The 115,343-nt window shown below is 41.9% G+C and carries 116 protein-coding genes; 65 read left to right on the top strand and 51 right to left on the bottom strand.

The annotated features are described in order from the left end of the window. Positions 1–461: 461 nt before the first annotated feature. Complete coding sequence (locus V5804_RS08905; protein WP_369591033.1) at positions 462–1,646, top strand: formimidoylglutamase; 1,185 nt, start codon at positions 462–464, stop codon at positions 1,644–1,646. 163 nt (positions 1,647–1,809) lie between these two features. Further along, positions 1,810–2,925 (top strand): redoxin domain-containing protein, encoded by a 1,116-nt coding sequence (locus tag V5804_RS08900; protein ID WP_369591032.1) that lies wholly within the window; start codon positions 1,810–1,812, stop codon positions 2,923–2,925. Positions 2,926–3,016: 91 nt separating this feature from the next. Here V5804_RS08900 and purD read toward each other — a convergent pair whose 3' ends face one another. Together purD and V5804_RS08890 are read right to left on the bottom strand one after the other, a co-directional pair. Beyond that, positions 3,017–4,291, bottom strand: a complete 1,275-nt coding sequence (purD, locus tag V5804_RS08895) for a phosphoribosylamine--glycine ligase (protein WP_369591031.1) — start codon at positions 4,289–4,291, stop codon at positions 3,017–3,019. A 274-nt stretch (positions 4,292–4,565) separates the two neighbouring features. Next, a complete protein-coding gene (locus V5804_RS08890; protein WP_369591030.1) occupies positions 4,566–4,808 on the bottom strand; it encodes a DUF433 domain-containing protein in 243 nt (80 codons plus the stop codon). A 196-nt stretch (positions 4,809–5,004) separates the two neighbouring features. On the opposite strand from V5804_RS08890, the gene secA reads away from it, so the two are divergent. From secA to V5804_RS08875, 3 genes are read left to right on the top strand one after another with little or no spacing between them, the layout of a single operon-like run. Then, positions 5,005–8,313, top strand: coding sequence for a preprotein translocase subunit SecA (gene secA, locus V5804_RS08885; RefSeq protein ID WP_369591124.1), 3,309 nt, complete (start codon positions 5,005–5,007; stop codon positions 8,311–8,313). A 29-nt stretch (positions 8,314–8,342) separates the two neighbouring features. Continuing rightward, entirely contained in the window at positions 8,343–8,819 is a 477-nt protein-coding gene (locus V5804_RS08880) for an SPOR domain-containing protein (RefSeq protein WP_369591029.1), read from the top strand. Beyond that, positions 8,806–9,990 carry a M20 family metallopeptidase gene (locus V5804_RS08875; protein WP_369591028.1) on the top strand — a complete coding sequence of 395 codons (1,185 nt, stop codon included), beginning with the start codon at positions 8,806–8,808 and terminating at the stop codon, positions 9,988–9,990. The genes V5804_RS08880 and V5804_RS08875 overlap by 14 nt, the downstream gene beginning before the upstream one ends. 128 nt (positions 9,991–10,118) lie before the next feature. Here the strand turns inward: V5804_RS08875 and V5804_RS08870 are convergent, their stop codons facing one another. Next, a complete protein-coding gene (locus tag V5804_RS08870; RefSeq protein WP_369591027.1) occupies positions 10,119–10,550 on the bottom strand; it encodes a hypothetical protein in 432 nt (143 codons plus the stop codon). A 422-nt stretch (positions 10,551–10,972) separates the two neighbouring features. Next, positions 10,973–11,293, bottom strand: a complete 321-nt coding sequence (locus V5804_RS08865) for a hypothetical protein (RefSeq protein WP_369591026.1) — start codon at positions 11,291–11,293, stop codon at positions 10,973–10,975. 194 nt (positions 11,294–11,487) lie between these two features. Here V5804_RS08865 and V5804_RS08860 point away from each other — a divergent pair, with 194 nt between their 5' ends. Next, positions 11,488–12,432: a hypothetical protein gene (locus V5804_RS08860; protein ID WP_369591025.1), complete on the top strand. Its 945-nt coding sequence runs from the start codon at positions 11,488–11,490 to the stop codon at positions 12,430–12,432. Positions 12,433–12,435: 3 nt separating this feature from the next. On the opposite strand, the gene V5804_RS08855 is transcribed toward V5804_RS08860, so the two are convergent. Further along, positions 12,436–12,954: a GNAT family N-acetyltransferase gene (locus V5804_RS08855; protein WP_369591024.1), complete on the bottom strand. Its 519-nt coding sequence runs from the start codon at positions 12,952–12,954 to the stop codon at positions 12,436–12,438. A gap of 103 nt (positions 12,955–13,057) precedes the next feature. Further along, positions 13,058–14,506, bottom strand: a complete 1,449-nt coding sequence (asnS, locus tag V5804_RS08850) for an asparagine--tRNA ligase (RefSeq protein WP_369591023.1) — start codon at positions 14,504–14,506, stop codon at positions 13,058–13,060. A 169-nt stretch (positions 14,507–14,675) separates the two neighbouring features. Here asnS and V5804_RS08845 point away from each other — a divergent pair, with 169 nt between their 5' ends. The 8 genes from V5804_RS08845 to V5804_RS08810 all read left to right on the top strand — a co-directional run bounded on the left by V5804_RS08845 (position 14,676) and on the right by V5804_RS08810 (position 24,049). Continuing rightward, positions 14,676–14,885: a hypothetical protein gene (locus V5804_RS08845; protein WP_369591022.1), complete on the top strand. Its 210-nt coding sequence runs from the start codon at positions 14,676–14,678 to the stop codon at positions 14,883–14,885. A gap of 229 nt (positions 14,886–15,114) precedes the next feature. Next, on the top strand, positions 15,115–16,287 hold the full coding sequence (locus V5804_RS08840; RefSeq protein WP_369591021.1) for an alpha/beta hydrolase: 1,173 nt from the start codon (positions 15,115–15,117) through the stop codon (positions 16,285–16,287). A gap of 394 nt (positions 16,288–16,681) precedes the next feature. Then, the gene (locus V5804_RS08835; RefSeq protein ID WP_369591020.1) at positions 16,682–17,878 is read left to right on the top strand and encodes a hypothetical protein; all 1,197 of its coding nucleotides are present in this window, start codon (positions 16,682–16,684) and stop codon (positions 17,876–17,878) included. Beyond that, positions 17,845–19,527 carry a hypothetical protein gene (locus V5804_RS08830; protein WP_369591019.1) on the top strand — a complete coding sequence of 561 codons (1,683 nt, stop codon included), beginning with the start codon at positions 17,845–17,847 and terminating at the stop codon, positions 19,525–19,527. The genes V5804_RS08835 and V5804_RS08830 overlap by 34 nt, the downstream gene beginning before the upstream one ends. 196 nt (positions 19,528–19,723) lie before the next feature. Continuing rightward, positions 19,724–20,491, top strand: a complete 768-nt coding sequence (locus tag V5804_RS08825) for an oxygenase MpaB family protein (protein ID WP_369591018.1) — start codon at positions 19,724–19,726, stop codon at positions 20,489–20,491. A gap of 74 nt (positions 20,492–20,565) precedes the next feature. Next, positions 20,566–21,246: a cytochrome b/b6 domain-containing protein gene (locus V5804_RS08820; protein ID WP_369591017.1), complete on the top strand. Its 681-nt coding sequence runs from the start codon at positions 20,566–20,568 to the stop codon at positions 21,244–21,246. A gap of 121 nt (positions 21,247–21,367) precedes the next feature. Then, positions 21,368–23,002 carry an L-glutamate gamma-semialdehyde dehydrogenase gene (pruA, locus tag V5804_RS08815; protein ID WP_369591016.1) on the top strand — a complete coding sequence of 545 codons (1,635 nt, stop codon included), beginning with the start codon at positions 21,368–21,370 and terminating at the stop codon, positions 23,000–23,002. Between the two features lie 327 nt (positions 23,003–23,329). Then, positions 23,330–24,049 (top strand): hypothetical protein, encoded by a 720-nt coding sequence (locus tag V5804_RS08810; RefSeq protein ID WP_369591015.1) that lies wholly within the window; start codon positions 23,330–23,332, stop codon positions 24,047–24,049. 376 nt (positions 24,050–24,425) lie between these two features. Here V5804_RS08810 and V5804_RS08805 read toward each other — a convergent pair whose 3' ends face one another. From V5804_RS08805 to V5804_RS08790, 4 genes are all read right to left on the bottom strand, one after another. Next, a complete protein-coding gene (locus V5804_RS08805; protein ID WP_369591014.1) occupies positions 24,426–24,863 on the bottom strand; it encodes a VOC family protein in 438 nt (145 codons plus the stop codon). Between the two features lie 73 nt (positions 24,864–24,936). Beyond that, positions 24,937–25,380, bottom strand: a complete 444-nt coding sequence (locus V5804_RS08800; protein WP_369591013.1) for a DUF1569 domain-containing protein — start codon at positions 25,378–25,380, stop codon at positions 24,937–24,939. A 332-nt stretch (positions 25,381–25,712) separates the two neighbouring features. Next, on the bottom strand, positions 25,713–25,952 hold the full coding sequence (locus V5804_RS08795; RefSeq protein ID WP_369591123.1) for a type II toxin-antitoxin system RelE/ParE family toxin: 240 nt from the start codon (positions 25,950–25,952) through the stop codon (positions 25,713–25,715). Between the two features lie 58 nt (positions 25,953–26,010). Then, complete coding sequence (locus V5804_RS08790) at positions 26,011–26,253, bottom strand: type II toxin-antitoxin system ParD family antitoxin (RefSeq protein ID WP_369591012.1); 243 nt, start codon at positions 26,251–26,253, stop codon at positions 26,011–26,013. Positions 26,254–26,567: 314 nt separating this feature from the next. Between V5804_RS08790 and V5804_RS08785 the strand changes: the two genes are divergently transcribed. Continuing rightward, positions 26,568–27,164 carry an FMN-dependent NADH-azoreductase gene (locus V5804_RS08785; protein WP_369591011.1) on the top strand — a complete coding sequence of 199 codons (597 nt, stop codon included), beginning with the start codon at positions 26,568–26,570 and terminating at the stop codon, positions 27,162–27,164. A gap of 151 nt (positions 27,165–27,315) precedes the next feature. Here the strand turns inward: V5804_RS08785 and can are convergent, their stop codons facing one another. Continuing rightward, a complete protein-coding gene (gene can, locus V5804_RS08780) occupies positions 27,316–27,978 on the bottom strand; it encodes a carbonate dehydratase (RefSeq protein ID WP_369591010.1) in 663 nt (220 codons plus the stop codon). A gap of 33 nt (positions 27,979–28,011) precedes the next feature. Next, the gene (locus V5804_RS08775; RefSeq protein ID WP_369591009.1) at positions 28,012–28,770 is read right to left on the bottom strand and encodes a YoaK family protein; all 759 of its coding nucleotides are present in this window, start codon (positions 28,768–28,770) and stop codon (positions 28,012–28,014) included. 631 nt (positions 28,771–29,401) lie between these two features. On the opposite strand from V5804_RS08775, the gene lpxK reads away from it, so the two are divergent. Genes lpxK through V5804_RS08760 form a run of 3 tightly spaced genes read left to right on the top strand, consistent with a single transcriptional unit; the run spans position 29,402 to position 33,376 of the window. Next, entirely contained in the window at positions 29,402–30,478 is a 1,077-nt protein-coding gene (lpxK, locus tag V5804_RS08770) for a tetraacyldisaccharide 4'-kinase (protein WP_369591008.1), read from the top strand. Beyond that, positions 30,429–31,244: a purine-nucleoside phosphorylase gene (locus V5804_RS08765; protein WP_369591007.1), complete on the top strand. Its 816-nt coding sequence runs from the start codon at positions 30,429–30,431 to the stop codon at positions 31,242–31,244. The genes lpxK and V5804_RS08765 overlap by 50 nt, the downstream gene beginning before the upstream one ends. Continuing rightward, on the top strand, positions 31,241–33,376 hold the full coding sequence (locus V5804_RS08760) for a putative porin (RefSeq protein ID WP_369591006.1): 2,136 nt from the start codon (positions 31,241–31,243) through the stop codon (positions 33,374–33,376). Before V5804_RS08765 ends, V5804_RS08760 begins: the two co-directional genes overlap by 4 nt. A gap of 359 nt (positions 33,377–33,735) precedes the next feature. Here V5804_RS08760 and V5804_RS08755 read toward each other — a convergent pair whose 3' ends face one another. The 5 genes from V5804_RS08755 to V5804_RS08735 all read right to left on the bottom strand — a co-directional run bounded on the left by V5804_RS08755 (position 33,736) and on the right by V5804_RS08735 (position 41,464). Then, positions 33,736–34,650, bottom strand: a complete 915-nt coding sequence (locus tag V5804_RS08755) for a DJ-1/PfpI family protein (protein ID WP_369591005.1) — start codon at positions 34,648–34,650, stop codon at positions 33,736–33,738. A gap of 8 nt (positions 34,651–34,658) precedes the next feature. Beyond that, complete coding sequence (locus V5804_RS08750) at positions 34,659–37,007, bottom strand: TonB-dependent receptor (RefSeq protein ID WP_369591004.1); 2,349 nt, start codon at positions 37,005–37,007, stop codon at positions 34,659–34,661. A gap of 128 nt (positions 37,008–37,135) precedes the next feature. Then, a complete protein-coding gene (locus tag V5804_RS08745) occupies positions 37,136–37,354 on the bottom strand; it encodes a hypothetical protein (RefSeq protein ID WP_369591003.1) in 219 nt (72 codons plus the stop codon). 690 nt (positions 37,355–38,044) lie between these two features. Then, the gene (locus V5804_RS08740; protein ID WP_369591002.1) at positions 38,045–40,003 is read right to left on the bottom strand and encodes a KUP/HAK/KT family potassium transporter; all 1,959 of its coding nucleotides are present in this window, start codon (positions 40,001–40,003) and stop codon (positions 38,045–38,047) included. Positions 40,004–40,195: 192 nt separating this feature from the next. Next, entirely contained in the window at positions 40,196–41,464 is a 1,269-nt protein-coding gene (locus tag V5804_RS08735; RefSeq protein WP_369591001.1) for an asparagine synthetase B, read from the bottom strand. A gap of 63 nt (positions 41,465–41,527) precedes the next feature. Here V5804_RS08735 and V5804_RS08730 point away from each other — a divergent pair, with 63 nt between their 5' ends. Further along, entirely contained in the window at positions 41,528–41,989 is a 462-nt protein-coding gene (locus V5804_RS08730; protein ID WP_369591000.1) for a peptidylprolyl isomerase, read from the top strand. A 109-nt stretch (positions 41,990–42,098) separates the two neighbouring features. Continuing rightward, positions 42,099–42,542, top strand: coding sequence for a DUF5606 domain-containing protein (locus V5804_RS08725; protein WP_369590999.1), 444 nt, complete (start codon positions 42,099–42,101; stop codon positions 42,540–42,542). Positions 42,543–42,707: 165 nt separating this feature from the next. Here the strand turns inward: V5804_RS08725 and sucD are convergent, their stop codons facing one another. The 3 genes from sucD to V5804_RS08710 form a co-directional block, all read right to left on the bottom strand. After that, positions 42,708–43,586 carry a succinate--CoA ligase subunit alpha gene (sucD, locus tag V5804_RS08720; RefSeq protein WP_369590998.1) on the bottom strand — a complete coding sequence of 293 codons (879 nt, stop codon included), beginning with the start codon at positions 43,584–43,586 and terminating at the stop codon, positions 42,708–42,710. Further along, positions 43,567–43,824: a hypothetical protein gene (locus tag V5804_RS08715; RefSeq protein ID WP_369590997.1), complete on the bottom strand. Its 258-nt coding sequence runs from the start codon at positions 43,822–43,824 to the stop codon at positions 43,567–43,569. Before V5804_RS08715 ends, sucD begins: the two co-directional genes overlap by 20 nt. Before the next feature lie 158 nt (positions 43,825–43,982). Then, positions 43,983–44,264 (bottom strand): TIGR03643 family protein, encoded by a 282-nt coding sequence (locus V5804_RS08710; protein ID WP_369590996.1) that lies wholly within the window; start codon positions 44,262–44,264, stop codon positions 43,983–43,985. 12 nt (positions 44,265–44,276) lie between these two features. Here V5804_RS08710 and V5804_RS08705 point away from each other — a divergent pair, with 12 nt between their 5' ends. Beyond that, complete coding sequence (locus V5804_RS08705; protein ID WP_369590995.1) at positions 44,277–44,552, top strand: hypothetical protein; 276 nt, start codon at positions 44,277–44,279, stop codon at positions 44,550–44,552. Then, positions 44,549–44,998, top strand: a complete 450-nt coding sequence (locus V5804_RS08700; RefSeq protein ID WP_369590994.1) for a PIN domain-containing protein — start codon at positions 44,549–44,551, stop codon at positions 44,996–44,998. Before V5804_RS08705 ends, V5804_RS08700 begins: the two co-directional genes overlap by 4 nt. Before the next feature lie 40 nt (positions 44,999–45,038). On the opposite strand, the gene V5804_RS08695 is transcribed toward V5804_RS08700, so the two are convergent. Together V5804_RS08695 and truA are read right to left on the bottom strand one after the other, a co-directional pair. Continuing rightward, positions 45,039–46,820 (bottom strand): ABC transporter ATP-binding protein, encoded by a 1,782-nt coding sequence (locus V5804_RS08695; RefSeq protein WP_369590993.1) that lies wholly within the window; start codon positions 46,818–46,820, stop codon positions 45,039–45,041. A gap of 54 nt (positions 46,821–46,874) precedes the next feature. Further along, positions 46,875–47,666 carry a tRNA pseudouridine(38-40) synthase TruA gene (gene truA, locus V5804_RS08690; RefSeq protein WP_369590992.1) on the bottom strand — a complete coding sequence of 264 codons (792 nt, stop codon included), beginning with the start codon at positions 47,664–47,666 and terminating at the stop codon, positions 46,875–46,877. Positions 47,667–47,759: 93 nt separating this feature from the next. Here truA and V5804_RS08685 point away from each other — a divergent pair, with 93 nt between their 5' ends. Beyond that, positions 47,760–48,227: a DUF4293 domain-containing protein gene (locus tag V5804_RS08685; RefSeq protein WP_369590991.1), complete on the top strand. Its 468-nt coding sequence runs from the start codon at positions 47,760–47,762 to the stop codon at positions 48,225–48,227. 6 nt (positions 48,228–48,233) lie between these two features. On the opposite strand, the gene V5804_RS08680 is transcribed toward V5804_RS08685, so the two are convergent. The 6 genes from V5804_RS08680 to V5804_RS08655 form a co-directional block, all read right to left on the bottom strand. After that, positions 48,234–48,788, bottom strand: a complete 555-nt coding sequence (locus tag V5804_RS08680; protein ID WP_369590990.1) for a hypothetical protein — start codon at positions 48,786–48,788, stop codon at positions 48,234–48,236. Positions 48,789–48,811: 23 nt separating this feature from the next. Then, positions 48,812–49,693 carry a hypothetical protein gene (locus tag V5804_RS08675; RefSeq protein WP_369590989.1) on the bottom strand — a complete coding sequence of 294 codons (882 nt, stop codon included), beginning with the start codon at positions 49,691–49,693 and terminating at the stop codon, positions 48,812–48,814. Between the two features lie 377 nt (positions 49,694–50,070). Continuing rightward, positions 50,071–50,307, bottom strand: coding sequence for a hypothetical protein (locus V5804_RS08670; RefSeq protein ID WP_369590988.1), 237 nt, complete (start codon positions 50,305–50,307; stop codon positions 50,071–50,073). Positions 50,308–50,525: 218 nt separating this feature from the next. Further along, entirely contained in the window at positions 50,526–51,284 is a 759-nt protein-coding gene (locus V5804_RS08665; RefSeq protein ID WP_369590987.1) for a WecB/TagA/CpsF family glycosyltransferase, read from the bottom strand. Positions 51,285–51,404: 120 nt separating this feature from the next. Further along, positions 51,405–51,692 carry a hypothetical protein gene (locus V5804_RS08660; protein ID WP_369590986.1) on the bottom strand — a complete coding sequence of 96 codons (288 nt, stop codon included), beginning with the start codon at positions 51,690–51,692 and terminating at the stop codon, positions 51,405–51,407. Between the two features lie 42 nt (positions 51,693–51,734). Then, positions 51,735–52,373: a hypothetical protein gene (locus V5804_RS08655; RefSeq protein WP_369590985.1), complete on the bottom strand. Its 639-nt coding sequence runs from the start codon at positions 52,371–52,373 to the stop codon at positions 51,735–51,737. 177 nt (positions 52,374–52,550) lie between these two features. Here V5804_RS08655 and V5804_RS08650 point away from each other — a divergent pair, with 177 nt between their 5' ends. The 3 genes from V5804_RS08650 (at position 52,551) to V5804_RS08640 (ending at position 55,120) form a co-directional block, all read left to right on the top strand. Next, positions 52,551–53,036 (top strand): hypothetical protein, encoded by a 486-nt coding sequence (locus V5804_RS08650; protein ID WP_369590984.1) that lies wholly within the window; start codon positions 52,551–52,553, stop codon positions 53,034–53,036. Between the two features lie 770 nt (positions 53,037–53,806). Continuing rightward, entirely contained in the window at positions 53,807–54,457 is a 651-nt protein-coding gene (locus V5804_RS08645) for a sensor histidine kinase (protein ID WP_369590983.1), read from the top strand. A 9-nt stretch (positions 54,458–54,466) separates the two neighbouring features. Then, a complete protein-coding gene (locus V5804_RS08640; protein WP_369590982.1) occupies positions 54,467–55,120 on the top strand; it encodes a response regulator in 654 nt (217 codons plus the stop codon). Between the two features lie 174 nt (positions 55,121–55,294). Here the strand turns inward: V5804_RS08640 and V5804_RS08635 are convergent, their stop codons facing one another. The 3 genes from V5804_RS08635 to V5804_RS08625 form a co-directional block, all read right to left on the bottom strand. After that, positions 55,295–56,089 carry a molybdopterin-dependent oxidoreductase gene (locus tag V5804_RS08635; protein ID WP_369590981.1) on the bottom strand — a complete coding sequence of 265 codons (795 nt, stop codon included), beginning with the start codon at positions 56,087–56,089 and terminating at the stop codon, positions 55,295–55,297. Positions 56,090–56,115: 26 nt separating this feature from the next. After that, the gene (locus tag V5804_RS08630) at positions 56,116–56,814 is read right to left on the bottom strand and encodes a cytochrome b/b6 domain-containing protein (RefSeq protein WP_369590980.1); all 699 of its coding nucleotides are present in this window, start codon (positions 56,812–56,814) and stop codon (positions 56,116–56,118) included. Between the two features lie 122 nt (positions 56,815–56,936). After that, complete coding sequence (locus tag V5804_RS08625; RefSeq protein ID WP_369590979.1) at positions 56,937–57,758, bottom strand: DUF1223 domain-containing protein; 822 nt, start codon at positions 57,756–57,758, stop codon at positions 56,937–56,939. A 146-nt stretch (positions 57,759–57,904) separates the two neighbouring features. Between V5804_RS08625 and V5804_RS08620 the strand changes: the two genes are divergently transcribed. From V5804_RS08620 to V5804_RS08600, 5 genes are all read left to right on the top strand, one after another. After that, entirely contained in the window at positions 57,905–58,501 is a 597-nt protein-coding gene (locus tag V5804_RS08620; protein ID WP_369590978.1) for a sigma-70 family RNA polymerase sigma factor, read from the top strand. A gap of 15 nt (positions 58,502–58,516) precedes the next feature. Continuing rightward, a complete protein-coding gene (locus V5804_RS08615; RefSeq protein ID WP_369590977.1) occupies positions 58,517–58,807 on the top strand; it encodes a hypothetical protein in 291 nt (96 codons plus the stop codon). 183 nt (positions 58,808–58,990) lie between these two features. Further along, positions 58,991–59,569 (top strand): peroxiredoxin-like family protein, encoded by a 579-nt coding sequence (locus V5804_RS08610; RefSeq protein WP_369590976.1) that lies wholly within the window; start codon positions 58,991–58,993, stop codon positions 59,567–59,569. 164 nt (positions 59,570–59,733) lie between these two features. Next, the gene (locus V5804_RS08605; protein ID WP_369590975.1) at positions 59,734–61,563 is read left to right on the top strand and encodes a DEAD/DEAH box helicase; all 1,830 of its coding nucleotides are present in this window, start codon (positions 59,734–59,736) and stop codon (positions 61,561–61,563) included. 316 nt (positions 61,564–61,879) lie between these two features. Then, positions 61,880–63,037 carry an ATP-binding protein gene (locus V5804_RS08600; RefSeq protein ID WP_369590974.1) on the top strand — a complete coding sequence of 386 codons (1,158 nt, stop codon included), beginning with the start codon at positions 61,880–61,882 and terminating at the stop codon, positions 63,035–63,037. Positions 63,038–63,097: 60 nt separating this feature from the next. Here V5804_RS08600 and V5804_RS08595 read toward each other — a convergent pair whose 3' ends face one another. The 3 genes from V5804_RS08595 to V5804_RS08585 form a co-directional block, all read right to left on the bottom strand. Further along, a complete protein-coding gene (locus tag V5804_RS08595) occupies positions 63,098–63,436 on the bottom strand; it encodes a hypothetical protein (protein ID WP_369590973.1) in 339 nt (112 codons plus the stop codon). Positions 63,437–63,594: 158 nt separating this feature from the next. Beyond that, positions 63,595–63,891, bottom strand: coding sequence for a hypothetical protein (locus V5804_RS08590; RefSeq protein WP_369590972.1), 297 nt, complete (start codon positions 63,889–63,891; stop codon positions 63,595–63,597). A 25-nt stretch (positions 63,892–63,916) separates the two neighbouring features. Beyond that, entirely contained in the window at positions 63,917–64,924 is a 1,008-nt protein-coding gene (locus V5804_RS08585; protein ID WP_369590971.1) for an NAD(P)H-dependent glycerol-3-phosphate dehydrogenase, read from the bottom strand. Between the two features lie 142 nt (positions 64,925–65,066). On the opposite strand from V5804_RS08585, the gene V5804_RS08580 reads away from it, so the two are divergent. Together V5804_RS08580 and V5804_RS08575 are read left to right on the top strand one after the other, a co-directional pair. Beyond that, positions 65,067–65,684: a polysaccharide deacetylase family protein gene (locus V5804_RS08580; protein ID WP_369590970.1), complete on the top strand. Its 618-nt coding sequence runs from the start codon at positions 65,067–65,069 to the stop codon at positions 65,682–65,684. An 818-nt stretch (positions 65,685–66,502) separates the two neighbouring features. Continuing rightward, complete coding sequence (locus tag V5804_RS08575; RefSeq protein ID WP_369590969.1) at positions 66,503–66,688, top strand: hypothetical protein; 186 nt, start codon at positions 66,503–66,505, stop codon at positions 66,686–66,688. A gap of 33 nt (positions 66,689–66,721) precedes the next feature. Here V5804_RS08575 and V5804_RS08570 read toward each other — a convergent pair whose 3' ends face one another. Further along, complete coding sequence (locus tag V5804_RS08570; RefSeq protein ID WP_369590968.1) at positions 66,722–68,389, bottom strand: glutamine--tRNA ligase/YqeY domain fusion protein; 1,668 nt, start codon at positions 68,387–68,389, stop codon at positions 66,722–66,724. Positions 68,390–68,644: 255 nt separating this feature from the next. Between V5804_RS08570 and V5804_RS08565 the strand changes: the two genes are divergently transcribed. The 16 genes from V5804_RS08565 to V5804_RS08490 all read left to right on the top strand — a co-directional run bounded on the left by V5804_RS08565 (position 68,645) and on the right by V5804_RS08490 (position 83,574). Continuing rightward, on the top strand, positions 68,645–69,241 hold the full coding sequence (locus V5804_RS08565; RefSeq protein WP_369590967.1) for a hypothetical protein: 597 nt from the start codon (positions 68,645–68,647) through the stop codon (positions 69,239–69,241). A 150-nt stretch (positions 69,242–69,391) separates the two neighbouring features. After that, entirely contained in the window at positions 69,392–70,825 is a 1,434-nt protein-coding gene (locus V5804_RS08560; RefSeq protein ID WP_369590966.1) for a sigma-54-dependent transcriptional regulator, read from the top strand. Next, positions 70,826–71,035, top strand: a complete 210-nt coding sequence (locus V5804_RS08555) for a hypothetical protein (protein WP_369590965.1) — start codon at positions 70,826–70,828, stop codon at positions 71,033–71,035. Positions 71,036–71,149: 114 nt separating this feature from the next. Next, a complete protein-coding gene (locus V5804_RS08550) occupies positions 71,150–72,301 on the top strand; it encodes a thrombospondin type 3 repeat-containing protein (protein WP_369590964.1) in 1,152 nt (383 codons plus the stop codon). Positions 72,302–72,594: 293 nt separating this feature from the next. Further along, positions 72,595–72,945 carry a phage holin family protein gene (locus V5804_RS08545; RefSeq protein WP_369590963.1) on the top strand — a complete coding sequence of 117 codons (351 nt, stop codon included), beginning with the start codon at positions 72,595–72,597 and terminating at the stop codon, positions 72,943–72,945. Beyond that, complete coding sequence (locus V5804_RS08540) at positions 72,942–73,463, top strand: hypothetical protein (protein ID WP_369590962.1); 522 nt, start codon at positions 72,942–72,944, stop codon at positions 73,461–73,463. The genes V5804_RS08545 and V5804_RS08540 overlap by 4 nt, the downstream gene beginning before the upstream one ends. Before the next feature lie 315 nt (positions 73,464–73,778). Next, positions 73,779–74,429 (top strand): tRNA (guanosine(46)-N7)-methyltransferase TrmB, encoded by a 651-nt coding sequence (trmB, locus tag V5804_RS08535; protein WP_369590961.1) that lies wholly within the window; start codon positions 73,779–73,781, stop codon positions 74,427–74,429. Between the two features lie 8 nt (positions 74,430–74,437). Further along, the gene (locus V5804_RS08530) at positions 74,438–74,779 is read left to right on the top strand and encodes an MGMT family protein (protein WP_369590960.1); all 342 of its coding nucleotides are present in this window, start codon (positions 74,438–74,440) and stop codon (positions 74,777–74,779) included. A 28-nt stretch (positions 74,780–74,807) separates the two neighbouring features. Then, entirely contained in the window at positions 74,808–75,149 is a 342-nt protein-coding gene (locus V5804_RS08525) for a carboxymuconolactone decarboxylase family protein (protein WP_369590959.1), read from the top strand. Between the two features lie 121 nt (positions 75,150–75,270). Next, positions 75,271–75,567, top strand: coding sequence for a hypothetical protein (locus V5804_RS08520; RefSeq protein WP_369590958.1), 297 nt, complete (start codon positions 75,271–75,273; stop codon positions 75,565–75,567). A 50-nt stretch (positions 75,568–75,617) separates the two neighbouring features. Continuing rightward, a complete protein-coding gene (locus V5804_RS08515; RefSeq protein WP_369590957.1) occupies positions 75,618–76,187 on the top strand; it encodes a DNA-3-methyladenine glycosylase I in 570 nt (189 codons plus the stop codon). Between the two features lie 107 nt (positions 76,188–76,294). Then, a complete protein-coding gene (gene polA / locus V5804_RS08510) occupies positions 76,295–79,111 on the top strand; it encodes a DNA polymerase I (RefSeq protein WP_369590956.1) in 2,817 nt (938 codons plus the stop codon). 81 nt (positions 79,112–79,192) lie between these two features. Next, positions 79,193–80,617 carry a glycogen synthase gene (locus V5804_RS08505; protein ID WP_369590955.1) on the top strand — a complete coding sequence of 475 codons (1,425 nt, stop codon included), beginning with the start codon at positions 79,193–79,195 and terminating at the stop codon, positions 80,615–80,617. Next, positions 80,614–81,882 carry a glucose-1-phosphate adenylyltransferase gene (locus tag V5804_RS08500; protein ID WP_369590954.1) on the top strand — a complete coding sequence of 423 codons (1,269 nt, stop codon included), beginning with the start codon at positions 80,614–80,616 and terminating at the stop codon, positions 81,880–81,882. The genes V5804_RS08505 and V5804_RS08500 overlap by 4 nt, the downstream gene beginning before the upstream one ends. 412 nt (positions 81,883–82,294) lie before the next feature. After that, on the top strand, positions 82,295–82,729 hold the full coding sequence (locus V5804_RS08495; protein WP_369590953.1) for a RidA family protein: 435 nt from the start codon (positions 82,295–82,297) through the stop codon (positions 82,727–82,729). 299 nt (positions 82,730–83,028) lie between these two features. After that, positions 83,029–83,574: a carboxymuconolactone decarboxylase family protein gene (locus tag V5804_RS08490; RefSeq protein WP_369590952.1), complete on the top strand. Its 546-nt coding sequence runs from the start codon at positions 83,029–83,031 to the stop codon at positions 83,572–83,574. Positions 83,575–83,644: 70 nt separating this feature from the next. On the opposite strand, the gene V5804_RS08485 is transcribed toward V5804_RS08490, so the two are convergent. The 3 genes from V5804_RS08485 to V5804_RS08475 are packed head-to-tail and all read right to left on the bottom strand — an operon-like array spanning position 83,645 to position 85,910. Then, the gene (locus V5804_RS08485; protein ID WP_369590951.1) at positions 83,645–84,322 is read right to left on the bottom strand and encodes a metal-dependent hydrolase; all 678 of its coding nucleotides are present in this window, start codon (positions 84,320–84,322) and stop codon (positions 83,645–83,647) included. Between the two features lie 43 nt (positions 84,323–84,365). Next, on the bottom strand, positions 84,366–84,680 hold the full coding sequence (locus V5804_RS08480; RefSeq protein ID WP_369590950.1) for a YbaB/EbfC family nucleoid-associated protein: 315 nt from the start codon (positions 84,678–84,680) through the stop codon (positions 84,366–84,368). 24 nt (positions 84,681–84,704) lie between these two features. Further along, a complete protein-coding gene (locus tag V5804_RS08475) occupies positions 84,705–85,910 on the bottom strand; it encodes a serine hydrolase domain-containing protein (protein ID WP_369590949.1) in 1,206 nt (401 codons plus the stop codon). Positions 85,911–86,047: 137 nt separating this feature from the next. Between V5804_RS08475 and V5804_RS08470 the strand changes: the two genes are divergently transcribed. The 7 genes from V5804_RS08470 to V5804_RS08440 all read left to right on the top strand — a co-directional run bounded on the left by V5804_RS08470 (position 86,048) and on the right by V5804_RS08440 (position 90,384). Beyond that, positions 86,048–86,236, top strand: a complete 189-nt coding sequence (locus V5804_RS08470; protein ID WP_369590948.1) for a hypothetical protein — start codon at positions 86,048–86,050, stop codon at positions 86,234–86,236. A 150-nt stretch (positions 86,237–86,386) separates the two neighbouring features. Beyond that, positions 86,387–87,784 carry a class II fumarate hydratase gene (gene fumC / locus V5804_RS08465; protein WP_369590947.1) on the top strand — a complete coding sequence of 466 codons (1,398 nt, stop codon included), beginning with the start codon at positions 86,387–86,389 and terminating at the stop codon, positions 87,782–87,784. A gap of 59 nt (positions 87,785–87,843) precedes the next feature. Next, on the top strand, positions 87,844–88,344 hold the full coding sequence (locus tag V5804_RS08460; RefSeq protein ID WP_369590946.1) for a fumarate hydratase: 501 nt from the start codon (positions 87,844–87,846) through the stop codon (positions 88,342–88,344). Between the two features lie 5 nt (positions 88,345–88,349). Continuing rightward, positions 88,350–89,141 carry a S1/P1 nuclease gene (locus V5804_RS08455; RefSeq protein ID WP_369590945.1) on the top strand — a complete coding sequence of 264 codons (792 nt, stop codon included), beginning with the start codon at positions 88,350–88,352 and terminating at the stop codon, positions 89,139–89,141. 94 nt (positions 89,142–89,235) lie between these two features. Continuing rightward, on the top strand, positions 89,236–89,673 hold the full coding sequence (locus tag V5804_RS08450; protein ID WP_369590944.1) for a low molecular weight protein-tyrosine-phosphatase: 438 nt from the start codon (positions 89,236–89,238) through the stop codon (positions 89,671–89,673). Between the two features lie 74 nt (positions 89,674–89,747). After that, complete coding sequence (locus V5804_RS08445; protein WP_369590943.1) at positions 89,748–89,993, top strand: hypothetical protein; 246 nt, start codon at positions 89,748–89,750, stop codon at positions 89,991–89,993. After that, positions 89,986–90,384 carry a PIN domain-containing protein gene (locus V5804_RS08440; RefSeq protein ID WP_369590942.1) on the top strand — a complete coding sequence of 133 codons (399 nt, stop codon included), beginning with the start codon at positions 89,986–89,988 and terminating at the stop codon, positions 90,382–90,384. Before V5804_RS08445 ends, V5804_RS08440 begins: the two co-directional genes overlap by 8 nt. 10 nt (positions 90,385–90,394) lie before the next feature. On the opposite strand, the gene V5804_RS08435 is transcribed toward V5804_RS08440, so the two are convergent. Then, the gene (locus V5804_RS08435) at positions 90,395–90,901 is read right to left on the bottom strand and encodes a GNAT family N-acetyltransferase (RefSeq protein ID WP_369590941.1); all 507 of its coding nucleotides are present in this window, start codon (positions 90,899–90,901) and stop codon (positions 90,395–90,397) included. A gap of 91 nt (positions 90,902–90,992) precedes the next feature. Here V5804_RS08435 and hisS point away from each other — a divergent pair, with 91 nt between their 5' ends. Further along, positions 90,993–92,540, top strand: a complete 1,548-nt coding sequence (hisS, locus tag V5804_RS08430) for a histidine--tRNA ligase (protein ID WP_369590940.1) — start codon at positions 90,993–90,995, stop codon at positions 92,538–92,540. Positions 92,541–92,733: 193 nt separating this feature from the next. Here the strand turns inward: hisS and efp are convergent, their stop codons facing one another. The 6 genes from efp to V5804_RS08400 all read right to left on the bottom strand — a co-directional run bounded on the left by efp (position 92,734) and on the right by V5804_RS08400 (position 98,581). After that, positions 92,734–93,294 carry an elongation factor P gene (gene efp / locus V5804_RS08425; protein WP_369590939.1) on the bottom strand — a complete coding sequence of 187 codons (561 nt, stop codon included), beginning with the start codon at positions 93,292–93,294 and terminating at the stop codon, positions 92,734–92,736. Between the two features lie 95 nt (positions 93,295–93,389). Next, entirely contained in the window at positions 93,390–94,016 is a 627-nt protein-coding gene (locus V5804_RS08420; protein WP_369590938.1) for an ATP-binding cassette domain-containing protein, read from the bottom strand. 6 nt (positions 94,017–94,022) lie between these two features. Further along, positions 94,023–94,814 carry an acyl-ACP--UDP-N-acetylglucosamine O-acyltransferase gene (gene lpxA / locus V5804_RS08415; protein WP_369590937.1) on the bottom strand — a complete coding sequence of 264 codons (792 nt, stop codon included), beginning with the start codon at positions 94,812–94,814 and terminating at the stop codon, positions 94,023–94,025. Further along, positions 94,811–96,211 carry a bifunctional UDP-3-O-[3-hydroxymyristoyl] N-acetylglucosamine deacetylase/3-hydroxyacyl-ACP dehydratase gene (locus V5804_RS08410; protein WP_369591122.1) on the bottom strand — a complete coding sequence of 467 codons (1,401 nt, stop codon included), beginning with the start codon at positions 96,209–96,211 and terminating at the stop codon, positions 94,811–94,813. The genes lpxA and V5804_RS08410 overlap by 4 nt, the downstream gene beginning before the upstream one ends. Before the next feature lie 49 nt (positions 96,212–96,260). Next, on the bottom strand, positions 96,261–97,292 hold the full coding sequence (gene lpxD / locus V5804_RS08405) for a UDP-3-O-(3-hydroxymyristoyl)glucosamine N-acyltransferase (protein WP_369590936.1): 1,032 nt from the start codon (positions 97,290–97,292) through the stop codon (positions 96,261–96,263). Positions 97,293–97,354: 62 nt separating this feature from the next. Continuing rightward, positions 97,355–98,581, bottom strand: a complete 1,227-nt coding sequence (locus V5804_RS08400) for an HD domain-containing protein (protein WP_369590935.1) — start codon at positions 98,579–98,581, stop codon at positions 97,355–97,357. Positions 98,582–98,878: 297 nt separating this feature from the next. Here V5804_RS08400 and V5804_RS08395 point away from each other — a divergent pair, with 297 nt between their 5' ends. The 7 genes from V5804_RS08395 to V5804_RS08365 all read left to right on the top strand — a co-directional run bounded on the left by V5804_RS08395 (position 98,879) and on the right by V5804_RS08365 (position 107,567). Next, positions 98,879–100,432, top strand: coding sequence for a PglZ domain-containing protein (locus tag V5804_RS08395; RefSeq protein WP_369590934.1), 1,554 nt, complete (start codon positions 98,879–98,881; stop codon positions 100,430–100,432). A gap of 191 nt (positions 100,433–100,623) precedes the next feature. Continuing rightward, positions 100,624–103,206, top strand: a complete 2,583-nt coding sequence (locus V5804_RS08390) for a M1 family metallopeptidase (protein WP_369590933.1) — start codon at positions 100,624–100,626, stop codon at positions 103,204–103,206. A 106-nt stretch (positions 103,207–103,312) separates the two neighbouring features. Continuing rightward, on the top strand, positions 103,313–103,867 hold the full coding sequence (locus V5804_RS08385) for a TerD family protein (protein ID WP_369591121.1): 555 nt from the start codon (positions 103,313–103,315) through the stop codon (positions 103,865–103,867). A 4-nt stretch (positions 103,868–103,871) separates the two neighbouring features. Continuing rightward, a complete protein-coding gene (locus V5804_RS08380; RefSeq protein WP_369590932.1) occupies positions 103,872–104,486 on the top strand; it encodes a TerD family protein in 615 nt (204 codons plus the stop codon). Between the two features lie 117 nt (positions 104,487–104,603). Beyond that, positions 104,604–105,707: a toxic anion resistance protein gene (locus V5804_RS08375; protein WP_369590931.1), complete on the top strand. Its 1,104-nt coding sequence runs from the start codon at positions 104,604–104,606 to the stop codon at positions 105,705–105,707. A 10-nt stretch (positions 105,708–105,717) separates the two neighbouring features. Beyond that, entirely contained in the window at positions 105,718–106,680 is a 963-nt protein-coding gene (locus tag V5804_RS08370) for a hypothetical protein (protein WP_369590930.1), read from the top strand. A gap of 71 nt (positions 106,681–106,751) precedes the next feature. Beyond that, positions 106,752–107,567, top strand: coding sequence for a DUF475 domain-containing protein (locus V5804_RS08365; RefSeq protein WP_369590929.1), 816 nt, complete (start codon positions 106,752–106,754; stop codon positions 107,565–107,567). A gap of 70 nt (positions 107,568–107,637) precedes the next feature. On the opposite strand, the gene gldD is transcribed toward V5804_RS08365, so the two are convergent. The 4 genes from gldD to V5804_RS08345 form a co-directional block, all read right to left on the bottom strand. After that, positions 107,638–108,228 carry a gliding motility lipoprotein GldD gene (gldD, locus tag V5804_RS08360; RefSeq protein WP_369590928.1) on the bottom strand — a complete coding sequence of 197 codons (591 nt, stop codon included), beginning with the start codon at positions 108,226–108,228 and terminating at the stop codon, positions 107,638–107,640. 1 nt (position 108,229) lies between these two features. Next, entirely contained in the window at positions 108,230–109,021 is a 792-nt protein-coding gene (locus V5804_RS08355; protein WP_369590927.1) for a shikimate dehydrogenase, read from the bottom strand. Positions 109,022–109,071: 50 nt separating this feature from the next. Then, positions 109,072–109,833, bottom strand: a complete 762-nt coding sequence (locus V5804_RS08350; protein ID WP_369590926.1) for a phosphosulfolactate synthase — start codon at positions 109,831–109,833, stop codon at positions 109,072–109,074. Between the two features lie 226 nt (positions 109,834–110,059). Continuing rightward, the gene (locus V5804_RS08345; RefSeq protein ID WP_369590925.1) at positions 110,060–111,466 is read right to left on the bottom strand and encodes a tetratricopeptide repeat protein; all 1,407 of its coding nucleotides are present in this window, start codon (positions 111,464–111,466) and stop codon (positions 110,060–110,062) included. Positions 111,467–111,841: 375 nt separating this feature from the next. On the opposite strand from V5804_RS08345, the gene V5804_RS08340 reads away from it, so the two are divergent. Next, a complete protein-coding gene (locus V5804_RS08340; RefSeq protein WP_369590924.1) occupies positions 111,842–113,482 on the top strand; it encodes a S8 family serine peptidase in 1,641 nt (546 codons plus the stop codon). Positions 113,483–113,526: 44 nt separating this feature from the next. Here V5804_RS08340 and V5804_RS08335 read toward each other — a convergent pair whose 3' ends face one another. Then, complete coding sequence (locus V5804_RS08335; protein WP_369590923.1) at positions 113,527–113,931, bottom strand: low affinity iron permease family protein; 405 nt, start codon at positions 113,929–113,931, stop codon at positions 113,527–113,529. A gap of 120 nt (positions 113,932–114,051) precedes the next feature. Further along, the gene (locus tag V5804_RS08330) at positions 114,052–114,528 is read right to left on the bottom strand and encodes an Lrp/AsnC ligand binding domain-containing protein (RefSeq protein WP_299289932.1); all 477 of its coding nucleotides are present in this window, start codon (positions 114,526–114,528) and stop codon (positions 114,052–114,054) included. Positions 114,529–115,343 lie beyond the last annotated feature (815 nt).

Raw genomic sequence — 115,343 nt, 5'->3', positions numbered from 1 at the left:
AAATTCAAGAAGAATCAAAATATCAGTTTTTAAACTTTTTTTAATTATTTTACAGAAGTTGGATTAAAGAAATGTTTTCAAATGAGTTAGTTTCAAAATTGATAAAACTTCCGGAAAGTGTGATAGGGGGAATAGCTATTATTGATCTTTCAGATGAGAAAACCCGTTTCAATTTACGCAATTCCAATGCGCCTGAATATGGATTTTATCCTTTCTTTTCTGCAAAAAACATTAAAATATTGGATTTTTTCGTTTATGAAAAAATCATCATATTAAAGTAAGATTAACAACTGATAAAATTTATATTAAACAATAAGAGCCTTGAATTAAATGTAGAGGAATAGCAAAAAGGGGTTTACAATTAAACCTTATTTAAATGGGAAATGCTTCTTTTACCACTATAAATTCAGTTCTTTCTTATAAATAACAGATATTTGCCCGCAGTTATTTATGCTGCTTAAATGTCTTTAGTTGATTTTTTTACGCCTGTTGAGGCTGGCCGTTTGCTGCCTGAAAACGCTTTTATAAAAGGCCGGCTGGGCACTTGTATGGCTGTTTTTACCGATCATTTTCCCGATCTGGAAAACCAAAAACCTGACCTTGCTTTGATTGGTGTGCAAGAAGACCGCAACGCCGATGGCAATACAGGTTGCGCTTTGGGGCCGGATTACATCCGCGAAAAGCTGTACCAATTGTACGAAGGCGGTTACAAAACCAAGATCGCCGATTTGGGCAACATCCGTCGCGGCAAAACGGTAACCGATACGTACATCGCCCTAAAAACAGTAGTTGCCGAACTGATTAAAATGGATATTTTGCCGATCATCATCGGCGGCAGCCAGGATTTAACCTACGCGCAGTATTTGGCTTACGAAGCCTTGGAGCAAAAGGTTGATCTGGTGATTGTTGATGCACATTTGGATATGGAAGACGACCCTTTTCCCGATCAAATTGAAACAACTTCTGCTTCTTACCTCAACAAAATTTTGATGCATGAGCCGGACATGCTGTTCAACTTCAGCAACCTGGGCTACCAAACGTATTTGGTAAACCAGGAACGTTTGCAAATGATGGACAAGCTGTTTTTTGATACCCACCGGTTGGGGAATTTAAGCGGAAAAATACAATCCACAGAACCCATTATCCGCAATGCCAGCATGATCAGTTTTGATGTTGGCGCCATTCGTTCGTCTGATGCCGGGGCCAATTTTAACGCTGTTCCGAACGGTTTTTATGGGGAAGAAGCTTGTCAGATTTGCCGTTATGCCGGTTTTAACGATAAGCTCAGTTCCATCGGTTTTTACGAATTTAACCCGGCTTACGATAGCAACGGACAAACGGCGATGTTGCTTTCGCAAATGATCTGGTATTTTATTGATGGCTTTTACAACCGCAAAAAAGATTTCCCGCTTCACCCAAAATCACAATATTTAATCTACAAAACGAGTTTAAAGCATAAAGAACACGAGTTGGTTTTTGTAAAAAGTAAAAAGTCTGACCGCTGGTGGATGCAAATCCCGTATCCTTCGGCTGGTTCAAAAAACGAGCGTTTCCATTTGGTGCCTTGCCATTACGACGATTATTTATTAGCTGTTTCTGGCGAAATGCCCGATCTTTGGTGGCGCACTTATCAAAAATTGATTTGATTAATTTTGAGCCAGTCAATTTTGATGCTTCTTTTATCACCTAAAAATAAGTGTGGGAATTTTAACCCAAAAGTTGAAAGTGTTTTTTTAGACGGTTTTGCTTTCCGACTTTTGGTCTTTCCGATTTTATAATATGCTTCTTTTATCACCTAAAAATTATTAAATGAAAAAGATTTTGTTTTCAACGCTGGTAGCCTTGCCTTTTCTGGCCAGTGCGCAAACCGGCAATTATGATGTAAAAGGTAAAATTGGTAAGCTGAATGCGCCTGCAAAGGTTTATTTATTGCATCGGGAGAAAGATAAAAATGTAACCGATTCTGCTGTTTTGGCAGATGGTGTTTTCGAATTTAAGGGAAATACAAACCTGCCGACTCAGGCTCTTTTATTGCTCGACCATACCGGAATTGGCATTAACAGTTTAGGGCGCGATGCCGACGTAATGAATTTGTACCTGGAAAACGGCAACATTTTGGTTGCCGGAACCGATTCGTTAAAAAAAGCCAAAGTTAGCGGTTCAAAATTAAATGATGACAATGCAAAACTGGCCGCAGCTATAAAACCTGTGCTGGATAAAGCGGTTGTGCTGAACAACGAATACCAAAAAACGCCGGAAGCGGAACGGCCGAAACTGGTTGAAAAATACACAGCGCTGCAAAACGAGCAAAAAGCAGTACTCAAAAAGTTTATCCAGCAAAACCCGGCTTCTTTTGTAAGTTTGGATGCTTTGCGTTCTTTTGCCGGCCCGGCTCCGGATTATAGTGAAGTGATGCCTTTGTTCAGCACTTTGGCACCCGCCATCCAAAATTCAGAAAACGGAAAAGCCTACAAAGCGGCTTTAGACAAGTTAAAAGCTACTGCTGTTGGTTCTATCGCGCCGGATTTTACGCAAAACGACCCTGACGGCAAACCGGTTTCTTTGTCTTCTTTTAAAGGAAAATACGTATTGCTGGATTTTTGGGCTTCGTGGTGCCAGCCTTGCCGTCAGGAAAACCCAAATGTGGTGAAAGTTTACAATCAGTATAAAACCAAAAACTTTACGGTTTTGGGCGTTTCTTTGGATCGGCCGAACGGAAAAGAAGCTTGGTTGAAAGCCATTAAGGACGATGGTTTAGCTTGGAACCACGTTTCCGATTTGCAATTTTGGAACAACCAGGTGGCAGCTTTGTACGGCGTTCGTTCTATTCCCGGCAACTTTTTAATTGACCCGACCGGAAAAATTGTTGCCAAAGATTTACGCGGCGAAGAGTTGGAACAAACGCTGGCGAAACTGCTGAAGTAACAAAAATATAGTGGTAAAAGAAGCATCAGGTTTTAACTAAATCTGGTGCTTCTTTTTTTATACCGATGCTTCTTTTACCCTATAAAAATCATCATAACAAATCAAAGCCAATATCTTTCCGGAAAACGCGGCCGTCCCAATAAGTGCGGGCAGCATCTAACGTGGCTTGTTGTACGGCTTCAAATAAGGTGTTTTGCAAACTGGTAATTGCTAAAACACGTCCGCCAGCGGTTTTAATTGCTTCATTTTCCAGCTTCGTTCCGGCATGAAAAACAAAGGAGCCACGCACATTTTCGATGCCGGTGATGGTTTTATCTTTCACATAATCGCCAGGATAACCGCTGGCCACACAAACCACCGTTGCCGCAACTTGATCGGAAATTTTTAGGTTGATTTCGTTCAATCTTTCTTCGGCAACGGCTTGTAAAATTTCCACCAGATCATTTTCGATCCGTGGCAAAACACTTTCCGTTTCCGGATCGCCCATGCGGCAGTTGTATTCGATCACGTAAGGTTCGCCGCCGCAATTCATCAAACCAATAAAAATAAAGCCTTTGTACGGAATGTTGTCTTTTTGCAATCCTTTTATGGTTGGGACAACGATCCGCTCTTCCACTTTGGCCATAAAAACAGCATCGGCAAACGGAACCGGGGAAACCGAACCCATGCCGCCGGTATTTAAACCGGTATCACCTTCGCCAATGCGTTTGTAATCTTTGGCTTCGGGCAAAATTTTGTAATTTTTGCCATCGGTGAGCACAAAAACAGAAAGCTCGATGCCTTGCAAAAACTGCTCGACCACCACTTTAGCACTTGCCGCACCAAACTTTGCATCGCGCAGCATCGAGGTAAATTCCTGTTGTGCTTCTTCCCAACTGGTACAAATTAAAACGCCTTTTCCGGCTGCCAGCCCGTCAGCTTTTAAAACGATAGGCAAACCGTGCGTAGCGAGATAAGCGCGGCCCTGTTCCAAAGTTTCTAAGGTGAAAGTTTTGGAAGCAGCGGCCGGGATGCTGTTTTTAAACATAAAATCTTTAGAAAAATCTTTGCTGCCTTCTAACTGTGCGGCTTGCTTTTGCGGACCGATTACCGGAATATTTTTAAGCGATTCATCTGCCAGAAAAAAATCGTGGATACCGTTTACCAGCGGTTCTTCCGGGCCAACCAAAACCAGATCAATGCTGTTTTTATACACTAAATTTTTGATTGCTTCGAAATCGTTCACGCTGATGTTGACGTTTTGGCCGTAAATTCCGGTTCCGGCATTGCCGGGCGCAATAAACAAGCGTTCGCATTTTGGGCTTTGCGATAACTTCCAGGCAAAAGCACTTTCTCTTCCGCCAGAACCAAGGAGCAGGATATTCATAAAGCCAAAGATAGAATTTGCGGGAAGAAAGAGCGAGGATTTATCGGAACAACTAAATTTCGTAATTGGGTAGGATAAAGATCTGCACCTAATGAAAAATGATAGAAATTCATTGCCGTTGGCTTCAGCCAACGGTTGCAGCAAATTGTAAAGCAGGCTTTAGCCTAATATAAAACTGCTTTTTTGGCTAAAGCCTTTTCTCTGCCTGCTATTGCTCCGTTGGCTAAAGCCAACGGCAATGAAAATACATTCGATTCTGTTTTTAAGCAGATTTTCATCCAATAATAGTTTCATCCAAAATGCATTCAGGAAGTTCAAAATGTTTTGCGCCCCACGCAATCACACGTTGGGCTTGCTCCAGACTTACACTTGGGAAGTCTTCCAGAAAATCATGAATAGAAATTCCTTCTTGCAAATGCCAAAATAAACTTTGCACCGGTACGCGTGTCCCTTTAAAAACGGGTTTTCCAAATTGGATATTTGGATCAACCGTGATGAAATCTGAAAGCTTGTCCATACTCAAATATAATAAAAACAGTTTAATTTCGATACTAAATTTAGGTTGATAAAAGAAGTACGATCAAAACCTGCATGAGCATTAAGCTAAAGGATGCAGTTTTCAATCAAAATCCGTAATTTTACCTGCCATTATGACTTCGGTTGCCGCTGGCGCAATTGTTGCAAATGGAGTTTTTTATCTTAGAGATTACAACATGTTGGGATTTATCAGTAAACTTTTCGGCAATAAATCGGAAAGGGATGTTAAAGGTGTACAGCCTTTAGTAGAAAAAATAAAAGCAGAATTTGCCAAGCTGGACCAAATCAGCAATGATGAACTGCGTGCCAAAACGCTGGATTTTAAAGCACGCATTGCATCTGCTCTGGAAAAAATAGACGCGCAAATAAAAGCAGCGAAAGACGAAGCCGAAAACGACCAAACCCTGGAAGTTAACCGCAAAGTAGAGCTTTATACAGAAATTGACAAGCTGGAAAAAGACCGCAACAAAGAGCTGGAAGTGGTTTTAATGGAGATTTTGCCCGAAGCCTTTGCGGTGGTAAAAGAAACAGCGCGACGTTTGGCCAACAACAAAACTTTGGAAGTTACCGCGACGGATTTTGACCGTGAACTGGCAGCTTTTAAAAAGAACGTTTTGATTTCGGGCGATAAAGCCATCCACCACAATTCCTGGATATCTGCCGGAAACGAAGTTACCTGGAACATGGTGCATTACGATGTGCAGTTGATCGGCGGTATCGTTTTGCATGAGGGAAAAATTGCCGAAATGGCGACGGGTGAAGGTAAAACTTTGGTTGCCACGTTGCCGGCTTACTTAAACGCACTGGCCGGACAAGGCGTACATATTGTAACGGTGAACGATTACCTGGCTCGCCGGGATAGTGAATGGATGGGGCCGTTGTACGAGTTTCACGGATTATCGGTGGATTGTATTGACCGGCACGAACCAAATTCGGAAGAACGCCGCAACGCTTATTTGGCTGATATTACTTTCGGAACCAACAATGAATTTGGTTTTGATTATTTGCGTGACAATATGACACGCAGTCCGGAAGAATTGGTGCAGCGCAAATTGCATTATGCCATGGTGGATGAGGTGGATTCGGTTTTAATTGATGATGCCCGTACGCCGTTGATTATTTCCGGCCCGATTCCGCGTGGCGATGAACACGAGTTTTATGAGTTGAAACCACGCATCGAACGGTTGGTAAATGCACAAAAAAGCCTGGTCAACACTAAATTAAACGAAGCCAAAAAGCAAATTACCGAAGGTAAAAGCGGCGTGGATGAAGGCGGTTTGGCCTTGTTGCGTGCCCATCGTGGTTTGCCAAAAAGCAAAGCGTTGATTAAGTTTTTAAGTGAGCAAGGCATCAAAACGGTGCTGAACAAAACCGAAAACTATTACATGCAGGACCAGAACAAGGAAATGCCGAAAGTAGATACCGAACTTTACTTTGTGATTGATGAAAAAAACAACCAGGTTGAATTGACGGAAAAAGGTATTGAACTGATTACGACTTCCGGTGAAGACCCGCATTTCTTTGTGATGCCTGATGTGGGGACAGAAGTTGCCGAAATCGAAAAATCAAGTTTATCTTCCGAAGAAAAAGTAGCCAAGAAAGATGAACTGATGCGCGATTTTTCTATCAAATCGGAACGTATTCATTCCGTTAACCAATTGCTGAAAGCTTACACATTGTTCGAGCGCGATACTGAATATATTTTGGATGATGGCAAAGTAAAAATCGTGGATGAGCAAACCGGCCGTGTGCTGGATGGCCGCCGTTACTCCGATGGTTTGCACCAGGCCATCGAAGCGAAAGAAAACGTGAAAGTGGAAGATGCTTCACAAACGTTTGCCACGGTTACATTGCAAAACTATTTCCGGATGTACCACAAATTGTGCGGTATGACGGGTACGGCCGTTACAGAAGCCGGCGAGTTTTGGGAAATTTACAAACTGGACGTGGTGGAAATCCCAACCAATACGCCTGCAAGCCGTTCTGACCGGCAAGATTTGGTGTACCGCACCATGCGCGAAAAATATAACGCTGTTGCAGACGAAATTGTGAATTTAACCCAAGCCGGAAGGCCGGTTTTGGTGGGTACAACTTCGGTAGAAATTTCGGAATTGTTAAGCCGGATGTTAAAACTACGTGGCATCAAGCACAACGTTTTGAACGCGAAAATGCACCAACGGGAAGCGGAAATTGTAGCCGAAGCAGGTAAAAGAAGCACGGTTACCATCGCTACCAACATGGCCGGCCGTGGTACAGATATTAAACTGGGCGAAGGCGTAAAAGAGGTTGGCGGTTTGGCCATTGTGGGTACAGAACGCCATGAATCGCGCCGTGTTGACAGGCAGTTGCGCGGCCGTTCCGGCCGTCAGGGCGATCCGGGTTCTTCCCAATTCTTTGTTTCTTTGGAAGATGATTTGATGCGTTTGTTCGGTTCAGAGCGTATTTCGGGCCTGATGGTTCGGATGGGTATCGAAGAAGGCGAAGTGATCCAGCATTCCATGATCACCAAATCCATTGAGCGTGCGCAGAAAAAAGTGGAAGAAAACAACTTTGGTATCCGCAAGCGTTTGCTGGAATACGATGATGTGATGAACTCGCAACGAACCGTTATCTACACGCGCCGTAAAAATGCGTTGTTTGGCGAACGTTTGGATGTTGACCTGAACAATACGATTTTTGACGTTGCCGAAGACGTGGTCACCGAGTTTAAAGACGCCAACAACTACGAAGGTTTCCAATTGGAAATGATCCGTTTGTTTTCTGTAGATACCGAAATCACGCATGATGATTTCGCTGCCAAAACAACGCCGGTTTTGGTGGAAACTGCTTTCCATGAAATCAACGAATATTACAAACGCAAATCCGAAGCGATAGCCAAACAAGCTTATCCGGTTTTAAAGGACGTTTACGACACGCGCGGCAACATGATCGAAAACATCATTGTTCCGTTTACCGATGGCGTTCATGGTATTCAAGTCGCCGTTCCGTTGCAAATAGCGGTGGAAAACGAAGGGCATGAAGTGGTTAAATCTTTCGAAAAAAACGTGGTTTTAACCTTTATTGACGATGCCTGGAAAGAGCATTTGCGCGAAATGGACGAGCTGAAACAATCCGTACAAAACGCAGTTTACGAGCAAAAAGACCCGCTGTTGGTTTACAAGTTTGAAGCTTTTGAATTGTTCCGTCAGATGCTTTCAAACGTCAACAAAGAAATTGTAAGTTTCTTGTTTAAAGGAGGCATCCCGGTTCAGCAACAACCGGAAGAAGTGCGGGAAGCAAGGCCGGAACCAAAATTGGACATGCGCCAAATGCGCATTTCAAAACCACAATTGGTGCACGAAACCAATGGTGTGCCGGATGAAGACACACGCGAACTGCAAAAACCAACGCCGGTTAAAGTAGAGCAAAAGATTGGCCGTAACGATTCTTGCCCTTGCGGAAGCGGTAAAAAATATAAAAATTGTCATGGTGTTGGCATGGCGTAATGGCTTTCCAATTAAAACCAAGCAACACCATGGTTCACTTAAATTTATGTGCTAAAAGAAGCATCCGGCTGTTATCGGCCTGGATGCTTTTTTTATCGGTACTTTTTTTGTCTGCATTTTCTTCTGCACAAACTCGCGGCGAAGTAGAAGTGATAAAAGACCCGCGGATCGACAGTTTGATCGCACATCGGTTGTCGGCCGCAAAATCTCCTGCCGGAAAAACCGTAACTGGTTCTGCTTATGGTTACCGCGTGCAGTTTTTTATCAGTTCTGACCGGAACGAAATCTATGCGAAACAAGCGGCATTTAATCAATTATATCCTGGTTTAAGAACGTATATTATTTACCAGGAACCGAATTTTAAACTTAAGGCCGGTGATTTCCGAACGCGTTTGGAAGCACAAAAACTGATGCGCGATTTACGCCCGCAGTTTCCAACCCTGTTCCTTGTTTCCGAAAAAATCAATCCGCCAAAATTGGATACCACGCCCGATGATCAAAAATAAAATACAAGAACTTGCCCAACAAATACACCAGGATGTAATTGCCAACCGCAGGCATTTGCACCAGCATCCGGAGCTTTCTTTCCACGAAGAAAACACGCGTACTTTTGTTGCATCCAAGTTGGATGAATTGGGAATTGCTTACGAAAAAATGGCTGGCAACGGCTTGGTTGCGATATTGCAAGGCGAAAAACCTTCTGACCAGGTTGTGGCTTTGCGCGGCGATATGGATGCACTGCCGATTGTTGAAGCAAATGAGGTTCCTTATAAATCGCAAAACCCGGGTGTTATGCACGCTTGCGGCCACGATGTGCATACGTCGTCGCTGCTTGGAACGGCCCGTATTCTCAACCAAATTAAAAGTGAATTTGGCGGAACCGTGAAATTTATTTTTCAGCCTGCAGAAGAAAAATTGCCTGGTGGCGCAAGTTTAATGATTGCAGAAGGCGTGCTGGAAAACCCGAAACCGCAAGCCGTAATTGGCCAACATGTAATGCCTTTGATTGATGCCGGAAAAGTTGGTTTTCGTGCCGGAAAATACATGGCTTCCACCGACGAATTGTATGTAACCGTAAAAGGAAAAGGCGGGCATGGCGCACAACCGCAGCAAAACATTGATCCGGTGATTATTACGGCACATATTTTAACCGCTTTGCAGCAAGTAGTCAGCCGTTTTGCCGATCCGAAGTCGCCGTCGGTTCTATCTTTTGGAAAAGTGATTGCAAATGGCGCAACCAATGTCATCCCGAATGAGGTTTATTTGGAAGGGACTTTCAGGACAATGGACGAAAACTGGCGTGCCGAAGCACACCTCAAAATGAAAAAAATGGCTGAAGGCATGGCCGAAAGCATGGGCGGAAGCTGCGATTTTGAAATTCGAAAAGGTTATCCGTTTTTAATCAACGAAGAAAAACTGACTGCCCGCGTTCGTGGTTTTGCCGAAGATTATCTGGGAAAAGAAAACGTTTTGGATTTGGATATTTGGATGGCTGCCGAAGATTTTGCCTATTATTCGCAAGTGGCCGATGCCTGCTTTTACCGTTTAGGAACGCGGAACGAAGAACGTGGAATTGTATCTTCCGTACACACACCAACTTTTGATGTGGATGAAAGTGCGCTTGCTTTAAGCACGGGTTTGATGGCTTATCTTGCTTTAAAAGAATTGGGTAATTGATGCTTCTTTTATCGGTATAAAATTGGTATTGTCATTTAGATTTGAAGGGAGAAATCTTTTTCAAAGTAATCAAGCTTGGAAAATTGGAATAAAATTTCTCCTTTTAGTCGAAACGACAGAACTGCAATCTATTTTACAAAGATGCTCGACACATTGGTAATCTTCCAGCCATCGCTGCATTGGTGCAAAGTAATGTAATTGAAGCGGGAAAATGTTGGATATTTCATCTCCACTTTAACCAAAACATAGCGGTCAAAAGTTTCTACAACCTTATAATTAGTGGTACAGTTTTGTTGTACGCCGCGCAGGCTTTCCATACTTTTGATAATTTCTTTTTTGTTGAAACATAACATTTGATCGCCGCGCATGATGCTAAACTTAGCATTATCGGCAATAATATCAGTCAAGCCGTCGCATAGGCCGCGGGCATCGGCATCAATAAAAGCATTGACCGAAAAATGCATGGTAAAAACAGTATGGTGTTTTGGTTTGTCGGCTTTTGCATTTCCAAGCAAAAAGAACAAGCTTAAAATAATAGAAGTAATTTTAAAAGTTTTCATCGTTTTGATTTTTTGAATAATGTTTAATTATTGTTGATTAATTAGAACCAAAATTACTTTCCAAGTAAAGCGGCAACAATCGTTAAACCACGGCTTTTAAAAGGTGTTATTACGGTAATTTAAAAGGTAAAATCTGCAATTCTAATTAACGTCGATTTGTAGAAACCAGTCAAATAAAAAGAGGTTGTCGTACTTGTATATAAATGTTTGTTTTATCAAGTTGATTGTAGCAGTTTCTCGAATAAATTACATTTTTAATTTGAATATAACTTGTACTATTTTCCTTAAAAAGTTTAAAAACTTTACACATAAAATTGCATCAATAAAAGCGGATATATGTTTTAAAGAATGAAACAAAACAATCAAAGAATTCATTTCAAAAAGCATAAGTTTCAATTTAATAGAAGGTGATCAAACTAAGTTTAATGTTTATGCTTAATTACATTGGCTAAGTTTGCTGCTTCTCCAATATTAGTTTTAGCTTTTAAAACTGCGGCCAAAGCACTGTCCAGCATTCTGCGTATTCTTTTTCGCGAATAGTTTAAGATTTTCTGATTGTAAATTTCTTCATAAAGCAATTGCGAATCACTATTGTAAAATTTTACCAATTGTTTTTTTGGTGATTTTACATTGCTTTCAACTGTCCACCAGCCTTTGTTTTGGTTTAAATTGGTAGTTTGTTGTTGTGCATGTGCCGCACTTGCTCCTGCACTTAACAGGATAATCCATATCATTTTTTTCATGGGTTTAAATTATAATTCAAGTAGATTAGAATTGTAAATTTCGGTTTAGGATAATCCAATTTTAACCGTTTTAAAACGGTATTTGGCAAGGTGTTATCACGAAATTTGGTTGCGTAGTTTTACGTTTAACGGCTCTTTTTAACCACAAAATTATTTTAATAGCTTACTTTTGCAGCCACTATTAAAAATCAAAAATGAAAAAAGCCGTTGTGCTGTTGTTGCTGTTGTTATGCTTTGCAAGTACGTTCGCTCAAAAAATAAACAGGTTTAACCCCGATACTTTACAAACGGTTGTGGTGGATTCGGCCGTCGCAAATATCCGTGCACGCGGCGGTTTGTATGTGCAGGATTTTATTGACCAGATTTTGCGCGACACCAGCTTTTATGAAGCTTTCCGCAACATGAAAAAATATGCTTTTACGGCCGAAAACCGGGTTTACACTTATGATAAAAACGACCGGGTAGAAGGTAAAATCTACCGCAAGCTGAAACACAGCAATTCGGCTGCCGGGCACAAAATCCAATATTTGGCCAAAGCCGACAGCGGTAAAATATACAAGCGCAACGGAAAATACGAATTGTACACCACCGAAATGTTTGATTACATTTTTATGAACGCCTACAATTCTGATTTTATTAAAGGCGGCGATTCTCCAAACGCCGGAGGGAAAAACGAATCGTATAAAAGTAAGCTGAAAACGTTGATTTTTAGTCCGGGCAGGCCTGTTAGCGGCATTCCTTTTATCAGCAAAAAAACCGAAATTTTTTCGCCCGAAATGAAGCCTTATTACCGCTACGAATTCGCGCGCGGCACTTACTTGGATTCGATCCCGGTTTACCGTTTTAAGGTAATTCAAAAGGCAAACCTGACGGACGACCAGAAAGATGAAGTGATGATCAAAGAACTGACCACGATTTTTGACAGGCGCGATTTCCAGATTTTAGGCCGTTATGTGGACATGAAATTTAAAAACTTTGTGATGGATTTTAATGTGCAAATGGACATCGAACTCAATCATTTTGGCGGGGAATTGTTGCCGACCAAAATCAGTTACCAGGGAAATTGGGACGTACCTTTTCACAAAGAAGAACGCGCCAGCTTTTTGGTTTTGCACAAAGGTTATCAAGAAGAAAAGTAAATTTTAAGCTAAAACTTTCTCCAACAGCCAGTCTTGCTGCACATCATTTCCCAACTTAAAATTATGGATACCGGTTTTTATAAATCCCCATTTATGATAAAAATCAATTGCTTTTTGGTTGTGTTCCCAAACGCCCAGCCATAATTTTTGAGCTTGATTTTTTATGGCGAAATCAATAGCAAAAGCCATTAAAGTTGCGCCAATCTTTTGCTTATGATATTCTTTAGAAACATACAATCTTGAAAGCTCCACTGATTTTATGCCGGTAAAAGAAGCATCAGCAATAATCACTTTGATACAACCAATTGGCATACTGTTTTTAGTGGCATAAAAACAGTATGTATTTGGGTTAGCTAATTCCTGCTCAATTTTTTTTAGGTTGAAAGCTTCCGCCAGATAATTTTCCATATCCTGCGGATCGTTAAATTTGTTGAAAGTTTCAGCAAACAAATCGGAGCTAAACTTAGCGAATTGCGCTGCTTCTTCCGGTTTTATTTTGCGGATTATGATTTCCGGGTTCATATTTTAATGTTTTGTCATGCCGAATTTATTTCGGCATCTCACCAAGAAAATAACAGTTGAACTTGTATGATGGGATGCTGAAACGAGTTCAGCATGACAAAAATTAAAACTCCGCATTTTTTGGGTAACGAGGAAAAGGAATTACATCGCGGATATTGCCCATGCCTGTTACAAACTGCACCAAACGCTCGAAACCCAAGCCGAAACCCGCGTGTTCGCAAGCACCAAAACGGCGTGTGTCCAAATACCAGTCCAGTTCTTCTTTTGGAATGTCCATTTCGTCCATGCGCTGCTCCAGTTTATCCAAACGTTCTTCACGCTGCGAGCCGCCAACCATTTCACCAATTCCCGGAAATAAAATATCCATCGCCCGAACGGTTTTTCGCCCTTCGGCATCCGGTTCGTTTTGGCGCATGTAAAACGCTTTAATGGCCGCCGGATAATCCGTCAATATCACCGGTTTTTTAAAATGTTTCTCCACCAAAAAACGTTCGTGTTCCGATTGTAAATCCGCGCCCCAGCCTTCAATTAAATAAGTAAATTTCTTCTTTTTGTTTGGGGTTGATTCCTTTAAAATCTCAATCGCTTCGGTGTAAGTCAAACGTTCAAATTCCTGATCCAGACAGAATTGCAGTTTTTCCAGCAAACCCAATTCCTGGCGTTCCTGCTGTGGTTTTTGCTTTTCTTCTTCGGCCAAACGCTGCGCCAAAAACTCCAAGTCGTCGGCGTTTTTGGCCAATGCTTCTTTTATCACGTATTTTAACAGATCCTCGGCCAGGTTCATGTTATCTTCCAGATCGTAAAAAGCCATTTCCGGCTCGATCATCCAAAATTCGGCTAAATGACGTGTGGTATTAGAGTTTTCTGCACGAAAAGTTGGGCCGAAAGTATAAACATCGCTCAAAGCCATCGCGCCCAATTCGGCTTCCAACTGGCCGGAAACGGTTAAATTGGTTGCTTTTCCAAAGAAATCTTCCTTGTAATCAATCTCGTTCTGATCGGTTTTCGGAATATTGTTTAAGTCGAAATTGGTAACGTGGAAAGTTTCGCCCGCACCTTCTGCATCCGAAGCCGTAATGATTGGCGTTTGCAAATTCACAAATCCGCGTTCCTGGAAAAACTGGTGGACGGCAAAAGCCAGCGTATTTCTCACCCTAAAAACAGCACTGAAAGTATTGGTACGAAAACGCAAATGGGCAATCTCGCGCAAAAATTCCAAACTATGTTTTTTGGGTTGAAGCGGATATTTTTCGGGATCAGAATCGCCTAAAATTTCGATGGATGCTGCTTTTACCTCTACTTTTTGCCCTTTTCCCAGCGAAGCAACCACTTGCCCGGTTACGCTGATGGCCGCGCCGGTCGTCAAACGTTTGAGCAAAGTAGGGTCGGTATTTTCAAAATCAACCACAATTTGCAGGTTTTGATTGGTTGAGCCATCGTTTAAAGCAATAAACTGGTTGTTGCGAAAGGTGCGCACCCAGCCTTTTACCGTGGTTTCAAATCCGGTTTCTCCGCTTTGCAAAAGCGCCTTGATCTTGGTTCGTTGGCCCATCTTAAAATACTTTTTTTGAGCGGCGAAAATACGATAAATTAAACACACGTTGGTTTTGGAATTGAATTTTGAGTTGGCAGCAAAACCGTAAAGCAAATTGCAATCAATTTAAACAAAAGGATTTTGCTGCGGTTAGCCATTACGAACAATCAACCCTAAACTATTAATCATGAAAAATCAACAAAATTATAGAACAACATTAGCAGCAGGAAAACCTAAACTTTATGTTTTGATGAGCCTGTTTGTATTGGCAAGTTTTTCGTTTGCAGCTTGCAACAACAAAGGGAAAGGCGATACTAAAATACAAAATGATACTTCCAGTGCGGTAACCAAGCGTGTTGATACCGTTGCAACGGATTCGGGAACAAAACAGCCTTAATTGTTTTGCCAATTTTTAGGCGATAAAAAGAGCTGTCCTGGTATTTGGGGAAGTTCTTTTTGTTGTTTCAATGGTTTTTTACAAAACCGTTTAACCTTTTAGCGCGTATTTTTCATTACGGTTTTTTAACGGTTTGCTTCAAAATAAATCCTTCTAAACAAGTGGATTATAGCCCCGTTGAAAATCAATTATCACAAAAAAAATAATAAACAATTACAACCCTTAATTTATGAAATTTCCACTTCTTCAAAAATTTAAATTGAAGCCTGGCAAAACTGCCATTTCTTTACCTATTTGTGCCATCGCATTGGCAGCAGTTTCTTTCACAGCTTGCAACAGCGGTGCAAAAACAGGCAGCACAAGCGATACAACAAAAGGAACAGCAACCACTGATACTTCATCGGCCAAAACCTTAACGCCAAAAGGGTCGAAACCGGCCTGGGCACCAAACATTAAACCGGAAATGGCCGTAGTGATTGAGAAATTAACAAGTTATGGTGATAAACCAATCGAGACACTGACGGCCGTGCAAGCCCGAAAAAACCATACGCCAACCGATGCGGTAATGGCTGTAATGAAAGAAAACAACATTCCGATGCCAGCGCCAAAAGTGGATACAGTGGGCAAAGAAATCCCGGTTGCAGGCGGCAATATCCATATCCGTATTTATACGCCAAAAGAAGGCAAAGCCCCTTTTCCGGTGATTGTTTATTATCATGGCGGTGGTTTTGTAATTGCCAATATTGATGTTTACAACGCTTCTGCACAGGCTATGGCCGAGCAGGTTGGCGCAATTGTGGTTTCGGTGGCTTACCGTTTGGCACCAGAACATAAATTCCCGACGGCGCATGATGATGCTTATGCAGCTTATGCCTGGACGGTTAAAAATGCAGCTTCTATCAAAGGCGACCCAAAGAAAATTGCTGTTTTGGGCGAAAGTGCTGGTGGAAACCTGGCTGTAGCAACAGCAATCAAAGCACGCGATAACGGTATCATGCTGCCAACACACATTGTGAGCGTTTATCCGATTGCGCAAAGCGATACCAAAACGGATTCTTACATGAAACAAGCCAACGATAAACCGTTGAATAAACCGATGATGATTTGGTTTACCACAAACTATACCCGCACTCCGGCAGATGCAAAAGACCCACGCCTCTCATTGGTGGATGCCAATTTAAAAGGTTTGCCGCCTACAACCATTATTACCGATGAGTACGACCCGTTGCACGATGACGGTACCAAGCTGGCCGATAAATTAAAATCAGCCGGTGTAAACGTAACCAGTAGAAATTACGATGGCGTAACGCATGAGTTTTTCGGAATGGCAACCGTAGTTCCGCAGGCCAAAGAAGCACAGGCTTTTGCCGCAGGCGAACTGAAAAAAGCTTTCGGTATGTAACCAACACCTATTTTTAGGTGATAAAAAGAGCTGTCCTGGTATTCGGGGCGGCTCTTTTTTTGTGTTTTTTGTTTGCCTAAACGGTAGAAGGGATACGGTTTCAACAAAATGATTAAGCCATTTTTCAGGGTTTTTTCCTGAATACGGAGACATTAAGAATCTGTTTAAATTTGTTCAGTTTATTTTCCATGCTTCTTTTACCGCCTAAAAAATGGTAAACATTTGGTTTTTGGTTTATAAAAATTGATACCGGCACCAATTTTTATAGGGTAAAAGAAGCATTGGTATTTTTTCTTATGTAAATTTAAACAGGCTTTAAAAATGGGAAACAATTTATTCACCTTGAAAATACCCTTTAAATTAAATACTTTTAGCTAACCAACAACGGCATCAAATGGAAACCAATCTTTACCTTCCTGCAGATTATCCCGCAGAAAAAACGGCAACAGTCAATACCGTTTCTACGGTACAGCCTTACGTTTACGCTTGCGTTTTTTCTTCGCTTTGCATCGTTACCGGTTTAATCTGGGATATTTCCTGGCACATGAGCATTGGCCGCGACGGGCTTTTTGCACCGCCGCATTTGGTTATTTATATTGGCGCGGTAGTTTCCGGTTTGTTTTCGGGCTTCCAGGTTTTAAAAACATCCTTCTTCAGCAACCCGGAAGAAAAAGCAAAAGCGGTCAATTTTTGGGGGATTTTTTACGGTTCGCTGGGCGCGCTTTTTTGTATTTGGGGCGCTATCGCGATGCTTACTTCCGCCCCTTTTGATGATTGGTGGCATAATACTTACGGTTTGGACGTTACCATTTTATCGCCGCCGCACACTTTGCTGGCCGTAGGCATGATGATGATCCAGTTTGGTGCTTTGATTGCCGTTATCGCCAGTGCCAACCACCTCCGTGAAAATCAATCTAAAACCTTGCACAATTGGCTTTTTGCCTTGGCTGCCGGCCTGTTGCTCACTACTTTTTTTACGCTTTTTTCCGAATATTTAGGGAAACACCGGATGCACAAAGCATTGTTTTACCAAATTGGTTGCCTGCTTTTCCCGCTTTATTTGATTGCGGTTGCACGTGCTTTCAAAATGAAATGGGCCGCCACCGCCACGGCCGCCGTTTACACCCTGCAATTGCTGTTGCTGCTGTGGATTTTGCCTTTGTTCCCCGCATCGCCGCGGCTTGGCCCGGTTTTAAACCACATCAGCCATTACCAGGCTTTTGATTTTCCGCTGCTCATCATTTTCCCGGCGATGATGGTAGATTGGCTGTTCCTTCAGCTTCACACCAAAAAAGTATGGGTAAAAACAGTATCGGCAGCTTTGGCTTTTCTGGCGGTTTTCTTTGTGGTGCAGTGGTTTTTCGGCACGTTTCTGCACACTTCGGTTTTGGCGCGAAGCTGGTTTTTCGGCGGAACTTCCTGGTATTTCGGCAGCGACCCAAACTATCCATACCGCTATTCTTTTCGGCCCGAAAATGTAGATACGGGTTTTACGTTGATAAAAGGATTAATGATTGCGGCCGTAATTGCGACCATTTCCGGCTCAATTGGTTATAAATGGGGAAACTGGATGAGGAAAGTACAAAGATGAAGGCGATAAAAACAGTATTGTTCCTGTTGCTGCTGCTGATTGGCAAAATAGCTTTCGCACACGTTGGAAGTCCGGGTGTGGTTTACGAAGGGAAGGCCGGGCCGTACAACATTATCGTAAATGTCAACCCGCCGGATGTGATCCCCGGAACGGCCAATGTTTCGGTTTATATTGAAAATTATGCGGTAAAAATAGTATCGGTGCAACCGGTTTACTGGTACGCCGGCGACAAAGGTTCGCCCAAAGCAGACGAAGGTTTGCCGGTAAAAGGGACGCCGGGCCAATACCAGGCTTCCGTTTGGCTGATGCAAAGCGGAACGGCCAGCATGAAAATTACGGTGGATGGCACTTTGGGAAAAGGGACGGTGCTGATCCCGGTGATGGCCGTTTCTACCGCGCAACGCGCCATGCCGAAATCTTTGGGCTGGGTTTTGGCAGGTTTGGGCTTGCTGCTTGTGGTTTTGATGGCGACCATCATCGGTGCCAGCGTAAGCGATGGTTTGTTAAAGCCCGGCACAAACAACCTGCCCAACATCCGCAGAAAAAAACTGACCGGTGCCAGCATTGCTTTTTTGGTTTTGGCACTGATGCTTTACGGCGGTTCTTCCTGGTGGAACAGTTGGAGCAGCAATTACGCCAAATATATGTACAGGCCGCCGCTGGCAAAATCCAGCATTTTAAACTACGACCAGCAGCAGGTTTTACATTTTCAAATTGATTCCAACTCGCTTAAAGCTGCTAAAAAGTCCATGAGTTTTATCGTTCCGGATCATGGCAAACTGATGCATTTGTTTATGGTTCGGGAAAACTCGCTGGATGTTTTTGCGCATTTGCATCCGGTTAGAAAAGACAGCTTAAATTATTTTGCCCTGCTGCCCGATTTGCCTCAAGGCCGGTATTTGGTTTTTGCAGATGTGGTACGTTGGACAGGCTTTAACGAAACCATTGCCGATACGATTGTTGTCCCGAAAAAAACATGGGTAAAAACAGCATCGGCAAAATTGTATTCTGCTTTTTTTCATGATCCGGATGATACTTATGTCATCTCCAACAGCACCAATCAAAACGTTGATAATTTCCCCGGAAAAACAACGCTGGTTTGCGGTATCCCCGGCGAAACGATGAAACTGGCCGATGGTTCTTCTGCCATTTGGGAACATGCCGCCAACACGCCTTTTGAAGCTGGTAAAGTTTATCCTTTAACTTTTGCCATCCATGACCCATCCGGCGCAGCCGTAAAACTGGAACCTTATATGGGCATGATGGGCCATGCGGTTGTTTTAAAATACGACGGTTCAGTTTATATGCACCTGCACTCGGTTGGTACTTTTTCCATGGCTTCGCAGGAAATTTTGCAAAACCGGATGAAAGGCGACGAAAAGATACCGGCCACGCCGGATGCAAACCGTTTTCGCGACAGTATTGACCGGGAAATTACCAAGATCAGAAAAATGGATGAAACGGAGCGCAACCGTTATTTGATGGCTTCGATGCCTGCGATGGATATGCCCGAAGGCAAGCACAACAAAATGGATGCAATGGTTACGTTTCCTTACGCTTTTCCTTCCGCAGGAAAATATCGGATTTGGGTGCAAATGAAACGCAATGGCCAAATTTTGAACAGTGCCTTTGACGCAACGGTAAAATAACTGCCTGATTTTAGGGCGATAAAAGAAGCATTGGAAGAAGTCAGAAAAGTCGGGAAGTCGGGAAGTCAGAAAGTCAGAAAAGTCAGAAAGTCGGGAAGTTTTGCGTGGCTGCGTTCAAAAAGACGCGGCGAATCAATGACAAGATTTCTGCCAAAACACTTGGCGCACAAAATTCAGTTTCTATCGTTACAACAAAATGGAATTTTTCTCCCCAAAAGGCTCAATCGTCCGTAAAATCTGGAGCAATGCCGATACCATTCTGTTTGTTTTTGCCGGCGCATCGGCAGAATTTGCGTTGAACAAGGCAGTGGACTGGCTGTACTTTACGGGAAAATTACCGGCCGATCCGTTGGGCAGGTTGTTCTCCACCGTAACTTATGCACAGATGATCGTTTTTTCGGAGCTGGACAAAGCCAACAAAGCGATTGACAAGATCACGGCGATCCATTCGGAAGTGGAACAAAATCGAGGCAGTCTGATTCCAGATTGGGCGTACCGCGACGTGCTGTTTTTGCTGGTTGATTATTCCGTCCGCTCGTTTGAGTTGTTGTACCGAAAGCTTTCCTCCGCAGAAAAAGAAGACATTTACAATACTTTTTACCGGATGGGTTTGCGCATGAACTTGAAAGAATTGCCCCAGAATTACCAGGATTGGGTTGCAATCCGCGAAGCACACATGCTGCAGGATTTGGAAAAAAGCCGCTTCACTATTGATCTGTACAAACAATATAAAAAGCATTTGGGGCTTGCGCGATTTATCCTGCTAAAAGAAGTACAGGCGCAATTGGTGCCGCAAAAGGTTCGGAAATTATTAGGCTTGCGAAAAGTTTCGCTGTTGATGCTGATTGTGCCGATGTACAAGTTGAGCCGCAAATTGCAGTTTGATAAATTGGTAAAAGCGGTGATTTTGCCCACGGCCTATAAACCGCAAATTAAAGCCTTGGATATGCCGGCAAACGCGTAAAACTATTTTTAAATTAGCCATATTTGAGGAAGCAACCAATCAGATACTGTTTTTAAATTTTAATACCATTATTTATGGCCATCATCGAACCTGTAAAACGAGACCCGGCAAATCCGGGCTTACTAAAAAGAAAATCTGCTGCACTGCGTTTATGGCATTGGTCAAACGCAATTATTATCTCCGGTTCGTTGATTACAGTTTTAATCAATTCAACTGTTTTGAATAACCACAGCAATCAGTCTTTTTTAAAAACAGAACTGCAAAAAGGCGGAACAAATTTAAACGACCAGCAGGCAAGATCACTGGCACACGCGCAAAGTGATGAAGTTTGGGGGGTACATATATATTTCGGTTACTTTCTGGCTGCTTTTTTTGTGTTCAGGGTGATCTTGGAATTTTTTCAACCTCAGGGCCAGCGTTTTTTTGCAGGGCTAAAAGAAGCATATAACCACTATTTCAACCTCAAACAAAACCGGTACCTTGCCGGGCACGAGCTGGCGGTAAAAGTCATTTATATGCTGTTTTATTTTTTGCTTACCATCATGGTTGTTACCGGCCTTTCGCTTGCTTTTGAAGACCAGCTTAGCTTTTTAAAACCAATCCGGCATTCTATTAAAAGTGTCCATGGTTTTTGCATGTATTTGGTTTTGGCATATATTGTCGTGCATATATCAGGTGTTATTTTGGCGGAGATAGGTAAAGAGCCAGGGGTTGTTTCTAATATGATCAACGGCGGAAAGGCAGACCAGGAATAATGCTTCTTTTATGGCACCAATTTTTATGTGGTAAAAGAAGCATCGGCTTAAACAAACTTGCCATGTTCCCGGCTTTCGGGCAAATCCTTAACTTTGCGTTTCAATATCAAAACCACAAGGAATGTTAAAAGGATTTTTCACGATACCCGAGCCGGTTAACGAAACAGTGTTAAACTACGGCCCGCACAGTGTAGAAAGGGCAATGCTGAAAAAAGCGCTCGAAGATGCACGCGCACAAGAAGTTGATTTGCCGATGTATATTGGCACTGAGGAAGTTAGAACAGAAAATAAACTGGCTATTCGTCCGCCGCACGATCATAAACACGTTTTAGGTTATTTTTCGGAAGGCGATGCCAGCCATGTAAACGAGGCGATAAAAGAAGCATTGGCCGCAAAAGAAGCCTGGGAGAATTTAGCCTGGGAACAACGCGCCGCCATATTTTTAAAAGCTGCCGATTTGATTGCCGGCCCTTACCGTTATAAAATCAATGCTGCCACCATGTTGGGCCAATCAAAAAACGCTTACCAGGCCGAGATTGATGCTGCCTGCGAACTGATTGATTTTCTTCGTTTTAATGTGGCCTATATGTCTGAAGTTTATGCGCAGCAACCGGTTTCGGGCAAAGGGGTTTGGAACCGTTTGGAACAACGTCCGCTGGAAGGCTTCGTATTTGCTTTAACGCCTTTTAATTTTACCGCCATTGCCGGAAATTTACCTGCTTCTGCTGCTTTAATGGGCAACGTAGTGGTTTGGAAACCGGCGTATCCGCAAGCTTATGCGGCCAATGTGATTATGCAGGTTTTTAAAGAAGCTGGTTTGCCCGATGGTGTCATCAATTTAATTTATGTGGATGGGCCGGTTGCCGGCGAAGTTGTTTTTAACCATCCTGATTTTGCCGGCATCCATTTTACCGGTTCTACCAAAGTTTTCCAAACCATTTGGCAAACCATTGGCAACAATATCCATAAATACAAATCGTACCCGCGGATTGTAGGCGAAACCGGCGGAAAAGATTTTATTTTGGCCCATAAAAGTGCCAATCCGGATGTGGTTGCCACCGCCATTGTTCGTGGTGCTTTTGAGTACCAGGGACAAAAATGCTCTGCTGCTTCGCGCGCTTATCTGCCAAAATCGTTATGGCCAGCCATTCAGGAAAAAGTTTTGGCTGATCTGGCAACCATCAAAATGGGGCCGGTGGAAGATTTTGAAAACTTTGTGAACGCGGTAATTACCGAACAATCTTTTGATAAACTAACCAAATATATTGATGCCGCAAAAGCAGATGCCGATGTAGAAATCATTGCCGGAGGAAATTATGATAAATCAGTTGGCTATTTTATCGAACCAACCATCATCAAAACCAACGACCAGAAATATGTAACCATGTGCGAAGAATTGTTCGGGCCGGTTTTAACGGTTTATGTTTATGAAGACGAGGAATTTGATCAGATTATGGAGGTGATTGATACGACTTCTCCTTACGCTTTAACCGGTGCCGTAATTTCTACCGATCGTTATGCCATAGAAAAAGCAACTTACAAACTGCGCAATGCAGCCGGAAACTTCTACATCAACGATAAACCAACCGGGGCCGTAGTTGGCCAGCAGCCATTTGGCGGTGCCAGAGGTTCCGGAACAAACGATAAAGCCGGCTCGATGATCAATTTATTACGCTGGGTTTCGCCGAGAACGATCAAAGAAACTTTTGTTCCGCCGGTAGATTACCGGTACCCGTTTTTGGATAGGGAATTGTAGGGTTTGAAAGTCTGGCTTTAGGGCCGGGCTTTTTTGGTTTGAATTGAATATGGAGGTTTTGGTTAATTTATACAATAAACAGAATCAGTAATACCTAGCTTAAATGTTAAAAATAATGAAGTTGTTTAAACTTTTTTTCTGGCCCTCTTTTTTGGGCTATGCTTCTTTTACCCTATAAAAATTGGTGCCTGTACCAGCCTGGACAAATCAAAAACCAGGCAATGTCAATTTTTAGGCGGTAAAAGAAGCATGGTGCAAAGCATAAAAGAATAAGTTTAAACAAGTTCAATAATTAGATTTTATATCTGAACAAAGCAATTAAGTGTAATGGAGCTGGAAGCATTTTACAAAGATCAATATGATAAAACACTCGACCGAAAGAACGAAATTAATACTTCCCTATCCACGCCAATCGGTATTTTAACGGCCTTAATAGCAGGGCTTTATTTTGCTACCACCAATTTTGATTTTGCCGACAGTAAATACCTTTCCATTGCCTTTATCATTATCGGCTTATTCTCAGTATTCCTGTTGGGTCGTTCAATATATCATTTGATAAGGGCTTTCTCCGATTTTCATGACGGATATGATTATGCTTACCTTAATGATACAGATGTTTTAGACAATTATTATAAAGGGTTGGTTATTTTTTATCATTCACAGCCAAATGCTGCCTTAACTGATAGTACAAGCAAAGCAAAAAAAGAATTTGATGATTATTTATTGAATGAATTTATTAAAAGTGCGGGCATCAATCAGAAAAATAATAAGTCAAAGACTTTTCAACGTTTTCAATGTCATCAACATATGATTTATGCCTTAATTGCATTAAGTTTGTTAATCATTCCGTTTGGCATTGATTTTGAAATTGGCAAAGGGAAAGATAAAGTTCAAAAGATAAAAATAGATTCTGTTATACCGATTGACTTAAATCTGAAATATAAAGACACAACAACGCGTTTAAATATAAAACCAATATCCGATGGCAAACGAAACCGTAAAAAAACCAGCACCACCGCCAACGCAAATGATAAGAGAAGGCGTTAATCCAAATACTTCAAAACCTGCTACTACCGATAAGAAAAAATAGTAGGTTTTTATATATTGTAACCGTTAATTCCACTGGTTGCACTTGTAATATAGTTTCTTGCTTATAAATAAGTTTCGTTTAAAACGATCAAAGAAACGGTGGATTACCGGTACCCGTTTTTGGATAGGGAATTGTAAAATTTGAAAAGTCTGGCTTTAGGGCCAGACTTTCTTGTTTAATATTGAGTTTGAGCAGGAGTTTACTGATCGAAGTTTTGTTGATTATAGTAAACAAGATCATAGATCCAAAGCTCAAAGAACCTAATTACAAATCGAACTCTTCAAGCCATTCCGCCAGCCTATTGCCAATACAATGTTCATTGTTTTTCTTCGGTTAAATTTGCCCTTTATAATTTGGATCAAAATCTATCATCCATTCAATTCCATATTTATCTCTAAAACAACCAAAATACGAACCCCATGGACTGTCTCCAATTGGTCCTTCAATTTGTCCGCCTGCAGAAAGCCCATTGTATAATTTATCGGCTTCTTCACGGCTTTCTGCACTAATTGCTATTTTAGACCTGTTTTCGTTTTCATTTGTTTTTCCCATACTTTCCGGAACGTCATTGGCCATTAAAATATTTTTGCCGATAGGCAAAGCAATGTGCATTATTTTGTTTGCATCATTTTCTGCTACCGGAAATTCAGGGCTTGACAGGTCTTTGAAACGCATAACTTTTGCGAACTCACCGCCAAAAACTGATTTGTAAAAATTGAATGCTTCTTCGGCGTTTCCGTTGAAGTTAAGGTGGGGATTGATTAGTGCCATAAATTTTATTTTTAAAGTGTTTTTTTTTCTTATTCCAAATGCCTGAGTGCAGGGTGTCGCAATACAATAACGCCTAACTATTAAATTGCAGAAGGTGATGGTCGGTATGCTTATAAACCATATACCCAATTTGTTCTTTTGTCATTTTTCCAAAAAAAGGATGTACAAAGTCAGGGTTTGAAAAATGTTCATATTCATCAATTTTGGCAACCCATGCTGCTTTTTGGATTGAAACATTTCCGTTTCCACTTATTTTAAGTTCAGGGATGGTGGGCGTGTTTCGTTGCAAGGGTTTTTCATCTTTCAGAATATTTTTCAAAGCCATTTTACCAAACAAGCGGCCAATAAATGCACGTTTGTACTTTTCCTTACCTAATATCATTTCTTCCCACAAGGTGCAATGTTTCAGCATTTGGTAAATATTCATTTTGCCCCATTGCGCCGTGCTGTTTTCATTAAGCGTATTGATCCTGTTGATTAATTCATCCCTTGTTGTTTTGTCGAATATTGTTTTCATATTTCTACCGCTTATCAAAACAAAATTATGGTATAAAGACTAACAAAGACAGGTTCTGTTATGACAATTTAAGGGGGCAAATGCGACAAAGGATAAATTATCTCGTTAGGTGCGGGTTGTAAACAGGTTTTTTTATTTGGGGGAAAAACCAATCCGCCGATGCTTCTTTTATCGGATAAAAATTAGCGGATAGCTGTTGGCTTGGATTTGCAATAGTTGCAAATTTCGCTGCTTGGGGTTATAATCTAATCCTTTGAGCGGTGGGTTTTTCAATCCCAATTCCTAACTAATTTGAACGTAAAGTATGGCAAATTAACCTCAATCTGTTAATTTTATTCACTAAGCCTGTTTTCAATATCCATTCTTTCATGCAAAATTCTGATTATTTCAACAATGTCATCACCGCATTTTCTGTAAAATACCAGATTTGATTTTACTTTCGTTGCCCGAGAACCGTGTTTTATACTTTCCATGGATTTGCCTGTTTCAAAATGTTTAGCAATATATTCAAACTCGTTAATCAATAGATTATAATAGCGGTCAGCTTGTTTCTGAGACCATGTTTCAAAAATATATAACCATATATTTTAAGGTCTTTTACCGCTTTTGCACTTATGCGATAGCCGCTTTTCATAAGTGCTTATGATGTAAATCCTGTAAGTGTTTTTTAGGATTAAAGCCTTCAATGATTGCACTGTTTTCTCCTGTTTCCAATTCTTTTTTCAGTTGTTTTATTTTCTGTTCTTCCAATTCAAGTAACCGCAAAGCAGTCCTGATAACTTCACTCGTAAAACTATATCTTCCGGAAGCTATTTTAGTATTTATAAATTCCTCAAAATAACTGCCTAATAATTTCGAAGTGTTTTTTGCCATTTTTAAATTGCTCTATTTAAAAATACCAAAGATTGGTACAAATAAAAAATTTGTTTTATAGTATTGTTTATGCCAGGTTTTTAAAAACAATCAAAGAAACTTTTGTTCCGCCTCTGTCTGTCACCCATGCTTCTTTTACCGGCATAAAATCAGTGTCGGTTTTGTTGATTAAGATTGAACTGTTCTTGCCGGTTTCGGTCAACCATCAGTCATATTGCCGCGATATTAAACCACGCTATCATTCCTTTAAAAAAAACCATATCGTATTACTGATTAATATAATATGTTTGTGAAAACATTAAATGTTGTAACACATGAAAATCTTAAATCTTATTTCAAGCCCGCGCGGTGGCGCTTCTTTTAGCATCAAATTAGCCGATGCCATTATTGAAAAACTACAGGCTGCCAACCCCGGCAGCACGGTAAAAGTACACGATCTGGTAAAAACACCTTTTCCACATTTGGAAGAAGTGCATTTAAACTCTTTTTTTACGCCGAAAGAAAACCACACGCCAGAGATGACGGAAGCTATCAAACATTCGGACCAGGCCATTGCAGAGATAACAGACGCAGATGTAATTGTAATTGGCGTGCCGATGTACAATTTTAGTATCCACTCCACTTTAAAAGCCTGGATTGACCACCTTGCGCGTGCCGGAAAAACTTTTCAATATACCGCAAACGGGCCTGAAGGGTTGGTAAAAAACAAAAAAGTTTACCTGGCCATAGCTACCGGCGGCGTATATTCAGACGGCCCTATGAAGGCGTATGATTTTACAGAACCGTATTTAAGGACAGTTTTAGGCTTTTTAGGCATGACAGATGTAACTGCATTTAGGGTAGAAGGTGTAAACATGCCCGACCTAAAAGACCAGGCACTTGAAAAAGCGATAGCCAGCATTACGGTTTAAATTTAGCTTGCGGTTTATAGTCCCACAATATTAAAAACCGATGCTTCTTTTACCGGCATAAAATCAGTGTTGGCCATACCAGGCAGAGCAGATAACTGCTTCTATCTTGCAAAATAAAAACGCCCGGCAAACAACCGGGCGTTTTCTCATTTTACGCAAACCTGAACACTTCCTCCAGGTTATCGTTGTTGCCCCGGCTTACTTTCAAATCCTTGATCAAACCGGTTTCTAAAGCATAAACCCAGCCGTGGATTTTTAATTGCTGCCCGTTTTTCCAGGCGTTTTGTACAATGGAGGTTTTTGAGATGTTTTCTACGCCTTCTATCACATTAAACTCTACCAAACGGTCGGCACGTTCTTTTTCATCTGCAATGGCATCCAATTCAGTGGCATGCAGGCGGTAAACATCTTTAATGTTGCGCAGCCAGTTGTCTATAATACCAAATTGCTTGTTGGTCATAGAGGCAATAACGCCGCCGCAACCATAATGGCCGGTGATAATCACGTGTTTTACCTGCAAAACATTCACCGCATAATCCAGTACCGAAAGCATGTTCATATCTGTATGCACCACAACGTTGGCGATGTTGCGGTGCACAAATATTTCGCCCGGTTTGGTATTGGTAATCTGGTTGGCCGGCACACGGCTATCGGCACACCCAATCCATAAAACCGGAGGTTTTTGTCCGTTGGCCAGTTTGGTAAAATATTCGGGGTCTTCTTTCAAAGCCCTTCCTACAAATATTTTATTTCCTTCCAGCAAACTTTCATAAGAAATATGGCTTGTATCGTGGATTTGGTTTGACGTACTCATATAATTTTGTTTTTTAAGGTTTTGAATGGATGATTAAATCTGGACAGTTTGCTTTTTTCTAAACGGATAGGACAGAAATTTTAAACTTTTGTGCAAAATCACGCTCGAAATATCGTAGTACAAAATGGTCAGCAAAATAAAAGGGATAAAGTAAAAAATGCGGAAATCGTACCGTTCGAAAAAGTAACCGCCGATTATACCGCCAATTAAGTAAAAGCTCAAAATGGTTAAACGGATCATCAGCTTTTGTTTGATTGCCCCTGCCTGGCCTTTTGCCGCATGAAGGTATTCAGAAAGCTCGCCGCCCAGATCGGTAAAAAGTCCGGTTAAATGTGTTGTTTTGACCAGTCCGCCCGAAATGGTAGAAACCAATCCGTTTTGCAGCCCCATCGAAAACAACATCGTGCCGATAATCAGTTCGCGCTCCAACTGTGTTTCTGTATAATAATTATGCCCGTAAACAGCCACCACAAATAGCACAATAATTTCGATAAAAATAGGTACGGCATGTGCGCGGTAACTGCCCCTTTTATTGTAACTTTTGGTGATGAAATTGGCCGTAAAAGCGCCCAGTAAAAACAGCAGCAGCCATAACGAATAAACCAAAATATCATGGTGTTCTTTGTTTACAATTTTGCGGGCAAGCATGGCCACATGGCCGGTAATGTTGCTGGTAAAAGACAAAAACGCAATTACGCCCGCTACATTGGTCATGCCGGCAACAAACGCCGTAGAAGAAGCCAGCATTAAATTATCTTTAAGCGTGCGCCCTTCCTTTGTTTTTCTTAACATAAAAGAAGTAAAAATAAGATGAATTAAAAACTACTGTTTATTATTTCTGTTGAAACCAGCCTTTTAGCCAGGTTTTCTACAGGTTTTTTCTGCAATAATTAATTCAGGTTAAATTTGGAGGGGGCGCAGGGATGACGGGAAAGTGTGTTTGTTTAAAAAGCGGGACCTGTTGCCCATAAATAAAATAAAGGTGTGGAACGAGCGGAAAAAAATTGCAATGATGAACAAAAGCTTCACTCAAACATTTTTTAAATTTTCCGGTCCGGCATTTTAAATCAACCGAAGCTTCGTCATCTTTTTCCTCTTCGGAATGCAGGGCGGCAGGATTAATTTGTTCAGAAAAATGACTGATAAAAACAGTATTGACAGGGACTGAAGTTTTGATCATCATGGTCAAAACAAAACCTGTGCATACGATAATTTTAAAAGCGCGCCTAAACATTTTCTAATGCCAAAGTAACAAAAAATTAAGAGTTTTAAATTTATAATTCGTAAAAAATGCAGCCGGTAAAAGTTGCGGTAATTTTAATTGTTTTATTTTTGGTTGATAAAAGAAGCATTGGATGAAGGGCCGCCACGAAAAAAACAAGGTAAGTTTTAAGTTGAAATTGAAACTTTGAAGTTAAAACCCATGTCTTATTTCCGTTACCTGCTGCTTCCTTTTTCCTGGGTTTACGACTTGGTGGTCATCGCCCGGAATTATTTTTACGATACCGGGGTTTTCAAAAGCACCAAATTTGATTTGCCCGTAATTGTGATCGGGAACCTGGAAGTTGGCGGCGCCGGCAAAAGCCCGATGACGGAATTTCTCATCCAAACCTTAAAACCGAATTACAAAATTGCCACGTTAAGCCGCGGTTACGGCCGCAAAACCCAAGGCTTTTTTTATGCCGATAAAAACAGTATGGCCGAAACCGTGGGCGATGAACCGCGCCAGTTCAAACAAAAGTTTCCGGATGTTACGGTTGCCGTTTGCGAAAGCCGTGTAGTCGGTGTCGAAAAATTAAAGGACGAACACGATGTAATTTTGCTGGACGATGCCTATCAGCACCGCGCCTTGCAGCCTGGTTTCAGTATTTTATTGTTTGATTATGGAAAGCTCAACCAGCCTCGTTTTTTGCTTCCCGTAGGAAATTACCGCGAACCTTTTTCAGGCAGAAAGCGTGCGGATGTAATCGTGATCAGCAAATGCCCGCCGCAATTATCCGCAGAAAACCAGCAGCAAATCAAACAGCAAATGCTTCTTTTACCGCATCAAAATTTGTTTTTCACCAGCATCGTTTACCAAGGTTTTAAACCTTTTACGCCTTTGGCCGATGCTTCTTTTACCGATCAAAAATCAGTGGTGTTTTTGCTGACGGGAATTGCCAATCCGCAACCGTTGCTGCAACATTTGCGTAAGCAGTTTGAAGCGGTTTATCTGCACAAATATCCGGACCATCATCAGTTTACCATCAAAAATATAAGTAAACTTGTTGCAGATTTTAACAATTGTACCACGGATAAAAAAGTAATCATCACAACAGAAAAAGATGCGCAGCGTTTACAAGAACCTGCTTTGCAAAAAGCACTTGCCGGTTTGCCGGTTTTTGTTGCGCCGATTGGTCTAAATTTTTTAAATAACGAAGCGTCGGCGTTTAAGCAGTTGATAGAAAATTATGTTAGAAAGTATCAGAAAAACAACCGCTTACATACAAAGCCGGATTAATGGTTTCGAGCCGGAAATCGGTATTATTTTGGGCACAGGTTTGGGCGGCTTGGTAAATGAAATGGAAGTGGAAAAACAGTTGATGTACAGCAACATCCCTGATTTTCCGATTTCTACCTTAGAGTTTCATTCGGGCAAACTCATTTTCGGGATGCTGGCCGGCAAAAAAGTGGTGGCCATGCAAGGCCGTTTGCATTATTACGAAGGCTATTCCATGCAGCAAATTACGTTTCCGGTGCGGATTATGAAGATGCTGGGCATCAAAGCTTTGCTAGTTTCCAACGCCAGCGGTGCCTTAAATCCGGCTTATAAAAAAGGCGATCTGATGGTGATTGAAGACCACATCAACCTGCAGCCCGATAACCCGCTGCGCGGAAACAACAACGAGGAACTGGGGCCGCGTTTCCCGGACATGAGCCAGCCTTACCGACAGGACTGGATTGAAAAAGCCTTAAAAATAGCCGGTAAAAACAGCATTGCCTGCCACAAAGGTATTTATGTTTCGGTTACCGGCCCAAACCTGGAAACCCGTGCCGAATACCGTTATTTACGCATTATTGGCGGCGATGCAGTTGGCATGAGCACCGTGCCTGAAGTAATTGTGGCCAACCACATGGGCCTGCCTGTTTTTGCCATTTCCGTGTTGACAGATGAAGGTTTCCCCGATGACCTGAAACCGGTTTCGGTGGATGAAATTATTGCCGTGGCACATGCTGCCGAACCAAAAATGACGTTGATCCTGAAAGAACTGATTGCCGACCTGTGATATTAAAGCCGCTTAAATTTTTATTATTTCTGATTATTTGCCTGTCCGCGCCGTCTGTTTACGCGCAATATGGCCGTACAACCAATTCTAACACCAACACCAATCCGTTTAATCAAAACGATACGACGAAACGAAAGCCCGCAAAGGCTTTGACCGACGACCAGTTGCTGGACACCTTGCGCAAACGCGACGAGCATAAAGGCGATACCGTGATTTTTACCTCCAAATTTATCCGTGTAACCAACGAAAAACTGTTGAACGACAGTACACAGGTTTTGCCGTTGGACACAACTTTGACCAACTTTGAAAACTACAGTTCGTTGTACCAACCGCGCAACCCAAAAATTGGATTGGGGAATTTAGGCTTGGCCGATCGAAGTTTACTTTTTGAACCGGTAAAAAAAGTAGGTTTTGATATTGGCCTACATGCTTTGGATGACTATTTATTGAGGCCGGAAGACATTACATACTACCGCGCCCGCACGCCTTTTACCAATTTATACTATGTAAACGGTGCTTTAAAAGAACAGGTTTTCCGGGTTACGCATACGCAAAATATCAAACCCAACTGGAATATTGGCTTCAATTTTAACCGCATCGGTTCGGTCGGTTTTTATCCAAGGCAAAAAGCAGACCACCTGGAAGCCGCTATTTTTACCTGGTACGAATCAAAAAGCAAACGCTACAATTTGCTGGGCAACCTTAATTTTAACAATTTAAAGATGCCGGAAAACGGTTCCATTTTAAGTGATACCATTTTCAACGGATCTTCGGGCACTACCGGCACAAGTGGTTCGCTGTCTAAAAGTTCGCAGCCCGTAAGGCTCAACAATTCGCGCGATAACTGGCGCAACAACAGCATTTACATCAAGCAGTTTTATTACATCGGCCGCACAGAAGGTTTAAAAACGGGCGCAGGTTCGTCTTCCAGCGTGTTGCCTACGCAGCGTGTTTCGCATACTTTTACTTATAACACGCAGAAGTATACGTATTTGCAGGACGAGGCCGACCAATACCACGTTTTTCCGCTTGCCAGGTACGATTCGCTGTACTCGCGAGATTCCGTCATGGTCAAACATATCCGCAATGATTTTTCTTACAGTTTTTACCTTCGGGGAAATGCCGTTAAATTTGTGCGCAACGAGCTGAAACTGGATTTGGGTTTGGTGCACGATTATTACAACTACAGCCAGTACGTGCGGCAGCCGGGGCAACTGGCCACTTCCAACTACCAGCAATTGGTAAACCACACTTCTTTTCAGGACATCACTTTAAAAGCACGCTTGGGTTATAATTTGAGCAACCGTGCCGCATTGGATGCCAATTTTCAGCAGGTAACTTTGGGCAGGGAGTTTGGCGATTATTTGTACGATGCCAAATTGAACGTTTTGCTGGGCAACAAAATTGGCCGCGTAATTTTGGAAGGCTATACGCAAAGCAATACGGCGCCCATCATTTTTACCAACTGGACTTCCAGCCATTACGATTTCCATAACAGTTTCAGCAAACCAAAAACAACGGGCTTGTCTTTCAATTACCAAAACGACAAGTTGCAGTTTGATGCCAAGGCCGAATACTTTTTGCTGAACAATTACCTGTATTTTCAGGTGCCGCAGGATTCTTTGAACAATAACCCGAAGGCAACGCAAAATAGCGGCGCGATCAGTTTGTTAAAAATCAGCATTGGCAAAAACTTTACCTGGCGCAGCTTGCATTTGGATAATTTCTTTGTTTACCAAAAAACCGATAATGCCAACGTTTTGCGCACGCCCGAATACTACGTTTACAGCAGTTTTTATTACACCAAACGTTTTTTTAACGTGCTGCACACCAATATGGGCTTTGCGGTAAGGTACAATTCAACTTATCTGGCACAAGCTTATGCGCCGGGGATTGGCCAGTTTTACAATACCAATTCAGCAAACAACGTTACGTTCCCAAGTTATCCGGTGGTTGATTTTTTTATCAAAGGCACTTTACGGCGCACCAACTTGTTTTTAAAATACGATTATGCCAACCAGGGCTTGTTTAGCAAAGGGTTTTACACGGTGATTGCCCCCGGCGGCAGGAGCGGCTACCCAATGCAGGACAAGCTTTTGAAATTTGGCGTAAGCTGGAATTTTTATGATTGAGGTGGTTTTTGAATTGTTTCAACCAAAGGAAGAAATAGTTGGCAAATGCTTCTTTTAGCACTATAAAATTGGTATTGGGTTAAATATGATTTAATTTAAAAATCTTTGATTAATGAAAAAGAAAATTAGCAAAAAACAGTAATTTCATATCAAACTTATTCTTTTCTGTTTTACACCATGCTTCTTTTACCCTATAAAAATTGGCGGGCAACCTGATTTGATTTATGTTAGGCCGGTAAAAGCACCAATTTTTATAGGGTAAAAGAAGTATCAGCCAAAAAATACAGGACTGGAAAAGGGTTTAAACATCTTCATTAATACTTGAACTATAGACCCCTCACCCTATTGTTTGTGGCTTCCTATTTGCTGGTGTAAGTTTCGGGATGGTTTACAAAAAGCTTTTTACACCCTGGAGAACAAAACCCGTACAACTTTCCCTTGTAACGGTACGTGATTTTGTTTCCTTTCTTCAACATCATCCCGCAAACAATATCGTTGCCATCTGACGGCAATACTTCATTTTGCTGCGCCTTTTCTTCTGTTGCCGACAGATTGGGATGCGCTTCGGTTATCGTTTTTGCCCCGATGATCATCCCATCGCCCGGTTTCCACTTGTCATATTGCATCAACAGTGTTACAAACAGTGCTTCTTTCAGGCCTTTCAACTTTTCAACCACATATAAAGCGCCATCAATACCGGCCGATACACCAGCCGTGGTAATCACTTTTCCGTCTTCCACAAAACGCACATCTTTGACAAAGCGGGTATTTTTATAGCGCGATTGCAATGTGTCCAGTGCAGCCTGATGCGTAGTGGCCGTTTTATTTTCAAGAATGCCGGCTTTGCCTAATATTTCTGCCCCGGTACAAACCGACATGGTGAGCCGGGTTTTAAGGCTCGCTTTCTTTAGCCAGCTCATGGTATTTTGATTTGTAGTAACCGGCTTAATGGCATCTTCCGGGCCGCCCGGAACCACGATGATATCCGGCTGGGGCGCATTGTCAAGGGTGTAATCCGCGGTTATTTTCAAGGTTCCGTTTTTTGTGGCGATGCTCTTCCCCGCAGTAGAAACCGTATAAACATCAAACCCTTTTGCATTACTAAAAACTTCTGCCGGGCCTGAAAAGTCGAGCAGTTCTACGCCGGGATAAAGCAAAATGGCCACATGAATACCATTTTTTTGAATTGTGGTTTTTTTTGTTTCCGTTTTTTGTTTGCATGAAGCTGCTGTAATAAGCAGCAGGAAAATCAGCAGGTTTTTATAGTTCATCATTTTAACGTTTAAAATTTAGCAATTAAAGTTGTTCCGTAAGTTCTTGGGCTTCCTAAAATGAAAGTGCCAAAAGAGCCGTAAGTGATATACTTTTTATCATTGATGTTTCGCGCCCAAAAATTAAGTTCAAAGTTTTTACTGGTTATCCCTGCTTTGGCATTAAACAAACTGTAGGCAGGCTGGCTCAGGCCGTTAATAAAATCAAAGTAATATTTGTCTAAGTAACGGTATTCGCCCCGGACAAATGCAGCCAACTTTTGTTTGCTTCCCGCAAAACCATAAGTGTACTGGGCGGCAAGCATCGAACTGACCGGTGGCGTATTGATGGGCTGGTCGCCTTTGTAGTTTACCACCGCTTTGGCCTCATTGCTGTACAACAAGAGCGAAGTGTACCGCGCATAGGAATAGCTCGCATTCCAATCAATTTGCAGGCCTTTTACGGGCAGGGCCGTCAGTTCCAGTTCTGCACCTTTGTTGTGCATTTCCCCTACATTTAAGACAAGCTGGTTTACGCCGTCATGGGAAGTGCTGATCTGCTGGTTGTGCTGCTCCAGGTAAAACACCGTCAGGTTCAATTTCAGCTTGTTATCCAAAAACATATTTTTCCACCCGATCTCGTAATTGTCCGAATGCTCCGGCTGATATGGAACCTGAGCGGGATCGGTTGCGTTAGTGTTTAACCCGCCCGCCCGGAAGCCACGTGCATAGCTGCCATAAAGCAGCATGTTGTCCTGTAGTTTGTAGCTTAAAACGAATTTTGGTGTTACGGCGTGAAAGTTGGCCTGGTAATCCTGGTTTGGCGTTTGTATAACCGGCGGGGCAGGGTCTTTCTGGTAGTCGGTGTACTGGCCCAATTTACGGTTTTCATCATCGTAGCGTATGCCTGCTGTAAAATCCAATTTACTTGTAAGCGGATAAGTTGCCTGCCCAAAAAAAGCATAGCCTTTGTTGGTTCCCTGGCTGATGCTGGTCGTGGTAAACGGCGCGCCGGACGTTGGGTCGAGTTGTAAATAGTCGGGCCCGTAATAAACTGGTGAATTAATGTGGTTGTTCTGCGTAAAGCCGTACGCTCCGGCTACCCATTGCAGTTTGCCATGATTTGCGGATGGCGAGGAAAACCGGAGTTCCTGGGCAAAAATATGCTGCCGGGTGTCCGGGCCAACGCTAAGGATATTTAACGGGCTAAAATCATAATCAATACCGCTATCGGGATAATACAGGCGGTAGCCGATGTAAGAAAATACCGAAGTAAAATTAAAACTTTTGCCATAATAGTTGGCGGCAAGAGAGGTGTTGAAATTATTCCGCCGTTCAACATTGGCATTGTTGCTATTGACCTGGTAAGCTTTGGAAAATACCTCGTCATAAGAAGTTACCCAGGGAAAGCTGCCGCGGTCATGGTCATTTTCTGTTTTTACGTTCAGCGCCAACAACCAGTTTGCTGAGGGCAAATAACGTAAATTAAAGTTGCCCGAATAGTCTTCCCGGCGGTCGTAGCCGCTTTTGGTAAACTCGTTATAATAAATCGAACCACGATGGTTATAGGTAAAAGAACCACTGGCAAACAGCTTGTTTTTGACGATCGGTTCCGAAAGGCTGGCCGTATAACGCTGCTGCCCGTAGTTGCCAAATGTGGTTTCTGCATAACCGGTAGGCGTGTTGCCGGGCTGGCGGGTGGTAATGTTTACGACACCTCCATAAGCGTTGCGTCCATACAGCGTGCCTTGCGGGCCGCGCAAAATTTCAATACTTTGGATGTCGTTAAACGTAGGTGGTGCAGAAAAGTAATCAAATTGATAGACACCATCTACATAAGTGGCAACGGCCTGCTCGTTGGAAAAGCCCATCACCCCACGAATGTTAAAGAAATTAGAGCTCGCACTGTTGCCATGTTCAACCACAAATAAACTGGGGGCAATGGCGGTCAGGTTAGTGATGTCCCAAAGGCGGTAATCCCTGATCTGTTTGGCATCCAAAACGGTAACAGCGGCGGGCACTTTTTGCACATCCTGCTGCTGTTTTTCTGCCGACACCACTACTTCGCTTAGTTGCTGTTCTGCAGCTCTGAGCTGAACAACTATGTTTTTGGCCGCTTTATGGCTAAGGTTAACCGTTATAATCTGCGTTGCAAAACCAACCGCACTGATGGACAACTGGTAAATGTCTCGGGCTAAGCTAAAGCTAAACCTGCCCGCTCTGTCAGAGGCAACCGCTTTCGTGCTGTTTAAAACGCTTATGGTAGCCGAAGATACCGGTGCCCCCGCTTGCGTTGTAACGGTTCCTTCTAACACATTAACAGTTTGGGCAGCAGCCGTCAGGCTTAATAATAATATAAAAAAGGTAGATAAAAGTTTCACAAGATTGCTGTAATAGTACCGGCTACCCTGACAGCATTAGCTGCCAGTTGCCGGATACCGGATGAATAATAGCCGCAAGGCAAACAGTAGATGTAACTGCCTGGCAACGACAAATAAAGCAAGAGGGATTAAGCGATCTGCTTAGGTGGCCTGAAAATGGTTTCTGTATAGCGGTTGCTATACAGATAGGTATAACCTGGAAATAAACCAGCATTATTTTCTACCAAGACAGGCGCAGGTAAATCAAATTGAAAAGGTTCCTGGAAAAATGAAATTTCAAGCCGGTTAAGGTTATCTTTTGCAGCTTCTTTTTTTTCGTTTTCTTCTGCCTGTTTAACCTTTTTCATAAAGTAACAGTGCCCGTTGCAGTGCAGCCAGGAACGTGATTTGTTTACGCAAAAGTTTTCGGTAATGTATTTCTGGTTGGCCTTGAACGCTGCAAAGGCAAAGAAGCGCGAAAAGTTGGAACTTATCAGCACGGCAAGCAGGCAGAAAGCGGTTAACCGTTTAAACATTGGCGCAAATGTAATACATAACAGGAAATGACTTGCCTCTAAAATAATTAATTTAAAAAGGAATATTTTTTACCTGATGAACAGACGAGCGTACCACTCCTATTAAAAATATTTAGTAGAAAAATAAAAGTTTAAACAGCCTCATTATCAATATTGGTTACTTGTACAATATTGTATAGATATTAAAAGGATGACTTACGAACAAATCCTTAATGATAAAACGACAAAGGAACAAGCAAGGAACCAAATGATGGCTTGGTATCATCAAAAACAAAAATTTAAACAGTAAGTAAAACCAACTACTATAAACAGGTCTTAAATTTAGACCGATAAAAACAGCATTATATTTTTGCTTTTTCTACTTAATTTTAAAAATATAGAGAACGTAATTTTAGATCGGATGATTGCTAAATTGCGATGCTTCTTTTACCACTATAAAATTGGTGTCCGGTTATCTGTCAAAAAATATCCAATACCAATTTTATAGTGGTAAAAGAAGCATCGGCCATAAACTTTCTGCGGTTATTGAACCCTTTGCAGTTTAACCTTATCGGTAGAAGTGTAAACCAGCGGGTATTTTTCGAAAACCACATTGCTGGGGTCTAAACCAAAGTTTACATCTTCGCGCACGCCCACGGATTTGAGGTTGTAATAACTGTTGATGAACAGGTTTTGCCAAAACGGCAACTGGTTGTCAAACGATAAATAGGAGTTGACTACCACAAACTTGTAGCCGCCGATCGGGTTCCTTTCAAACTTAATTTCCTCGCAGTCATCGCGTTTCAGTTCTCCGGTTTCCATCAGTTCTTTCACTATTTTTCTGAAAAACAAATCCAATTTTGGTTCAACCCTGAAACCCAGCCTAAAAGTAACATGATAAGCATCGTTTTTGGAAAGTTTATGCACTTCGTATTGTAAAGTGTAAGGGTCGTCGGTGATATTTACATAAAAAAACCAATACACATCGGCCCGTTTTAAAGGCGAAGTGAAGATGGAATTTAAGGTTTTATTCTCGATCCTTCCTTTTTGCGACGAAAACGTAAAGTAAATAAGATGGGTGGAATAGGTATCAATGGTGGTGCTATGGCTGAGTTCGACCAGTTTTTCCAAATTTTCCGGCTCCCATTCGCTGTACGTGATCAATTTGTTCTGCGTGATCCTGCCGCGCCGCCAAATCAGCATAATGGTGGCAATGGCACTTCCCATCAGCAGCATGATCCAGCCGCCTTCGGCAATTTTTTTAAGGTTGGCAATTAAAAAGGAACTTTCAACCACTAAAAACATGAGCGTGGTAGGTATGATGGCCGCCAAAGACCACCTGCGCGACAGCATGTAAAGTGTGATCAGGAAAGTGGTGGAAAGCATGGTCAGCGTTACCGAAAGCCCAAAAGCGGCTTCCATTTTGGTTGATTCTTTAAAATAAAGCACTACGCCGATGCAGGCAACCATTAACGACCAGTTGAAAAAAGGGATGTACAACTGCCCTTTGATGGCACTGGGGAAAATGATTTTGTGCCGCGGCCAAAGCCCCAAATGGATGGCTTCGTTGGCCAAAGTAAAGCAACCGCTGATGAGCGCCTGGCTGGCAATAATGGTTGCAAAAGTGGAAAGCACAACGGCCGGAATATAAATAGGCAAAGGCACAATGTTAAAAAAAGGGCTTAAACTGTTTGCTTTGCCGGCGCTTAAAAGCCAGGCCGTTTGCCCGGCATACGAAAGGATGAGCGAGGTTTGGATAAAAATCCAGCTTACGCGGATGTTGTTTCGGCCTACGTGGCCCATATCGCTGTACAAAGCTTCGGCACCGGTAGTGCACAGAAATATGCCGCCAAGCAGCCAAAAACCTTTTGGGTAATGCACCAACAGGTCAATGCCATACATTGGGTTTACTGCTTTTAGCACACTAAAATTTTTGCTTAATGCCAGCAAACCCATCACACCGATAAAACTGAACCAAAGCACCATCACCGGCCCAAATATTTTGCCTATTTTTTGTGTCCCAAATTGCTGGATCACAAAGAGGAAGATCAGGATGGCAATGATGATCGGGATCGTATCCATGTGCGGATAAAATAACCGAAGCCCTTCAATTGCCGATGCTACCGAAATAGGCGGCGTGATAATACCATCGGCCACCAAAAACGAACCGCCCAAAATGGCCAGGATCACAGCCCATTTGCCATAATAACGTTTTATCAAGGCATAAAGCGAAAAAATCCCGCCTTCGCCGTGGTTGTCGGCTTGTAAAGTAATCAAAATGTATTTGATGGTGGTTTGCAAGGTCAGCGTCCAGATTACGCAGCTCAAAACGCCCAGTGCTTTTGTTGGGTTGATGATTTCGCCGGGTTCAAAAATAGCGGTGTAGGTGTATAAAGGGGAAGTGCCAATGTCGCCGAAAACAATGCCGGTCGCAATTAATAAACCGGCAACTTTTACTTGCGATTGAAATTGCTGAACGTTGGTGTGGGCTGCCGTTTCCATAAAGTTCCTTGCTTAAAACATTTAACGTTCAACAAAAAATTTTGGCAACTGTTGCTGGGGGAAGATAATTTAAGTTTTGAAGAATTGCTTTTGCCGTAACTTCTGAATCAGAAAATATTGATGCTTCTTTTAGCACTATAAAATCAGTATCAATTTAAAGGTGGTAGGGTTTTTATACCGATAAAAACAGCATCAGGTCTTCTGCTTTTTCTTTTTCGCTGCGGGAAATAAAACGTTATTCAAAATCAAACGGTAACCCGGAGAATTGGGGTGCAATTTTAAATCCGTTGGTGGGTCGCCAATAGCGTGCTGGTAATCTTCCGGGTCGTGGCCGCCGTAAAACGTCCACTGGCCTTTGCCGTAGTCGCCGTGAATGTAGCGCGCTTCCCCGGCCGATTTCAATTCGCCCAAAACCAAAACGCCCGGCTTTAACAAATCTTTGCGGAAAGCGGTGGTCAATCCCATAAAACCTTTGATCACTTTATCGTGGTTTTGGGTGAGCATGGAAGGAACGACATCCCATTTGGCCGAAAAATCAAACAAGGTAAAAAAATCCTGCGGCCGTTCTACCGTTCGGGTAGCCGTTACATCAATGTTGCTGAAGCTATGGCTATAAGGGTTTTCGTCCAGCTTAAAATTCTGAAAAGCAAAAGTTTTGCTGAAATCAAGTTTGGATTGTGCGTTCGGGTCGGCTGCATCGCCGTCAAACATACGTTCGCAAATGTCGGTACCTTCGGCAGCCAAAGCAATATCAAAAGTGTCGGTTCCGGAACACATCGCGAATAAAAAACCGCCGCCCGAACAAAAATCACGGATGTTTTTCGCCACGGCCAGTTTCATTTGCGATACTTTTTTAAAGCCTAATTTGGCAGCCAGCGCTTCCTGCCGCTGCTGGTCTTCAATATACCACGAAGCCGTATGAAAAGCCGTGTAAAACTTGCTGTATTGGCCGGTAAAATCTTCGTGGTGCAGGTGCAGCCAGTCGTATTTGGGCAGTTCGCCTTTGATGATTTCCTCATCGTACAAAACCGTGTACGGGATTTCGGCATACGTTAAAACAAGCGTTACGGCATCGTCCCAGGGCAGCTTGCTTTTGGGCGAATACACGGCCATTTTTGGCGCTTTTTCTAATTTCACCAAATCCATATTGGCGGAAGGATCGGTAATTTCAGTTAAGATCGAAGTAACTTTTGCATCGGCCAAAACCTCGTAGCTTACACCGCGCACCTTGCATTCGGCTTCGGCTTTTTGGTCGTACTTCAGCATAAAACTGCCGCCGCGGTAATTGAGCAGCCAATCAACTTCTTCGCCATTCTTCAAAACCCAAAACGCAATGCCGTACGATTTTAAATGGTCGTGCTGCGTTTCGTCCATCGGAATTAAAATGGAAGCCGCACCGGCCCGGACAAAACCGGTTAAACCTAAAATTAATGTGATAAAAACAGTACGAAAAAGCCTCATCCTAAATAACTCTTAATTTAATATCAACTCCAAAATTGTAACTTTGCCTTTCTTAAACGAAAAATGAGCAAAGCAATTATCAAAACAGAAAAAGGCGACATGACGGTAGAATTCTACGATCAGGATGCGCCGAATACGGTAGCCAATTTTACAAAGTTAGCAAAAGAAGGCTTTTACGATGGCGTAGCCTTTCACCGCGTGATCCCAAATTTCATGGTGCAGACAGGAGACCCGCTTTCTAAAGACCCGGCAACGGCTTTTCGTGCAGGCAGCGGCGGCCCGGGCTATAAAATTGATTGCGAGCTGAGCGGCGGCAACCAATACCACGACCGCGGCGTACTTTCGATGGCACATGCCGGCCGTAATACCGGTGGTTCACAGTTTTTTATCTGCCACAGCCGTACCAATACGGCGCACTTGGACGGCAACCACACCGTTTTTGGAAAAGTGATTGACAATGTAGATGTGGTAGACCAAATCCGCCAGGGCGATAAAATTACGAGCGTAGAAGTGATTGAAGGATAGGAAAAAGTTATAGGTTTTAAGTGGTAAGTTTTAAGTATTTGGCGTAAACCTTTTATGCTGCGTTTGATCTAACTTATTACTTAAAACTTACAACGTAAAACTCAAAAAAATGAATTTACAGGGAATTGTATCCGTTTCCGGGAAACCGGGCTTGTGGCGCGCGATGGCACAAAGCAAAACCGGGTTTATATTGGAAAGCTTAGACGCGCAAAAATTGAAATTGGTAGTGAACCTAAGCACCGCAAAATTGGCTGCTTTGGAAGAAATTACGGTTTTTGGCGAAGAAGAAGATTTAAAGCTGACCGATATTTTTGAGCGAATGAAAACGGCGGAAAGCACTCCGGATGCTAAAAAAGCAGATGGAAAAGTGTTGCGGGCTTTTTTCCGCGAAGTAGCGCCAGACCATGACGAAGAAAAAGTTTATGCTTCGGACATCAAAAAAATCATCAGTTGGTTTGAGATCTTGAAAAACCGGCCGGAGTTTAACGCAGAACCGGAAGCTGTAGTTGCTGCAACCGAAGCCGGAAACGATAGCGAACCCAAGGAAGCGTAACAGGTTTTTTGTTATTCCGAACCGTAGGGAGAAATTTTCTTTCAACCAAAAGGCTAATTTTTAGGTGGTAAAAGAAGCATGACAGCAAATAAAAAATCCCGGCCAATACAGCCAGGATTTTTTTATTTTAAAAAGGCAAACCTTTATCCTTTCACCTTTCCACCCTTAACCTAATTTCGCCAATTCCTCCGCCATCGCCGCGCCAATTTCCGCCGGAGATTCCACCACACGAATACCGCATTCGCTCATAATTTTCATTTTGGCAGCAGCCGTATCATCCGCGCCGCCAACAATCGCACCGGCGTGGCCCATGCGGCGTCCCGGAGGCGCAGTTTGTCCGGCAATAAAACCAACAACTGGTTTCGTGCCGTTTGCTTTGATCCAGCGTGCAGCTTCAGCTTCCATGCCGCCGCCAATTTCACCGATCATGATGATGCCATGCGTTTCCGGGTCGTTCATCAGCAGTTCAACCGCTTCTTTGGTTGGCGTGCCGATGATTGGGTCGCCACCAATCCCAATCGCCGTGGTGATGCCCAAACCAGCTTTCACTACTTGGTCAACCGCTTCGTAAGTTAATGTTCCGGATTTGGAAACCACGCCCACATTTCCTTTTTTAAAGATAAAGCCCGGCATAATGCCAATCTTAGCTTCGTCTGCAGTAATAATCCCCGGACAGTTCGGCCCGATCAAACGCGAATTTCTTCCAACCAAATATTCTTTCACCTCAATCATATCCTTCGTCGGGATACCTTCCGTAATACATACAATCACTTTAATCCCCGCTTCGGCAGCTTCCATAATCGCATCGGCAGCAAAAGCAGGCGGCACAAAAATTATCGAAACATCGGCACCGGTTTTATCCACTGCATCTTTTACCGTGTTAAAAACCGGACGGTCTAAATGCTGCTGCCCGCCTTTTCCCGGTGTTACGCCGCCCACAACCTGCGTTCCGTATTCAATCATTTGGGAAGCATGGTAAGTACCTTCATTGCCGGTAAAACCCTGGACAATAACTTTAGAATCTTTATTTACGAGAACGCTCATGGTTGTTTTCTTTAATAAAGGCAAAGCTAATTTTTTTTGGCAAAAGCAGATAATCGTATTCATCTTTTGTGATGCTTCTTTTACCGGTGTAAATTCTGTGTGGTTTGATAGGGAGCGGAGAGCGGGAAAAAGAGCGGGGAGCGGGAGGAGAGATCGTGATAATCGGGTTTTTCCGCTCTCCGCTCAACTTTCGGTCTTTCGGACTTTCTGTCTTCCCGACTTCCGGACTTTTTTTCATTTGGGCGTGCCCCTGCGGGTCGGGCTTTCCGCTCCAAGTCCTCGCTCGTGCCTCGCTGTGGGCTTTCCGCTACAATCCCTCACGCGGCAAAGCGCCTACCTGGCAAGCGTTCACCTAAAAAACACCGGTAAAAGAAGCATTGCCCACTTTGCCAACTGTTACCTTTTACTGATTTTATTGGCAGAAATTTGCCGTTGCCGGTCGCATTTAAAGCGGTTCATCGTTTCGCTCCGCAGCATCAAATGTTTGGTGCTGCGGCCTTGCACGCGTTTACGCCAGCGTTTAAAACTTTGCGGTTTCAGTTCGCGTCGCATCAGTTCGATGGTTTCCTGCTCTTTTAAGTTGAATTGGAAGTTGATGGCTTCAAAAGGCGTGCGGTCTTCCCAGGCCATTTCGATGATGCGGTCGGTTTCGGTTTGGTTAAATGTTTTGGTTTGCATGAGAAGTAAACGATGCTTTCCACAAAAAGTTCCGCTTTTATTGATACCACAAAAATTGATTATCTTCGAATAAATAATTTAATTATGATAGTTGAAAGAACAGAAAACGAGGTTATTGTAAGATTATCACCTGCTGTTAAAGTAGAAGATTTACAAGACTTTTTAAATTATGCCCGTTATAAAGAACTGACTGTTAATGTACAAGTTAAGCAGGATGAAATTGATAAAATGGCTGCAGAAATCAACAAAAACTGGTGGGCTGAAAACCGTGATAAACTGATTAAGTGAAGATAATTGTTGATACTAACCTCGTTTTTAGTGCCTTATTAAACTCTGGTAGTAAAATTGGTAAACTCATCTTAAATGGTGGGAAAAATATGGAACTTTTTAGTTGCAGTTTTTTGAAAATTGAATTAGAAAAGCATCATGATAAATTAATAAAGCTTAGCAAACTTTCTCCATCAAAATTATCAGAAGTGAAAGAAATCCTAACGCACAAAATCACTTTTGTTGATGAACGTTTACTTCCTTCACAATTGTTATTAAAAACCGAAAAACTTTTAATATCCATAGATACAAAAGATACACCATTTGTTGCTTTAGCGATTTACTTAAAAGCAAAACTTTGGACAGGTGATATGAAATTGTACCGCGGATTAAAAGCAAAAAACTTTGAAGACGTTTTAACTTTTGCGGAACTATCGCAAATTATTGATGATTTAGAAAACGGCTGATACTTCTTTTATCGAGTAATTTTACAACTTAATTGATAACTTATTCTTCCCCAACCTTGGCAATCCCGCTCGAATTAAACTGCAAATCATAAAGGCGTTTATAAAAACCGTTCAGCTTGAGCAATTCCTGGTGCGTGCCCATTTCTTTGATCTCGCCATGGTCTAAAACAATAATTTTATTGGCGTTTTGAATGGTGGACAAACGGTGCGCAATCACCACCGAAGTGCGGCCTTTCATCAGTTTAAAAATCGCTTCCTGGATCAGTTCCTCCGTTTCTGTATCAATGGAAGCGGTGGCTTCGTCCAAAACCAAAATTTTCGGGTCGTAAACCAAAGCGCGGATAAAAGAAATCAGTTGCGCCTGTCCGGCCGAAAGCGTAGAGCCACGCTCCATCACTTCGTAATCGTAACCGCCGGGCAAACGTTCTATAAAATCGTGCGCGCCTACTTCTTTTGCCGCGGCAATTATTTTCTCGCGACTGATGTTCGGATTGTTCAGGCTGATGTTGTTGGCAATCGTATCCGAAAATAGAAACACATCCTGGATCACGGTTGCAATCTGCGAACGCAAAAACCCCAATTCGTAATCCTGAATGTTGATGCCATCCACCTTGACCGTTCCTTTGCTGATCTCATAAAAACGGTTCAAAATGTTAATGGTAGATGATTTCCCGGCACCGGTTGCACCAACCAAAGCCAACGTTTCGCCTGGATTTACGTGGAACGATACATCTTTTAGCACATAATTTTCATCATTGTATGCAAACCAGATGTGGTTAAAATCAATTTCGCCGCGGATAGTTGCAGGCGCAAGCGTGCCGTTGTTCACGGTTGTTTCATCCGTATCTAAAACCTTAAAAATACGATCAGCGCCAACCATGCCCATTTGCAGCGTGTTGAATTTATCGGCCAATTCGCGTATCGGCCTGAAAACCATGTTAATATATAAGATAAAAGCCGTAATCGTTCCCGCCGAAACGTGCAAAGGATCAGCCAAAATCCGTGTGGAACCGTACCAAACCAGCAACCCAAGCGACATCGCCGAAATAATTTCGACCACCGGAAAAAAGATGGAATAATACCAGTTGGAGCGGATGTTGGCGTCGCGGTATTTCTCGTTCACGGCCACAAACTTGCGCATTTCCTGTTCTTCGCGGGCGAAATAATGGATCACGCTCATGCCCGAAATATGTTCCTGCAAAAACGTGTTTAGCTGTGAAACCTGCGTTCGCACTTCCTGGAATGAAGTTTTGATGGCTTCTTTAAACCAATACGTGGCCATAATCAGCAACGGCATCGGTATTAAAGTTACCAGCGTTAAACGCCAATCCGTGTAAAGCATTATGCCGATGAGCGCAATCAGTTGCAGCATATCGCCGATGATGGAGATCAAGCCTTCCGAAAAAATATCGGCTATGGTTTCCAGGTCAGAAACGGCGCGGGTAATCAAAACACCAATCGGCGTATGGTCGAAATATTTTAGGCGGAGTTTGGTGATGTGGTTGAAAATATTCGTCCGCAAATCCAAAATAACCGATTGCCCCAAAGCATTGGTTAAATAAGTTTGAAAATATTGGACGGCCGATTGCACCACCAAAAGCAGCAGCATCAAAACCGACATTTTTACCAAGCCGTTAAAATCAGCGTTCAAGATGTACCTGTCAACCGTAATTTGGATTAAAAACGGACGAATTGGCGACAAACCAGCCATCAAAACCGTTAAAAAAGCAGCCCATGCAAACTGCGTGCGGTAGGGTTTTACGTATTGCATTACCCTGCCTAATAGTTTGATATCGAGTGCTTTTCCGGTTACTGCGGCCATTGTAAGTTGTAAGTTGTAAGTTGTAAGTTTGAATTTATAGTTTGTTAAATTGTTTTAAGTTGAAGCAATATATGGATAAACAACTTTGGTTAAATATAAACCGCAGGCCGGAACAGAAACACCAGCCTTACTTCTGTTTTTACTTTCGATGATTGCCCGCACGGCTTCCGGTTCTATTTCCTTTTTTCCGACAGCAATCAACGTTCCAACAATGGCGCGAACCATATTCCGCAAAAAACGATCGGCGGAAATATGGAAAATCAATCCGTCTTCCTTTTCCAGCCAGCATGCTTCTTTTATCATGCAAAAATTGGTCTTCACTTGCGTGTTGCTTTTGCTGAAACAACTAAAATCATGGTATTCTTTGATGATGTTTGCGGCCTGGTTCATCAATTCTACATCCGGATAATCACGCAATTGCCAACTGTAATTCTGTTTAAAAGGATCTTTGCCGAAGTGAATGTGGTATTCGTAAGCGCGCAATGTGGCATCAAAACGGGCATGTGCATCCGCAGCAACCGGAATGATGTTTTTAACGGCGATATCTTTGGGAAGCAGGGCGTTTAGAGAGGATTTAAGTTGATGGTTAATTGTTGATGGTTGATAGTCCGTTCCCCGCACCTCAAACTTTGTACTTTCCACCTCAAAATGGGCAAACAACTGCTTCGCATGTACGCCAGTGTCAGTTCTTCCGCAGCCAACCGTTTCTATAGGTTGCCGCAATAAAATCTGCAAAGCTTTGTCGAAAACTTCCTGCACACTTACTGCATTTTGCTGGGTTTGCCAGCCGTGATAACGCGTGCCATCAAAAGCCAATTCTGCAAAATACCGTTGTTTTCCGTCCACTACCACAAAGGTAACAAAAGCTGAAAAGCAACATCTGCCGAAAATTATTTTACAAAAACCTTATCTTCGCATGCTTCTTTTAGCACGATAAAAATGATACAACGAATACAAAGTGTTTATTTACTGGCGGCCAGTTTGGTGCTGTTTTCCCTGTTCCTTTTCCCGATGGTGAACAACCTGATCCTGAACGGGCATGCCGATAACATTATGGTAACCGGGATTTACGAAGTGATTAACGGGGTGCGGACTATAACTTCTTCCTTTATTTTGTTGGCGCTGGCTACCGTTGTGGCCGCTTTGCTTCCTTTAGCGGGTATTTTTTTGTACAAAAACCGCAAAAAGCAAATTAGTTATTGTTACATCACCATTGTTTTGCTAATTGGCTTCAGCTTTTACTCGGCCGAAACGGTGAAAGGTGTGGCGGGCAATATCACTTTACGACCGGAGAATTATGGCTTGGGCATCATTTTACCTTCGCTGGCGATTGTGCTAATCTTTTTTGCGATAAGAGGGATTAATAGGGATGAGAAGCTGGTACGGTCGGCGGACCGGTTGCGGTAATAGAGGTTACTTCGTTCCTGTAAATTCAAATACCTCTAACGACGTGAAGATATAAGTTTTGTATGGCGGTGTAGCAACAAGTCCTTCAAAAGCATAAAAATAGTTGGCACCAGTAAAGCAACCTGATGTAGCAATATAACTTCCCCTTAAAAAAACATTTAAAGATTTTGTGCTGATGTAATAAGTAACCACTTTATCTGCTGATGAAATTACATTGCCGTTTTTCCTGACTGTATAAATTTTATTGAAACTATTGCTGTAGATACTGCCTGTTAGTTTTACGTTTACGGTGCTATCATTAACTACCGATACAATGGCAGTTGCATTTCCGCTTTTTTGATACAATACCCAAGGAGGTTCTTGACATGTATTGTATGTGCCTAATTTTATACTGCCCGGCATGTATTTGCCACTTCCGGAAAAACTGCCTTCTATAGTTTGTGCAACTGTAAGGTTTAAACCGCCTTCCGGGCTGACATTGCACTTATTAGTATTGCAACAAGAGGAAATTAATATTGCAGAGGTTGCCATCAACATCATATAAAACGTTAAAATTTTCATAGTATCCTTTTTAAAAGTATAAACTAATTTGCTTGTACAGTAAATGATTGGTTAGTCGTAAAAGGCAAACTCAAAGTATTCCAACTCCAGGATGTTGTGCCGTTTTCGCCGCGTACATTGCTGTTGGTATAAGCCTTGTAATAGCCTAAATTGTAAACCAGCCCATCGTTTGCAATCACAACATTATCTAAAGTCTGGCTTACAAGTCCATAATTTACATACAGCTTGTTGATGGTTTTTGAAGATGTATTTTTAACTTTTAGAAAGAAAAAATCTCCACCAACATTAAGTGTACTGTTAGCATTGCCGGATGCTGGAAAAGTATTGCTAAGCGTCCAGGAAATGGTATTGCCCACAACTGTACCCGAAGATGTTTTACCCGAAGTTGTGGCCGTACCTGTTGCTGCGGCATTAGGTGTGCCAGTGTATTGTGCGCTACTGCCGACAGCAATCGTTTTGGCCAGGCCGTTTACCGTAATATTTACACTGGTAAAAGAAGCATTGGTATAAGTAATTGTAGATGTACTTGTCCCGCTTCCGCCGCCGGCTGTCCCTCCGCCCGAAATTCCGCCGCTGCTTCCGCCCCCACAAGGTAATTGTGGGTTATTCGGGTCTATAATTGGTATATCTGCAAATGAGCCTGAAAAAGTTTGGTAGCTATCTTTAAAAGCAGCACCGTCAAAATACTTACCCTTAAAAGAAAATGTGCCACTGATGCGGTTATTTGCGGCATCGTAATTAGTTACTGTTGCTGTTCCAGCTCCGCCACTTATCGTACTGTATTGAGAACTTGCACCAACTTTTGGAAAGTAGGACACATAACCCCAGTTTCCAACCCCCACCTTATCTTCGTTTAAAGTAAACGTAGTTTGGGTTGGGTTGCCATTCCATAACAAACTTAACAAGATCGCAGTATTGTCAGAAAACTTACCGTGCAATTGGATTAGTTGCCCACCAGTTGGGCTCGCTACAATAAAGCCAAATGCATCGCCACAATTTGTTGTCTTCTTTTGATCGGCACAACTATTGTTCTGACATAAGATACAAGTCCCAACAATCGTACTAAGGGTTTGCTTTTTTGTTTTTGGATCTTTTTTACAACTTGCCAAAAGACAAATGAAGGTCAATATTACACTAAACGAAGCATAAATTATTCTTGAATACTTTTTCATTTTTAAACTTTTAATTATCTACCCTTCTTCGGATTTTCAGTCTGCCCCTAATTTTTTTATTATAGAAAAAGATGAGCCTGTTTCTGTAATAAACCCAACAAGAAAACCCCTTATTTTTTTGGTTCTGGTTTATAAATTGCACCTGTAACAAAATCTATAGCTACGCCAATTGGGCCTGATAAAAGCGCATCAGCAACTAAATACCCTACACGGACTTGCCTTTTGGGTTGACCATTTGCAGGTTTTGTTTTTTGATAAGCACTTGTTTTTCCACTAAAAATTGTTGCACAACTGGATAGCATTACAGCCATTAGACAAATAGGGAATGCAAATTTTAACTTTTTCATTTTTTTAACTTTTTAAATTGTTTGTGATTGAATACCTCAAATCTCCACACAATTAAAAACCAAACCCACCGTCCAATCACCCTAAATTGTAAAGTGTTTTTACGGTATCAAAGAGATCAAAACCAGCAAAGCAAATCCAGGCAACACCAATTTTAGGTGCATAAAAAAAGCATCCGGGCGGATGCTATCTTGTAAATTAAAACTTGTAAATTAAACACTCAATTATGCTGCCAATGCAACCGGTATTTAATCATTAGAAACAAAAACACCGGCCCGTAGTACAAGTACCGTTTCCACAAGCGTTTGGGTTCGTTTAGCAAGCGGCCAAACCATTCTAAGCCTAAAATAATCCAGAACTTGCTTGGGCGTTTTACGGTACCGGCATAAAAATCGAACACGGCGCCAATGGTGCAAATAATGGATGCGTTGAGCTGGTGCTGGTGTTTGGTGGCCCATTTTTCCTGTTTTGGGGCGGTCATGCCGATAAACAAAACGTCAGGCTTAAAATTATTAACGGCTTCAATCATCCGTTCGTTATCTTCCGCAGAAAACTCCTGTTTAAAGGGCGGCGAATAAAAACCGGCTTTGATATTGGGGAAATCCAAACTTAACTGCCGCTGTATTTTTTGCAACGTGTGGGCCGACGAACCAAGGTAAAAACAACGGCCGCCCTGCTTGTTTAAGCGCGTTAATAAATGCCCATGCAAATCCCAGCCCGAAATTTTGCGAATTGGATTGCCGGTGGCCAGTTTTGCGGCGGCCACGATCGCAACCCCGTCGGGCAGTAAAATGTCCGATTGTTGCAAAGCCTGCTTAAATTCCGGGTCGCTTTCGGCCATGCAAAAAGAGTACTGGTTTAAGGTATTGATTATTGTTTTACCGTTAAAACCCAATTTGGCCAGGCTGCCTGTAAACAGTGTATAGCCTGCATAGGCTGTTGTGGCTTTTGGCGCAGCTATTTCCAATTGCAAATCCATTATAGTTATTTGTAAGATATACTGAAATTGAACAAATTTAGTTTCCGGTTGCCATACCATTTTTTTGCCGGTAAAAGAAGCATTACCAAAAAGGCTGCTTTTTTCCTGATACACATCCGGTTAAAAAGCAATGCCCAAATTAAAGCCCAAGCCACGGAGGCCAATAAAAGGGCCATCAACTTTGGCTTTTACACCGGCATTGTCAATGGTTGCGGTTACAAGGCTTTTATCTTGCACGGTAAAATCCGATTCTAATTGTGATTTTAAATTGCTTTTATCTTTGGGGGACAAATTGCTGAGGTTGGCCGTTCCGTTTCCATCGCCCGAAATTTTGCCATAATGCCCGCCAATGATGTACCAGTCAAAAGTAACCCGTTTGGCAATTAAAAACTTAGAGCCCAGCATCACGCCGCCGCCGTAACCTTTTAAATTGCTTTGCAGCGGAATTTTTTAGTTTTGATTGCTTGCCGTTGTATAAGTATAATTGTAATTGACCTGCATGTTGGTGTAGCGGCCATACAACGAGAGGTAAAAGCCGCGCGCGCCCGGATGTTTGCCGCCGTAAAAACGGAATTCGCCGGTGTAAGTTTTATTGCCGGTGCTGATGTTGGACAGGTCGTTTTTCAGTTCATCCTGATTCTGCAGATATTTTTCGGCTACTGTTTTTACCAAAGAAATATCGCCAATGGTACTGAGCGGCATGTAGCGGTAACCGGCCACAAAAGTTACTTTTCGGCTTAAAGAACGCTCGTAGCTAAAGTTGTAATTTTTTAAGGCCAATGATGACAAGTTGATTTGCACATTGTTTCTTGGGTAATGCTTTTCGTAAGCCAGGTTTTTCCGGTTTGCAGCAGAATCTGTTTGTGCATACCCATTTTCATAGGCTAAAAACAGTATCAAAAGCAAAGCAATTACCAGCGCAAAGCCCAGTTTTTGATACGGCCTTAGTTTGTACAGCAGCAAGGCGGGCAGCATTTGCAATACTTCTTTTACCAGCAATTTGTTGAGATAGCGTTTGGCCTGCCCGTCAAATTGAATCCAATTGTGGCGGTTGTTTTCGCGGTGGCGGAGGTTTTGTAAAAGGTTCATCGGTTTTGAGTTTTTATTGGTGAATGACTGGCTCAAAACTGCATAGCAACCGCACGAAATAGCAGCGCGCTATAACCCTTTTAAATAGGGTGTTTTTACGGTATGGTTTAGGGTGATTTTTCGTTGCGATTGTAGTAGAGATTGTGGAATTTTAGGGACACTTAAAAACTTAAAATTATGGAACTTAACGCAAATGATTACAAAACCAAAACAACACTTACTGGAGCAATTTCAGAGGAACATGCTAAAGAAATGATTAAAGCTGCTGCTGACGACGCTGCTGCTCGGTCAAAACCACAAATTCCTAACGGTGATAAAGAACCAATTACGCATTGTGTTTGGTTTAGCTTAGAACAAATCAACAAAATGGTAGCTATACTAAATTTAGAAAAGTTCTTCGGTTGTAAAACCGACGGTGTAAGGGTTTATTTTGCTAAATACACCGAAAATACTGCACCAGAGAAAAGCAAGAAACAATATATAGGCCGTGATACTGTCGTGTTTGTTTCAACAAAAAAACACGACGACGGAGTAAGTCATATTGATTATTTTGATCATCTTTTACCTGAATCTACTAATGAGGACAAGCATGAAATGCTACCAGAAAACAGGGGAGAATTATGCGAACCAAAAAGTGCTTGTATAGGTTCACAATTTGAATAATATTAAATACAAGTAATGTTAAAATCTTTCAGCCCTAATATTACCGTTGAAATAATATGTTTGATATTTGCAATTATCTTTTTAAGTAAAGACAATCAAACTACTTGGAAGAGTATGATACTGTTTTTGCTCGTAATTTGCATTACTGAAATAGCAGGTATTTTAACCAAAAGAACCGTAAATGGTAATAATTGGGTTTATAATATTTATTTAATGCCCGAAGTAGGGTTTACAAGTATCATGTTTGGGCATTTGTTAAGTAAATATACAAAAGGCAAGGTTCTGGTTTTACCGGGACTTGCCTTGTTTTTTGTATTGTATTTGTATGAAATTTATTGTCATGGCATTTATTCATTCCATGTATTAACAACAACAGTTATGTCAATAATTTTCATTTCGTATGGCTTATATTACTATTACTTATTAATCAAAGATGAGCATTACATCAACTTAAAATCGTATGCTCCGTTTTGGTGGGTATCCGGAACTTTGTTTTTTTATTTTGGAAGCACAGTTAGCAATCTTTTTTTTACAATTTTCAACACTGAACATTCAATTTTATTTTCATTTCGACATTTAATTTATATTCTCATTAATATTATTCTTTACAGTTTTTGGAGCTATTCATTCTTATGCAGATATCGCCAAAGGAAATCAATACTTTAATTGTTCTTATCACGCTGGTTTTTTTGCTTGCACCCGGATTTCTTTTGCTTTACATTAACCTCTACAACCGCCGCAAGAAAAAACACATCGAAGAAAAAGCCCTAATGCAGCAAACATTTGCAGCCGAAATCCTTAAAACCCAATTAGAAGTACAGGAACAAACCATGCAAACCATTGGTGCCGATTTGCATGACAACATTGGACAGTTGTTAAGTTTAACTTCGCTTACGTTGAATTCCATCGAAATAAGTGAGGTAAACAAAGCACGGCAAAAAATAGATACGGCTTTAGATTTAAACAGCCGTTGCATCAAAGAGCTTCGTTTATTGGGCAAATTATTGCAGGGCGAACAATTAATTAAAAATGGTTTAACAGAAGCCATCAGCAATGAAATTACATGGATAGAAAAAGCAGGACAATATCAGGTAGATTATCAAACCGAAAACTTTAGTACCGAAAGCAATGTGGATAAAGATTTGCTGGTTTTCCGCATTTTGCAGGAAGTTTTAAATAATATTGTTAAACATGCTTTTGCCACCCAAATAAACATTAAATTGTGCTGCCGGGACAAGCAGTTACAGTTAATCGTAGAAGACAACGGCGTAGGTTTTTTAACGGATGAGGTGCCGCAAAAGCAGCACGGAATGGGTTTGCACAACATCCGCAAAAGGGCCGAACTGATGGGCGGCGAAGTTGGCATCCGATCCGAACCTGGCACTGGTACTTTAGTTGAGTTGAACATTCCTTATCCTTAAAAACCGAATATGAAAACCGATCGTATTCCCATCGCTATTGTGGACGACCATACGCTTTTTAGAAAAGGCGTGGCCGGATTAATGGTCGAATTTGAAGAACTGGAAGTGGTTTTTGAAGCCGAAAACGGCAAACAACTGCAATTGGCTTTGGATAAATATGCGCAGCCAAAAGTGGTTTTGATGGACATCAACATGCCTGTAATGGATGGTTATGAAACTACCTGCTGGTTAAAAGCCAACTACCCTCAAATACATGTGCTGGCTTTAAGCATGTTTGAGGATGATGAAGCAGTTATCAAAATGATCCGTTGTGGTGCCTGTGGCTACATTTTAAAAGAATCCAAACCACGGGATTTATTGGAAGCCATCAAAATTATCATGCTAAAAGGAGTATATATCAATGAAATGGTTTCGGGCAAATTAATCCGTTCTGTTGCCGCTTATGAAACTGCACCCAACCTTAGCCCTAAAGAATTGGATTTTTTAAAACACTGCTGCTCAGAACTCACCTACAAAGAAATCGCCGATTTAATGTTCGTCAGTCCGCGCACGGTTGACAATTACCGCGAATCTTTATTTCAAAAGTTAAACATCAAATCGCGCACGGGTTTGGTGTTGTATGCCATCCGAAATAGTTTGTACCAAGTTATCGCACAAGTTTAATTGGTGTACTTTCAAAAAGCCCGTTTAATATTTACTTGTCAAAGTTTCCATACTTCTTTTATCACCCCAAAGTTGGTAAAGGTTTTGATTTGTTTAGATAGGCGCAAACACCAATTTTTATAGGGTAAAAGAAGCATTGACATTTTTTCTTGTTTAAATTTAAACAATATCTAACTACAAACCAGAGTAATAATCATAACCCTGCTCGGCCCAATAATCCCGCGGGCGATCATTGCTAAAACTGATTTTACCGATCCTTTTCAAATTTTTAATTCCGTATTTTACCGGAACGATCAAACGCAGCGGTGCGCCATGTTCTAATCCGATTGGCTGGTCGTTCATTTCATAAGCCAGTAAAGTTTGCGGGTGCAGGGCGCTTTCGCTTTCCAGGCCCACATAATATTCGCCGTTCGGCGTTTCCATGCCGATGTAAGGCATCTTGGCCTGTTCGTTTAATTTAAAATGTTTGATAAAGTCTGCAAACTTTACGCCGCCCCAATGTTGGATTTGGTCCCAGCCTTCCACACATTTAAAATCAAAAACAATCTCAGTTTTTGGCAAAGCTTTGATCTCGGCCATCGTAACTTTTAAAACATCGTTCTTACTTTTCACAACGGATAATTGCCAGTTTTCGGGTTTGAAACCTGCATCGTCAATCCCGATATCGCTGTTTACACGTACGTTTTTTGCCGCCATTGATTTCGGATAGGTCTTTACCAAATGGTTGTTGCTGTAAAATTTACGGAAAAAAAGTTCGGTTTTGTTCAAGGCACGGCGCAACGGTTTTCGGGCCCCGGCGGTGATGCCTGCCGTTTCTTCGGGCGCGTGGTACAGCCATTTCCAACCGCCAAACGCTGCTCCGCCCAAAACAAAAAAGGTGGAAAACGAGATGAAATTGCGCCGTTTGATCTTTTGCTCAACCGTCAGGTCCTTTTTGGTTTCTTCGTTTGGGTTGGATTGGTTTTCCATAATTAGGTGTTTAAAAAGGATGGTGATTAACTTTTAACGGAAGGGTTCAAATTATCTTTTACGCTTGCAGCAGGTTCTTCAACCACTTCAAAACCCGAAACTACCGACCGAAAATTGTTCCATCCCGCCAAAACAACTTGCACCACATGGATGATAAAAAATAAAACATAGCCAATGGTCAAAGCAAAATGCAGTATTCGGGCAAAATGATAGCCGCCGCAAAGCCAAGTTATCCAATAAAATTGTACCGGTTTGTAAATGGCCAGGCCGGTGATGACCGAGCCAAAACCCATCACAATAATAGCAGTGTAGGCAATCCGCTGGGCGGCATTATATTTATTTTGAGGCGGCGTAGTTTTGCGGATGTGCAGATCGTGCAGCAGCACCAGCCAGGCTTCTTTAAACGAGTTTTTTCGCGGTATCAACTCCCGCCAGGAACCCGAAACTAACGTGTAAAGCACGTAAAGAACCCCGTTCAGCGTAAAAAACCACATAAACAAAAAATGAAAAGCCATGCCTTCTGCCAGCCTGGCCGGGATATTGAAAAATTTATAAAACCCTTCCGGGAAAAAATGAAAAAAAGTATGGCCAAATAAAGTAAAAGTATAAGTATCGCTGGCCCAATAAATCAGCATTCCGCTCCAGATCATAATTGTCAGGATCGGGAAGTTGACCCAATGTGTCCACCGCATCAATAGCGAATGTTTTTCTTTGATAACTTTCATAAGTTGCAATCCAATTTTAGCGGCTTTAAATTTTTAGTTTTTACGTAGGATTTTTTCCGATGCTTCTTTTAGCACCATAAAATTTTGTGCTAAAAGAAGCATCGGAAAAATATATGGTTTTATTACTTGGAAGGCTTTGTGTTTTTTGCAGAAACCAGGGCTACCGAATTATTTAAACCTGACTTAGCCGCAGCCAAAATTTGACCATTGCTGTTGTTTTGCAAAAAAGCAATTACTTCCAAACTTTGATTGTTTAAGGTTGAAGGAATGGCAATAGTTGCGCTTCCGTTGTTTTTTCCACCCAAATTTAAAGTTTGCAAGTTGCGCACAATTTGAACATGCGCTAAAGTACGGCCACCATTTTCTCCACCCTTTACATTTGTTGTTGCTGATTTTTGGACTAATGCCAATACAAGTGAAGCATTGTTTGTTGTTCCTTCAATCTTGTATTGCAAGTTGATTTGATCTTTATCAAACTTTACATCATCCAAAGTTAAGGTTGTTGGTGAAGGTTTTTGCAAACTACTTTTAATCGCATTTCTTAAAGTCCCTTCTTCCGATCCGATAAATTCTTTGCGGCCGTTCACCACAATTTGCGGCGTATAAATTGATTGCAAGTTCAGCCAGTCGGCATATTGGTTTTGCCTTTTAGAGTAAGCCGCACTGCTGAAAACATCTTTCCAGCCCAAACGGTTCCAATAATCTACATGAAAAGCAAGGATGTAAACCGGCAGATTGTTGCTTTCTTTCTGGATCTTTTTTACCAGTTCATCTGCTGGCGGGCAACTGGAACAACCTTGAGAAGTAAACAATTCAATCACAACAAAACCTTTTACGGCAATATTTTTTAGGCTGGGTTTTGGTTGACCGCCAGAAACGATCCACGAAATGATGCCAACCGTTGCAAGGCAACCGGCCAGGATAAATAATTTTATTGCTTTCATTAATTTTGTTTAAAAGTTTAACCATTTGTCGTTTAAAAAATCAAATCCTTACAATAAATTTAAGAAAAATTGTAAGGATTGAAATAGCCGCACGACTAAGCATTTAAATTTGCGCAACAGTACTGTTTTTATCCATATAAATTTTAATGATGCCAGCCGATAAACGTTTAATTTTAAACCAGCCCGATACTTCTCAAATCAATCCGCACCGATGGGTAATTTTATATGCTGATTACTTATTTACTTACGCCATCACACGGCTTAACGATGAAGAGTTAGCAAAAGATTTGGTACAGGAAACGTTTCTGGCTGCCTTAGAAAAGGTGGCGCAATTTAAAGGAAACAGTTCTGAACGGACTTGGCTAACTGCTATTTTAAAAAATAAAGTGGTTGATGTTTACCGGAAAAATTCGTCTGGTCTCAGCAAAAAAAGTACGGTAAAAGAAGCACAACAGCAGGATTTTTTTGATCCGGAGGACGGACATTGGTACGAGGCACATCGCCCGCAGGAATTTGGCATAGAACAGGATTCAATCCTGAACAAAGAATTTAACCAGATTTTGCAAAAATGTATGCAGAAACTACCGGCACTTTGGTTGTCGGTTTATACGATGAAACATGTAGATGATGAATCGACCGAATTGATTTGTACACAATTAAAAGTTTCTGCTGCCAACTTTTGGGTGATCATCCATCGCACTAAATTAAACTTACGAGCCTGTCTTCAAAAAAATTGGGCTTAAAAAGAAATTATAATTATGGAAGAATTAAACAAAAACGAGATCAAAAAAATTGCTTACAACTGTAAACAAGCTACCTTTTTGATTGAAAAGAAACAGCTTGCAACATTAACAATCAGGGAAAAACTGGAGTTGACGATACATTTGGCCGGTTGTTCTGTTTGCCGTACGTTTAAGCAGCAAAGTATAGTCATCAATCAAATGGTGAAAGAGTTGTTCCATTCTTCTCAACCTAAAGAAATCAAATTGGACGAAACTTTTAAAAGTGAATTGCAGGAACGCATTGAAGAACAGTTGAATAAAAATTAAAATAATCTGTAAGGTTAATAACCAAACAACGACTAAGCGGGAAACAATGCTTCTTTTATCGTACAAAAATTGGCAAAGCTTTTTATATTTTTTTTAAATTAAAACCTGATATAGATTTTTTTGGTGCTAAAAGAAGCATCCAATTTAAACAACCAAACTATCCAATTTAAACAAAACAATATCATGAAAACCATTATACTTTTTGCCGCAGGGATTTTACTTTCGTTAAATACAATTGCACAAACCGGATTAAAAAGCGGTGTTGTTGCCCCTGAATTTTCGGCAATGGACAATTCAGGAAAAAAATTAGACTTGCAGGCTTTGTTGAAAAAACACAAGTCGGTAGTTCTGTTTTTTTACCGGGGCCAATGGTGCCCGTATTGCAACAAACATATCCAACAGTTGCAAGATTCGTTACAAGTATTGACCGCAAAAGGTGCATATGTAATTGGTGTTACACCGGAAACCGGAGAGAACATCAACAAAACAATTGAAAAAACACACGCTTCATTTTCTATCATCCAAGATAAGGATTATAAAATTATGAAAGCTTATGATGTGAATTATGTGATGGATGCAGATATGGTGGGCAAATATAAAGCTCACGGGGTAGACTTGAAGAAAAACAATGGCAACACCGACCATGTTTTACCAGTTCCGGCAACTTATATCATCAACAAAAGCGGTAAAATTACTTATGTTCAGTTTGATAAAGATTACCGGAAAAGGCCATCTGTTGCTGCTATTGCGAAAGAATTGTAAGTTGCAATTCTTTTCTAACCATACTGTTTTTATCGCCCTTTTTTATTACTGAGTTTAGGAATTTATCACTTCAAAATCATAATAGGATTACTATTTGAAGTAATGAAAAAAAACCTTACTTTTGCAGCAGATTTAGCAATGTAGCTAAGTTCGTTATTTACATCATGAACCCATTTATTGAACTGGGAATCCGTCATGATATTGTTAATGCCATCACTGATTTAGGATTTGAAAATCCTACGCCAATCCAGGAGCAATCTATCCCGGTTTTGTTAACAGGCAGCAACGATTTTGTCGGATTAGCCCAAACAGGGACCGGAAAGACCGCCGCCTTCGGACTGCCGTTATTAGAACTGATTGACTTTGATCAGAACAAGCCTCAAGCTTTAATCCTTTGCCCAACACGCGAGCTGTGTTTGCAAATTACAAGCGACATTAAAAGTTATTCCAAAAACATGTCCAACGTTAAAGTTGTGGCAGTTTATGGTGGTTCCAGCATTATGGATCAGCTCCGCGAAATTAAACGCGGCGTACAGATCGTTGTTGCAACTCCCGGACGTATGCTGGACATCATTGGCCGCAAAGCCATTGATTTTTCAGAAATCCAGTACGTTGTTTTGGATGAAGCCGACGAAATGTTGAACATGGGCTTCCAGGAAGACATTAACGAAATCCTGTCAACCACCCCCGAAGAGAAAAAAACCTGGCTGTTCTCGGCCACGATGCCGGCTGAAGTGCGCCGCATCGCTAAAAACTACATGACCGACCCTTTTGAGCTGACCATGGGCACAAAAAATACCGGAAATGTAAACATTGAGCACGAATATTATGTGGTGAAAGCGCGCGATAAATACGCTGCTTTTAAACGCATTGTTGATTTTAACCCGGAAATTTTCGGTATCGTTTTTTGCCGTACCAAAATTGAAACTCAGGAAATTGCCGAATCTTTGATCAAAGACGGTTATAACGCCGATTCTTTGCACGGAGATTTATCACAGCAACAACGCGACAAGGTAATGAAACGTTACCGCGACCGCAGCTTACAATTGTTAATTGCTACTGATGTTGCCGCACGCGGAATTGACGTAAACGATGTTACACACGTTATCAATTACTCTTTGCCGGATGAGATTGAGAATTATACCCACCGCAGTGGCCGTACGGGCCGTGCCGGAAAAACTGGTATCTCTATCGCTATCATCAACGCAAAAGAAATTGGTAAAATACGCCAGATTGAACGTGCATTGGGCAAGAAATTTGTAAAAGCAGAAATCCCTACAGGATTTGATGTTTGCGAAAAACAATTGTTCGGTTTAGTTCATAAAGTACATAATGTTGCTGTAAACGATTCACAAATCGACCAGTACATTCCACGTATTATGGCTGAGTTTGAAGATTTGACCAAAGAAGACATCATTAAACGTTTTGCCTCATTAGAATTTAACCGTTTCCTGGAATATTACAAAAACGCACCGGATTTAAATGTTTCTGCCGATGAATCCCGTGTACGCGATGGCGAACGTGCCCAGCGCAGCGGCAGCGGCGTTAATGCAGATTATACGCGTTTGTTTATCAACTTAGGTTCGGTAGATAATTTTACCCGCGGAGATTTGTTGGGCTATATTTGCAACACCAGCAAAATTAACGGCCGTGGCGTTGGCAAGATAGACGTAAAAGGCGTTTATTCTTTCTTTGAAGTGCCTAATGCCGAAGCACAGCAGGTAATTGATGCTTTTAAGGATGCAAATTTCCAGGGCCGTGAAGTTCGGATCGAGCTTTCCGGTGCTGCCGAAGGTGAGCGTAGCGAAAGCCGCAGTCCAAGATCGTCTGGAGGTGGTTATCCACGGAGAGAAGGCGGAAGTGGAAACCGTGAACGGCGCGATGGCGGACGTGAACGCAGCTACAGCGGAAGTGGAAGCAGTGGCGGAAGTGGTTTTCGTGATTTTTCGGGCAAAAGCCGGGAAGACCGCGGCGAACGGCGCAGAAGGTTTTAAAACAGTTGATACTGTTTTTACCACATAGTTTTTTAGTTTTAGTTTAGTTAAAAGAGCTTTCGGAAATATCCGAAGGCTTTTTTGTTGTAAAGAATTTAAGGTTCGCCCTACCCAATTGCAAGACTAAAAGTTGGCGCAAAAACAAAAAACCGGGAGCGTGTTTAAATTTATACAAGAAAAAATGCCAATGCTTCTTTTACCCTATAAAAATTGGTATTTGCATCAACCTAAACAAATCAAAACCAAAGCACTTACCAATTTTTAGCCGATAAAAGAAGCATAGAAAATAAATTGAATAAAATTTAAACAGGCGTTCATGCCAATTAACCAAATTCCTTATTATTATGCAATTTTACAACTTAACCTAATTATGCCCGATACGAATAATGAAATTTTAAAAGAAATGACGGAGCAATCCGAGGATGTCTTTTTTGTTTTCAATGCTATAGAAAAACGTTTTGCCTATGTAAGTTCGGCCTTTGATCATATTACTAAAAGAAGCTGCACCGAGCTTCATAACCACCCTTTATCATTATTGGAGATCGTTCATCAGGAAGACCTGGAATATGTAAAAGAGAATTTTGATCTGCTGTTAAGCAAAAAGACGGAGAGCCTTTTGGATTTCAGGATTTGCCGTTCTGATAAAGCAGAAAGATGGATCAGGCTTAAAGTTTATCCGATTATAGAAGGAAACCAGGTGCAATATTTAAGCGGTACAGCAGTGGATGACACGGCCAGGAAAGTAAGCATCTTTAACATGCAGAAAATAAACGGTTGGAAAGATTCTGTCCTCGAAATCCTCTCCCATGACCTTCGCGGGCCTATCGGGACAGTGCGGATGCTGGCCGAGGCCATTGCAAATAAACTGCCCGAAGCGGAAAACAAGCAAATTCACCAATGGACGGATATGATAAGGGATATATCCAAACGTAACCTAAGCCTGATCAAAAATATCCTTACCCGGGAATCATTGGATACGGCAGGTGTGGAAATAAGCAAAGAAAGGGTGAATTTGATATGGGAAATAAACGAAGTGATGCATATTTTTATTCAGTCCCAAAAAAATCTGGACAAGAATTTTGAGTTTACACATTCCCATGATAACATTTATGCTGAAATTGACAGTATGAAGTTCCTGCAAATTATCAACAACTTGGTTGCCAACGCTATTAAATTCACTAAAGAAAACGGCCAGATCAAGATCCACCTGGAAAAGCTGGAAAAATCAGTTTTAATAACCGTTTCTGACAATGGCATCGGCATCCCTAAAAACCTGCACCCCGTTCTTTTTAACAAATACACCGAAGCCGGAAGGCAGGGCGTAGATGGTGAAGAATCTGTTGGTTTGGGCATGTGGATTGTAAAATCACTGATAGATGCGCATGGCGGCAGGGTTTGGTTTGAAAGCGAGGAGAATAAAGGGAGCAAGTTTTATGTGGAGCTGCCTATTCGACTTCAAGAAGTTAAATCTTAGGCAATAAACCATAAAACATTAATTATAGTGTAGTTGGTGCTTATCTGTATAAAACAAAATTTACCGCATAAAATTGACCGAAGTAGAATCCGGATAAACCAGCGTTAAAGTTTTATCAGATACATTCTTAATCACAAATTTGGTAAAAGGCTGGCTGCCTTCGTACGAAGTAAATATCGAATCGCCTTTTACAAAGTAACTTTCGGCAATCGGTTCTTCGCCTTCATTCAACGTAAATTCTTTTTGGGTAATGGTTAGGCGGGTTTTTCCATCTGCTGAATGCCATTTGCCGCGGATTTTATTTTTTGCAGAGGTTTGCTGCCTGCATCCAAAAGCAATCAAAAAAAATAGCAGTAAAAGAAGTATGCTGTTTTTAAAAAGTAGTTTTCCGGTTTTCATACTTCCTTTGTTTCTCTGTTTCAATATACTTCTTTTATCGGCATAAAAACTTCCTTTGTTTCTCTGGTTTGAGATGCTTCTTTTACCGGCATAAAATCAGCAAACACAAAAAATGCCCGAACAATTATCCGGGCATTTTTCAATAAAAAAACTTTTAATTATTTGGCTGGTGCGTCTATCAGTTTTGATTTTGAAATATAAACTTTTGCGCCTTTTTTATTTACGTAAAAAGCTTTATCGTGTTTGTTGATGTAAACCTTTTCTCCTCCCGGCGCAACTTTGCCTTTGTATTCTTTATCGCCAACGGCAGCTACGCCTTTTACAGCTAATTCGGCAGTTTTGTTGCCAGCTTTGTTAATGGCAGTCCCAACTTTACCTTTTCCGGTATTTTGTGCAAATGATTGTACGGTAAACAGCACAGCGGCTGTAAGCAACACGGCTTTAATCTTTTTCATGGCTATTGTTTAAGTATTTCCTCTATTAACTCAAATGTTCTGCCAATTGTTTCATTTCGGCAACGGGGTTGCTTTTTTGATACAAAACTGCATAAACGGCCTGGCTGATCGGCATATAAACGTTGTATTTTTTGTTCACTTCCTGCAGGCAGTTAGCGGCGTAATAACCTTCGGCCACCATGTTCATTTCCAACTGTGCCGAATTTACAGTATAACCTTTGCCGATCATGTTGCCAAAAGTGCGGTTGCGGCTAAATTGCGAATAACCGGTAACCAGCAAATCGCCCAGATAAGCTGATTCGTTGATATCGCGGCTGATGGGATGGACGGCATCCACAAAACGCTTTATTTCGCGGATGGCATTTGAAATTAAAACCGCCTGGAAATTATCGCCATAACCCACACCGTGGCAAATGCCGCTGGCAATGGCATAAATATTTTTGAGCACGGCGGCATATTCCGTTCCGTAAATATCGTCCGAAATATTGGTTTTGATATAGCGCGTGTTAAAACAAGCGGCCAGTTTGATGGCCAGTTTTTTATCCTGCGAAGCCAAAGTTATGTACGACAATTTTTCCAGTGCAACTTCTTCGGCATGGCAAGGGCCGCTTAAAACCAAAAAACTGCTGAGCGGAAGTTGGTAATGCTGATGGATAAAATCGCCAACAATTTGGTTTTCGTCCGGCACGATGCCTTTGATGGCCGAAATAATTTTCTTGTCTTTCAAATCCTCGGCCGTAATATCGGCAAGCGCATCTTTTAAAAAAGCGGCCGGCACGTTCAGCAAAATTACATCGGCTTTTTTGATGGTTTCCTTTAAATTGGTGGACAGGTTTTTGGGTTTAATGTTGATTTCCACCGAACTTAAATAACGCGGGTTGTGCCGGAAACGGCGGATGCTGTGCAGCGTTTCTTCGTTGCGCATCCACCAAAATATTTCTTTCGGAACCGTATTGTCTGTCAGTATTTTAATAATGGCAGTGGCCCAGCTTCCGCCGCCAACCACCGCTATTTTTAATTTATCCGGCTCCATTAATTGCTGATGAACATTTTATTTATAGTATTGCAAAGTAAGGAAAATATCCGCACTATTAAGTTTACGCACAAAAGCCGGAATTGGTTATGCTTCTTTTACCACCTCTTTTTTGGTATCAAAACTTAAACCTGGCAAGGCTATGAAAATGCCTTATCTGGTAAAAACACCCGGCCTGTTAAAACAGTTTTATCCGGGATTAACCTGGAACAAAAGCCGGACAGAAAAAGCAATTTACCTTACTTTTGATGACGGCCCGATACCACAAGTTACACCTTTCGTACTGCAAACTTTAGCGCAGTTTGATGCTAAAGCAACATTTTTTTGTATCGGCGAAAACGTGCAAAAACACCCCGAAATATTTGAAGCCGTAAAAGCAGGCGGGCATGCCATTGGCAATCATACGTTTAACCATTTACGCGGCTGGAACACGGCTAATGAATTGTATTTGGAGAATGTAGAACAATGCAACCAATTGGTTAAATCAAAACTATTCCGTCCGCCTTACGGGCGCGCAAAAAAATCGCAATTAGCAGCTTTAAAAAAGCAATACGAAGTGGTGATGTGGGATGTTTTAAGCGGCGATTTTGACCCGGATATTTCTCCGCAGCAATGTTACCAAAATGTAGTGGGCAAAAGCAGCAACGGCTCGATTGTCGTTTTTCATGATAGTTTAAAAGCTTGGCCGCGTTTGGAATATGTGCTGCCGAAAGCATTGGCTTTTTGGCAGGATAGGGGTTATGTTTTTAAAAGTTTGTGATGGGTTTTTGCTGAAATTTGCAGGCTTACTCTATTATTTTCTAAAGATGGTAGTAGGGTACTGCCAATGCTTTTAACTCATTAAGCCAATTATAACGCTAAGGCCGGTATCTTTTTTCGATCTTGTTTTTCGCCATAAAGTAGAAACCTCAAAAAAGGAATCTGGCTCGTAAGTAAAGTAAACAATAAAGACATTATAAAAACCACAAGCGTCATTAACAATTTTATAGCGAATGTATATAATAGCTTTTGATGGAGAAAGTGTACGATAAAAAACTGCAGGGCTTCCAAGAATAGTACATGAGATAATAGACACCATAAGCGGTAGCTGTTATTTTAGAAGATGTTTTTGTTTCTTTAATCGAAGGAAGATCAATCGCTATAAAAAATAACCCAAGGCCGCCAACCAGCAAAACTAAATAAGGGCTGAACGGAAAAACTGAGTTTAATGCTATAATGTTGAAATCAATTAACAACATTAGGCAGTTGCCCCCGGCGTATGGCGGGCGTAGGTAAAGAACTAACGATAAACCTTAGCCGTTTTAATGAAAACCAACTTTGAAAAAACACTTACTTTTAAAAACCTTGAAAGTAATTTTTTGATTTTTATGCTATAAAAAGAGCATTAACTTTTCTTAATTTTCTTCACCTCGGTGTCTTTATTAGAAGCAAAACTTTTATTCAACATTGAACCCGTTTTATAACTGATAACAAACCGATAATTTGGTTTACAAATGGCTAAACGAACACTAATTTTTACTCGATAAAAGAAGCATTATATTTTGTAGATTCGTTTACACCTTTTTAAACCTAAATAAAATGATAAATGCAAGACGAATCGTAATCGCTGTGATACTGCTGATAACCGTTGTCAACTACAGCCGCATTACCGGAAACGAAAACATCAGGACGATCCAGTTTTTGTACATTTTTGTGATGGACGCGCTATCATCGCTGTTGATTAACGAGTTTGTGGTTTTGTTTAAAGCAAGAAGAAAGGGATAATTGTCCACTAATTTTTACCCGATAAAAACAGTATCAACCTTTTCTAACTTCCTTGGCCCAAGTATCTTTCAACGTAACCGTGCGGTTAAAAATTAATTTCTCCGAAGTTGCATCCTGATCCAGACAAAAATAACCTTTCCTGATAAATTGGTAACTGCGGCCGGTTTCTGCCTGTGCCAAATCCGGCTCGATAAAAGCAGTGGTGGTAATTAAACTTTGCGGGTTGATGTAGTTTTCAAAACCGCCTTCGGCGTTGCCCATATCTTCTTCGGTAAACAAACGGTCGTACAAACGTACTTCGGCTGTTTTTGCGTGCGGCACACTTACCCAATGTATGGTTCCTTTTACGGTGATGCCGCTGGTATCGTGCCCACTTTTGCTTTCGGGGATGTAGCTGCAATGGATTTCGGTGATTTCTCCGTTTGTATCTTTCACAAAATCCTCACATTTAATAATGTAGGCGCTTTTTAAACGTACCATCAAACCCGGACCTAAACGGAAGAATTTTTTAGGCGCGTTCTCCATAAAATCTTCACGCTCGATATAAATTTCACGACTAAAAGGCAAATCGCGGCCGCCGTCGCCGCCTTCCACTTCCGGGTTGTTTTCGCCGTGCAGCATTTCTTCCTGCCCTTCGGGATAATTGGTGATGACAACTTTTACCGGATCTAAAACTGCCATCCTTCTCCAGGCCGTTTTGTTCAATTCTTCGCGTAAGCAAAATTCTAAAAGGCTGGCTTCAATCATGTTTTCCCTTTTGGCTACGCCAATGCGGTCGCAAAAATCGCGGATGCTGGCAGCCGTATAACCGCGGCGGCGCAAACCGCTGATGGTCGGCATCCGCGGGTCGTCCCAACCGGAAACAAAATTTTGGTTAACCAATTGTAGCAATTTGCGCTTGCTCATCACGGTATAAGTAATGTTGAGACGGGCAAATTCGTACTGCTGCGAAGGAAAAATCTCCAGCTTTTCGATAAACCAGTTGTACAGTTCGCGGTGCGGGATAAACTCCAGCGTACAAAGCGAATGCGTGACATTTTCGATGGAATCACTTTGTCCGTGTGCAAAATCATACATCGGATAAATGCACCATTTGTTGCCGGTACGATGATGATTTGCATGTTTAATACGGTACATCAACGGATCACGCATGTGCATATTTGGCGAGGCCAGGTCAGCTTTTGCCCGAAGCACTTTTGCGCCGTCGGGATATTTTCCGTCGTGCATTTCGGTAAAAAGCTGTACGTTTTCTTCGATCGTGCGGCTGCGATATTGGTTTGGCGTTCCCGGTTCTGTCGGCGTCCCTTTTTGGGCGGCAATTTCTTCGGGCGTGCTGTCGTCCACATAAGCCAAACCTTGCTGAATGAGGTTCAGAGCAAAAGCATACAGCAAATCAAAATAATCAGAAGCGTACAATTCATTGGCCCAGGTAAAACCCAGCCATTTTACATCAGCTTTAATGCTTTCTACATATTCGGTTTCTTCGGTTACCGGGTTGGTATCATCAAAGCGAAGATTGGTCTGGCCACCATATTCCTGTGCCAAACCAAAATTTAAGCAGATGGATTTGGCGTGGCCGATGTGCAGATAACCGTTCGGCTCGGGCGGAAAACGGGTAAAAACCTTGCCGCCGTTTTTGCCGTTGCGGATGTCTTCTTCAACTATTTCTTCTATAAAATTTAATGGTTTTTTCTCGCTCATAATCCTGCTTGTGCTTTACAAAAGTAGAAAAATTTTGCAGCGGCGGCATTTTACCGGCTTCGTCAAAGTATTTTAATTTTAGGTTTTCCTCATGATCAACACCAATTTTATGCCGGTAAAAGAAGCATCCTGACTTTTTTCAAAAAATATTCAACTGTTAATCAATCGTTTGATTAATCCTGACATTGAAATGAAACAAGATTTTACAATCCTTTTTACCTTTGTTCCATGTTTAAACACATAATAATTACGACTATGAAAAATCTAACAAAAATTACTGTTTTAGCCTTGGCATTTGCCGGCTTAACTTTTACTGCAAAAGCACAAACCACTACTGCAACACCTACGCCTTCTACGCGCACCAACCAAGCCATCCGTTTAAGCATCGGCCCTGATGCAGGTTTTCCGGTTGGATCATTATCAGACAGAGCAAAATGGAATTTAGGCGGATCAATCCAAGCTGATTTCCCGATTGCTACCGGATTGGATGTAACTGCCAATGCCGGTTTTAACAATTTCTTTGGAAAAAACTATACGCTTGGTCCGGTTACTGCTAAGTACACCGACATCAACTTAGTCCCAGTAAAACTTGGTTTGAAATACTTTCCGGTAGAAAATTTCTACGTGCAAGGTGAAGCCGGTGCTTCTTTTATCGCTAATAAAAACAAAATTGGCGCTGACCAATCTGCCGCTTTTACTTACGCGCCTCAAATTGGTGTTTTGTTTCCGGTTGGCAACAAAAATTATATTGATGCCGGTATCCGCTACGAAAGCAACACCAAATTTTACACCAACGGCAGCAGCAACAATTTCTTCGGAATCCGCGTTGCCTATGCTTTCGATTTAAAATAACACAACGTTTAACTACTGAACAAAAAGCTGCTTTATATAAGGCAGCTTTTTTTATGCCTAAATTTTCGGGCCTCATCGCGGAACCTTTTGCCAATATTAGCGTAAAGCGGTTTGTGGTCAACTGTGTAATTTGATCAGGCAAAACTGTTTATGAAAAAGCTGCTGATAGTTGATGATGAAATAAATACAGCAAACCTGTTGTCGAGGTTTTTAACGCGCAATGGTTTTGAGGTGATGACTGCGGCCAGCGGGGCAGCAGCAGCAGAACTGTTAAAAAACCATGAATTTACGCTGGTGCTTTGCGATTTCAGGTTGGAAGATACCGATGGCCGCGAGGTTTTGAAAAAGATCAAACAGCAATATCCCGAAACTGGCGTGATCATTATTACCGGTTATTCGGATATTAAAATGGCGGTGGAACTTATCAAAATGGGTGCTTACGATTATATTACGAAGCCGCTTTACCCCGATGAAATCCTGAACACCATTAATAAGGCGATTGAAACACACAGTGCTTTGGCCGCGGCGCCTGTCAATATTTATCCATCAACCGAAAAAAACACCGATAAAAGAAGCATTGCCCTAACACCAGGAAACCAGGAACTGGTGGCCGGAACCAGCGAAGCTTCAAAAGAACTGGCGCGACAAATCAACTTGGTTTCGCCAACAAATTATAGTGTGATTATTTTTGGCGAAAGCGGAACGGGCAAAGAATCGGTAGCCAAAAGCATCCACCAAAACAGCGACCGCAGCAACAAGCCTTTTGTGGCGATGGATTGCGGATCGTTAACGAAAGAACTGGCCGGAAGCGAATTTTTTGGCCATGAAAAAGGTTCTTTTACCGGTGCCTTAAACACCAAGATCGGCCATTTCGAGATGGCCAACGGCGGCACTTTGTTTTTGGATGAGATTGGAAACCTTTCCTACGAAATCCAGGCCACACTTTTACGGACGGTGCAAGAAAGAAAAGTAAAACGCATCGGCAGCACCAAAGAAATTGATTTGGACGTGCGTATCATTGTGGCAACCAACGAAAACCTGATCGAAGCGATACAAAAAGGGCGTTTTAGGGAAGATTTGTACCACCGCTTTAACGAGTTTGCCATTTATATGCCGCCTTTGCGCAACCGTGGAAACGATATGATGCTGATCGCCACGCATTTTGCAAAAATCACCAGCGGGGAACTGGGCAAAAACATCAGCCGTTTTTCATCCGAAGCAACCATTGCTTTAACCAATTATGCCTGGCCAGGAAATATCCGCGAACTGAAGAACGTGATCAGGAGGGCGGTTTTATTAACCGAAGGCGAGGAAATCTCCGGAAAAACATTGCCACTCGAAATTTATAACCAGTATATAAAAACACCGGTAAACGAAGCATTGGCAGAAACGCCGCAAGCACCCATCATCCTGCCAAAAAACGATTTAAAAAACGCGGCCATGGAAGCCGAATACGAAACCATTTTGCGGGTTTTGAAAGAAGTAAACTACAACAAAACAAAAGCTGCACAAATTTTAAACATCGACCGTAAAACTTTGTACAATAAAATGAATGCGGCCAGCCAGCAAACTATTAAAGCTTAAATGATGAACACAGAAAACGAGGCAACGGTGGCGGCAAGGGTTTTAGAGCACGACATCAGGAATCAGCTTGGCAACATTTACCTGGCAGTGGAAGGCATCAAAGCTGAACTGGCAGACAACACTAACGAAGATTTTGCCTGCTACACAGATATTATCATAAATTGCTGCAAACAAGTAGAGCATATTATCAAACGGGCTAAACCAAATTAAACCAGCATCTGTTAAACCTCAAAAAATAAATTAATTTTCAACCAACTATCTATTCACAGCAATGTTGTTAATCAAATAAATAATTAGCAATATTGCACAACCAAAAAAACAACGATGAAAAAAGTAAATTTCTACTCTCTAATAGCTCTCGGCTTGTTGTCCCTGCCGGCGGCTACGTCCTTCGGGCAAGACTCTACGGCCAGGAAAAGGCCAATGGCAGACATGTCGGGCACGGCACCTACCCCCAAAATTTTTGGCGGCCAATCCCAGTACACTACCTGGAACATTGGCATCAATGCCGGTGTTTTGGCCCCGCTTATCCCTTTCGGTTCTAACGATTTCACCAACAAAGAACTAAATTTTGGCTACGGCGCTTCCCTTCGTAAACAACTGGCCCACTCATTTGGCCTACAGTTGGATTACGTTGGCGGCAAACTTTCCGGTTCAAACGTAAATGCTGTTGGCGGCGTTAAATATGGCACCCGTGCTTTTGACACCAAATTAACTTACTCTGCTACCTTAAGCGGTGTGGTTAACGTTGCCACGATTGATTTTATCCGTCGTAAAAACTCTGTTAATTTCTTCGTTTCTGCCGGTGCAGGTCTTGCAGGTTATGCCCCTAAAGTTACTTTGGCCTCAAACCAGGTAGTTGATTTCGAAGGTATTGCCGGAGACGGAACACATAAATACGTTCATGAATTGGTGATCCCGATTGGTGCCGGTGTAAAGTTCAGGTTGTCTGATAAAGTTGCCTTAAACTTAGGTTATACTGCAACTTTTGTTGATGGCGATAACTTAGACGGTACAAAAGGCGGGTTCCCTACCAAAGATAAATTTTCTTATGGTTATGGTGGTTTAGAATTTGCTTTGGGTGGAAAATCCAAGCCAAATTTAGATTGGGTTAACCCTGTTGCTTTAATGTATGACGAATTAAAAGACCCTACATTGCGTGCTACAGTTGACAGTTTAAAAGGCGAAGTTACCAAAGTTGAAACAGGCGTTTCTGACCTGAAAAAAGATTCTGATGGTGACGGTGTCCGTGATGATTTAGACAAATGCCCTAACACACCTGCAGGTACTGTAGTTGATGGTGGTGGTTGCGAAATTAAAATGCCAACCCCTCCGCCAGTGGTAGAAGCTCCTGCTCCTCCGCCGCCACCGGCCCCGGTTGTTAGAAAAAAACATAAAAAACACCATACAACTAAGAAACACCACACTACAACAAAACATCACACTACAACAAAAAGAAAAGTTACCAGTAAATAGTAAGGTTTCTTATTAACTTAAAAAAAGCTTCGGGTAATTTATCCGGAGCTTTTTTTATGCACTAAAATTTGGTATTTATCTCTTACGCTTTAGCTTATTCTATTCTTGCTTTTTACAACAGGCCATAGTATTTAAAAATTACAGCAAACATTATCAATCGGTTAATAGTTAGCTATTTTGTAAAGACAAAACACAGGGAAATAAATTATACTAAAAATCAAATAAACGTAGTGTAAATAATAAATCTTGATATATCTTTTCCATATCACTATTGCTTATAAAAACCTAACCAAATGGAACAAAACAAAACAAACCCTCCAATTATCGAGCAAATAAAAGAATTCATAGAAACCAAGATCAGGCTATATAAATACATAGCCATTGACAAGACCACTACGATCGCCAGCAGCGTTATCGCTTATGCCATTATTGCCGTACTTGGTTTGTTCATCCTGATGTTTGCAACCATAACACTGGCTTTGGCTTTAGGGTCGCTAATTGGCTCTTACTGGGCCGGTTTTGGTATTGTTACGCTGATATTTATTATACTGGCCGTTTTGGTTTTGGTGCTGAAAGCCAAGTATATTGAGGCACCGCTTATTGAATTTTTTATTTCAAAATTTTTTAAAGACAACAGCAAATGATTGTACCAATTAAAACCATCCACGATTTAAGGAATGAAATTGTACGGTTAGAAACGTTGGGCGTACAACAGGAAGTTGCCATCAAACAACGTTTCAGCAGCCCTAAAACTATTTATAAAACCTTGCTCACGGTTTTTCCGAAATCTTCCGGCGGGCCAGGCGGCAAACCTGTACAATTAAACGGGATATTAAACCAGGATTTGATTGCAACCATTTCCAAGTTCCTGCTGCCGTTAACTTTGAATAAAACTTTGTTTAAAGGGTCGGGCTTTATCACACGCTCTATCGTTACTTTTTTGTCTAAAAAAGCATCTGAATACATCAACCAGGATTCGGTAAATACCGGTTGGGACAAAATCAAAACGATGGTTGCCGATGTAAAAGTCCCGGAAACCGTAAAGTCAAAAACGAAAACGATCGAAAACTTTATAGCCAAACTTTTACCTGCTAAAAAGAGTATCAAAACAACCACACCGGTAAGGATCAACACGCCGATTGTGGTTAAAAAGATAGATTGATTTCGATACAAACCAATCAGAAAAGCAGGTTCAACAAAGCCTGCTTTTTTTGTTTCAATGCTTTTTATAGTAAAAGTTGTTTAATTTTTTTCTGCGTTGATGCTTCTTTTATCACCTAAAAATCTTAATGGTAGTTTTTTTAATTTGTTAAGTTCAAGCAAATAAGTACACCAATTTTTACCCGATAAAAGAAGCATGTATTTTTTTATTGTACAAATAATAACGTGCACTATAAATTTAAAAACCTTCCTTATTTAAATTTTCATTTTCAGGAGTTACCCGCTAAAGCTATTTTTACCGATTAAATATTTTGGTTTGGGAAAAGATAAATTAAGGCGCTTTGCAGAAATTTCAACTTTCGAAAACGTTTTACAGTTAGAAGAAGGCCACGCACGCAAAGGCCAATGGCATCCGCAGCAATTTGAAAACCAGCATCCGTTGGTTTTAGAACTGGCCTGCGGAAAAGGGGAATACACCGTAGAAATGGCACGGCTTTTTCCCGAAAAAAACTTCATCGGCATTGATTATAAAGGAAACCGGATTTGGCGCGGTGCAAAAACAGCTTTGGAAGAAGCGGTAACGAATGTTGCTTTTTTAAGAATCCAGATTGAAAACATCGAAGCTTATTTTGAACCGAAAGAAGTTTCGGAAATCTGGATTACGTTTCCCGATCCGCAACCGCAAGTAAGCCGCGAAAAAAAACGGCTGACTTCCTCCCGTTTCTTAGTTAATTATCGAAATATTTTGCAGCCCGGCGGCTTGGTTCATCTTAAAACCGATGACGATAATTTGTATGCTTACACTTTGGCCAAAATCGAAGAACATCAGTTAAAGCTGCACATCGCCACAAATGATTTGTATCATTCAGTATTTGCAGATGAAATCCTGTCCATCAAAACTTACTACGAGAAAAAATACCTCAAAAACAACAAGAACATCAATTACCTCAAATTTTCTTTTGATTAAATTGAACGATGGAAAATGATAGTTTTTATGAACGCGTTTATTGGGTTGTCCGCCAAATTCCGGTCGGCAGGGTAACCAGTTATGGCGCTATTGCCGAGTTTCTGGGCACAAAAGGTTCGTCGCGAATGGTTGGTTATGCGATGGGCGCTTCGGTACGTATTTTTCCGCCTGTTCCGGCTCATCGTGTGGTCAACCGGTCGGGATTGCTGACCGGAAAACAGCATTTCGGCAGTCCGCATTTAATGCAGCAACTGTTGGAAAACGAAGGAATTGTGGTGGAAGACGACCGGATCAAAAACTTTAAACAGGTATTTTGGGACCCGGCCGAAGCACTAAATTTAGGGGCATAAAAGAAGCATCGGCACAAAAACAACAAACATGGGAAATTTAACAAACGATTTTAACGATTACCGCAGCCGGATGAACAGCCGGATCATGGAAACTTCGAACACCAATATCAAGCGTTTTTTTGCTTTGGATACCACCACTTATGCGGCCGGAGCATTGGATGTAAAAACCAAAGAAATGCTGGGTTTGGTGGCTTCGATGGTTTTGCGTTGCGATGACTGCATCAAATACCATTTAGAAAAATGCCATGATGAAGGCGTTGACCAGGATGAAATCAACGAAGTTTTTATGATCGCCAATTTGGTTGGCGGCTCGATTGTGATCCCGCATTACCGCCGCGCCGTGGAATATTGGGACGAGTTGAACGGATAATTGCTTGCTTGTTACAGGTTTTTGGTTCTCAGTTTTTTGCCTGCTAAAAGAAGCAAAATAACTGTTACATATTAAACGCTGGGATTTTCCATCGGTCATAATTTCCAAAAAACCTAAAACTATGAAAACGATAAAATTATTCCTGCTGGCTTCAACCTTAACCTTGCTGCTGGCATCCTGCGGCGGCGGATATTATGTGGCCGAACGCCCTGCACCTTATCTTTACACGCGCCCTGCGCCGCCTTACGGCGGAGCAATCTGGATCGGGCCGGAATATTATTGGAACAGCGGCCGCTACGTTGCCCGCCCTGGTTACTGGAGCAGGCCGCGGCCAAACTACAGCTACCGGCCCGGCTACTGGAACCACGGTTCGCGCGGACATTCCTGGGTTCGCGGCGGTTGGCGGCCAGCCCGATAGTATAAATAAAAAATGCTGCTTAAATTAGGCGGCATTTTTTATTTTTAGCCATGGAAGAAAACAGAATTACGCGTTGTTCCTGGTGCGGAAACGACCCATTATACACCAAATACCATGATGAAGAATGGGGCAAAGAGGTTCATAATGATCAGGTTTTGTTTGAATTTTTAGTGCTCGAATCCGCACAAGCCGGTTTAAGTTGGCTCACCATTTTGCGTAAAAGAGAAAATTACCGAAAAGCTTTTGCCAATTTTGATGCCGAAAAAGTAGCCGCATTTACCGAAGCCGATGTAGAACGGTTGATGCAAGATGTCGGCATTATCCGAAACCGTTTAAAAATCCAGGCGGCTATCAGCAATGCGATACTGTTTTTACAGGTGCAAAAACAGTATGGCTCCTTCGATAAATATTTGTACAGTTTTATGCCCGAAGAAAAACCGATCATCACCCAAAAAGAACTTGATAGCGAACCAATCATTACAACCAAAATCTCCGATGCCATTAGCAAAAACTTAAAAAAACGCGGCTTCAAATTTTTCGGTTCTACCATTTGCTACGCGCACATGCAGGCAACCGGCATGGTGAACGACCACGCTGCAAATTGCAGTTTCAGATTCTGATCTTCCCTTCGCTACAATCAATCCAAATCCTTAAAATTGCATTAATCCGTGTAATCAATTTCAAAATCCGTGTAATCAATTTCAAAATCGGTGCAATCATATCTTCCATGAAAAAATTATTCCTTTTGGATGGCATGGCGCTTATTTACCGCGCCCATTTCGCCCTCAGCAAAAACCCGCGCTTTACTTCGGGTGGCATCAACACCTCGGCCGTGATGGGTTTTGCCAACACGCTGATGGAAATCCTTAAAAAAGAAGCGCCAACACATCTCGCCGTTGTTTTTGATACCGACGCGCCTACCGAACGCCATACCGATTTTGTGGCTTACAAAGCGCATCGCCAAGCCATGCCCGAAGATTTGTCGCTGGCTTTGCCCTACGTTTTTCGTTTGGTGGAAGGTTTTAATATTCCGCTAATCACTTCGGATGGTTTTGAAGCCGACGACGTGATTGGCACTTTGGCCAAAAAAGCCGAACAAAAAGGCTACACCGTTTTTTGCATGACGCCGGACAAAGATTTTTGCCAGTTGGTTTCCGAAAACATTTTCGTTTACAAACCTGCGCGCATGGGCAACGACATGGAAATTTTAGGGGTAAAAGAAGTATTGGAAAAATGGGAAGTGCAAACGCCGGAGCAAGTCATAGATATTTTGGGTTTGTGGGGCGATGCGGTGGACAACATTCCGGGCATTCCGGGCATTGGCGAAAAAACGGCGAAACTGCTGATTAAACAGTTTGGTTCGGTAGAAGAAGTAATCAAAAACGCGGATCAATTAAAAGGCAAAATGCGCGAAAACGTGGAGAAGTTTGCCGAGCAGGGTTTGGTTTCCAAAAAATTAGCGACTATTTTGCTGAATGCGCCGGTTGAACTGGACGAAGACGCTTTGCTGGTTGGCGCACCAAGCCGCGAATTATTAGAACCGCTTTTTGCCGAACTGGAATTCAGGACGATTGGCCGACGGGTTTTTGGCGAAGATTTCTCGGTAAACGAAGCACGTTCTTCCATCGGTGTTCAGGCTGATTTGTTTAGCAATCCCACAGAAAATGGCAATGCTTCTTTTACCACAAAAAAATCAGTGGAAATTGAAACGCCGGAACCAATGGTTGTCAGCAAAAATATTGACAATACGCCACACAAATATTTTTTGATGGACACGCCAGAAAAGCGAAAAGAACTGATTAATCTGCTTTCCGGCCAGACTTCAATTTGCTTTGATACAGAAACTACTGGAACCGATGCCAACCAATGCGAGTTGGTGGGTTTGTCTTTTTCCGTAAAAGTTGGCCAAGGTTATTACGTTCCGGTTCCTGCGGATCAAATCGAAACCCAAAACATCGTTAACGAATTTAAAGCGGTTTTGGAAAACGAAAAGATCACGAAGATCGGCCAAAACCTCAAGTTTGATATTTTGGTGTTGAAATGGTACGGCGTAAACCTGCAAGGCGCTTTGTTTGATACGATGATGGCGCATTACCTCATTGATCCCGATACGCGCCACAACATGGATTTGCTGGCCGAAAATTATTTAGGTTATTCGCCGGTTTCCATCACTTCTTTGATCGGTCCCAAAGGGAAAAACCAGGGTACGATGCGCGACGTGGAAATCGAAAAAATCAAAGAATATGCTTCCGAAGATGCCGACATAACTTTGCAGCTAAAAGAAGCATTTGAACCGGTTTTAAAATCGGTGAAAGCCGAAAAATTAGCGCATGATTTAGAGTTTCCGTTGATTTATGTGCTGGCCGAAATGGAGTTTGAAGGCGTGAAAATCAACCGCGAAACGCTGAACGAATCGTCCGCGCATTTGGAAAACGATTTGGCGCAGTTGGAAAAAACGGTTTATGAAAAGGCCGGACTAAAATTCAATATTTCATCACCGAAACAACTCGGAGAAGTTTTGTTTGAGAAGTTGATGCTGGACCCAAAAGCTAAAAAAACCAAAACCGGGCAATATCAAACCGGCGAAGACGTGCTTCTTTTACTGGCCAATAAAAGTGATATTGTGCGCGATATTCTGGATTTCCGCCAGTTACAAAAACTAAAATCAACTTATGTGGATGCTTTGCCGCTGATGATCAACCCAAAAACCGGCCGTGTACATACTTCTTATAACCAGGCAGTTGCAGCAACGGGAAGGCTAAGTTCCAACAATCCAAACTTGCAAAATATCCCGATCCGGACAGAACGCGGCCGCGAAGTGCGCAAAGCTTTTGAGCCGAGGGACGAAGACCATGTGTTGCTTTCTGCGGATTATTCGCAAATCGAATTGCGTTTAATTGCCGAGATCAGCAAAGATGAAAACATGATGGATGCTTTTTTTAAGGGCATTGATATCCACACGGCAACCGCAGCAAAAGTTTATGGCCGAACGATTGAAGAAGTAACTTCCACTGAACGCCGGAACGCAAAAGCGGTAAATTTCGGGATCATTTACGGACAATCAGCTTTTGGTTTGTCGCAAGGTTTGGGTATTTCCCGCAAGGAAGCCACCGAAATTATCGAACAGTATTTTAACCAATATTCGGGCATTAAAACTTACATGAGCAGCACATTGGATTTTGCCAGAGAGAATGGTTATGTGGAAACTTTGATGGGCCGCCGCCGGTATTTGCGCGATATTAATTCAGCCAATCCAACCGTTCGTGGTTATGCCGAGCGAAACGCGATCAATGCACCAATCCAAGGTTCGGCGGCGGACATGATCAAGATTGCGATGATCAACATCCACAACGAACTCATCAACAAAAAACTGGATACCAAAATGACAATGCAGGTGCATGACGAACTGGTGTTTGACGTGCCCAAAACAGAAGTGGAAACGGTGATGCCTTTGGTTAAAGAACTGATGCAAAACGCGTTTAAAACCAACGTGCCGATTGTGGTAGAAACGGGCGTGGGCAGCAACTGGCTGGAAGCGCATTGATAACGAAAACTTATTTTTTGAATCGCAGTTTGCAATAATATAATTGTTACATTGAGCCACCAATTCTAAAACTTGCAAAGCATGAAAGTAATTCATTTAAGCGCAGAATGTTATCCTGTTGCTAAAATTGGCGGTTTGGGCGATGTGGTCGGCGCGTTGCCAAAATACCTGAACCAGTTGGGCGTAGAAGCGGTTGTAGTGATGCCTTTTTACGAGCGCAAGTTTGTACAGGAAAACGCTTTTGATACTGTTTTTAGGGCCACAAGTTCGATGGGCAACATGCCTTTCTACTTTGAAATCCTAAAAGAAAAAACCAAAAAATTAGGTTTTGATCTATACATCCTGAAAATCCCGGGTTTGCTGGACCGGACGGAAGTTTACGGTTACGATGATGATGTAGAACGCTTTACGGCTTTCCAATTAGCTTTTTTAGATTGGATGCTGTGGTCGGGCGAGCAGGCGGATGTCATCCATTGCCACGACCATCAAACCGGATTGGTGCCTTTCCTGCTTTATTATTCCCGGCGTTACACGTCGCTTTCCAACATTCGTACCGTTTTCACCATTCATAACGGGCAATATCATGGTGCTTTTGGTTGGGAAAAGTTTAACTATTTGCCCGATGTTGACCCCTGGAAAACGGGTTTGCTGGATTGGAACGGTGGCATCAACCCTTTAGCTTCGGCGGTGCGCTGCGCGGATGCTTTTACAACGGTTTCGCCAAGTTATTTGCTGGAACTGACTTCCAATTCTAACGGTTTGGAATATTTGTTTGAACTGGAAAAAGCGCATGGAACCGGCATCATCAACGGTATTGATTACGATGTTTGGGACCCGGAAAACGATCCGATGATTGTAACTCATTACAAAACTAAAAATGTTGCGGTAAAAAAAGCATCCAACAAAGCTTTTTTATGTGAGCAGTTTGGCTTTTCTCCGGATAAACCTTTGTTTACTTTCATCGGCAGACTGGTTGGCGAAAAAGGCGCGGATTTATTGCCCGAAATTTTCAGGCAGATATTTGTAGATACAGAAAACCCGGTCAGTGTTTTGATTTTAGGTTCTGGTGAAGCCGCAACCGAGCATGAATTAAGTGCCCTAAAAGAAGCATTCCCCGGCCGGTACAACGCTTACATCGGTTACAACGAAGAACTGGCGCACCGCATTTATGCCGGCGCAGATTTTATTTTGATGCCTTCGCGGGTTGAGCCTTGCGGCTTAAACCAGCTTTATGCTTTGCGTTACGCTACCATTCCGGTGGTAAACAGCACCGGCGGCTTGAAAGATACGGTGATTGATATTAGTGAACCCAACGGCTATGGCATCCGGTGCGAAGCAGCTACAGTGGATGCTGTTTTTACCGGCATAAAAAGAGCAATCGAACTTTTTAAGAACACAGCGGCTTTACAATTGTTATATCCGCAAACGATGTCCCTGGATTTTTCCTGGGCGCGTTCAGCCAAAGAATATATTCATCTCTACCAAAGTTTAAAACCTAAATCATGACTTCCTCTAAAGTAATCTGCATCGTATTGGGCGGCGGCCAGGGTTCCCGGCTGTTCCCTTTAACAGCTACACGCTCTAAGCCCGCTGTTCCTATTGCCGGAAAATACCGCTTGGTAGATATTCCCATTTCCAACTGTATCAACTCGGGCATCGAACGTATTTATGTGCTGACACAGTTTAACTCGGCCTCGCTCAACAAGCACATCAAAAACACCTACCATTTTAGTGTTTTCAGCAATTCATTTGTTGATATTTTGGCTGCCGAACAAACGCCGCACAACACTACCTGGTACCAGGGAACGGCGGATGCGGTACGGCAATCGTTACATCATTTGGCACCGCACGAGTTTGATTACGTGTTGATTTTGTCCGGCGACCAGTTGTACCAAATGGACTTTTGCAAGATGATTGATGAACATGAAGCAAAAGGCGCCGAGATTTCTATTGCAACCATTCCGGTTGATGAGGTAGATTCGGCAGGTTTTGGTATTTTGAAAACGGATGAAAACCAAATGATTACGTCCTTTATTGAGAAACCCAAAAAAGACATGCTGCCAGGCTGGGATTCTGAAGTGAGCGAAGAAATGAAGGAACAAGGCCGTATTTATTTGGCTTCGATGGGTATTTATATGTTTAACCGCAAAACGCTGTACGATTTGCTGGAAGGCAACACCCGTGCCGATTTTGGTAAAGAAATTATCCCGCAATCCATCGGCAACAATAAAATTTTGAGTTACCAGTACGAAGGTTATTGGACAGATATTGGTAGCATTCCGTCTTTTTTTGATGCCAACTTAGGTTTGACCGACGAAATCCCGCAGTTTAATTTGTTTGATAAAAGAAGCATTTTTTCGAGGGCAAGGATGCTGCCGCCTTCCAAACTTTCGGGAACTTCCTTGCACAACGCCATGATTTCGGATGGTTGTATCATCCATGCTGCCCATATTTCCAGATCGGTAATTGGCATCCGTACACGTATTGGCGTTGGTTCAACAATCATTAATACTTATGTAATGGGTAATGATTATTACCAAACGCTGGAACAAATAGCTGCTTATAAAGAAGAAAATAAACCGATAATGGGCATCGGCGAACGTTGCTACATCAACAATGCCATTTTAGACAAGAACTGCTACATCGGCAATGATGTAAAAATCAATGGCGGCAAGCATTTGGAAGACGGCGATTTTGGGACTTACACCGTTACCGAAGGCATTATTGTGGTGAAGAAAAACGCAATTATCCCAAGCGGAACAATTATCTAAAATAATCTGAATTTCTTAATACATAAAAAGAGGTGTCTCAAAAGGGCATCTCTTTTTTTGTGTTAGAAATAATTTCATAAATAAAAACAGAGCTAATAATTCAAAAATTAATTTGCTTTAACTGCTGCCGAAAATTAAACTTTAGAGGCTGTTTAATCCATACAAGAAAAAAGGGCAATGCTTCTTTTACCCTATAAAAATTGGTGGTTACTTGAAATTTGTTTTGCTTGGTGCAAATACCAATTTTTATAGGGTAAAAGAAGCATACAAACTTCAAACAAAACCGGAATACTTATTTACAAATAAAATACCTGTTGTAAGGAAATCAATCGGAATACGACTACTTCTAAAATAAATTATACAAAGAAGATCACGATCAACGCACCTATCAAAATCACACCCGACTTATATTATGGAAAAAAATGAACAAAATGGCCTGGAGCAAGCACAAAACAGTACTGAAATCCAGCATTATGATATTGGAATTGCCAAACAAATGGGATCGTTTAATGACGCTTCCGGAGTTGGAAGCGGTTACCGGTGGCTGTATACCTCCGGTATGCCGGGCTTATCAATAAACGGGGAAGTCCCTGATGGTATAAAAGCGCAAAGTGAACTTGCCTGGCAAAGCATAATCTCGCTTTTAAAAGCTGCCGATATGGGTGTAGAAAACATCGTTAAAATAACGCAGTATTTAACCAATACCAAAGATATTCCGGAGTATTCGATGACCAGAAAAAGCTTTTTGGGCGATACCAAAACAGTTTCAACTTTGTTGATTGTAGCAGAATTGGGATGGCCCAACATGCTGGTGGAAGTTGAAATTATAGCTGCAAAAAAAGCATGATGAAATTGCTGGTCTGCTTCCGCGAACCCGGCTTTTTTCATAACAATTTAATATATTTTCCGATGCTTCTTTTATCACTTAAAAATTGTAAGTATTCAATTTTGGTTTATTTAGATTGATACGGATACCAATTTTTATAGGGTAAAAGAAGCATCATCATTTTTTCTCATATAAATTAAACCATTAAACAGGTTTTTCAAGAGGATGTCAGTTTATTAAAAGAATACGAAAACTGTGTTCTTGCTTGTAAGGAAAGCGCACCTGTTCCGTCTACTTATGTAAATATTAAATTTATTAACATGAGCGTATTCAATGTTCCCGCAAGAGAAGAAGTATCTGTAAACAATCAGAACATTTTTGACCATCTTCAAAGCGCGATCGGCATGGTTCCAAACCTTTATGCCTATTTTGCAAAAAACGAAACCGCTTTGGCCGATTATATCGCCTTGCAAAACAGGAAATCAACTTTAAAGGCCAAAGAAAGGGAAATCATTAACCTGGTAGTAAGCCAGGTAAACGATTGCAAATACTGCCTTGCCGCACATACTGGTTTAGGTAAAATGAACGGATTTACCAATGACCAAATCCTGGAAATCCGCAGCGGAGAAGCAAGTTTTGATGCTAAATTTGATGCTCTTGCAAAATTTGTGAAAGAAGTTACCATTACCCGCGGCAATCCGGCAAGGCATTTAACAGATGCGTTGCTGAATGCAGGTTATACTGAAGCCAACATCATTGACATCGTGATCGTAATTGGTGATAAAACTATTTCTAATTACTTGTATGGGATCACGCAATTTGCTATTGATTTCCCGCAGGTTCAGGAATTGCAAGAAGCCCATTAAAGAGTTGTAAGTTTCTGCACGAGTTGAACATAAAAAAAGTCCCGGAAATTTTCTCCGGTACTTTTTGTTTTTACAACGCTATCGTTTGCCCTATCTCCGGCAAAACAAAATTTAAACCAACATTGGCAAATTTGGCTTTTGCTGCTTCATGGTCTAATTTAATGGCCGGAAAAGTATCAAAGTGTACACCAATAATATTTTTACAGTTGATAAAAAAAGCTGCTTTAACGGCATCGTCTATGCCCATCGTGTAGTTATCGCCGATTGGTAGAAAAGCCCAGTTTAACTTTTCACCTTCCAGCAACTTCATATCGTAGGTTAAAGCGGTATCACCGGCAACATATATTTTTTTGCCATCAGCATAAACAACATAACCGGCCGGGTTTCCGCCATAAGTTCCGTCAGGCATCGAACTGGAATGAATGGCATTCACCATTTTTACACGGCCAAAATCAAAATTAAAACTTCCGCCGATGTTCATGCCGTGTACTTTTTCTACATCGTTATTGTTTAACCAGCTTTGTATTTCGGCAATGCAAATTACGGTTGCGTTGCTGTTGGTTTGAATGGTGAACAAATCGGCAACGTGGTCAACATGGCCATGGGTCAACAAAATATAATCGGGTTTGATGGCATCAATATCCACACCTTTTGCCAGTTTGTTTGGCGTGATAAAAGGGTCGAACAGCAATTTTGCTTTTTCGGTTTCCAGCAAAATGGTGGCGTGGCCGTAATAGGTAACTTTCATGTTTTCTGTGTGTTTAATTGCTGATGTTTAAACACCAAACACGTTACTTACCGAAAAGATTGCCCAGCTCGCCTAAATCGCCAAACATGTTTTTGGTCATGGCCGCCATTTCGGCCTGGTTTAGGTTTTCGGCTTGTTCTATGGCTTTGTTTACGGCAACGGCCAACAATTCTTCCAGTTCTTCGCGGTCAGCTTCCTTGTAAAATTCTTCGTTAATGCTGATCGTTTGAACCTGTTTATTGCCATTTGCCGTAACCGTAATTTTTCCGTTTTCGGCGGTCCCTTTTACGGTGATGTTATCCAACCGCTTTTTTACTTCGTCTGCTTTTTGCTGTGCTTCAAATAGTTTATCAAACATAATACTGTTTTTATCGGTGTAAATTTATTGGTCTTCAGCTTCGTCGCCAGTTCCGGTGTAAGCGCTTTTTCTGATGATTGGCATTCCGGTAATCCTGAATAAATCATCCAAATGCAGCAAACTTCCGTTCACCAAATTTCCTAACAAAACAATGGTTACATCGTTTTTTAAATCGCGTACAAAAATATGCCGGAAACCGTGCCACCAGCCGGTATGGTAAACCACTTTTTGTCCCGGTGCTTCAAAAATCCGCCAGCCGTAGCCATAATTAAAATGACCGTGAACCATTGGGTTTCGAGGCGTATAAGCCGAATCCTGGGTTTGCTGTTTTAACAAACGGCCGGCACGCATGGCGCGGTCAAACAAATACAAATCTTCAACCGTGCTGTAAATGCCTTTATCACCAACGGGGCCATCCAAAAAGTTTTGCGCAACCGAATAACGCCAACTGTTACGATCGTGGCCAACCACACGAACGGGAATTTTATCATAAACCGCTTTGGAATAAACGGCCGTATTGTTCATTTCTGCCGGTTTAAACACGTTTTCTTTCATGTATTGCGCGTAAGGTATGCCGGTTACTTTTTCAATGATCGCGCCCAAAACCATAAAGTTGGAGTTGTTGTACAAAAAACGCACGTTCGGTTTGTTAAAAGGTGCGGGTTTGTATTGTGCGATCAAAGCCATTTCCTGCGCATTGTTTAAACCTTTGCGCTGGTCGCGGTGCTCTTTCCGAAAAACATCATCGGTAAAATAAACATAGTTCATCATCCCCGAACGGTGCGTTAACAGCAAGCGGATGGTAATGCCGTCGTACGGGAAATTCGGAAAAAAATCTTTGACGTTTTGGTCTAATTTGAGCTTGCCCTGCTCCATCAACATTAAAATAGCGGTGGAAGTTAAAGTTTTAGTAACCGAAGCCAGCTCGAACTGGTAATTCACTTTCAGGCTGTCGCGCGTTAAATAATTGGCCCAGCCGAAAGCGTTTTCGTACAAAATTTTCCCTTTTTTGGCCACCAAAACATTACCGTTAAAACCGCTGTGCTTGTGCAGGTTTTGCATAAAGGCATCAATCCTTTTATCGGCGTTTTTCGGATTATATTTTAAGATTGAAGTGGTATCGAAGGGCGTTTCGGCAACCACTTCTTGTGGTGTTTTTTTATTTTTGGAACAGGCGGACAGTAGAAGTAAAGCAGCCGCAACTGGTAGAAGGTAGTTCTGGAATCTCATTAAAAGCAAAATCTGTTGGTAAAAACGGTGGCGAAATTAAGATATTATCTTACGTAAACCGGGGGAAAAGTTTCAATTGGCTGATGCTTTTTTTACCGGTAGTTTTTTATTTTTTGAACGGCGCAAAGATTTGAACTTTGCAGGTAGGCGCTTTGCCGCGTGAGGGATTGCAGTGGAAAGCCCACATCGAGGCACGAGCGAGGACTTGGAACGGAAAGCCCGACCCGCAGGGGCACGCCCAAAATTTAAAAAGAGCGGGGAGCGAAGATTTAGGAGCGAAGAAAAAACAGGATGCTTCTTTTATCGCACTAAAATTTGCCTGGTAAAAGAAGCATTGTAATTCCGCTCTTTTAAACTTCAAAAATCCCCGCTCGCCGCTCCTGGTCTTTGCTCAACCTTCTTTGTAATTTTCTTAAAGATTATAGCGTTGCTTTTAGATTTAGCCCTAAATTTGGCGCTACAATCGAATTAAAACCATGAGTTTCAGAACCGAATACGATACGATGGGCGCGGTGCAAGTGCCTGCCGATAAATACTGGGGCGCACAAACCGAGCGTTCGCGCAACAATTTTAAAATCGGCCCGGCGGCAAGTATGCCCGTCGAAATTATCGAAGCTTTTGCTTATTTAAAAAAGGCGGCCGCTTTTACCAACACAGATCTGGGTGTTTTGCCTGCCGAAAAACGCGATCTAATTGCGCAGGTTTGCGATGAGATTTTGGAAGGAAAACTGGCCGGTGAATTTCCGCTGGTGATTTGGCAAACGGGTTCGGGTACGCAATCGAACATGAATTTGAACGAAGTGATTGCCAACCGCGCGTACGTTTTGCAGGGAAATGCGCTGGGCGAAGGCAAAACTTTTATCCACCCGAACGATGACGTGAACAAATCGCAATCTTCAAACGATACTTACCCAACGGCGATGCACATTGCGGCTTACAAAGTGGTGATGGAAACAACGATTCCGGGCGTGGAGAAATTACGGGACACGCTTCAGGCAAAAGCTGAAGAGTTTAAAAGCGTGGTCAAAATTGGCCGTACACATTTGATGGACGCTACGCCGCTTACTTTGGGCCAGGAGTTTTCGGGTTATGCTTCGCAGTTAACGCACGGTTTGAAAGCGTTGCGCAACACGTTGGATCATCTTTCTGAACTGGCTTTAGGCGGAACGGCGGTTGGAACCGGCATCAACACGCCAAAGGGTTACGATGTAAAAGTGGCTGATTACATTGCCAAATTTACCGGACTTCCCTTCCGTACCGCGGAAAATAAATTTGAAGCTTTGGCTGCGCACGATGCTTTGGTAGAATCGCACGGCGCATTAAAACAGATCGCGGTTTCGTTGATGAAGATTGCAAACGATATCCGGATGCTGGCTTCCGGTCCGCGTTCGGGCATTGGCGAAATCCACATTCCGGATAACGAACCTGGTTCTTCCATTATGCCGGGAAAAGTCAACCCAACCCAAAACGAAGCGGTAACGATGGTTTCGGCGCAAGTAATGGGCAACGATGTTACGATTTCGATCGGCGGTTCGAACGGACATTACGAGTTGAACGTTTTTAAACCGGTGATGGCGGCCAATTTTTTACAATCGGCACGTTTAATTGGCGATGCCTGCGTTTCTTTTAACGATCATTGTGCGGTTGGTATCACCCCAAATTACGAAGGCATCAAAAAGCATTTAGAAAATTCGCTGATGCTGGTTACCGCTTTAAACCCGCATATTGGTTACGAAAACGCGGCAAAAATTGCAAAAACGGCTTTGAAAGAAAACCAATCGTTGCGCGAAGCGGCAATTGGTTTGGGCTTATTAACCAATGAACAGTTTGACGAATGGGTTCGCCCGGAAGATATGATTGGCGGATTGAAATAGATTGGCCTCAACACAAATCCCTCTCCAAAAAATGAGGAGTTTTTCCTTGCTTCTTTTACATGCAAAAAATACGATACTTCTTTTACCTGCCATTTTTTGTTGCGCTGCTGGCCTCCTGCCGGTTTAACCAGGCGGTGCAGCGTCCCGGCGTTATTTTTTTACAGGGCGAATGGAAGCAGGATTCGGTGCGTTTACAAAGCAAATTGCTGAACTATACTTTGTACCAGTTCCGCATCAGTTGCGACTCGATTTATATCACCACCGATAATTACAGCAAAGTAAACTATGGCACCGATAGTTGCATGAACCAGCATAAATGGAAAGAATATGTGCGGGGAAAATACGAGCTGCACCACGATACGTTACGTGTCCGCGGTTTGTACTGCAACCCGGATTTCAGCCTGAAAAACACTGGTTGTTTCCACATTGGCGTGTACGAAGAATTGTTTAAGCTGAAGAAAGAGACCGACACATTGCTGCATGTCATCAGTTTTTCGAGCACTGTTCCGTTTGATATCCACCTCACCCAAAAAATTACCTGCAAACCAAAACCGTTATAATTACCATGAAAAACAAATTAGGCATACTTCTTTTAGCACTGTTTTTTTCTTATCTGCCGCTGCAAACGATGGCTTGGGGGATGTTGGGCCACCGTGTAGTAGGGCAAATTGCCGATAGTTACCTCACCAAAAAAGCACGCAAAAACATTCAATTGATTTTGGGTGATGAATCCGTAGCGATGGCCAGCACCTGGGCTGATTTTATCAAATCCGACCCGGCTTACAGCTATTTGTCGCCCTGGCATTATATAGATTTTGACAAGCCTTACTCTTATCCGGAAATGCAGGTTTTTTTAAAGCAGGACACGGCAGTTGATGCTTACACCAAGCTCAACCTGATTATTGCGCAGCTTAAAAACAAAAACCTGGAGCAAGGCAAAAAGCAACTGTATTTACGCTTGCTCATCCACATTGTTGGCGATGTGCACCAGCCCATGCACACCGCGCATACAGCAGACAAAGGCGGAAACGACGTAAAATTGTTCTGGTTTAACAGACCGACCAATTTGCACGCCGTTTGGGATTCTAACCTGATTGACGACGAACAATTGAGCTATACCGAATACACAGCCTGGATCAACCACAGCACCAAAGAGCAGCGCACGGCTTTGCAGCACGACGACATCAGCAAATGGCTGTACGAATCGAACCAGATTTCGGAAAAACTGTATGCGGAAATTAAACCGGAAGCCCATTTAAGTTATCGCTATACGTTCGATCACATCGCTATTGCCAATCAGCAGTTGTTAAAAGGTGGCATCCGTTTGGCGGGGATTTTAAATGAATTATTTGGATGATTAAGGTAAAAGGTTTAGAGGCGAAAGGAAAAAGGAGGAACTTTTCTATTTCTTACCTTTCGCCTTTCCACCCTTAACCTTTTACCTCTCGCACATGAAAATACTAATGGTTTGCCTCGGTAATATTTGCCGTTCGCCGCTGGCAGAAGGCATCATAAAACAGCAGGTAAAAGAAGCAGGGCTGGATTGGGAAATCGATTCGGCCGGAACCGGAAACTGGCATATCGGCGAAGCGCCCGACCAACGTTCTACTTTAGAGGCTAAAACCCGTGGCGTAGATATCAGCCAGCAGGTTTGCCGCCAGTTTAACGTGCAGGATTTCGACGGGTTTGATTTGATTTTGGTGATGGACAAAAACAACCGCCGCGATGTTTTGTCCCTCGCCCGGAACCAGCACGACCGCGATAAAGTAAAACTCCTTTTAAACGACCAGGAAGTGCCCGATCCGTATTTTAACGATCATTATTTTTCGCCCGTTTTTGATTTGATTGAAGGCGGATGTAAGGATATAATCAAAAAATATAAAGATTAATTTTGATGCTTCTTTTATCGGCATAAAATTGGTATCAACTTGTATTTACAAATTGATTACCTTAACTTTAGGTTATGATTAGAGAAATTGTAGAAGTAACAGGAAACACATTCGTTTTAAAATTTCCAAATGAATTAATTGGAAAAAAGGTTGAAATTACAGCTTCTGAAATTGTAGAAGATCAACCTACTTATATACCAACTGAAATTCCTTTTAATCCGGAAAAATTGCAGGAGATAAACGAGCGGTATTCAAAATACCCTCAAATTTCGCACGAAAATTATAAGTTCGACCGGGACGAGGCCAACAATTATGAATAACATTTTTGTTGATTCTAACATTGTGTTGTACTTAATGGACAAGGATGAACCGAAGAAAATTATATCAAGAAAATTGCTTTCAACCAATCCTAATATTTGTGCCCAAGTTTTAACAGAAGTAGCAAATGTTTGTAAACACCGGTTTAAGTATAAAAAACATGAGTTGTTGATTTTGTGGAGTGATTTACTAAAGTATTGTACCTTCATTCCAACCAATCATCACTCCATCCAAAAAGCAATTCAATTGGTAGAACGTTATGATTTTCAACTGTTTGACGCGCTAATTGTTGCCGATGCTTTACGGGCCGATTGCACCATTCTTTATTCTGAAGATATGCAGCACAATATGCGTGTGGAAAACCAATTGACCATCATCAATCCATTCTTGTAACAAATCAACTTCAATCCACTTTAGGCAATTTAAAAAAAGCGGCTTCTGCACCGTAACGGTTGATATTTTCCTGCCTGATTAATCCTGCTTTTTCTAAAACCCGTTGCGAACCAACGTTTTCCGGCGCCGTTACCGCAACAATTTCCTGGGTAGCTGTTCTGTCGAAAGCATAACCGATCAACGCTTTCGCCATTGCCGTTGCAATTCCTTTGCCCCAATATTTTTTGTGCAGGCTATAACCAATTTCTACCGAACCGTTTTCATCAAAATACCGTAGCAAACACATACCGATGAAACCATTGTCTGCTGCATCAAAAATCCCCCATTTTCCTAATACTTCGCCTGCTGCATAATCCTGCAAAGCTGTTTTAAAAATTTGTTGATTTTCTTCTTTGGTGCGTTTTGGAAGATACAAGGCAACTTCCGCATCAGCTAAAAGTTCAACATAGATTCCTTCTTCTTCGGGCAAAAACTGACGAATAATAAACCGGGGATTTTGGGCGATTACGATATCCATATTTACCAAAACTATAAATTTTACTTAAACTAACTAGGCCTGCAAAGCGATTACACAATTAGCCCTAAGTCATTTTTTTTACCTTTGCGGCATGGCATCCAACAAAATAGCTGTACCGAAAGGCACCCGCGATTTCTCGCCCGCCGAAATGGCCAAACGCAATTACATTTTTGATACGATAAAAACAGTATTCCGCAAATACGGCTACCAGGAAATCCAAACGCCTTCGATGGAAAACCTGGAAACATTGACCGGGAAATATGGCGATGAAGGTGATAAACTGATTTTTAAGATTTTGGATTCGGGTGAATATTTTGAAAAAACGAATTTCTATAAAGCTTTCATGAAATTAATTAGATCTCTTGAGGCTGCTATGTATTATGAAGATTTAGCTTATCCAACTAATTCTTCTTTCGATCAAACTTTTAAAGAAATGAACGAAGATTTTAAAAGAAATCCTATTGAATATATAAAAAACGCAGTAGGCGAAGATTTGAAAAGAGCATCTCTTGAGAATAATAAAAGCTTTTTAAGAACAAGTGAAATTTCCGAAAAAGCCCTCCGCTACGACTTAACCGTTCCCTTCGCACGTTACGTCGTTTCCCACCAAAACGAAATCACTTTTCCTTTTAAACGTTTCCAGGTGCAGCCGGTTTGGCGTGCCGATCGTCCGCAAAAAGGCCGTTACCGCGAGTTTTACCAATGCGATGCCGATGTGGTTGGTTCTGATTCTTTGTTGAACGAAGCTGAATTTATCCTAATTTATGACGAAGCTTTAAGCAATTTCGGTTTAAAGGATTTCACAATCAAAATCAACAACCGTAAGATTTTATCCGGAATTGCCGAAATTATTGGCAAGCCGGAATTGATTGTGGACATGACAGTTGCCATTGATAAATTGGATAAAATCGGGATGGAAGGCGTAAATAAAGAACTGTTGGAACGCGGTTTTACCGAAGATGATTTATTAAAACTTACGCCCGTAATTTTATTAGAAGGAAACAACGAAACGAAATTAACTGCCTTAAAAGAAGTATTGCAAACTTCTGAAATTGGTTTAAAAGGAATCGAAGAATTAAATGCTGTTTTTACCTACTTAAAAAATTGCACGATAAAAACAGCAAAGCTGGAACTGGATATTACGCTTGCCCGCGGTTTAAACTATTATACCGGTGCCATTTTCGAAGTAAAAACCAACGAAGTGGCTATGGGCAGCATTGGCGGCGGCGGCCGTTACGATGATTTAACGGGAATGTTTGATCCAAAACAAAAACTAACCGGAGCCGGGATTTCTTTTGGTGCCGACCGGATTTATGATGTGCTGGAAGAACTGAAACTTTTCCCAGAAGATGCCACGCAAGGTACACAAGTTTTGATTTGCTGCTTCGATAAAGAATTTGAAAACTACGGTTTCCGGTTAGTAAACCAATTACGGCAACAGGAAATCCGTGCCGAGTTGTACCCGCCGGGCGCAAAAATCAAGAAGCAGTTGGATTACGCCAACAATAAAAAAATCCCTTTTACCATTGTCATCGGCAGCGAAGAAATGCAAAGCGGTTTGCTGGCTTTTAAAAATATGCAGACCGGGGAACAGCAAAAGCTTTCGGTGGATTTGATTTTGGCTGATTTATTGGCGTAGGTTTTTTCTGTCATTTCAACTAACGGGAGAAATCCTCTTTCAATAATATTGCTTTCTGTCATGCCGAACTTGTTTCGGCATCTCACTATAAAGGTTTTTACTTTGCAAGAGGGATCCTGAAACAAGTTCAGGATGACAAAAAAGCAGCACCAAAACAGTGCTGCTAATTTTATGCCGATAAAAGAAGCATCGCTTACTTCACACGCTCTACATAATTGCCGGTTGCGGTATCAACTTTAACTTTATCGCCCAGGTTGATGAACAAAGGCACTTTAATTTCGGCGCCAGTTTCAACAGTTGCATTTTTTAAGGCGCCGGTTGAGGTATCGCCTTTTACGGCAGGCTCGGTGTAAGTAATTTCCAGTTCGGCCGAGGCAGGCGCTTTGGCCATGATCGGTTCATCGCTTTCAAAAGCAACAATCACATTTGCGCCTTCTTTTAAAAATTTAACCGCATTGCCGAACAGAAATTTCGGCACGTTAAACTGCTCGTACGTCGCGTTGTCCATCACCACCAAATCGTTGCCGTCTTCATACAAATACTGGTAATCGCTGGTTTCTACACGGGCAATTTCAACTTCCTCGTCGGTACGGAAACGGTATTCTACCAGCTTTCCGCTTTTTACGTTGCGCATACGAGCCTGGTAAAAAGCACGCAAATTGCCCGGCGTGCGGTGGATCAATTCTTCAACCTGCACCAACTCGCCGTTGAAACGCAGCACATTGCCATTTTTTATATCAGATGCTTTGGCCATAATTTTATCGTTTGAGAGCCGCAAAATTAGCAATCGGCCGGAAAGAAACAAAAGCTGTTGTTGCAACCACTGATTTTATGCCGGTAAAAACAGTATCAGCTTTTTTTCTTGTAATCCGAAATATGCAAACGGTTCTGGCAAAACTGATATTCGTGTTCCTGGTTAGAACAGATGATCGTGAGGCGATTGGCGGAAAATTGTTCGATCAATTGCAAATACCAGTTAATCCCCTGCGTGTCGAGGTTTGCCGTCGGTTCGTCCAGCATCAACAAAGGCGTATCGGTACAAAAAGCCAAGGCTAATTTTACGCGCTGTTTCATCCCGGAAGAAAAATAACGGAGCAATTTGTTTTTGCTGTTGTCCATTTGCAACAGTTCGATGATTTTATTCCGGTCGGTGCCGCTTTGGTAGGTTTTAAATTGAAAATGGAAATCAATAATCTCACTCAACGTAAATTCTTCGATCAATTCTAAATAAGGTGCGGCCAAACTTACATGCCGGTAAACCTGCTCAACCTCAACAATTTTATGCCGATAAAAGAAGCATATTTTTCCTTCGGAAGGCGACAAGCTTCCGTTTAAAATTTGTAGTAAAGTGGATTTCCCCGAACCGTTGATGCCCAAAATGGCATAAGTTTGGGTTGATGAAAAAGTATAATTGATGTTCCTGAAAATCCAATCGCGGTTAAAACGCCGGCCCAGGTTTTCCAGAACGATTTCCATCAAATGTTAAAAAGAAGAAGGGTTGCCAAAACCTTTCATAATGCCACGGTTTGAATTTCGGATAAAATCCAGTATTTCATCGCGGATTTCTGTGGGCTGGCGTTCGGCTTCGATCATGTACAGAGCATTGCTCAGGTTCAAACGCTTCACAAAAATAGTCCGGTAAATATCCTGGATTTCGTTGATCTGATCCGAAGAATAACCCCTTCGCCGCAAACCAACCGAATTAATGCCTACGTAAGACAAGGGTTCGCGCGCTGCTTTTACATACGGCGGCACATCTTTGCGCACTAAAGATCCACCGGTAACAAAAGCGTGCGCACCAATATGGCAAAACTGATGGACGGCAACCATACCGGCCAAAACTACAAAATCATCAATACTGACGTGGCCGGCCAAAGTGGTATTGTTAGAAAAAATGCAATTGTTGCCAATCTGGCAATCGTGGCCGACGTGGCAATAAGCCATGATGAGGCAATTGTTGCCAACCGTGGTTTTCCAGCGGTCTTTAGTGCCGCGGTTAATGGTTACGCATTCGCGGATGGTGGTGTTGTTGCCAATTTCGACCGTGGTTTTTTCGCCGGCAAATTTTAAATCCTGCGGAATGGCCGAGATAACAGCGCCCGGAAAAATGCGGCAGTTTTTGCCAATCCGCGCACCATCCATAATGGTTACGTTCGAGCCGATCCAGGTTCCTTCGCCAATTTCCACATCGCCATAAATGGCAACAAAAGGCTCAATGGTTACATTATCGGCTATTTTTGCTTCGGGATGAATGTATGCTAAAGGTTGGGTCATGCGTTTTTGTATCTAACGATTTGCGCCATCAACTCGGCTTCTACCACAATTTTTTCGCCCACAAAACCAATGCCTTTCATTTGCGCAATGCCGCGGCGGATGGGCGCCAGCAGATCACAACGGAAAACCAAGGTATCGCCCGGCAAAACTTTGTCTTTAAACCGCGCATTTTCGATCTTTAAAAACAGGGTCAGCCAGTTTTCCGGATCAGGAACGGTGTTTAGCACCAAAATCCCGCCGGTTTGCGCCATGGCTTCAATCTGCAAAACACCGGGCATAACGGGCGCGCCGGGAAAATGGCCTGCAAAAAAAGGCTCGTTCATGGTTACTGCTTTTACGCCAACAACATGGGTTTTGGTCAGCTCCATGATCTTATCAATCAGCAGCATCGGCGGACGGTGCGGCAGAATGTTCATGATCTGCACCGTATCGTAAACCGGTTTTGCGTTGGGGTTGTAGTAGTGATAGCTCTTTTTATTACGCTCTTTTTTGATCAGCGCTTTTATTTTTTTGGCGAAAGCAATGTTGGCCGCATGGCCGGGGCGCGCAGCCATAATGTGGCCTTTTAACGGCACGCCAACCAAAGCCAAATCGCCGATCATATCCAATAATTTGTGGCGCGCGGGTTCGTTTTGATGCCTTAATTCGATGTTGTTTAAAATCCCTTGCGGTGCAACATCAATGTCTTTTCTATTGAATAAAGTGGCCAAATGCTGCAGTTCTTCCCGGTTCACTTCGCGGTCAACTACCACGATGGCATTGTTGATATCGCCGCCTTTGATCAGGTTATGTTTCAGCAGCATTTCCAATTCATGCAAAAAACAAAAAGTCCGGCAGGAAGCAATTTCCCTTCGGAATTCGGAAATGGTAGAAATCGTAGCGTGTTGCGTACCCAAAACCGGCGAATTATAATCAACCATGCAGGTAAAACGATAATCGTCTAACGGCATGGCCACCATATCCACTTTGCGGTCAGGCTCAGAATAATGGATGTTGTACGGAATGTTAAAATATTCGCGGTCGGCTTCCTGTTCTTTAAAACCAACCTCCAGCAAAGCATCTACATATTGTATAGCGCTGCCGTCCATAATTGGCGTTTCAGGGCCGTCCAAATCAATCAAAACATTATCTACTTCCAGGCCAACCAAAGCAGCAAGTACATGTTCAACGGTATTTACAAAGGCACCGTTTTGGCTGATCGTCGTTCCGCGGGAAGTATCGGTAACGTTATCCACATCGGCATCAATTACCGGCTGCCCTTCGATATCTATCCTTCTGAACTTAAAACCGTGGTTTTCCGGTGCCGGGCGAAAAGTCATCGTTACTTTTTCTCCGGTGTGCAAGCCGGTTCCCGATACAGAAGCCTCGGTTTTAATTGTTCGTTGTTTTACATTCATACTCATCAAATCTTTATTGCCCGGATTTTAAGTTTTGAAGCTCCGTTTCCTACTGTAACATCGCCAGTTGCTTTTCCAGCGCGACTATTTTTTTCTCGATTTCCGGCAAGCGCATCAACACCACCTGCGACCGCATATGGTCCTGGTAATTAGTTGCCGGCGCGCCTGCCCATTTTTTATTTTCTTCGTTGATTGACCTGCTGATGCCGGACTGCGCCTGCACCTGCGAGCCTTTTGCAATATTGATATGCCCAACCACGCCAACCTGGCCCCCCAAAATTACGTTTTCGCCAATTTTTGTGCTGCCCGAAATCCCGGTTTGTGCGGCTACAACGGTATTTTGGCCGATTTCTACGTTGTGTGCAATCTGAATCAAATTATCCAATTTCACGCCTTTTCGGATGATTGTTGAACCCATTGTTGCACGGTCAATCGTAGTATTGGCGCCAACTTCTACGTCATCTTCAATAATGACGTTTCCAATCTGGCTTACTTTCTGGTAACTGCCATCGGCCTGCGGCGCAAAACCAAAACCATCGCCGCCAATAATGACGCCCGAATGGATGATGACGTTATTGCCAATGACACAATCAAAATAGATTTTTACACCGGCAAACAAAGTAACATTGCTGGCCAGGCGTACGTTATCGGCCAGAAAAGAATTTGGGTAGATGCGGCAATGATCGCCAATTTTAACATTCGGGCCGATGTACGTGAAAGCGCCAATGTAAACGTCCTGGCCAATTTTTGCCGAAGGATGGATAAAACAAGGCTGCTCGATCCCGGCTTTGGCCAATTTGCCCTGGTTGTATTTTTCGAGCAAAACAGAAATGGCCACATATGGGTTTTCTACGCGGACCAAAGTTGCAGCAACAGGTTCTGTTAAAACCTGCTCGTTGCTGATGATGACTACCGAAGCTTTGGTGGTATATAAATACTGTTCGTATTTTGGGTTAGCCAAAAAAGACAACGAACCTTCTTCTGCTTCTTCAATTTTCGCTAACTGGTCAACCGTTACTTCAGGCTTACCTTCAACAGTGCCGTTTAACAATAAGCTGATCTCAAGTGCGGTAAATTGCATCGGACAAATTTAATTCTAAATATCAAAGCAGCAAATTATTAAGCCTGCCGCCAAAAGTATTGTTACAAACCTTTAATTACGCACAGCACATATTTGATGACGCGTTTTGACAAGGAAATCAGGTTGGAGTTATCGCTGGCATCGGCAATATCCTGCACTTCGCCGTTCTTCAGCAAAATGCGGATGTTTTCGTCGCCAACTTTGTACGCATCATTTACCACGCGGTCTGTAAATACGTAATAACCAGCATCTTCTTCATCCACCAAACCAAATTTTTGGATGGCCAGTTGCTTCAATTCCACAGTTTGGTCTAAAGTCGGCGGCGTGTTGCTGAGTTCTACTTTGTACAAGTTTCGGTTGATAAAACGTTTGCAGAGGTCAGACAAGATAAAATCCGAATGGTTTACCCAAACCTTAATGGCCGATAAAATATCCGTATCATCCAAACTGATAAAAGCATCCAAATGCTTCGGCTCCAGCACAAATGCTTCTTTTACCACACTTTTATTGAGGAAGTGCGCCAAGGCCGGCGTGGCAAACAAAACGGCACCGCTCAGAGCCAGTTCCCGACTGCGTTCCAGGATTTTAACCAGCAGCATTTCGGCAGCGATGACGGTTTTATGCAGATAAACCTGCCAGTACATCAAACGGCGCGCAATCAGGAATTTTTCGACGGAGTAAATGCCTTTTTCTTCCACCACAATATGGTCATCGCGCACGTTTAGCATTTTTATAATCCGGTCAAAACTGATGACACCTTCCGTAACGCCCGTAAAAAAACTGTCGCGGTTCAAATAATCCATCCGGTCAATATCCAATTGCCCGGAAACCAACTGGTGCAGAAAGTGGCGTGGATAAGTATCGTTAAAGATGCTGATGGCCATTTCCAATTGCCCGTTAAACTCGTTGTTCAGCCGGTCCATCAGCAAACGCGAAATCATTTCGTGCGATACTCCTTTTACCAGGGTATTTTCAAGCGCGTGCGAAAACGGGCCGTGGCCAATATCGTGCAGCAAAATGGCTATTTCTACTGCTTCTTCTTCCTCCGCAGAAATTTCCACATCTTTGGTACGCAATGTTTCAACCGCCAAACCCATTAAATGCAAAGCACCCAACGCATGGTGGAAACGCGTATGCAAAGCACCGGGATAAACTAAATGTGTCATTCCCAGTTGCTTGATGTAGCGCAAACGCTGGAAATAACGGTGTTCTACCAAGTCAAAAATCAGGTCGGTTGGTATGCTGATGAACCCGTAAACCGGGTCGTTGATTATTTTCTTTTTATTCAAAATTCAGGTTTTAAATACGAAAAGCTGCCCAATAAGTTGTTTAAACTTTTTCAGGCCGATGCTTCTTTTACCCTATAAAAATTGGTGCATGTACCGCGGCCTGAACAAATCAAAAACCGGCACATATCAATTTTTAGGCGATAAAAGAAGCATGGGCAAAGTACAAAAGAATTAGTTAAACAAATCCAAAGTAAACCTAACTTAGCAGCAGATTATTTGTGTTAAATTTTGTTAATTTAAATGGCCTTGGCAACAAAATGTTGCAACACGGGTTTTAAACCTTAAATAACCAACAACATGCAGGATACTACCATTTTATGGGCCGATGACGAAATTGATTTGCTGAAACCTCATATCCTTTTTTTAAGCGAAAAAGGCTACCACATTAAAACCGCAACCAACGGAACGGATGCCGTTGATACTTTCAAAAACAACAATATTGACCTTGTTTTTTTAGATGAAAATATGCCGGGCCTGACCGGTTTGGAAACGCTCACCGAAATTAAAAACATCAATGCGGATGTGCCGATCGTGATGATCACCAAAAGTGAAGAAGAACATTTGATGGAAGATGCAATCGGTTCAAAAATAGACGATTACCTGATCAAACCGGTTAACCCGAAACAGATTTTATTAACGATTAAAAAGCTGACCGAGAACAAGCGTTTGGTTACGGCAAAAACCACGATGGCTTACCAGCAGGATTTTCGGACACTGGGCATGACGCTGAATGATAATTTAAGCTACCAGGAATGGGTTGATGTTTATAAGAAACTGATTTATTGGGAACTGGAACTGGAAAAACTGGAAGATGCGGGAATGCACGACATCCTGACTTTGCAAAAGGCAGAAGCCAACACGCAGTTTTCCAAATTCATCGAAAAAAATTATTTGAAATGGGTGAAAGAGCCGGAAACTTCGCCGATGCTTTCGCCGCAAATGTTTAAGAAAAAGGTTTTTCCGCACTTAAATGCAACCAGCCCGACGTTTTTTATTTTGATTGATAATTTGCGTTACGACCAGTACCGCATCATCCACCCCATCATTTCAGAATATTTTCGGCTGGAAGAAGAAGATACGTATTTCAGCATTTTGCCAACGGCCACACAATATGCACGAAATTCTATTTTTGCAGGTTTGATGCCGCTGGATATGGAAAAACGCTTCCCGGAAATGTGGCAGAACGACGAAGACGAAGGCGGCAAAAACCTGTTTGAAGAGCAGTTTCTGGCCGATCAGATCAAACGGACGCTGCGCCGCGACTGTAAGTTTTCGTACCACAAAATATTGAACATTGATGAAGGCCGCGCGCTGAACGAATCCATCAACAATTTGATGCAGAACGAGTTGAACGTGGTGGTTTACAACTTTGTAGATATGCTTTCGCACGCACGGACGGATATGCAAATGATCCGCGAACTGGCCAGCGGCGATGCGGCTTACCGCTCGTTAACGCTTTCGTGGTTTGAGCATTCGCCGCTGTTTGACCTCTTGAAATTTTTATCGCAAAAACAGGCAAAAGTGGTGATTACAACCGATCACGGAACGATACGCGTTAAAAACCCAAGCAAAATTATCGGCGACAGGAACACGAACACCAACCTGCGCTACAAACAAGGCAAAAACTTAAATTACAACGCCAAAGAGGTTTTTCACATCCGAAACCCGCACGATGCCATGCTGCCGAAACTGCATGTCAGCTCCAGTTTTGTGTTTGCCAAGGAAGACAAATACTTCGTTTACCCCAACAATTTTAACCATTTCGTTAACTTTTACAACGAAACTTTCCAGCACGGCGGCATTTCAATGGAAGAAATGATCATCCCGATTGCCACTTACGGCCCGAGGTAGATAAAAAGCTGATACTGTTTTTATGCCGGTAAAAACAGTATCGGCTTGATAAAAAAATTGTAAACGAAGCATCTTTGTTTTGAATAATATTGGTTTTGCCGAGAAAAAGCAATACTGTTTTTATCGGCATAAATTTAGGGGGAGATATTTTTACCAGAATTGCTGTTTATTTTTACCCTTGATTTTAAACAATGCCATCCTTGCATACTTCTTTTATCGGTATATTTTTAGTGTTTGGGTTGAATGCGACTTCCTCTGCGCAGCAAAAAAACATAAAACCAATTGCGGTTGAACCCGGCGTTTCTTTGGAATTGGCAACTTATCGCTATTCCGTCATCAGCAATATTCAATACGATCTTAGTTTTGATATTCATGCCGAAAAAAGCAAAGCGATTTCGGCTACGGAAAGCGTTGATTTCAACCTAAAAAAAAATGAGCAGCCGTTGCAGTTGGATTTTAAGCAAAGTTCAGATCATATAAAATCCATTGTTGTTAACGGGAAAAAAATGGAGACGATTTTGCAGGAAGAACATTTGCTCATCGCCCAAAAACAATTGCACATCGGCAAAAACAAAATTGATCTTGGTTTTATTGCTGGTGATGCTTCACTCAACCGAAACAATGATTATTTATATGCGCTTTTTGTTCCGGATCGCGCCCGAACTGTTTTTCCTTGCTTCGATCAGCCTGATTTAAAATCCAACTTCCTGTTAACGCTACAAGTTCCTGCGGATTGGAAGGTTTTGGCCAATGCGGTTAAAAAAGATTCGGTCGTTGGTAAGCAGCAAACTATGTATCATTTCGCCAATTCCGATAAACTGCCCACGTACCTTTTCTCTTTCACGGCCGGAAAATATAGTGCGGTAAAAGAAGCATTGGGCAATCGAAACGCTGAATTTCTGCACCGCGAAACCGATCCCAAAAAGATCAAATTAAGCGTTGATTCTGTTTTTATCGCCCATCAAAACGCTATTGCTTTTTTGGAAAGCTGGACGGGCATTCCGTTTCCTTTTCAAAAAGTTGGCTTTGTGGCCATTCCCGATTTTCAGTTCGGCGGCATGGAACATCCGGGCGAAGTGCAGTACAAAGCATCGGGTTTGTTTCTGGACGAAGGCGCCACCAAAGACCAGTTTATTGCGCGTTCCAACGTTATCTCGCACGAAACGGCGCACATGTGGTTTGGCGATTTGGTTACGATGGAATGGTTCAATGATGTTTGGATGAAGGAGGTTTTTGCCAATTTTATGGCCGATAAAGTAACCGAACGGATGATGGGCAGCGAAACGTTTAACTTGAAGTTTTTGCTCGATCATTATCCCGCGGCTTACGGAATTGACCGTACAAAAGGCGCCAACCCGATCCGGCAGCAATTGGATAATTTGCAGGATGCCGGTTCGTTGTATGGCAACATCATTTACCATAAAGCACCAATTATGATGCGGCAGTTGGAGTTGCTGATCGGGAAAGAAAACTTCCAAAAAGGCATCCGCGAATACCTCAAAAAATACGCTTACGGCAACGCAACCTGGAACGATTTGATCGCGATTTTGAGCCAGCACAGCAAAGTTGATTTGTATGCCTGGAACAAAGTTTGGGTGAACCAGCCCGGCCGCCCGGTTTTTGATTACACGGTTAATTACAGCGGAAATAAAATCAGCAACTTCAACATTACGCAGAAGCCTGAAACGGGCGCAAAGCGAATCTGGCCGCAAGTTTTTACTATCACTTTGGTTTATGCCGATCACAGCAAAATAATCCGCGTAAATATGGCCACTGAAAAAGTAGTGGTAAAAAAAGCATCAGGTTTGGCCAAGCCGCTTTTCATCCAGTTTAATGCGGATGGCATGGGTTACGGTTTGTTCCCGGCTGATCAAGCTTTGGCCAGTCGTTGGTTTACTTTTGAAAGTCCGCTGCAACGTGCCTCTGCCTACATCAATGCTTACGAAAACATGCTAAACGGCCGTTATTTTAAGCCGGAGGAATTGTTGAACCAGTTTGCAAAAGGCTTAACCGCAGAGAAAAACGAGTTGAATTTGCGGCTCATCACCGGCTACATTACCAACATTTACTGGGAATTTACTTTGCCCGAAAAAAGGCTTGCTTTGAGTGCAATTTTAGAGCAGCAATTGTGGAACGCGATGGAACAGCAAACCCTTCCGAACAATAAAAAGCTGTTGCTTAAAGCGTACCAGGATGTGTATTTGAACGAAGCCGCGCAAAGCAAAATCTACAACATCTGGCAAAAGCAGCAGCCGCCGACAGGCGTTAAACTGACCGAGGACGATTACACTTCGCTGGCGCTTTCCATCGCTTTAAAAAATGATACGGCGGTTTCTGTTTTGAAAGAACAGCAGGAACGTATTTCTAATATTGACCGCAAAGCCCGGCTGGCATTTATTGCGCCCGCTTTATCAAACAATCCGGCAGAACGCGATGCTTTTTTTAACAGCCTAAAAGACCGGAAGAACCGGCAAAAAGAGTCATCGGTGGTTACGGCTTTGGCTTATTTAAACCATCCGCTTCGGCAAAAAACTTCGGTTAAATATTTGCCCGAAAGCATGGAACTGGTGGAAGAAATCCAAAAAACGGGCGATGTGTTTTTCCCGCAATCGTGGCTGGGCGCCATTTTTGGCAGTTATCAAAGCAAAGAAGCGGCGCAGGATGTAACATCTTTCTTGAAAAACCATCCTCATTACAATCCGAAATTAAAGGACAAGATTTTGCAGTCCACCGATAATTTAATGCGGGCGCAAAGTTTGCTGCATCAGCCTTAAATTCCCGATACTTCTTTTATGCCGGTAAAAACAGTAAAAGCAATTAGCTTTAATGGAAAGTTATCGTGTAAATTTGAATTCTATAAAAACCAAAAACCAGTATAACATGGCCATTAATTTGCAAAAAGGACAACGCGAAAATATCAATGCACCCAAATTTACCATTGGTTTGGGTTGGGATACCAATAATTCGGCAACGGGAACCAGCTTTGATTTGGATGCTTCCGTTTTTATTTTGGGTGAAAACAAGAAGCTGCTTTCCGACGAGCATTTCGTTTTTTACAACAACCTGGTTTCTCCCGATGGCGGTGTAGAACATACCGGCGATAATTTGACCGGAGCCGGCGAAGGCGATGACGAGCAGGTGAAAATTGACCTTTCCATTATTGATCCGCGTGCTACAGAATTGGTTGTGGTGGTTACGATACACGAAGCTGCCAGTCGCCGTCAAAATTTTGGTCAGGTCAAAAATTCTTTTGTGCGGATTTTTGATACTTCAAGCAACGAAGAATTGTTGAAATACGAGTTGGAAGAAGATTTTTCCATCGAAACAGCGGTAGAATTTGGCCGCATTTACAAACGCGAAGGCAAGTGGAAATTTGAAGCCGTTGGCGTAGGCATGAAAGGCGGTTTGCAGGATTATTTAAACAAATACAATTAAAATTATGGCTATTAATCTTCAAAAGGGGCAACGCATCAACCTCGAAAAAAGCAACGGCAGCAAACTGCAAAATATTTGTGTGGGCATCAATTGGGGCGCCATCGAAAAGAAAGGTTTTTTTGGTTTCGGAACGACTAAAGAAGCGGTGGATTTGGATGCCAGTTGTGCTTTGTTTGATGGGCAAAAGAAACTGCAGGAAACCGTTTACTTTGGCAACCTGCAATCCAAAAACGGTTCGGTAAAACACAGTGGCGACGATTTGACCGGCGATGTGGACGGCGACGATGGTTTGGACAACGAAGTCATCACGCTTGATTTTTCTTTGCTCAACAGCAATATCGAACACGTTGCTTTTGTGCTGAACAGTTTCCGCGGACATGATTTTGGTAAAATCCCGTTTGCTTCGATCCGCATTTATGAAGGGACGCCAAAAATGGTGCGCGAAGTTTTTGCGACTTACGACATTGCGCACAATTCTAATTTTTCGGGCTATGTTTCGATGGTGATGGGCGTGTTTTACAAGCGCAACGGCGAGTGGAAATTTAACGCCCTGGGCGAACCAACAAAAGATAAAAAGCTGCCCGAAACGATCAACACGGTGATGAACCAGTTTTTATAACGGACACCAATTTTATATGGGTAAAAGAAGTATTGTGTATTATACCGATAAAAGAAGCATCAGCCCAAATTGCTGTAACATTTGCATCCGAAACCAATCTAAATTTAAAAACAAACGATGGACGAATTAAACCCCATTCCTGTAAACCAAACGGCAACGCCTGTAAAATTGGATAAAGACGGCAACGTTGATCTGTCAAAAATTACGCCCGAAGACGAAAAGAAGTTTGCCGAGATCAGCAAAACCATCAATCCGTCCGATGTCAATTCGATTTTGAATTACGGCGTGGAAGTGCAAAACTCGATGGAAAAATACAGCAATGCGTTTTTAACTTCGGTTCGTACGTACAATTCTGGCGAGGTTGGCGGATTGATTACCGATTTGTTGGGCGAACTGAATTATATTGATGTGGACGAACTGGACCAAAGCGGTTTCAAAGGTCTCCTCTCCAAAATTCCGTTCCTAAAAAAGATGGTTTTTGATGCGCAAAAGCTTTTTCAGAAATACGATACGGTGGTGAGCAATATTGACAAGATCACCAATAAAATTAAGGCTGGCCGTTTAAATTCTATCAAAGACAACAGCTCGTTGCAAACCATGTTTGACAGCAATGTTTCGTACATCAAACAGATGGAAGAACTGATTATTTCCGGTCAGTTAAAATACAAGGAACTGAGCGAGAAATTGGCGCAAATGGATGCAAATCCGGCCGATTACCAGGATTATGAAATTGCCGATCTGCGCGATTTTGTAAACCGTTTGGATAAACGCCTGGCCGATTTAAAGGTTGTCCGTTTTATCATGATGCAATCGCTGGCGCAAATCCGCGTGGTGCAAAACAACAATACTTCCATTGCCGAAAAAGCGCAATCCATTATTTCCACAACGATTCCCGTTTGGAAAAACCAGTTGACCATCGCCGTAGCTTTACAGCGGCAAAAACAGCATGTGGAAGTGCAGAAAAAGATTTCGGACACGACGAACACCATTTTGCAGAAAAACGCCGAACTGCTGAAACAGAACAGCATTGATGTGGCGCGCGAAAATGAGAAAACGGTTGTTTCTCTAGATACGTTAAAACGAACTACGCAATCGCTGATCGAAACGCTGAACGAGGTAAAACGCATCCACGAAGAAGGCAACCAAAATCGTAAAGTGCTGAATACCGAGCTGCAGAATTTAGAGACCGAACTGAAGAAAAATGTAACCAGTATTAAGTAGTTTTGTATGAATGGACGAACATCTGGCGGCGATATTTAACGCATCTAAACGGATCATCAGTAAATTACAGTTGCTTGCTGCTTTTTTTGAGGAAGAAATCATCTACAAAATTTATCTGCGCAGCCAGGTTATCCATCAAATGTTCGGGCAAAACCCGGAGTTGGATGCCAACAACCTCGAACTTTTTCATCTGCAATACACGTCGAGTTTAATTGAACTTTTAAAGAAGATTAAAAAAAGTAACGAGCAAAACGTGAGTTTGCTGTTTGACGAAATGCAGTTGAACAACGAACTGATTGACAAGCTTTCCAACTCCTTTTACAGCGAAAAAAGTTACAAACAAGACCAGCAAAAGCAGTCGTTAAAAATGAATATTTCGTTACGGCACTTGTACCAGTTTCTGTCAGACAATGTTGACGAATACCCGTTTTCCAAAAACATTAACAACTTTAGTTCGCGCTTTTCGCAGGATTTTTATTACGAGGTTTCGGGAGAATTGCTGGACGAATTGACGCATTACAATCCGACAGAAACTTACACCAACGCTTACGCTACCATCCAGAAAAAGTTATTGGGTTTGCTGTGTAAATACGATTTTAAAACCGAGTTTTTCTGCGGAATAAAAGCTGGAAACGCAATTGCCGAAGTTTACAAGTTTATAGAAACGGATAAGTATTTTGTTTTTTATCCGGCCAGAAACCTGTTTTTGTTTTGTGATTTTTCAAAAATTGAAAATATCAGTTTTGACAATCAAATCTCGCACAAAGAAAAAATGATCCGCGAACTGAAAGATAAAAACGACCAGTTGCAAAGCCGGATTGGCGTTACAAAAACGTACCTTCCGCAGGAAATAAAAACGTTGCTGGCCGAAAATTATAAAAAGCTGAGCGACATCAGCTTTCTGCAAAACATCGCTAATTTTGATGCGCAGGCCAATATTTTAAAAGCCATGTTGAACACGGATTTGATTTAGTTTCTTTGGAAAATTCAGTAACAAAACCACAAAAATTAAGTCATAAAAACAGTATCATTAAATAAACAGCAATGGATTTTTTACATCATATATTGGGCGAAGACATACAGGCCGGTTTGCTCATCATCTTAAATTTGATCGTGATCGAAAGCTTGCTTTCTGTTGATAACGCGGCCGTATTGGCTACCATGGTAATTGATTTGCCGAAAGAACAACGCAGCAAAGCCTTGCGCTATGGCATTTTGGGCGCTTATGTTTTCCGCGGGATTTGCTTATTTCTGGCGGCTTGGTTAGTCAAGATTTGGTGGCTGAAACCTTTGGGCGGCTTGTATTTGCTGTATTTGGCGTTTGATTATTTTAAAGGAAAATCAAAAGAAGGCGGCGGCGAAGAAGAAACGGTAAACAAGAACGAAAGCTGGATCTATAAATCCACAGTTGGTTTGGTGGGCACTTTTTGGGCAACCGTAGCTTTGGTAGAAGTAATGGATCTGGCATTTTCCATTGATAACGTTTTTGCCGCCGTTGCCTTTACCGATCACGTTTTTTTGATTTACACCGGCGTTTTTATAGGCATTTTGGCGATGCGTTTTGTAGCGCAGGCTTTTGTAAAACTGATGGAAAAGTTTACGTTTTTAGAAACGGTTGCCTTTGTGGTGATTGGTGTTTTGGGCGTAAAACTAACCGCTTCATTATACACGCATTTTTTTCCGGGAACGCCTTTTTCGGAAATACTGGAAGGCAAAAGCATGGATCTGTTTGTTTCTTTGTTTACCGTTGCCGTGTTTATCGTTCCGGTAATTACTTCGGTGCTGTTTAACTTCCCGAAAAAACAAATTACCAATTTGGACGTAACGCGCCAGGCAGAAAAGGTGTTGGATAAGAGTTGATTTTGTACTGTGATACCAAACTGAAGGGAGGAATGACAGCACACCCAAAAAAACACCGATAAAAGAAGCATTAGTTTTTCCAGCGCAAGGTTTTGATCATCACATCAATATCCTGCTTCACAAAATCCAAAACAGGTTTGATGGAATCCTGCCGCGGAACTTCGTTAAAATACAAGGCGCCACGCAAATAATTTTTGGTACTATCAGTTAAATAAAATTGGGCCGAAGAAGCCGCGTTGCCATCAATCCGGTAATAAATGCCGTACATTTTACGGTCTGGATAAGCAATCGTCCCTTCATCAATGGCCGTTGCTTTGATGGTGTGTTTAAAGGCAAACGTGTGCGCATCTTCAATCAGTTCGTTAAAAACTTTTTTTGAAGTGATGGGCATGTAACTTAAATGCAGCGTTCCTTTAAATTGCGGATATTCGATGTTGAACCAGCAAGGCTGCGCGTTTCGGTTTTTATCCGGTTCGATATGTGCGTAAACCGGATAAGAAAACGTAAACGGACAACCGCTTTTGTATTCCCGGTATTTTTTCTCCGGAAAAACAATGCGAAAAAAACCGCGTGGCTTTGGCGTAAAATCATGGCTGTTGTTGCACGAAAACAGGAAGATCAACCCGAAAGCAAAACAGATAAGCCAGGCGTTTTTGTGCATGTTATGATTTTTTGTTCCAGATTTCCCACGATTTTTCTGCCTGTAAAAGAAGCATTTCGTAACCGTTTTTTATCGTTGCGCCCTGCGCTTCGCCTTTTTGCAGAAACACAGTTTTTTCCGGATTATAGATCAGGTCGTACAATAGGTGCTTACTGTTAATAGCTTCATAAGGGATTTTCGGAAAAGCATTGGTATCCGGCGAAGTGCCTAAAGGCGTAGTGTTGATGATCAAAGTGCATTCCGCCATCAGCCTTGGTGTTACTTGTTCATAAGAAATTTGGTTTGCTTTTGGCCTTCGTGATACGGTTCGGTAGGCGATGCGCAGTTTTTTCAACACATACTTTACTGCCCGGGATGCGCCGCCGTTGCCCAAAACCAACGCTTTTTTATGGTTTGATTGAAGCAACGGTTTTAAAGAGTTTTCAAAACCATAAATATCGGTATTGTAGCCTTCCAACCGGAAATCCTGGCCTACAAAACCTACTTCCCCGGAAAACGCAGTGGCAAGCGCGCTTTCTTCTACCACACGGATGCAATTGATGGCTTCAACCTGCTTTGCTTCGTCGTCAATCCAATCCATATAATAAACAGCGCCAATTTTATGCGGAATGGTAACATTTAAGCCGCACAAACCCGGATGAGCTTTAATAAATTCAGGGAAATTGCTGAGGTTATCAATCTCAAAAAGTTCGTAAGTACTATCTCCAATGTGCTCTTTTTCAAATTTTGCCTCAAAGTATTTCTTAGAGAAAGAATGTGTTAGCGGGAAACCGATCAATCCGTATTTTTTCATCTTTCGCAATTGGAACGCCAATTTTATGCCTATAAAAGAAGCATGGGCTTTTATTGGTTCAAAAAGAAATCAAAGGTATCGCTGCGCAAACCTAAACGAATGGTTTCCAAAGGGATAACTTCTGCCGGCGCAATATTTCCTAAATTAACGTTGCTGCCAATCAGTTTGATAAACCAAACCTGCTGTGCTTTTTGCGGCGCTTCCCAAATAATTTTTTCTTCGGGAATCTGGGTCAGGATTTCATCTACCAAACCTTGCCGCACTTCACCAGAATCGCGGTAAATGCCTACATTTCCGCTTTCGCGTGCTTCGGCAATTACTTTCCAGGAACCTGCTTCCAGTTCGGCGTTCATCAGTTTGATCCATTTATAAGGTGCGAAGATTTTCTCAACATCTTTGGATCCAACTTCAGAAATAACGGTTAACTGCTTGCTTAATTCGCGGATGTAATTGCATTTCTCGTCATGCTCAATCGTGATCGAACCATCAGAAACTTCGGCATAATCCATTTGGTATTTGTCCAGCGTGCGCCGGTAATCATCAAACTGGCCGCGGATAATAAAAGCTTCAAACAAAGTACCGCCAAAATAAACCGGAATGCCGGCATCGCGGTACAACTTTAATTTTTCGGTTAAGTTGGGCGTAACGTAAGAAGTTGCCCAGCCTAACTTAACAATATCAGTATGTTGGCCGGAAACTTCCAGAAAATCTTCCACTTGCCGCAAACTTAAACCTTTATCCATCACCATGGTAAAGCCTGATGAACGTGGTTTTTGCGTCCGTTCCGGGATATTACTAAGAGAATAATTCATTCAAAATCAATCTTGGTTAAGAACCTGCTACAGTCAGGTTCTTTTGTTGGCCACAAATGTAAAAAAACAAAAGCTTGTTCTTTCATCAGCCTAAGTGCCTGTTTGAAATTTTGTTCCTGATGCTTCTTTTAGCACATAAAAATCTATGTGTTTTGTAATAAAATATACACAGATTTTTATGTGCTAAAAGAAGCATTTGATTTAAGCAGGCTTTAAAGGCAATGGGTCAATTTCGATAAAAGCGGTTGATGATATCTACAATGGCTTTGTTTTCCTGCAACTGCGGCAAATATTCAAACAAAATATAATGCTTTTCCGGATCGGTTGTCAAAGCGATTTCTAAGTATTTCAACGCTTCGTTGTATTCGCCTTTGGCAAAAAGATAAGCCACCATCCGATAGAAAAGTTCGGCTGCATCCGGGTTGTTTTTGATAGCTTCGGCTATTGTTTCGATGGCTGCGCTTAACTTGTGCTGTTCGTACAAAATGGAAGAATAATCCAGCCAGGCATCTACATCCAACGGGTTTAGCTCGATCACTTTCGCATAAGCTTCTTCTGATTCCGGCAAATTGCCGAGTTTGTAGTTGGCATCGGCAATGGCAAACCAATAATCGGGGTTTGTATTTTCCAGCTCTAAAGCCCGCTTGTAATAGCGCAAGGCTTCAAAATAGCGTTCTTCAAAATCCAACGTTACGCCGATACCAAACCAAGCGTCGCCCATTTTTGCATCTTTGCGGACTGCTTTTTTGTAGTAAGCGCGCGCTTCGTCCATCCGTTCCAGCTTTTCGTAGCACTCGCCGATAGAGCAATAGGTATCTGCGCTGGCCGATTCGTACTCCAAAGTTTGTTTATAAACTTCAATTGCTTCGTCGTATTTATCGAGGTTTATCAGCGCGTTTCCTTTGTTAAAATAAGCGTAGGTAAAGCTTTCGTTGATCAAAATCGCATAATCGTAAGCATCAATTGCTTTTTCAAACAAACTGAGTTTGGTGAAAGCATTGCCCAGATTGTACCAGGCCGCGTAGCTGTAAGGCTCTTTATCAATATATTGCTCGTAAAACTCCACGCTTTCGTTCTGGCGGTCCATAACATCGTAGCAAAAAGCCAGTTCGTACAAGGCATCCTGGTTTTCCATGTTCTGTTCCAAACAAAGTTTCAGGTACGTGATGGCATTGTCGTACTCGCCTTTGCTTTGGTAAACAAAAGCGATGTGCAGTAAAATGTCATCGGTTTCTTCGGCCAGCGGCAAAGCTTTCTCGTAATTCTCGAGTGCTTCTTCGTGGCGTTCCAAACTTTCAAACAAGTTTCCGCGGATAATGTAGATATCCGCTTCGGATGGCTCCAAACTTTCTGCCTTGTCCAAAATGGCAAAAGCATCGGCAACCTGGTTGGTTACGATAAAAAGCTGCGCTTGTTTAATTAAAAACACCGATGCAAACGGATGCTGGTTTAGCGCGTAACCAACTACCTGCAAGGCTTTTACCGGATCGTTTTTTTCTATGTAGTAATCAATAATATTTTCAAATACCTGAGCATCAAAAAAATACTGATCGTGATTGCGGATCATCTCCTCATATCGTTCTACAGAAAACCGGGGATCCTCAGAGAAATTGTAATCAAATTCTTCTTCCATTCAATTTTATTAGCAGAACAATATTTATTTATAACACTAATGTAACAGCAATAAATTATAATTAAACCCAAGCCATACTTAAAAGTATTTTTGCTTCGTTAAAAATGCTGTTACAAACACTTCATTTCATGCAAAATAACCATTAACCGTTTTTGCAATTGCATTAATTTGTAGATTTGACAAAAGTAAGAAAAAGCATTTTCAATTAATTGCGGGCAGGATGACGTGTTAAAAAGTAAAACGTTAAAATAAGCTTTTTTGTATCAAAGGCTTATTCAAATTCCAGTACCTATTTCTCCGGGCAATACTGTTTTTAGAACGGTAAAAATGACAAAACCGGTTGTGTGATAAATCTAAAAATTACAACATATATTCATGAAGATTAGTTTTAAAACAACTGCGTTGGCTGCGGTTGCCTTGTTTGCCATAAACATTACCCAGGTTTCTGCACAGGAATTGGCTGTTAAACCTGCCGATCCGCCCAAAAATTGGCATACGCTGGATTTGAAGCAGGATGGCTACTTTGGCATCAGCTTAAACCAGGCCTACGATTTTTTGAAGGGCAAAAAGAGCAAGACGGTTGTGGTAGCAACCATTGACAGCGGGATTGATACTTTGCAAAAAGATTTGCGGCCAATTTTGTGGGTCAATACCAAAGAAAAGGCCGGCAATGGCAAAGACGATGACGGCAATGGTTACATTGACGATTTGCACGGCTGGAACTTTCTGGGTGGCCCGAACAACAAATGCGACGTAAACGAGACCACCGAAGAAGTGCGCGAGTATTTCAGGTTGAAAAACAAATACGCCAATATTACTACGGCTGCTGCCGCAAAAGACAAAGCAGAATATGCCTATTGGGTAAAAGTGAAAGATGTTCGTGATTCTACAGTGAGCAAATCCCAGGCAGAATTGGACCAATTGACGCCTTTGATGAATGCTTTGGTTACCACAGATGCTTTTATCAAAAAATCGTTGAATTTGAAAGCCGGGCAATCCTTCACCAAAAATGATTTGACCAAATTAGATGCTAAAAACGACACATTGAGCAAGAGCAAATATATTTGGGGCTTGATTTTGCAGGATGCCGACAATGCCAAAACGGACACCAAAACTATTACCGAACTGAGCGAATACATCACGAAGCTGAACAACGATGTTAACCCGGATTTGGAGGCGCGCAAACGTGTGGTTGGCGATAACCCGGACGACATCAACGATAAAAAGTACGGCAGCAACCAGTTAAAGTTTGAAGACGCTTCGCACGGAACTGGCGTTGCCGGGTTGATTGGTGCCGTTCGTGGCAATGGTTATGGTATTGACGGCGTTGCCGACAATGTCAAAATTATGGCGATAAAAGCAGTACCAAACGGCGACGAGTACGACAAAGATATCGCAAATGCTATCCGTTATGCCGTTGATAATGGCGCGAAAGTAGTGAACATGAGTTTCGGCAAAAAAATCTCCCCGCACAAAAAATGGGTGGATGATGCGATTAAATACGCCGCCGATAAAGATGTATTGTTGGTACAGGCTTCGGGCAACGACAACCAGAACGTGGATGTAAAACCGGAATTCCCCAACGATAATTTGCTCGACGGAACCAAAGTAGATAACCTGATCAGCGTTGGCGCTTCTGGTTCTTTAAATGATGAAAACCTGGCCGGTTCTTTCAGTAACTATGGTAAAAACAGCGTGGATGTTTTTGCGCCGGGCGTAAAAGTAACCTCAATTGATAAAGATGCCGAATTTAACACCGCCGACGGAACCAGTTTTGCTTCGCCGATTACGGCCGGCGTTGCCGCTTTGGTTTTAGAATATTACCCAACGCTTAGCGCCAGACAGTTGAAAGAGGTGATCATTGCTTCGGCAAAACCTTTAAACGGCACCACTGTGTTAAAACCCGGCAGCAAAGAAAAAGTAGATTTTACAACTTTAAGCAAATCCGGCGGTATTGTAAATGCTTTGGAAGCGCTGAAAATAGCTTCGAAAATGAAAGGCGAGCGAAAAAAGTAGCTTTTGATTTTTTAGAAAAAATAGTAAAGCCGTAATTATTATCGTTACGGCTTTACTGTTTTTTGCTCTTCTATATCTTCTTTGATTTCGTCAACTTCATCTTCCTCCAGGTTATATTCTTCTTTAATCTGGTCCAACTCTTCTTCGGTCAGTTTTTCAATCCCTAATCTTTTGTTGTTCCCTGTTTCCAAAGCATAAATAATTTCGTCCAATTTAAGCTGCGTGGCTTTATCAGCTTTGTTCTGGCCTTTTTGGATCAGGAACAGCATTACAAAAGTAATGATGGAAGTAACCGTATTAAGGATCATTTGAGACTCTTCAGAGAAATGTTCAAAATATCCGTAAATAAGCCACGCAATCATCAACCCATTGGCTGCCATAATTCCGGCGGTGCTTCCTGTCCAGCTAATTACTTTGGAGGTTACAGTCCCCCAAAAATCTTTTTTCATATAGCAATATTTAGTTGACCTGGTGTTTATAGTTAAACAAATAAAATTTTATAAGTTTAAAATCACTCAAAGTTAATACACAACCGCCATCTATACGCTTACAGAAATTAAACGGCTTGATTAATCAAGTATAATTTGCCTTTTGATGCTTTCTTCTAAAGATATAAAAGTTTCTGTACGTTGGATGCCGGGCACGCTTTGGATCTGTTCGTTCAAAATTTCCCTTAAATGTGTGGTGTCCCGGCAGATGATTTTGGCGAAAATGCTCCAGCTCCCGGTGGTATAATGCAGTTCTACAATTTCGTTTACGGTTTTTAATTGTTTTACGGCCTCGTTGTATTGTGATCCTTTTTCAAGAAAAATCCCCAGAAAAGCACAAACATCGTAGCCTAATTTCTGCGGGTTGATTTCGAGGTTGGCGCCTTTGATAATGCCCAAATCTTCCAGTTTTTTCATCCGAACGTGGATAGTTCCGCCGGAAACGATCAATTCTTTGGCAATTTCGGTATAAGGCGTAGTGGCGTTTTTCATCAGGATAGACAGGATCTGGATATCCAAATTATCAATTTCTGAATTATGGGGTTTTTTATGAGGCATAAATTTTGAAATATGTAACGTTTCACAATTATAATTTAAATAAAAATAAAAATAAAATTATTTTGTTGAAATATTTGCAAGGAATGGACGCGTGCCTTAAATTTGTGTCAAGCAATCAGAAAAACAACGTTCTTTAAATTGCTTAATGAAAGAAAATTGTAGGATGGTGAAATTTGGCAGACACACCTCCTTGTCCCGGTGGCGAAGATTATGGGAAACCACGGCAACGTGATAACCACTTCGTGAAGGTTCGACCCCTTCTCCTACAGCCCTTCTCATAATTTAGGTTTATAATTGGTTAGTAAAAGCCCCTGCCCATCAGGGGCTTTGCTGTATAACAACAATTTTTTGCCGGTAAAAGAAGCATTAATGATTTTTGACGATAGATGGATTTGCGCTATGATCAAGATCAAATTAAAAAAACAGGATGCTTCTTTTAGCACTATAAAATTGGTGGTCTGTATTTTACTGTTGAAGTTGTTTAAACTTTTATTATTGATTTCATGGTTTATTTACAGCTATTTATTAAGGACACACCCCTTGCCCCTCTCGAGAGGGGAAGCATAGTTTGCTACCTTACTAACGTTTGGAAAGGCGTCGTTTGCAGGTTCCCCTCTCGAGAGGGGCCAGGGGTGTGTCCTTTATTTTTATGCCGATAAAAGAAGCATCCGGAATTATATAAAGTTCATTAAATATTTACAATTAGTTTAGCTAAGTTTTTACCGACTTGGTTTTCCACTTGAAAATCAAGCATGAACCGGTCAAAACAGTTGATCCTTTCTTCCAGGTTTTGGACGTATCTGTTATGTGTGATT

The sequence above is a fragment of the Mucilaginibacter sp. genome, from assembly GCF_041088075.1.
Taxonomy (GTDB): Bacteria; Bacteroidota; Bacteroidia; order Sphingobacteriales; family Sphingobacteriaceae; genus Mucilaginibacter_A.
The sequence above is the reverse complement of the archived record's forward strand: the minus strand, read 5'-3'. Positions and strand labels throughout refer to the sequence as shown.

What these genes read in the sequence shown, in the direction of transcription:
- V5804_RS08905 (WP_369591033.1), top strand. Translation starts at nt 462, where the DNA reads ATGTCTTTAGTTGATTTTTTTACGCCTGTTGAGGCTGGCCGTTTGCTG.
- V5804_RS08900 (WP_369591032.1), top strand. Translation starts at nt 1,810, where the DNA reads ATGAAAAAGATTTTGTTTTCAACGCTGGTAGCCTTGCCTTTTCTGGCC.
- purD (WP_369591031.1), bottom strand. Translation starts at nt 4,291, where the DNA reads ATGAATATCCTGCTCCTTGGTTCTGGCGGAAGAGAAAGTGCTTTTGCC.
- V5804_RS08890 (WP_369591030.1), bottom strand. Translation starts at nt 4,808, where the DNA reads ATGGACAAGCTTTCAGATTTCATCACGGTTGATCCAAATATCCAATTT.
- secA (WP_369591124.1), top strand. Translation starts at nt 5,005, where the DNA reads ATGTTGGGATTTATCAGTAAACTTTTCGGCAATAAATCGGAAAGGGAT.
- V5804_RS08880 (WP_369591029.1), top strand. Translation starts at nt 8,343, where the DNA reads ATGGTTCACTTAAATTTATGTGCTAAAAGAAGCATCCGGCTGTTATCG.
- V5804_RS08875 (WP_369591028.1), top strand. Translation starts at nt 8,806, where the DNA reads ATGATCAAAAATAAAATACAAGAACTTGCCCAACAAATACACCAGGAT.
- V5804_RS08870 (WP_369591027.1), bottom strand. Translation starts at nt 10,550, where the DNA reads ATGAAAACTTTTAAAATTACTTCTATTATTTTAAGCTTGTTCTTTTTG.
- V5804_RS08865 (WP_369591026.1), bottom strand. Translation starts at nt 11,293, where the DNA reads ATGAAAAAAATGATATGGATTATCCTGTTAAGTGCAGGAGCAAGTGCG.
- V5804_RS08860 (WP_369591025.1), top strand. Translation starts at nt 11,488, where the DNA reads ATGAAAAAAGCCGTTGTGCTGTTGTTGCTGTTGTTATGCTTTGCAAGT.
- V5804_RS08855 (WP_369591024.1), bottom strand. Translation starts at nt 12,954, where the DNA reads ATGAACCCGGAAATCATAATCCGCAAAATAAAACCGGAAGAAGCAGCG.
- asnS (WP_369591023.1), bottom strand. Translation starts at nt 14,506, where the DNA reads ATGGGCCAACGAACCAAGATCAAGGCGCTTTTGCAAAGCGGAGAAACC.
- V5804_RS08845 (WP_369591022.1), top strand. Translation starts at nt 14,676, where the DNA reads ATGAAAAATCAACAAAATTATAGAACAACATTAGCAGCAGGAAAACCT.
- V5804_RS08840 (WP_369591021.1), top strand. Translation starts at nt 15,115, where the DNA reads ATGAAATTTCCACTTCTTCAAAAATTTAAATTGAAGCCTGGCAAAACT.
- V5804_RS08835 (WP_369591020.1), top strand. Translation starts at nt 16,682, where the DNA reads ATGGAAACCAATCTTTACCTTCCTGCAGATTATCCCGCAGAAAAAACG.
- V5804_RS08830 (WP_369591019.1), top strand. Translation starts at nt 17,845, where the DNA reads ATGGGGAAACTGGATGAGGAAAGTACAAAGATGAAGGCGATAAAAACA.
- V5804_RS08825 (WP_369591018.1), top strand. Translation starts at nt 19,724, where the DNA reads ATGGAATTTTTCTCCCCAAAAGGCTCAATCGTCCGTAAAATCTGGAGC.
- V5804_RS08820 (WP_369591017.1), top strand. Translation starts at nt 20,566, where the DNA reads ATGGCCATCATCGAACCTGTAAAACGAGACCCGGCAAATCCGGGCTTA.
- pruA (WP_369591016.1), top strand. Translation starts at nt 21,368, where the DNA reads ATGTTAAAAGGATTTTTCACGATACCCGAGCCGGTTAACGAAACAGTG.
- V5804_RS08810 (WP_369591015.1), top strand. Translation starts at nt 23,330, where the DNA reads ATGGAGCTGGAAGCATTTTACAAAGATCAATATGATAAAACACTCGAC.
- V5804_RS08805 (WP_369591014.1), bottom strand. Translation starts at nt 24,863, where the DNA reads ATGGCACTAATCAATCCCCACCTTAACTTCAACGGAAACGCCGAAGAA.
- V5804_RS08800 (WP_369591013.1), bottom strand. Translation starts at nt 25,380, where the DNA reads ATGAAAACAATATTCGACAAAACAACAAGGGATGAATTAATCAACAGG.
- V5804_RS08790 (WP_369591012.1), bottom strand. Translation starts at nt 26,253, where the DNA reads ATGGCAAAAAACACTTCGAAATTATTAGGCAGTTATTTTGAGGAATTT.
- V5804_RS08785 (WP_369591011.1), top strand. Translation starts at nt 26,568, where the DNA reads ATGAAAATCTTAAATCTTATTTCAAGCCCGCGCGGTGGCGCTTCTTTT.
- can (WP_369591010.1), bottom strand. Translation starts at nt 27,978, where the DNA reads ATGAGTACGTCAAACCAAATCCACGATACAAGCCATATTTCTTATGAA.
- V5804_RS08775 (WP_369591009.1), bottom strand. Translation starts at nt 28,770, where the DNA reads ATGTTAAGAAAAACAAAGGAAGGGCGCACGCTTAAAGATAATTTAATG.
- lpxK (WP_369591008.1), top strand. Translation starts at nt 29,402, where the DNA reads ATGTCTTATTTCCGTTACCTGCTGCTTCCTTTTTCCTGGGTTTACGAC.
- V5804_RS08765 (WP_369591007.1), top strand. Translation starts at nt 30,429, where the DNA reads ATGTTAGAAAGTATCAGAAAAACAACCGCTTACATACAAAGCCGGATT.
- V5804_RS08755 (WP_369591005.1), bottom strand. Translation starts at nt 34,650, where the DNA reads ATGATGAACTATAAAAACCTGCTGATTTTCCTGCTGCTTATTACAGCA.
- V5804_RS08745 (WP_369591003.1), bottom strand. Translation starts at nt 37,354, where the DNA reads ATGAAAAAGGTTAAACAGGCAGAAGAAAACGAAAAAAAAGAAGCTGCA.
- V5804_RS08740 (WP_369591002.1), bottom strand. Translation starts at nt 40,003, where the DNA reads ATGGAAACGGCAGCCCACACCAACGTTCAGCAATTTCAATCGCAAGTA.
- V5804_RS08735 (WP_369591001.1), bottom strand. Translation starts at nt 41,464, where the DNA reads ATGAGGCTTTTTCGTACTGTTTTTATCACATTAATTTTAGGTTTAACC.
- V5804_RS08730 (WP_369591000.1), top strand. Translation starts at nt 41,528, where the DNA reads ATGAGCAAAGCAATTATCAAAACAGAAAAAGGCGACATGACGGTAGAA.
- V5804_RS08725 (WP_369590999.1), top strand. Translation starts at nt 42,099, where the DNA reads ATGAATTTACAGGGAATTGTATCCGTTTCCGGGAAACCGGGCTTGTGG.
- sucD (WP_369590998.1), bottom strand. Translation starts at nt 43,586, where the DNA reads ATGAGCGTTCTCGTAAATAAAGATTCTAAAGTTATTGTCCAGGGTTTT.
- V5804_RS08715 (WP_369590997.1), bottom strand. Translation starts at nt 43,824, where the DNA reads ATGAAAAAAAGTCCGGAAGTCGGGAAGACAGAAAGTCCGAAAGACCGA.
- V5804_RS08710 (WP_369590996.1), bottom strand. Translation starts at nt 44,264, where the DNA reads ATGCAAACCAAAACATTTAACCAAACCGAAACCGACCGCATCATCGAA.
- V5804_RS08705 (WP_369590995.1), top strand. Translation starts at nt 44,277, where the DNA reads ATGCTTTCCACAAAAAGTTCCGCTTTTATTGATACCACAAAAATTGAT.
- V5804_RS08695 (WP_369590993.1), bottom strand. Translation starts at nt 46,820, where the DNA reads ATGGCCGCAGTAACCGGAAAAGCACTCGATATCAAACTATTAGGCAGG.
- V5804_RS08685 (WP_369590991.1), top strand. Translation starts at nt 47,760, where the DNA reads ATGATACAACGAATACAAAGTGTTTATTTACTGGCGGCCAGTTTGGTG.
- V5804_RS08680 (WP_369590990.1), bottom strand. Translation starts at nt 48,788, where the DNA reads ATGAAAATTTTAACGTTTTATATGATGTTGATGGCAACCTCTGCAATA.
- V5804_RS08670 (WP_369590988.1), bottom strand. Translation starts at nt 50,307, where the DNA reads ATGAAAAAGTTAAAATTTGCATTCCCTATTTGTCTAATGGCTGTAATG.
- V5804_RS08665 (WP_369590987.1), bottom strand. Translation starts at nt 51,284, where the DNA reads ATGGATTTGCAATTGGAAATAGCTGCGCCAAAAGCCACAACAGCCTAT.
- V5804_RS08655 (WP_369590985.1), bottom strand. Translation starts at nt 52,373, where the DNA reads ATGAACCTTTTACAAAACCTCCGCCACCGCGAAAACAACCGCCACAAT.
- V5804_RS08650 (WP_369590984.1), top strand. Translation starts at nt 52,551, where the DNA reads ATGGAACTTAACGCAAATGATTACAAAACCAAAACAACACTTACTGGA.
- V5804_RS08645 (WP_369590983.1), top strand. Translation starts at nt 53,807, where the DNA reads ATGCAGCAAACATTTGCAGCCGAAATCCTTAAAACCCAATTAGAAGTA.
- V5804_RS08640 (WP_369590982.1), top strand. Translation starts at nt 54,467, where the DNA reads ATGAAAACCGATCGTATTCCCATCGCTATTGTGGACGACCATACGCTT.
- V5804_RS08635 (WP_369590981.1), bottom strand. Translation starts at nt 56,089, where the DNA reads ATGGAAAACCAATCCAACCCAAACGAAGAAACCAAAAAGGACCTGACG.
- V5804_RS08630 (WP_369590980.1), bottom strand. Translation starts at nt 56,814, where the DNA reads ATGAAAGTTATCAAAGAAAAACATTCGCTATTGATGCGGTGGACACAT.
- V5804_RS08625 (WP_369590979.1), bottom strand. Translation starts at nt 57,758, where the DNA reads ATGAAAGCAATAAAATTATTTATCCTGGCCGGTTGCCTTGCAACGGTT.
- V5804_RS08620 (WP_369590978.1), top strand. Translation starts at nt 57,905, where the DNA reads ATGATGCCAGCCGATAAACGTTTAATTTTAAACCAGCCCGATACTTCT.
- V5804_RS08615 (WP_369590977.1), top strand. Translation starts at nt 58,517, where the DNA reads ATGGAAGAATTAAACAAAAACGAGATCAAAAAAATTGCTTACAACTGT.
- V5804_RS08610 (WP_369590976.1), top strand. Translation starts at nt 58,991, where the DNA reads ATGAAAACCATTATACTTTTTGCCGCAGGGATTTTACTTTCGTTAAAT.
- V5804_RS08605 (WP_369590975.1), top strand. Translation starts at nt 59,734, where the DNA reads ATGAACCCATTTATTGAACTGGGAATCCGTCATGATATTGTTAATGCC.
- V5804_RS08600 (WP_369590974.1), top strand. Translation starts at nt 61,880, where the DNA reads ATGCCAATTAACCAAATTCCTTATTATTATGCAATTTTACAACTTAAC.
- V5804_RS08595 (WP_369590973.1), bottom strand. Translation starts at nt 63,436, where the DNA reads ATGAAAACCGGAAAACTACTTTTTAAAAACAGCATACTTCTTTTACTG.
- V5804_RS08590 (WP_369590972.1), bottom strand. Translation starts at nt 63,891, where the DNA reads ATGAAAAAGATTAAAGCCGTGTTGCTTACAGCCGCTGTGCTGTTTACC.
- V5804_RS08585 (WP_369590971.1), bottom strand. Translation starts at nt 64,924, where the DNA reads ATGGAGCCGGATAAATTAAAAATAGCGGTGGTTGGCGGCGGAAGCTGG.
- V5804_RS08580 (WP_369590970.1), top strand. Translation starts at nt 65,067, where the DNA reads ATGAAAATGCCTTATCTGGTAAAAACACCCGGCCTGTTAAAACAGTTT.
- V5804_RS08575 (WP_369590969.1), top strand. Translation starts at nt 66,503, where the DNA reads ATGATAAATGCAAGACGAATCGTAATCGCTGTGATACTGCTGATAACC.
- V5804_RS08570 (WP_369590968.1), bottom strand. Translation starts at nt 68,389, where the DNA reads ATGAGCGAGAAAAAACCATTAAATTTTATAGAAGAAATAGTTGAAGAA.
- V5804_RS08565 (WP_369590967.1), top strand. Translation starts at nt 68,645, where the DNA reads ATGAAAAATCTAACAAAAATTACTGTTTTAGCCTTGGCATTTGCCGGC.
- V5804_RS08560 (WP_369590966.1), top strand. Translation starts at nt 69,392, where the DNA reads ATGAAAAAGCTGCTGATAGTTGATGATGAAATAAATACAGCAAACCTG.
- V5804_RS08555 (WP_369590965.1), top strand. Translation starts at nt 70,826, where the DNA reads ATGATGAACACAGAAAACGAGGCAACGGTGGCGGCAAGGGTTTTAGAG.
- V5804_RS08550 (WP_369590964.1), top strand. Translation starts at nt 71,150, where the DNA reads ATGAAAAAAGTAAATTTCTACTCTCTAATAGCTCTCGGCTTGTTGTCC.
- V5804_RS08545 (WP_369590963.1), top strand. Translation starts at nt 72,595, where the DNA reads ATGGAACAAAACAAAACAAACCCTCCAATTATCGAGCAAATAAAAGAA.
- V5804_RS08540 (WP_369590962.1), top strand. Translation starts at nt 72,942, where the DNA reads ATGATTGTACCAATTAAAACCATCCACGATTTAAGGAATGAAATTGTA.
- V5804_RS08530 (WP_369590960.1), top strand. Translation starts at nt 74,438, where the DNA reads ATGGAAAATGATAGTTTTTATGAACGCGTTTATTGGGTTGTCCGCCAA.
- V5804_RS08525 (WP_369590959.1), top strand. Translation starts at nt 74,808, where the DNA reads ATGGGAAATTTAACAAACGATTTTAACGATTACCGCAGCCGGATGAAC.
- V5804_RS08520 (WP_369590958.1), top strand. Translation starts at nt 75,271, where the DNA reads ATGAAAACGATAAAATTATTCCTGCTGGCTTCAACCTTAACCTTGCTG.
- V5804_RS08515 (WP_369590957.1), top strand. Translation starts at nt 75,618, where the DNA reads ATGGAAGAAAACAGAATTACGCGTTGTTCCTGGTGCGGAAACGACCCA.
- polA (WP_369590956.1), top strand. Translation starts at nt 76,295, where the DNA reads ATGAAAAAATTATTCCTTTTGGATGGCATGGCGCTTATTTACCGCGCC.
- V5804_RS08505 (WP_369590955.1), top strand. Translation starts at nt 79,193, where the DNA reads ATGAAAGTAATTCATTTAAGCGCAGAATGTTATCCTGTTGCTAAAATT.
- V5804_RS08500 (WP_369590954.1), top strand. Translation starts at nt 80,614, where the DNA reads ATGACTTCCTCTAAAGTAATCTGCATCGTATTGGGCGGCGGCCAGGGT.
- V5804_RS08495 (WP_369590953.1), top strand. Translation starts at nt 82,295, where the DNA reads ATGGAAAAAAATGAACAAAATGGCCTGGAGCAAGCACAAAACAGTACT.
- V5804_RS08490 (WP_369590952.1), top strand. Translation starts at nt 83,029, where the DNA reads ATGAGCGTATTCAATGTTCCCGCAAGAGAAGAAGTATCTGTAAACAAT.
- V5804_RS08485 (WP_369590951.1), bottom strand. Translation starts at nt 84,322, where the DNA reads ATGAAAGTTACCTATTACGGCCACGCCACCATTTTGCTGGAAACCGAA.
- V5804_RS08480 (WP_369590950.1), bottom strand. Translation starts at nt 84,680, where the DNA reads ATGTTTGATAAACTATTTGAAGCACAGCAAAAAGCAGACGAAGTAAAA.
- V5804_RS08475 (WP_369590949.1), bottom strand. Translation starts at nt 85,910, where the DNA reads ATGAGATTCCAGAACTACCTTCTACCAGTTGCGGCTGCTTTACTTCTA.
- fumC (WP_369590947.1), top strand. Translation starts at nt 86,387, where the DNA reads ATGAGTTTCAGAACCGAATACGATACGATGGGCGCGGTGCAAGTGCCT.
- V5804_RS08460 (WP_369590946.1), top strand. Translation starts at nt 87,844, where the DNA reads ATGCAAAAAATACGATACTTCTTTTACCTGCCATTTTTTGTTGCGCTG.
- V5804_RS08455 (WP_369590945.1), top strand. Translation starts at nt 88,350, where the DNA reads ATGAAAAACAAATTAGGCATACTTCTTTTAGCACTGTTTTTTTCTTAT.
- V5804_RS08450 (WP_369590944.1), top strand. Translation starts at nt 89,236, where the DNA reads ATGAAAATACTAATGGTTTGCCTCGGTAATATTTGCCGTTCGCCGCTG.
- V5804_RS08445 (WP_369590943.1), top strand. Translation starts at nt 89,748, where the DNA reads ATGATTAGAGAAATTGTAGAAGTAACAGGAAACACATTCGTTTTAAAA.
- V5804_RS08440 (WP_369590942.1), top strand. Translation starts at nt 89,986, where the DNA reads ATGAATAACATTTTTGTTGATTCTAACATTGTGTTGTACTTAATGGAC.
- V5804_RS08435 (WP_369590941.1), bottom strand. Translation starts at nt 90,901, where the DNA reads ATGGATATCGTAATCGCCCAAAATCCCCGGTTTATTATTCGTCAGTTT.
- hisS (WP_369590940.1), top strand. Translation starts at nt 90,993, where the DNA reads ATGGCATCCAACAAAATAGCTGTACCGAAAGGCACCCGCGATTTCTCG.
- efp (WP_369590939.1), bottom strand. Translation starts at nt 93,294, where the DNA reads ATGGCCAAAGCATCTGATATAAAAAATGGCAATGTGCTGCGTTTCAAC.
- V5804_RS08420 (WP_369590938.1), bottom strand. Translation starts at nt 94,016, where the DNA reads ATGGAAATCGTTCTGGAAAACCTGGGCCGGCGTTTTAACCGCGATTGG.
- lpxA (WP_369590937.1), bottom strand. Translation starts at nt 94,814, where the DNA reads ATGACCCAACCTTTAGCATACATTCATCCCGAAGCAAAAATAGCCGAT.
- V5804_RS08410 (WP_369591122.1), bottom strand. Translation starts at nt 96,211, where the DNA reads ATGAATGTAAAACAACGAACAATTAAAACCGAGGCTTCTGTATCGGGA.
- lpxD (WP_369590936.1), bottom strand. Translation starts at nt 97,292, where the DNA reads ATGCAATTTACCGCACTTGAGATCAGCTTATTGTTAAACGGCACTGTT.
- V5804_RS08395 (WP_369590934.1), top strand. Translation starts at nt 98,879, where the DNA reads ATGCAGGATACTACCATTTTATGGGCCGATGACGAAATTGATTTGCTG.
- V5804_RS08390 (WP_369590933.1), top strand. Translation starts at nt 100,624, where the DNA reads ATGCCATCCTTGCATACTTCTTTTATCGGTATATTTTTAGTGTTTGGG.
- V5804_RS08385 (WP_369591121.1), top strand. Translation starts at nt 103,313, where the DNA reads ATGGCCATTAATTTGCAAAAAGGACAACGCGAAAATATCAATGCACCC.
- V5804_RS08380 (WP_369590932.1), top strand. Translation starts at nt 103,872, where the DNA reads ATGGCTATTAATCTTCAAAAGGGGCAACGCATCAACCTCGAAAAAAGC.
- V5804_RS08375 (WP_369590931.1), top strand. Translation starts at nt 104,604, where the DNA reads ATGGACGAATTAAACCCCATTCCTGTAAACCAAACGGCAACGCCTGTA.
- V5804_RS08370 (WP_369590930.1), top strand. Translation starts at nt 105,718, where the DNA reads ATGGACGAACATCTGGCGGCGATATTTAACGCATCTAAACGGATCATC.
- V5804_RS08365 (WP_369590929.1), top strand. Translation starts at nt 106,752, where the DNA reads ATGGATTTTTTACATCATATATTGGGCGAAGACATACAGGCCGGTTTG.
- gldD (WP_369590928.1), bottom strand. Translation starts at nt 108,228, where the DNA reads ATGCACAAAAACGCCTGGCTTATCTGTTTTGCTTTCGGGTTGATCTTC.
- V5804_RS08355 (WP_369590927.1), bottom strand. Translation starts at nt 109,021, where the DNA reads ATGAAAAAATACGGATTGATCGGTTTCCCGCTAACACATTCTTTCTCT.
- V5804_RS08350 (WP_369590926.1), bottom strand. Translation starts at nt 109,833, where the DNA reads ATGAATTATTCTCTTAGTAATATCCCGGAACGGACGCAAAAACCACGT.
- V5804_RS08345 (WP_369590925.1), bottom strand. Translation starts at nt 111,466, where the DNA reads ATGGAAGAAGAATTTGATTACAATTTCTCTGAGGATCCCCGGTTTTCT.
- V5804_RS08340 (WP_369590924.1), top strand. Translation starts at nt 111,842, where the DNA reads ATGAAGATTAGTTTTAAAACAACTGCGTTGGCTGCGGTTGCCTTGTTT.
- V5804_RS08335 (WP_369590923.1), bottom strand. Translation starts at nt 113,931, where the DNA reads ATGAAAAAAGATTTTTGGGGGACTGTAACCTCCAAAGTAATTAGCTGG.
- V5804_RS08330 (WP_299289932.1), bottom strand. Translation starts at nt 114,528, where the DNA reads ATGCCTCATAAAAAACCCCATAATTCAGAAATTGATAATTTGGATATC.